Source organism: Rothia mucilaginosa (assembly GCF_049990865.1).
In the GTDB taxonomy this organism is placed as follows: Bacteria; Actinomycetota; Actinomycetes; order Actinomycetales; family Micrococcaceae; genus Rothia; species Rothia mucilaginosa_I.
Window position 1 is genome coordinate 57,672 of the sequence record NZ_CP188231.1, and the last position, 115,343, is coordinate 173,014.

Annotated in this window: 88 protein-coding genes, 2 tRNA genes and 1 riboswitch (2 of these 91 cut by a window edge); of the genes, 51 read left to right on the forward strand and 39 right to left on the reverse strand. The window is 60.4% G+C overall.

What is annotated here, in order from left to right; translation table 11 throughout:
* From ACP3RB_RS00280 to ACP3RB_RS00295, 4 genes are all read left to right on the forward strand, one after another.
* Positions 1 to 843, forward strand: partial view of a histidinol-phosphate transaminase gene (locus ACP3RB_RS00280; protein WP_426699106.1) — the 3' portion only. The gene continues 285 nt to the left of window position 1, outside the view; 843 of the gene's 1,128 nt are visible here — the last part of the coding sequence; its start codon lies beyond the left edge, outside the window; the stop codon is at positions 841 to 843.
* Positions 844 to 1,257: 414 nt separating this feature from the next.
* Positions 1,258 to 2,424, forward strand: coding sequence for a thiamine pyrophosphate-dependent enzyme (locus tag ACP3RB_RS00285; RefSeq protein WP_426699107.1), 1,167 nt, complete (start codon positions 1,258 to 1,260; stop codon positions 2,422 to 2,424).
* Positions 2,425 to 2,426: 2 nt separating this feature from the next.
* On the forward strand, positions 2,427 to 3,413 hold the full coding sequence (locus ACP3RB_RS00290) for an alpha-ketoacid dehydrogenase subunit beta (RefSeq protein WP_060824275.1): 987 nt from the start codon (positions 2,427 to 2,429) through the stop codon (positions 3,411 to 3,413).
* A gap of 99 nt (positions 3,414 to 3,512) precedes the next feature.
* On the forward strand, positions 3,513 to 4,988 hold the full coding sequence (locus ACP3RB_RS00295) for a dihydrolipoamide acetyltransferase family protein (protein ID WP_426699108.1): 1,476 nt from the start codon (positions 3,513 to 3,515) through the stop codon (positions 4,986 to 4,988).
* A 144-nt stretch (positions 4,989 to 5,132) separates the two neighbouring features.
* On the opposite strand, the gene ACP3RB_RS00300 is transcribed toward ACP3RB_RS00295, so the two are convergent.
* From ACP3RB_RS00300 to ACP3RB_RS00310, 3 genes are read right to left on the reverse strand one after another with little or no spacing between them, the layout of a single operon-like run.
* Positions 5,133 to 6,233, reverse strand: coding sequence for a hypothetical protein (locus ACP3RB_RS00300; RefSeq protein WP_426699109.1), 1,101 nt, complete (start codon positions 6,231 to 6,233; stop codon positions 5,133 to 5,135).
* Positions 6,234 to 6,265: 32 nt separating this feature from the next.
* Entirely contained in the window at positions 6,266 to 6,928 is a 663-nt protein-coding gene (locus ACP3RB_RS00305; protein ID WP_426699110.1) for a sugar O-acetyltransferase, read from the reverse strand.
* Positions 6,928 to 7,077: a hypothetical protein gene (locus ACP3RB_RS00310; RefSeq protein ID WP_005504480.1), complete on the reverse strand. Its 150-nt coding sequence runs from the start codon at positions 7,075 to 7,077 to the stop codon at positions 6,928 to 6,930. Before ACP3RB_RS00310 ends, ACP3RB_RS00305 begins: the two co-directional genes overlap by 1 nt.
* Positions 7,078 to 7,224: 147 nt before the next feature.
* Here ACP3RB_RS00310 and ACP3RB_RS00315 point away from each other — a divergent pair, with 147 nt between their 5' ends.
* The 4 genes from ACP3RB_RS00315 (at position 7,225) to ACP3RB_RS00330 (ending at position 12,134) form a co-directional block, all read left to right on the forward strand.
* A complete protein-coding gene (locus ACP3RB_RS00315; RefSeq protein WP_426699111.1) occupies positions 7,225 to 9,000 on the forward strand; it encodes a long-chain-fatty-acid--CoA ligase in 1,776 nt (591 codons plus the stop codon).
* Between the two features lie 354 nt (positions 9,001 to 9,354).
* Positions 9,355 to 10,236: a MetQ/NlpA family ABC transporter substrate-binding protein gene (locus ACP3RB_RS00320; RefSeq protein WP_060824279.1), complete on the forward strand. Its 882-nt coding sequence runs from the start codon at positions 9,355 to 9,357 to the stop codon at positions 10,234 to 10,236.
* A 146-nt stretch (positions 10,237 to 10,382) separates the two neighbouring features.
* Complete coding sequence (locus tag ACP3RB_RS00325; RefSeq protein WP_314643729.1) at positions 10,383 to 11,438, forward strand: methionine ABC transporter ATP-binding protein; 1,056 nt, start codon at positions 10,383 to 10,385, stop codon at positions 11,436 to 11,438.
* Positions 11,439 to 12,134 (forward strand): methionine ABC transporter permease, encoded by a 696-nt coding sequence (locus tag ACP3RB_RS00330; protein ID WP_426699112.1) that lies wholly within the window; start codon positions 11,439 to 11,441, stop codon positions 12,132 to 12,134.
* Between the two features lie 151 nt (positions 12,135 to 12,285).
* On the opposite strand, the gene ACP3RB_RS00335 is transcribed toward ACP3RB_RS00330, so the two are convergent.
* The 3 genes from ACP3RB_RS00335 to ACP3RB_RS00345 all read right to left on the reverse strand — a co-directional run bounded on the left by ACP3RB_RS00335 (position 12,286) and on the right by ACP3RB_RS00345 (position 15,639).
* On the reverse strand, positions 12,286 to 13,050 hold the full coding sequence (locus ACP3RB_RS00335) for an HAD family hydrolase (protein WP_426699113.1): 765 nt from the start codon (positions 13,048 to 13,050) through the stop codon (positions 12,286 to 12,288).
* A gap of 190 nt (positions 13,051 to 13,240) precedes the next feature.
* Positions 13,241 to 14,659, reverse strand: coding sequence for an ABC transporter permease (locus tag ACP3RB_RS00340; protein ID WP_311473675.1), 1,419 nt, complete (start codon positions 14,657 to 14,659; stop codon positions 13,241 to 13,243).
* Positions 14,659 to 15,639 (reverse strand): ATP-binding cassette domain-containing protein, encoded by a 981-nt coding sequence (locus tag ACP3RB_RS00345; protein ID WP_426699114.1) that lies wholly within the window; start codon positions 15,637 to 15,639, stop codon positions 14,659 to 14,661. Before ACP3RB_RS00345 ends, ACP3RB_RS00340 begins: the two co-directional genes overlap by 1 nt.
* A 265-nt stretch (positions 15,640 to 15,904) precedes the next feature.
* Here ACP3RB_RS00345 and ACP3RB_RS00350 point away from each other — a divergent pair, with 265 nt between their 5' ends.
* From ACP3RB_RS00350 to ACP3RB_RS00385, 8 genes are all read left to right on the forward strand, one after another.
* Positions 15,905 to 17,194 carry a 2-carboxy-D-arabinitol-1-phosphatase gene (locus tag ACP3RB_RS00350; RefSeq protein ID WP_426699115.1) on the forward strand — a complete coding sequence of 430 codons (1,290 nt, stop codon included), beginning with the start codon at positions 15,905 to 15,907 and terminating at the stop codon, positions 17,192 to 17,194.
* Positions 17,184 to 17,663, forward strand: coding sequence for a VanZ family protein (locus ACP3RB_RS00355; protein ID WP_426699116.1), 480 nt, complete (start codon positions 17,184 to 17,186; stop codon positions 17,661 to 17,663). Before ACP3RB_RS00350 ends, ACP3RB_RS00355 begins: the two co-directional genes overlap by 11 nt.
* 415 nt (positions 17,664 to 18,078) lie before the next feature.
* Positions 18,079 to 18,870: a DeoR/GlpR family DNA-binding transcription regulator gene (locus tag ACP3RB_RS00360; RefSeq protein WP_294630095.1), complete on the forward strand. Its 792-nt coding sequence runs from the start codon at positions 18,079 to 18,081 to the stop codon at positions 18,868 to 18,870.
* Positions 18,870 to 19,820, forward strand: coding sequence for a 1-phosphofructokinase family hexose kinase (locus ACP3RB_RS00365; protein ID WP_049353217.1), 951 nt, complete (start codon positions 18,870 to 18,872; stop codon positions 19,818 to 19,820). The genes ACP3RB_RS00360 and ACP3RB_RS00365 overlap by 1 nt, the downstream gene beginning before the upstream one ends.
* 182 nt (positions 19,821 to 20,002) lie before the next feature.
* Positions 20,003 to 22,009 carry a PTS fructose transporter subunit IIABC gene (locus ACP3RB_RS00370; protein WP_311648425.1) on the forward strand — a complete coding sequence of 669 codons (2,007 nt, stop codon included), beginning with the start codon at positions 20,003 to 20,005 and terminating at the stop codon, positions 22,007 to 22,009.
* Positions 22,010 to 22,109: 100 nt separating this feature from the next.
* Positions 22,110 to 23,804 (forward strand): phosphoenolpyruvate--protein phosphotransferase, encoded by a 1,695-nt coding sequence (gene ptsP, locus ACP3RB_RS00375; protein WP_060824889.1) that lies wholly within the window; start codon positions 22,110 to 22,112, stop codon positions 23,802 to 23,804.
* Positions 23,805 to 24,037: 233 nt separating this feature from the next.
* The gene (locus tag ACP3RB_RS00380; protein ID WP_005504506.1) at positions 24,038 to 24,316 is read left to right on the forward strand and encodes an HPr family phosphocarrier protein; all 279 of its coding nucleotides are present in this window, start codon (positions 24,038 to 24,040) and stop codon (positions 24,314 to 24,316) included.
* Between the two features lie 418 nt (positions 24,317 to 24,734).
* Positions 24,735 to 26,870 (forward strand): threonine/serine ThrE exporter family protein, encoded by a 2,136-nt coding sequence (locus ACP3RB_RS00385; RefSeq protein ID WP_426699117.1) that lies wholly within the window; start codon positions 24,735 to 24,737, stop codon positions 26,868 to 26,870.
* A gap of 138 nt (positions 26,871 to 27,008) precedes the next feature.
* Here the strand turns inward: ACP3RB_RS00385 and ACP3RB_RS00390 are convergent, their stop codons facing one another.
* Positions 27,009 to 27,680: a uracil-DNA glycosylase gene (locus ACP3RB_RS00390; RefSeq protein ID WP_311648419.1), complete on the reverse strand. Its 672-nt coding sequence runs from the start codon at positions 27,678 to 27,680 to the stop codon at positions 27,009 to 27,011.
* 206 nt (positions 27,681 to 27,886) lie between these two features.
* Between ACP3RB_RS00390 and ACP3RB_RS00395 the strand changes: the two genes are divergently transcribed.
* The 4 genes from ACP3RB_RS00395 (at position 27,887) to rlmC (ending at position 32,451) form a co-directional block, all read left to right on the forward strand.
* Positions 27,887 to 28,192, forward strand: coding sequence for a DUF3263 domain-containing protein (locus ACP3RB_RS00395; RefSeq protein ID WP_314935127.1), 306 nt, complete (start codon positions 27,887 to 27,889; stop codon positions 28,190 to 28,192).
* A 261-nt stretch (positions 28,193 to 28,453) separates the two neighbouring features.
* A complete protein-coding gene (locus ACP3RB_RS00400; RefSeq protein WP_314609126.1) occupies positions 28,454 to 29,044 on the forward strand; it encodes a LytR C-terminal domain-containing protein in 591 nt (196 codons plus the stop codon).
* Between the two features lie 409 nt (positions 29,045 to 29,453).
* The gene (gene groL, locus ACP3RB_RS00405; protein WP_314609125.1) at positions 29,454 to 31,076 is read left to right on the forward strand and encodes a chaperonin GroEL; all 1,623 of its coding nucleotides are present in this window, start codon (positions 29,454 to 29,456) and stop codon (positions 31,074 to 31,076) included.
* 241 nt (positions 31,077 to 31,317) lie between these two features.
* The gene (gene rlmC / locus ACP3RB_RS00410) at positions 31,318 to 32,451 is read left to right on the forward strand and encodes a 23S rRNA (uracil(747)-C(5))-methyltransferase RlmC (protein ID WP_413041542.1); all 1,134 of its coding nucleotides are present in this window, start codon (positions 31,318 to 31,320) and stop codon (positions 32,449 to 32,451) included.
* A 204-nt stretch (positions 32,452 to 32,655) separates the two neighbouring features.
* Here the strand turns inward: rlmC and ACP3RB_RS00415 are convergent, their stop codons facing one another.
* Together ACP3RB_RS00415 and ACP3RB_RS00420 are read right to left on the reverse strand one after the other, a co-directional pair.
* A complete protein-coding gene (locus ACP3RB_RS00415) occupies positions 32,656 to 34,017 on the reverse strand; it encodes an MFS transporter (RefSeq protein WP_246824527.1) in 1,362 nt (453 codons plus the stop codon).
* Between the two features lie 218 nt (positions 34,018 to 34,235).
* Complete coding sequence (locus ACP3RB_RS00420) at positions 34,236 to 34,757, reverse strand: mycothiol transferase (RefSeq protein ID WP_049363487.1); 522 nt, start codon at positions 34,755 to 34,757, stop codon at positions 34,236 to 34,238.
* Between the two features lie 234 nt (positions 34,758 to 34,991).
* On the opposite strand from ACP3RB_RS00420, the gene ACP3RB_RS00425 reads away from it, so the two are divergent.
* From ACP3RB_RS00425 to ACP3RB_RS00440, 4 genes are all read left to right on the forward strand, one after another.
* On the forward strand, positions 34,992 to 36,401 hold the full coding sequence (locus tag ACP3RB_RS00425; RefSeq protein WP_426699118.1) for an FAD-dependent oxidoreductase: 1,410 nt from the start codon (positions 34,992 to 34,994) through the stop codon (positions 36,399 to 36,401).
* Between the two features lie 322 nt (positions 36,402 to 36,723).
* The gene (locus tag ACP3RB_RS00430) at positions 36,724 to 37,416 is read left to right on the forward strand and encodes an isochorismatase family protein (RefSeq protein WP_426699119.1); all 693 of its coding nucleotides are present in this window, start codon (positions 36,724 to 36,726) and stop codon (positions 37,414 to 37,416) included.
* A complete protein-coding gene (locus tag ACP3RB_RS00435) occupies positions 37,413 to 38,180 on the forward strand; it encodes an SDR family oxidoreductase (RefSeq protein WP_426699120.1) in 768 nt (255 codons plus the stop codon). Before ACP3RB_RS00430 ends, ACP3RB_RS00435 begins: the two co-directional genes overlap by 4 nt.
* 104 nt (positions 38,181 to 38,284) lie before the next feature.
* Positions 38,285 to 39,388 carry an isochorismate synthase gene (locus tag ACP3RB_RS00440; RefSeq protein ID WP_426699121.1) on the forward strand — a complete coding sequence of 368 codons (1,104 nt, stop codon included), beginning with the start codon at positions 38,285 to 38,287 and terminating at the stop codon, positions 39,386 to 39,388.
* 144 nt (positions 39,389 to 39,532) lie between these two features.
* Here the strand turns inward: ACP3RB_RS00440 and ACP3RB_RS00445 are convergent, their stop codons facing one another.
* Entirely contained in the window at positions 39,533 to 40,546 is a 1,014-nt protein-coding gene (locus ACP3RB_RS00445; protein WP_426699122.1) for a 4'-phosphopantetheinyl transferase family protein, read from the reverse strand.
* Positions 40,547 to 40,720: 174 nt separating this feature from the next.
* Here ACP3RB_RS00445 and ACP3RB_RS00450 point away from each other — a divergent pair, with 174 nt between their 5' ends.
* Complete coding sequence (locus ACP3RB_RS00450; protein ID WP_426699123.1) at positions 40,721 to 42,142, forward strand: RNase H family protein; 1,422 nt, start codon at positions 40,721 to 40,723, stop codon at positions 42,140 to 42,142.
* A 238-nt stretch (positions 42,143 to 42,380) separates the two neighbouring features.
* On the opposite strand, the gene ACP3RB_RS00455 is transcribed toward ACP3RB_RS00450, so the two are convergent.
* From ACP3RB_RS00455 to ACP3RB_RS00470, 4 genes are all read right to left on the reverse strand, one after another.
* Complete coding sequence (locus ACP3RB_RS00455) at positions 42,381 to 42,671, reverse strand: WXG100 family type VII secretion target (protein ID WP_005504526.1); 291 nt, start codon at positions 42,669 to 42,671, stop codon at positions 42,381 to 42,383.
* Between the two features lie 401 nt (positions 42,672 to 43,072).
* Complete coding sequence (locus ACP3RB_RS00460; RefSeq protein ID WP_426699124.1) at positions 43,073 to 44,572, reverse strand: ATP-binding protein; 1,500 nt, start codon at positions 44,570 to 44,572, stop codon at positions 43,073 to 43,075.
* A gap of 1 nt (position 44,573) precedes the next feature.
* The gene (locus tag ACP3RB_RS00465) at positions 44,574 to 45,278 is read right to left on the reverse strand and encodes a response regulator transcription factor (protein WP_311446314.1); all 705 of its coding nucleotides are present in this window, start codon (positions 45,276 to 45,278) and stop codon (positions 44,574 to 44,576) included.
* Between the two features lie 74 nt (positions 45,279 to 45,352).
* Complete coding sequence (locus tag ACP3RB_RS00470; RefSeq protein WP_308562871.1) at positions 45,353 to 45,625, reverse strand: hypothetical protein; 273 nt, start codon at positions 45,623 to 45,625, stop codon at positions 45,353 to 45,355.
* Positions 45,626 to 45,766: 141 nt separating this feature from the next.
* Between ACP3RB_RS00470 and ACP3RB_RS00475 the strand changes: the two genes are divergently transcribed.
* The 3 genes from ACP3RB_RS00475 to ACP3RB_RS00485 all read left to right on the forward strand — a co-directional run bounded on the left by ACP3RB_RS00475 (position 45,767) and on the right by ACP3RB_RS00485 (position 48,915).
* Positions 45,767 to 46,540 carry a DUF3027 domain-containing protein gene (locus ACP3RB_RS00475; protein ID WP_426699125.1) on the forward strand — a complete coding sequence of 258 codons (774 nt, stop codon included), beginning with the start codon at positions 45,767 to 45,769 and terminating at the stop codon, positions 46,538 to 46,540.
* A 211-nt stretch (positions 46,541 to 46,751) separates the two neighbouring features.
* Positions 46,752 to 47,456: a metal-dependent transcriptional regulator gene (locus ACP3RB_RS00480; RefSeq protein WP_060824302.1), complete on the forward strand. Its 705-nt coding sequence runs from the start codon at positions 46,752 to 46,754 to the stop codon at positions 47,454 to 47,456.
* A gap of 609 nt (positions 47,457 to 48,065) precedes the next feature.
* Positions 48,066 to 48,225: riboswitch (cyclic di-AMP (ydaO/yuaA leader) on the forward strand.
* Positions 48,226 to 48,915: a C40 family peptidase gene (locus ACP3RB_RS00485; protein ID WP_426699126.1), complete on the forward strand. Its 690-nt coding sequence runs from the start codon at positions 48,226 to 48,228 to the stop codon at positions 48,913 to 48,915.
* A 181-nt stretch (positions 48,916 to 49,096) separates the two neighbouring features.
* Here ACP3RB_RS00485 and ACP3RB_RS00490 read toward each other — a convergent pair whose 3' ends face one another.
* Positions 49,097 to 50,113, reverse strand: coding sequence for a DUF4031 domain-containing protein (locus ACP3RB_RS00490; protein ID WP_426699127.1), 1,017 nt, complete (start codon positions 50,111 to 50,113; stop codon positions 49,097 to 49,099).
* A gap of 176 nt (positions 50,114 to 50,289) precedes the next feature.
* Here ACP3RB_RS00490 and ACP3RB_RS00495 point away from each other — a divergent pair.
* Positions 50,290 to 50,362, forward strand: a tRNA-Arg gene (locus ACP3RB_RS00495).
* A 121-nt stretch (positions 50,363 to 50,483) separates the two neighbouring features.
* Here ACP3RB_RS00495 and ACP3RB_RS00500 read toward each other — a convergent pair.
* On the reverse strand, positions 50,484 to 51,344 hold the full coding sequence (locus ACP3RB_RS00500) for a VOC family protein (protein ID WP_426699128.1): 861 nt from the start codon (positions 51,342 to 51,344) through the stop codon (positions 50,484 to 50,486).
* A gap of 143 nt (positions 51,345 to 51,487) precedes the next feature.
* Here ACP3RB_RS00500 and ACP3RB_RS00505 point away from each other — a divergent pair, with 143 nt between their 5' ends.
* The 4 genes from ACP3RB_RS00505 to ACP3RB_RS00520 all read left to right on the forward strand — a co-directional run bounded on the left by ACP3RB_RS00505 (position 51,488) and on the right by ACP3RB_RS00520 (position 58,187).
* The gene (locus ACP3RB_RS00505; protein ID WP_426699129.1) at positions 51,488 to 54,430 is read left to right on the forward strand and encodes a UvrD-helicase domain-containing protein; all 2,943 of its coding nucleotides are present in this window, start codon (positions 51,488 to 51,490) and stop codon (positions 54,428 to 54,430) included.
* Positions 54,431 to 54,888: 458 nt separating this feature from the next.
* A complete protein-coding gene (gene sucC / locus ACP3RB_RS00510) occupies positions 54,889 to 56,055 on the forward strand; it encodes an ADP-forming succinate--CoA ligase subunit beta (protein ID WP_005504561.1) in 1,167 nt (388 codons plus the stop codon).
* A gap of 29 nt (positions 56,056 to 56,084) precedes the next feature.
* Complete coding sequence (sucD, locus tag ACP3RB_RS00515; RefSeq protein WP_049340934.1) at positions 56,085 to 57,002, forward strand: succinate--CoA ligase subunit alpha; 918 nt, start codon at positions 56,085 to 56,087, stop codon at positions 57,000 to 57,002.
* Positions 57,003 to 57,239: 237 nt separating this feature from the next.
* A complete protein-coding gene (locus ACP3RB_RS00520; protein WP_426699130.1) occupies positions 57,240 to 58,187 on the forward strand; it encodes an amino acid oxidase in 948 nt (315 codons plus the stop codon).
* 280 nt (positions 58,188 to 58,467) lie between these two features.
* On the opposite strand, the gene ACP3RB_RS00525 is transcribed toward ACP3RB_RS00520, so the two are convergent.
* From ACP3RB_RS00525 to ACP3RB_RS00540, 4 genes are all read right to left on the reverse strand, one after another.
* Complete coding sequence (locus ACP3RB_RS00525) at positions 58,468 to 59,661, reverse strand: VIT1/CCC1 transporter family protein (protein ID WP_426699131.1); 1,194 nt, start codon at positions 59,659 to 59,661, stop codon at positions 58,468 to 58,470.
* A gap of 302 nt (positions 59,662 to 59,963) precedes the next feature.
* The gene (dps, locus tag ACP3RB_RS00530; RefSeq protein ID WP_219100608.1) at positions 59,964 to 60,461 is read right to left on the reverse strand and encodes a DNA starvation/stationary phase protection protein Dps; all 498 of its coding nucleotides are present in this window, start codon (positions 60,459 to 60,461) and stop codon (positions 59,964 to 59,966) included.
* A gap of 291 nt (positions 60,462 to 60,752) precedes the next feature.
* Positions 60,753 to 61,409 carry an HAD family hydrolase gene (locus tag ACP3RB_RS00535; protein ID WP_426699132.1) on the reverse strand — a complete coding sequence of 219 codons (657 nt, stop codon included), beginning with the start codon at positions 61,407 to 61,409 and terminating at the stop codon, positions 60,753 to 60,755.
* Between the two features lie 17 nt (positions 61,410 to 61,426).
* The gene (locus ACP3RB_RS00540) at positions 61,427 to 62,110 is read right to left on the reverse strand and encodes an NAD(P)-dependent oxidoreductase (RefSeq protein ID WP_426699133.1); all 684 of its coding nucleotides are present in this window, start codon (positions 62,108 to 62,110) and stop codon (positions 61,427 to 61,429) included.
* A 236-nt stretch (positions 62,111 to 62,346) separates the two neighbouring features.
* Here ACP3RB_RS00540 and clpB point away from each other — a divergent pair, with 236 nt between their 5' ends.
* The 10 genes from clpB to ACP3RB_RS00590 all read left to right on the forward strand — a co-directional run bounded on the left by clpB (position 62,347) and on the right by ACP3RB_RS00590 (position 75,949).
* Positions 62,347 to 64,956, forward strand: a complete 2,610-nt coding sequence (gene clpB, locus ACP3RB_RS00545) for an ATP-dependent chaperone ClpB (protein WP_426699134.1) — start codon at positions 62,347 to 62,349, stop codon at positions 64,954 to 64,956.
* Between the two features lie 214 nt (positions 64,957 to 65,170).
* Positions 65,171 to 66,139: a Sir2 family NAD-dependent protein deacetylase gene (locus ACP3RB_RS00550; RefSeq protein ID WP_426699135.1), complete on the forward strand. Its 969-nt coding sequence runs from the start codon at positions 65,171 to 65,173 to the stop codon at positions 66,137 to 66,139.
* Positions 66,140 to 66,346: 207 nt separating this feature from the next.
* Positions 66,347 to 67,543, forward strand: coding sequence for an excalibur calcium-binding domain-containing protein (locus ACP3RB_RS00555; protein WP_426699136.1), 1,197 nt, complete (start codon positions 66,347 to 66,349; stop codon positions 67,541 to 67,543).
* Positions 67,544 to 67,861: 318 nt separating this feature from the next.
* The gene (locus ACP3RB_RS00560) at positions 67,862 to 68,839 is read left to right on the forward strand and encodes an excalibur calcium-binding domain-containing protein (protein WP_426699137.1); all 978 of its coding nucleotides are present in this window, start codon (positions 67,862 to 67,864) and stop codon (positions 68,837 to 68,839) included.
* Positions 68,840 to 69,161: 322 nt separating this feature from the next.
* Positions 69,162 to 69,854, forward strand: a complete 693-nt coding sequence (locus tag ACP3RB_RS00565; protein ID WP_314935090.1) for a DUF4956 domain-containing protein — start codon at positions 69,162 to 69,164, stop codon at positions 69,852 to 69,854.
* Between the two features lie 115 nt (positions 69,855 to 69,969).
* The gene (locus tag ACP3RB_RS00570; protein ID WP_426699138.1) at positions 69,970 to 70,890 is read left to right on the forward strand and encodes a polyphosphate polymerase domain-containing protein; all 921 of its coding nucleotides are present in this window, start codon (positions 69,970 to 69,972) and stop codon (positions 70,888 to 70,890) included.
* Positions 70,891 to 71,061: 171 nt separating this feature from the next.
* A complete protein-coding gene (locus ACP3RB_RS00575) occupies positions 71,062 to 72,774 on the forward strand; it encodes a carbohydrate-binding domain-containing protein (RefSeq protein ID WP_426699139.1) in 1,713 nt (570 codons plus the stop codon).
* 373 nt (positions 72,775 to 73,147) lie between these two features.
* Positions 73,148 to 73,357, forward strand: a complete 210-nt coding sequence (locus ACP3RB_RS00580; protein ID WP_005504588.1) for a DUF3073 domain-containing protein — start codon at positions 73,148 to 73,150, stop codon at positions 73,355 to 73,357.
* A 331-nt stretch (positions 73,358 to 73,688) separates the two neighbouring features.
* On the forward strand, positions 73,689 to 74,759 hold the full coding sequence (locus ACP3RB_RS00585; protein ID WP_426699140.1) for a phosphodiester glycosidase family protein: 1,071 nt from the start codon (positions 73,689 to 73,691) through the stop codon (positions 74,757 to 74,759).
* Complete coding sequence (locus ACP3RB_RS00590) at positions 74,756 to 75,949, forward strand: glycosyltransferase (RefSeq protein WP_426699141.1); 1,194 nt, start codon at positions 74,756 to 74,758, stop codon at positions 75,947 to 75,949. Before ACP3RB_RS00585 ends, ACP3RB_RS00590 begins: the two co-directional genes overlap by 4 nt.
* A gap of 232 nt (positions 75,950 to 76,181) precedes the next feature.
* Here ACP3RB_RS00590 and ACP3RB_RS00595 read toward each other — a convergent pair whose 3' ends face one another.
* A complete protein-coding gene (locus ACP3RB_RS00595) occupies positions 76,182 to 77,900 on the reverse strand; it encodes a S8 family peptidase (protein ID WP_426699142.1) in 1,719 nt (572 codons plus the stop codon).
* A 607-nt stretch (positions 77,901 to 78,507) separates the two neighbouring features.
* On the opposite strand from ACP3RB_RS00595, the gene ACP3RB_RS00600 reads away from it, so the two are divergent.
* Positions 78,508 to 80,415 carry a S8 family peptidase gene (locus tag ACP3RB_RS00600; RefSeq protein ID WP_426699143.1) on the forward strand — a complete coding sequence of 636 codons (1,908 nt, stop codon included), beginning with the start codon at positions 78,508 to 78,510 and terminating at the stop codon, positions 80,413 to 80,415.
* A 116-nt stretch (positions 80,416 to 80,531) separates the two neighbouring features.
* Here the strand turns inward: ACP3RB_RS00600 and ACP3RB_RS00605 are convergent, their stop codons facing one another.
* The 5 genes from ACP3RB_RS00605 to ACP3RB_RS00625 all read right to left on the reverse strand — a co-directional run bounded on the left by ACP3RB_RS00605 (position 80,532) and on the right by ACP3RB_RS00625 (position 87,877).
* Entirely contained in the window at positions 80,532 to 82,448 is a 1,917-nt protein-coding gene (locus ACP3RB_RS00605) for a S8 family peptidase (protein ID WP_426699144.1), read from the reverse strand.
* Positions 82,449 to 83,098: 650 nt separating this feature from the next.
* Positions 83,099 to 84,244 carry a phosphoribosylformylglycinamidine cyclo-ligase gene (gene purM / locus ACP3RB_RS00610; protein ID WP_005504604.1) on the reverse strand — a complete coding sequence of 382 codons (1,146 nt, stop codon included), beginning with the start codon at positions 84,242 to 84,244 and terminating at the stop codon, positions 83,099 to 83,101.
* On the reverse strand, positions 84,244 to 85,995 hold the full coding sequence (gene purF / locus ACP3RB_RS00615) for an amidophosphoribosyltransferase (RefSeq protein ID WP_426699145.1): 1,752 nt from the start codon (positions 85,993 to 85,995) through the stop codon (positions 84,244 to 84,246). The genes purM and purF overlap by 1 nt, the downstream gene beginning before the upstream one ends.
* A 254-nt stretch (positions 85,996 to 86,249) precedes the next feature.
* A complete protein-coding gene (locus ACP3RB_RS00620; RefSeq protein ID WP_426699146.1) occupies positions 86,250 to 86,717 on the reverse strand; it encodes a sterol carrier family protein in 468 nt (155 codons plus the stop codon).
* A 2-nt stretch (positions 86,718 to 86,719) separates the two neighbouring features.
* Positions 86,720 to 87,877 (reverse strand): asparaginase, encoded by a 1,158-nt coding sequence (locus ACP3RB_RS00625; protein ID WP_426699147.1) that lies wholly within the window; start codon positions 87,875 to 87,877, stop codon positions 86,720 to 86,722.
* 261 nt (positions 87,878 to 88,138) lie between these two features.
* Between ACP3RB_RS00625 and ACP3RB_RS00630 the strand changes: the two genes are divergently transcribed.
* The 3 genes from ACP3RB_RS00630 to ACP3RB_RS00640 all read left to right on the forward strand — a co-directional run bounded on the left by ACP3RB_RS00630 (position 88,139) and on the right by ACP3RB_RS00640 (position 91,017).
* Positions 88,139 to 88,480, forward strand: coding sequence for a SemiSWEET family transporter (locus tag ACP3RB_RS00630; protein ID WP_315294036.1), 342 nt, complete (start codon positions 88,139 to 88,141; stop codon positions 88,478 to 88,480).
* A 151-nt stretch (positions 88,481 to 88,631) separates the two neighbouring features.
* A complete protein-coding gene (gene purD, locus ACP3RB_RS00635) occupies positions 88,632 to 89,915 on the forward strand; it encodes a phosphoribosylamine--glycine ligase (protein ID WP_426699148.1) in 1,284 nt (427 codons plus the stop codon).
* A 175-nt stretch (positions 89,916 to 90,090) separates the two neighbouring features.
* Positions 90,091 to 91,017, forward strand: coding sequence for a phosphoribosylaminoimidazolesuccinocarboxamide synthase (locus tag ACP3RB_RS00640; protein ID WP_426699149.1), 927 nt, complete (start codon positions 90,091 to 90,093; stop codon positions 91,015 to 91,017).
* Between the two features lie 96 nt (positions 91,018 to 91,113).
* On the opposite strand, the gene ACP3RB_RS00645 is transcribed toward ACP3RB_RS00640, so the two are convergent.
* The 6 genes from ACP3RB_RS00645 to ACP3RB_RS00670 all read right to left on the reverse strand — a co-directional run bounded on the left by ACP3RB_RS00645 (position 91,114) and on the right by ACP3RB_RS00670 (position 98,450).
* Positions 91,114 to 92,271, reverse strand: a complete 1,158-nt coding sequence (locus ACP3RB_RS00645; protein WP_426699150.1) for an ABC transporter permease — start codon at positions 92,269 to 92,271, stop codon at positions 91,114 to 91,116.
* Positions 92,272 to 93,048: an ABC transporter ATP-binding protein gene (locus tag ACP3RB_RS00650; protein ID WP_426699151.1), complete on the reverse strand. Its 777-nt coding sequence runs from the start codon at positions 93,046 to 93,048 to the stop codon at positions 92,272 to 92,274.
* 1 nt (position 93,049) lies between these two features.
* Positions 93,050 to 94,264, reverse strand: coding sequence for a peptidoglycan-binding domain-containing protein (locus tag ACP3RB_RS00655; RefSeq protein ID WP_426699152.1), 1,215 nt, complete (start codon positions 94,262 to 94,264; stop codon positions 93,050 to 93,052).
* Between the two features lie 210 nt (positions 94,265 to 94,474).
* Entirely contained in the window at positions 94,475 to 95,377 is a 903-nt protein-coding gene (locus ACP3RB_RS00660; protein ID WP_426699153.1) for an adenylate cyclase, read from the reverse strand.
* A gap of 313 nt (positions 95,378 to 95,690) precedes the next feature.
* The gene (locus ACP3RB_RS00665) at positions 95,691 to 96,554 is read right to left on the reverse strand and encodes a FadR/GntR family transcriptional regulator (protein WP_426699154.1); all 864 of its coding nucleotides are present in this window, start codon (positions 96,552 to 96,554) and stop codon (positions 95,691 to 95,693) included.
* 222 nt (positions 96,555 to 96,776) lie between these two features.
* The gene (locus ACP3RB_RS00670) at positions 96,777 to 98,450 is read right to left on the reverse strand and encodes an L-lactate permease (RefSeq protein WP_303960462.1); all 1,674 of its coding nucleotides are present in this window, start codon (positions 98,448 to 98,450) and stop codon (positions 96,777 to 96,779) included.
* 843 nt (positions 98,451 to 99,293) lie between these two features.
* Between ACP3RB_RS00670 and ACP3RB_RS00675 the strand changes: the two genes are divergently transcribed.
* Genes ACP3RB_RS00675 through ACP3RB_RS00685 form a run of 3 tightly spaced genes read left to right on the forward strand, consistent with a single transcriptional unit; the run spans position 99,294 to position 102,377 of the window.
* Positions 99,294 to 100,088 (forward strand): (Fe-S)-binding protein, encoded by a 795-nt coding sequence (locus ACP3RB_RS00675; RefSeq protein ID WP_311451854.1) that lies wholly within the window; start codon positions 99,294 to 99,296, stop codon positions 100,086 to 100,088.
* Between the two features lie 16 nt (positions 100,089 to 100,104).
* The gene (locus tag ACP3RB_RS00680; protein WP_426699155.1) at positions 100,105 to 101,733 is read left to right on the forward strand and encodes a LutB/LldF family L-lactate oxidation iron-sulfur protein; all 1,629 of its coding nucleotides are present in this window, start codon (positions 100,105 to 100,107) and stop codon (positions 101,731 to 101,733) included.
* Positions 101,733 to 102,377, forward strand: a complete 645-nt coding sequence (locus tag ACP3RB_RS00685) for a LutC/YkgG family protein (RefSeq protein ID WP_012902909.1) — start codon at positions 101,733 to 101,735, stop codon at positions 102,375 to 102,377. Before ACP3RB_RS00680 ends, ACP3RB_RS00685 begins: the two co-directional genes overlap by 1 nt.
* A 243-nt stretch (positions 102,378 to 102,620) precedes the next feature.
* Here ACP3RB_RS00685 and ACP3RB_RS00690 read toward each other — a convergent pair whose 3' ends face one another.
* Entirely contained in the window at positions 102,621 to 104,180 is a 1,560-nt protein-coding gene (locus tag ACP3RB_RS00690; RefSeq protein WP_060824325.1) for a molybdopterin-dependent oxidoreductase, read from the reverse strand.
* Positions 104,181 to 104,803: 623 nt separating this feature from the next.
* Positions 104,804 to 106,360 (reverse strand): cation:proton antiporter, encoded by a 1,557-nt coding sequence (locus ACP3RB_RS00695; RefSeq protein WP_426699156.1) that lies wholly within the window; start codon positions 106,358 to 106,360, stop codon positions 104,804 to 104,806.
* A gap of 377 nt (positions 106,361 to 106,737) precedes the next feature.
* Here ACP3RB_RS00695 and ACP3RB_RS00700 point away from each other — a divergent pair, with 377 nt between their 5' ends.
* Positions 106,738 to 107,871, forward strand: coding sequence for a hypothetical protein (locus tag ACP3RB_RS00700; RefSeq protein ID WP_426699157.1), 1,134 nt, complete (start codon positions 106,738 to 106,740; stop codon positions 107,869 to 107,871).
* Between the two features lie 204 nt (positions 107,872 to 108,075).
* On the opposite strand, the gene ACP3RB_RS00705 is transcribed toward ACP3RB_RS00700, so the two are convergent.
* From ACP3RB_RS00705 to ACP3RB_RS00725, 5 genes are all read right to left on the reverse strand, one after another.
* Positions 108,076 to 108,149: transfer RNA gene (locus ACP3RB_RS00705), tRNA-Pro, on the reverse strand.
* A gap of 109 nt (positions 108,150 to 108,258) precedes the next feature.
* Positions 108,259 to 110,136: an ABC transporter ATP-binding protein gene (locus ACP3RB_RS00710; protein WP_426699158.1), complete on the reverse strand. Its 1,878-nt coding sequence runs from the start codon at positions 110,134 to 110,136 to the stop codon at positions 108,259 to 108,261.
* Complete coding sequence (locus tag ACP3RB_RS00715) at positions 110,136 to 112,166, reverse strand: ABC transporter ATP-binding protein (protein ID WP_426699159.1); 2,031 nt, start codon at positions 112,164 to 112,166, stop codon at positions 110,136 to 110,138. Before ACP3RB_RS00715 ends, ACP3RB_RS00710 begins: the two co-directional genes overlap by 1 nt.
* Positions 112,166 to 113,185: a metallophosphoesterase gene (locus tag ACP3RB_RS00720; RefSeq protein ID WP_315258962.1), complete on the reverse strand. Its 1,020-nt coding sequence runs from the start codon at positions 113,183 to 113,185 to the stop codon at positions 112,166 to 112,168. The genes ACP3RB_RS00715 and ACP3RB_RS00720 overlap by 1 nt, the downstream gene beginning before the upstream one ends.
* A 40-nt stretch (positions 113,186 to 113,225) precedes the next feature.
* Positions 113,226 to 115,343: the 3' portion of a transglycosylase domain-containing protein gene (locus tag ACP3RB_RS00725; RefSeq protein WP_314729132.1), read on the reverse strand. 27 nt of this gene lie beyond the right edge of the window; the window shows 2,118 of its 2,145 coding nt (coding positions 28-2,145); its start codon lies beyond the right edge, outside the window; its stop codon occupies positions 113,226 to 113,228.

A 115,343-nucleotide genomic window follows, 5' to 3' on the forward strand; every position in this document is an offset into this window, starting at 1 on the left:
GGCGCGCTCAACCAAATCCTCAAAACCTTCGCCGGCGTCAACGCCGACGGTGTGCAGGACGAAGTCATCTACGCCTGGCGCTCCTTCGAGGCATACCCGATCCTCGTCGGCATTATGGGCGCTCGCAGCGTGCAGGTGCCGAACCTGCCCGACGGCTCGCACAACCTGGATGCCATGGCGGCAGCCATCACCGACCGCACCCGCCTGATTCTGGTCTGCACCCCCAACAATCCGACCGGCCCCGCCGTCACCGAAAGCCAGATCCGTGCGTTCCTGGCGAAGGTGCCCGCCCACATCCCCGTGGTGATTGATGAGGCGTACTTCGAGTTCTGTGCCGCCTCCACCGTGCCGGAGGGTGAAGAAGCCCTGCTGAACGGCCTGGACATCTACCGCGACTACGAGAACGTCATCATTCTGCGCACCTTTTCCAAGGCGCAGGGCCTGGCGGGTCTGCGCGTGGGCTACTCGATTTCGCACCCGCAGATTACACAGCACCTGCGCGTGGCGGCAACCCCGTTCGCCGTGACGGCGCTGGCTGAGGCGGCGGCTATCGCCTCCATCGAGCATGAGGACGCGGTGATGGAGAGGGTGAGCCACCTGGTCTCTGAGCGTGAGCGGGTGACCGCTCGACTGCGGGAGCTGGGCTACGATTTCCCGACCACTTACGCGAACTTCGTGTGGCTGCCCCTGGGGGAGCGCACGAGTGAGTTTGTGCAGCTGATGGCTGAGCATGCGCTGTCGGTGCGTGCGTTCGGTACTGAGGGTGTTCGCGTGAGTATTGGCGAGGTGGAGGCGAATGACCGTTTCCTCTCGCTCTGTGAGGTCTTCGCGAAGGGGCTCTAGGCTCTCTTGTGAAGGGGTGGGGGTGCCCACCCTGCCCTGAGCGAGCCCTAATTGAACAATGTACTATTTTCCCTTGTCGAGGTTCGTTTGGGCTTTTCAAATGGTTCTCGCGCGGGAAAAATGATGGCTCAAAAAAGCTCTCAAGAGTTTAAATTAAGCCTCCTATATATTCCGTAAAAAGAATATATAGGAGGTTTAATTTAATGATGTTCAAATAGTGAATGACAGGGCATAATACGCTGTGTTATCAGCGTAACTGCCGCGAGATAAAGCCGAAAAGAGTAGACTGGTAACTACATATGCCCAGACCCTCACAGGCTTGCTGGAACACCTCAAACCCTGCACCATCAGGTGAAAGTTGAGACTAAAACCCAAGCCGCTGAGGGCCAAGCCCTCGTCACGTGTGGAGGTTAGATGCACGAGAACGACAAGTACCCCGGAGTGCCCGAACGCATCCAGCTCATGGATGAAAACGGCACCGTACACGAACACCCCACCTACAGCCGGTACATCGAAGACGTCAACGCAGACACCCTGCGCGAGGCATACCGCCTCATGTACACCACCCGCCGATTCGACGACGAGGCAACCGCCCTGCAGCGCCAGGGTCAGCTCGCCCTCTGGGTACCCAGCCGAGGCCAGGAAGCCGCACAGGTCGGCTCCACACTCGCCTACGCACCCAACGACTACATCTTCCCCTCCTACCGTGAGCACGCCGTCGCCCTGACACGTGGCGTGGACTTCCGCGACCTGATCACCATCTTCCGCGGCTCCACCACCCACGGCTGGGACATGAAGGCACACAACTTCCACACCTACACCAAGGTGCTTGCCGCGCAGACCCTGCACGCCGTCGGCTACGCCATGGGTCTGAACTTCGATGCCGACATCGAAGCTGAAACCGGCACCCGCCGCACCGGTCAGGGCCAGGCAACCGACCCCGCCGAGGATACCCAGAAGCCCGCCGTGGCGGTCTACTTCGGTGACGGCTCCTCCACCGAGGGTGACGCCCACGAATCCATGGTTTTCGCCGCCTCCTATAACGCGCCGGTGCTCTTTTTCGTGCAGAATAACCGCTGGGCTATCTCCGTGCCCTTCGAGGTGCAGTCCCGCGTGCCGGTGTCCACCCGCGCCGCAGGCTACGGCTTTGAAGGTATCCGTGTGGACGGCAACGACGTTCTCGCGGTGCTCGCCGTAACTCGCTACGCCATGGAGAAGATCCGCGCCGGTGAAGGCCCCGTGCTGATTGAAGCCGAGACCTACCGCCTCGGCCCGCACACCACCGCGGACGACCCCACCAAGTACCGCACCGATGCCGACCTGGAAGGCCCTCTGCGCCGCGACCCCATGCTTCGCCTTGAAAAGCATCTGCGCGATAACGGCTACGCCGACGATGCTTTCTTCGAAGAGGTTGCAGAATCCGCGCAGCAGGTTGCATCCGGCGTGCGTGAGGCAGTGCTGAACTCCGAAGTCGCCGACTTTGAGCGTTTCTTCGACCGCGTCTACGTGCAGGAACACCAGCAGGTGGAAGACGACCGCGAGTTCTACCGTAACTACGTTGCAGGCTTTGAAGAGGAGTAAGCATGAGCGAGAAAATTGAACGTTTGACCCTCGCCAAGGCGATTACCCGCGGCCTGGAAGACGCCATGGAAGCCGACCGCACCGTCGTCATGCTCGGTGAGGATATCGGCAAGCTTGGCGGTGTGTACCGTGTGACCGAGGGCCTGCAGGCGCGCTTCGGTGACCGCCGCGTCATGGATGCGCCCCTGGGCGAGTCTGGCATTATCGGCACCTCCATCGGTATGGCGCTGCGTGGCTACCGCCCCGTGCCGGAGATTCAGTTCGACGGTTTCGTGTTCCCCGCCTACAACCAGATCACGAGCCAGCTGGCGAAGATTCATAACCGCACCGATAAGCAGTACACGGTGCCGGTGACTATCCGCATTCCGTACGGTGGCGTGATTGGTTCGGTGGAGCATCACTCCGAGTCCCCGGAGGCGCTGTTCGCCCACACCGCGGGTCTGCGTATTGTGACCCCCTCGACCCCGCACGAGGCGTACTGGATGACCCGCAAGGCGATTGAGTGCCCCGACCCGGTCATTATTTTTGAGCCGAAGCGCCGCTACTGGCTCAAGGGCGAAGTGGACTTTAGCGACACTTCTTTTGATCCGTTTAGCGCCCAGGTGGTGCGTGAAGGTACGGACGCGACTATCGTTGCGTACGGTCCGCTGGTGCCGGTTGCTCTGGCTGCAGCGGAGGCTGCCGTGGAGGATGGCCGCTCGATTGAGGTCATTGACTTGCGCTCGATTTCGCCGCTGGATGTGCCGACCGTTGCTGCTTCGGTGGCGAAGACTGGCCGCCTGATTGTTGCGCACGAGGCGCCGACCTTCGGTGGTATGGGTGGCGAGCTGGCTGCGGCGATTACGGAGCGTTGCTTCTACAGCCTGCAGGCGCCGGTGATTCGTGTGGGCGGCTACTACATGCCGTACCCGGTTTCCCGTGTTGAGGAAGAGTATGTGCCCGATATTGACCGTATTCTTGAGGCGGTTGACCGCGCTTTTGACTACTAGGCATTCCCTGATCTGACGTATCAGCGTGTTGCGCTATGGCGGGTTGGAAGCCCGCACAGAATATTCCGTATAGGGTATATGCCCTAGTGAGAGGTAGAAATGTCCCAGATTTTCCCGCTCCCTGACGTGGGTGAAGGCCTGACCGAAGCAGAAATCCTCAGCTGGAAGGTGGCAGTCGGCACCGAGGTCGCCATCAACGATGTCCTCGTCGAAATTGAAACCGCGAAGAGCGTTGTGGAACTTCCCTCGCCCTTCGCCGGCACCGTCGAGGCGCTGCTCGTTGCCGAGGGTGAAACCGTTGAGGTGGGCACCCCGATTATCAGCATCTCCGGCGGCGGCGACGCACCCGCAACCCCGGCAGCCCCCGCCGCGGCAGAGGCTGAGTCCGGTACCGCGCTGGTCGGCTCCGGCCCCAAGGCGGATGCGGTGAAGCGTCGCGCCCGCAAGCGCCCCGCCTCCGCAACCCAGCCCGCACCGGCTACTGCGGCACCGGTCGCACCGGCTGTTCAGGCACCCGTGGCGCACACCCCCGCCGACCCGGTGAACCGCAACCAGGGCCTGCTGAGTGAGCTGGCTGAGCGCGCCTCCCGCTTTGTGGAGAACACCCCGCTGAATTCGGTGGTGCAGCGTCTGGCACCCGAGCCCGCAGCGGCTCCCGCGCCGACTTTGGCCCCCGAGCAGGTTCCGCACCGCCCGACCCTCGCGCCGCCTCCGGTGCGTCTTGCCGCAAAGGAGCTGGGTGTTGACCTGGCGAATGTGACCGCTACCGGTGCGCGCGGCCAGGTGACCAAGCAGGACCTCATGAATTATGTGGCGCACCTGAGCGATGTGCAGCATAGCGGCGCCCGCCAGCCCTTCTGGCAGCCCGCAACCACTCCGGGTGACCGCATCGAGCGCATCCCGGTGCGTGGGGTGCGTAAGGCTACCGCGAAGGCGATGGTTGCTTCGGCGTTTAGCGCCCCGCACGTGTCCATCTTCGTGGACGTTGATGCTTCCCGCACCATGGAGTTCGTGAAGCGTCTGAAGAAGTCCCGCCACTTTGAGGGCGTGAAGGTCACCCCGCTGCTGGTGCTTGCCGCCGCGGTCATTTGGGCTGCTGAGCGTAACCCGCAGGTCAACGCGACCTGGACCGATAGCGAAATCCAGATTAAGCACTTCATGAACCTGGGTATTGCTGCGGCGACCCCGCGCGGCCTGATGGTTCCGAATATTAAGGACGCTCAGGAGCTGTCCCTGCGTGAGCTGGCGGTTGCGCTGAACAATCTGACCACTCGCGCCCGTGAGGGTAAGACTCAGCCCGCTGAGATGGCGAACGGCACCCTGACCATTACGAATATCGGTTCGCTGGGTATTGATACGGGTACCCCGATTATTAACCCCGGTGAGGTGGCGATTATTGCCTTCGGCACGATCAAGCAGAAGCCGTGGGTGGTTGATGGTGAGGTTATTCCTCGCTGGGTGACGACCCTGGGCGGTTCCTTCGATCACCGTGTGGTGGATGGTGACCTGTCGGCTCGTTTCATGGCTGATGTGGCTGCGATCCTTGAGGAGCCTGCACTGCTGCTGGACCACTAGGCGGCATGTTTTAGCTAGTCAGCGTCGTATTATTGCGCTGATTAAGTCATGCAGATACAGAAAACCTCCGGTACCTTTCGTAAGGTACCGGAGGTTTTCTGTACGGTTTATTCCTATCGCAACGAGGCGCGGGTGCTTAGAAGACTAGGCGTCCTCGCGTGCCACCTGGTCGCTCGGGTATTTGTCCACGCGGCGGTGGTACAGGCGTCCCAGCAGGCCGCCGAGGATAGCGCCGAGGAAGCTCAACGCCAGAACCAGTAGAACCGCGAGCAGACCGTTCGCGAAATCGCCCGCAATCAGCTTCTGCAGGGACAGGGACGCGACACCGTTCTGGAACAGCTGAGGTGCGAGGAAAGTCGCCAGGGAACCCAGGATGAGCACCATAATCTGCCAGAGCCATACGGCGATGCCCTGCTTCACGCCGGCGAATCGTGCCATGCGTCCTGCCGAGTAACCGCCCACCAGGTAGGCGAAGAAGATGAGCACACTCAACGCCACCGCGACCGGCACGGCGTTCGAAGCGCCGCTGAACAGGCGGGAGACCACCGAGGCGTACTCGATGGACTCGCTCTGACCGGTCAGGGTCAGCCACGACTGGATAGCCCACTGGCCACCGTCCATGAGGGAGAGGGCGATCAGCCAGCCGAGCAGGCCGGGCAGCAGGTGCATGCGGGAGTAGCGACTCTTCTGCATGGACAGCGCGGTTGCGGCGGTGAGGATGGGTTCCGAGCCGGCGGCATCACCTGCGGGGGTGGGGATGACGAAGTGGTCATCTGCCGCGGGGGTGGCCTGCGGGGCGCTCGATGCCGCGTGGGCGTTGCCGGGTGCGGGCACCTCGTAGCTTGCAGCGGTGGCAGGTGCGGTAGCGGGGGCGGCAGTTGCGCCGCCGCGTACGTTGTCCGTGCTGGGGGCTGCAGGCTTGTCGAGCCAGCTGGGGTTGTCGTCTCCGGGGGCACCGAAGTCAGCGCCGGTTTCTGTGCCTCCAGAGGTGGTACCGGGGGAGAGGATCGGCTGGGTTGCGGTAGCCGCCTCGGTGAGGGGGCGGGTCGCATCCTGCGAGGACTGCGCCGAAGAGCTCGACTCGCGCGCCTTTTCGTGGGCGCGGCGTGCCGCGTTCAGCTCCTCATCGGTCAGGACCACGGTGGGGTCGTCGGAGGAGAATGCCGCCTCCCACAGGTCACTTTCGGTAGGCGTGGACGCCGCGGCAGCCGGGCGCTGCTGCGGGGTGTTGTTCTGTGCGTTCATTAAGTCCTTTGAATCTAATCCTGGGCGCTGATTTAGCGGTTGCGGTCAGCGTAGAAGGCGCGTGCTTCTTCCATAGCTTCTGCGGAGAAGGTGTGCGGGTGTGCGGGGCGCTCATTCTCGTCCAGGGTGCGGATGACGCGGCCGGGGTTGCCCACCACGAGGGAGTTAGCGGGGACGTCCTTGGTGACGACGGTGCCTGCGCCGATGACGGAGTTCTTGCCGATGGTCACGCCGCCCAAGATGATAGCTCCGCTACCAATCCACACGTTGTCTTCAACGGTGATGGGTGCGCCTGCTTCCCAGTAGTCGGCGCGGTCGCCGGGGTGGAGCGGGTGGGTGGGCGTCATGAACTGTACGTTGCTACCGACCAGTACGGTGGAGCCGATGCGGATCGGGCAGACGTCCAGGAAGACGGTACCGAAGTTGAAGAAGGAACCGTCACCGATGTAGGTGTTCACGCCGTAGTCAAAGCGTGCACCGGGGCGGATGTGGGCGTGTTCGCCCAGGTGGCCGAGGTGTTCACGGTAGACGTGCATTGCCTGTGCATGTTCACCGCGTGCGTAGTGTTCTTCGGCGAGGATGGTTGCAGCGTAAATGTGCTTGAACTGTGCGGCGCATTCGGCGTCGGGCATGTAGACGGAACCGTTGGTCATGCGGTTGAAGGTCTCGCCGGTGGGGCGCTGCGGGGTGTGCATTAGTGGGCTCCTCCCAGGAGGTAAGCAAGTGCGATGATGGCCATTCCGAACAGGATGACGACTCCTCCGGCGATAGCGAATCGTTTGGAAATTTCGCGGAGGAGCTTCTTGAACTGCTCGTCGGTGATGTCTTGCTGTCGTTTACTCATGCTTTAAGTATCCCAGAGTTGCTTGGATTTACCTGAGTGTTTCGGTGTTTATTGCGGTATCCGGAGTGGGTGTACGGCGTGATTTTCAGTGTGGGAAGACGCGCCGCTGAGTTGAAGCGTGAGGGTGTGGGAAGGCACAATCAATGCATGACTGAGGCTCAGAAGAACACGAACCTGCAGGATGCGGCGGCACCTGCATCCCCCGCTGGCGAGTCGGCTGGCGCATCTGCTGGCGCGCATCCGTTGGCGCATCGCCCCTGGTTGAAGAATTATTCTCCGTGGACTGCCCGCGATATTGAGCTACCCGAGACGTCGCTGAGCCATCTCATTGACGAGGCGGTTCGCACCGTACCCCACAAGGTTGCGTTGGAGTTCTTTGGTGCGACCACGACCTACGCTGAGTTGGGCGATCAGATTGAGCGTGCGGCGGAGGGTCTGCGCGTGGCGGGTGTGCAGGCGGGTGACCGTGTGGCGCTGATTTTGCCGAACTGCCCTCAGCATATTGCGGCGTTTTACGCGATTCTGCGCCTGGGCGCGATTGTGGTGGAGCACAACCCGCTGTACACGGGTGCGGAGCTGCGCCACATGTTTGAGGATCACGGCGCGAAGGTCGCGATTGTGTGGGATAAGATCGCCTCGCATATTACGGGTCTTCCGGCGGATATCCGCCCGAACCATATCTATTCGGTGAACATGATTTCGGCGATGCCCGCGCTGATGCGTACCGCGCTGAAGCTGCCGTTGAAGAGTGCGCGTGCTTCGCGTGAGAAGCTGACCGGTCCTGCACCGGGTACGGTGTCGTGGGCTCAGCTGGTGAAGAGCGAGCGTATTGACCCGTCGCATCGCCGCCCGACGGCGCACGATATTGCGCTGCTGCAGTACACCTCGGGTACGACCGGTCTGCCGAAGGGCGTGATGCTCACGCACCGCAACCTGGAGTCCAACGGCCGCATGGGTGAGGCATGGATTAACCCGGGTGATGACGAGGTGATTTACTCGGTTCTGCCGCTGTTCCACGCGTACGGTATGACCCTGGGCGTGACGATTGCGTCGCTGTGCCGTGCCTGCCTGGTGCTGTTCCCGACCGTGGACATGGACCTGATTTTGAAGGCGATGAAGAAGACCCGCCCGACCATTCTTCCTGCGGTTCCCCCGGTGTACCGCCGCCTCATGGATGAGGCGAAGAAGCGCGGCGTGTCCCTGGAGGGCATCCGTTACGCGGTGTCTGGGGCAATGAACTTGCCGCCTGAGCTGGTTGCCGAGTGGGAGGAAGCTTCCGGCGGTTTCATGGTGGAAGGCTACGGCCTGACCGAGTGCGCGCCGCTGGTGTCCTGCAACCCGCTCAATGACACTCGCCGCGCCGGTTTTATTGGTGTTCCGTTCCCCTCCACCGATATTCGTGTGGTGGACCCGGAAACCGGTGAAGACGTACCCGATGGCGAAGAGGGCGAGCTGTGGGTGAAGGGCCCTCAGCGTTTTGCTGGCTACTGGAAGCGTGAGGACGAGACCGCGAAGACCATCACCCCCGATGGTTGGCTGCGTACCGGCGATATTGTGCGCCTGGATCAGGACTACTTCATCCAGATTGTCGACCGCATTAAGGAAGTCATTATTACCGGCGGTTTCAACGTCTCCCCGACGGAGGTTGAGGTCGCCCTCAAGCAGCACGATACGGTCGCGGACGCGGCGGTGGTCGGCATTCCGCTGCCCGCCGGTGGCGAGATGGTCGTTGCCGCTGTGGTTCCCGCCCCGGGCCGAGTGGTGCAGGAGCATACTCTGCGTGAGCACTGCTATTCGAAGGTGACCCGCTATAAGGTTCCGCGCCGCATCGTGGTGGTAGATGATCTGCCCCGTTCGATGCTGGGTAAGGTTCTGCGCCGTAAGGTGCGTGAGCAGTTGATTGCTTCGGGCGAGTTCGATTAGTAGTACTGGTTGCCAGCAGCACCGGTTGACTGCCCGCCCGCCCGTAACGGGTGGGCGCTCCCGTAATGGGTGGGTAATATGGACGCCGGCTTGGGTTTTTGTACCCGGGCCGGCGTTTTGTGTGCGCCTGAATACACCGTCAGTGATGCTTTGTGACCTGGGAATAATCACTACATGACGAATTGTGACAAAATATGACGACCTTGACGTTCTGTGTCTCATGAATGGCTTTTAACTTCCACACCCGCCCCCGCCCGTGCTGTAATTGTCCCATCATCATTACCATCGGATGTGCTAGTACCAAGGTCAGCACCCGGCGGAACGCATCATCATTCAACAGAAAGATTCATAGCCGTGAAGAAGTTTGCTGCTGCACTCGCAGTTGTCCCCCTGGTCATTGGCCTGGCAGGCTGCGGTTCCACCAACTCCTCCTCCTCTTCCTCCAGCTCCAAGAAGGTCACCATCGGTGTGGTTGGCTCTGAGAAGTTCAACAAGACCCTGAAGGAAGAAGCTAAGAAGCAGGGCATCGACATTGAGTACAAGGAGTTCAGCGCGTACACCGAGCCGAACCCCGCACTGGACGCCGGTGACATCGACATGAACCGCTTCCAGCACATCGCATACCTGTCGAACTACAACGTCAGCGCCAACAAGGACCTGCAGATCGTCGGCCCGACCGTAATCTACCCGATGGCTCTGTTCTCCAAGAAGCACTCCAAGCTGGCTGACATCCCCCAGGGCGGCGAAATCGTTATCCCGAACGACACCGTGAACGAAGCACGTGCACTGAAGCTGCTGAAGACCAACGGTCTGGTCACCTTCAAGAACGCTGACGTTGACGCACCCACCATCGACGACGTTGACACCTCCGCCTCCAAGGTGAAGGTCACCCCCGTTGACGCAACCCAGACCGTGGTCGGTATGGAGTCCGCTGACGGTGCTGTCGTCAACAACGACTTCCTCAAGGATGCAGGCCTGAAGCCCGCAGACGCTCTGGCGCAGGACGACCCCAAGAGCGACCCCTCCGCTATCAAGTACGTGAACCTGTTCGTTGCTCAGAAGGATAAGGCTGACGACGAGACCTACAAGAAGATCGTCGAACTCTTCCACACTAAGGCCGTCATGGACGTTGTCCAGGAAGAGACCCGCGGCACCGCTGTTGAGGTCAACGTAAGCACCGACGAACTGCGTCAGTCCCTGGCTAAGGAAGAAGCCAAGCTGCGCGCTAAGAAGTAATCTTCTGAATACACGCCTCCTCTAGGCATACGCAAAGGCGGTAAGTCTAAGCACCCGAAGCGGGTCACGACAGGCTTACCGTCCTTTGCGTACCGGCGTTAAGACCCTTTAACGCCCCAACCACGACATATAACGGATACAAATTTATGAGTGAACTGGTACAGAGCTTCGGTGACAGCACCGAGCCCATGGTGGTTCTGGACGGAGTCTCCAAGGTCTTCGGCAACGGCCCCAAGGCAGTAGTTGCTGTCGACAATGTCTCCCTCACCATTAACCGCGGTGAAATTTTTGCAATCATCGGCTACTCCGGCGCCGGTAAGTCCACCCTCGTCCGCCTCATTAACGGCCTGGAAACCACCACCAGTGGCACCCTGACCGTTGGCGGCTTCGAGATTTCCGGTAAGCGCGACTCCGAACTGCGTGAAGCACGCACCAACATCGGTATGATCTTCCAGCAGTTCAACCTGATGAACTCCCGCACCGTGCTCGGTAACGTCGAGTTCCCCCTGAAGATTGCCGGCTGGTCTAAGAAGGACCGCCGCGCTCGTGCCCTGGAAATGCTCGAGTTCGTGGGTCTTGCCGACCGTGCCGATCACTACCCGAACCAGCTTTCGGGCGGTCAGAAGCAGCGTGTGGGCATTGCTCGTGCGCTCGCAACCAACCCGGCTCTGCTGCTTGCCGATGAGTCCACCAGCGCGCTGGACCCTGAAACCACCCATGAAGTGCTTGCACTGCTGAAGAAGGTCAACCGTGAACTGGGTGTGACCGTCGTGGTGATTACCCACGAGATGGATGTGGTTTCCACTATCGCTGACCGTGTGGCAGTCATGGAGTCCGGCCGCGTGGTGGAGCAGGGCAACGTGTACGATGTCTTCTCCAACCCGCAGACCGACGTGGCGAAGCTGTTCGTGGCAACCACCGTGAAGCTTGCCCCCACCGGCAAGGAAGCGGCTGAGCTGCGCGCAAACCACAAGGGTTACCTCATCAACGTTGAAATCGTGGAGGGTAACCAGGAGCTCGGTAAGGTGCTGTCCTACCTGGGCGCCCGTAACGTCCGCTTCAACATTGTGGGCGGCGGTATCGAGACCCTGCAGGGTAAAGCGTACGGCACCCTCACCCTGGAACTCCTGGGTGAAATCACCAGTATTGATGCCGCCGTTGCCGAGCTGAAGACCGTCACCCGCGTGCAGGAGGTGCGCTAAATGTTTGCTACTACTCTTCCGCTGGCTACCTCGAAGACGGACTGGTCTGAGTTCCTGCCCGAGAAGCTGATTCCGGCTATTGGCGACACCTTCTACATGGTGTCTATTACGATGCTGTGTGCAGGTCTGGTTGGCCTGATTGTGGGCGCTCTGCTGTACACCACCCGTGCAGGTAATATCTTCCAGAACCGCTTCGTGTACACGGTTCTGAACATTCTGGTGAATGTGATTCGCCCGATTCCGTTCATCATTTTGATTGCGGCTCTGGGCCCGCTGACTAGTGCTGTGGTGGGTACCCGCCTGGGCGTAAACGCGGCGGTCTTCGCAATGAGCTTCGGTGCTGCATTCGCTATTGCCCGTATCGTGGAGCAGAACATGGTCTCCATTGACCCGGGCGTGATTGAGGCGGCGCGTGCGATGGGCGCTTCAAAGCTGACCATCCTGTTCACCGTGATGATTCCGGAGGCGCTTGGCCCGCTGATCCTGGGTTACACCTTCCTCATCATCGGCGTGGTGGATATGTCCGCTATGGCCGGTTACGTGGGTGCTGGCGGTCTGGGTAAGATCGCGATTGTGGACGGCTACCAGCGCTTCAACGATGAGATCACCTGGGCTGTTGTGGCGATTATTATCGTCCTGGTTCAGCTGGTTCAGTTCCTCGGCAACTTCCTGGCCAAGAAGGTTATGCGCCGATAAGCTCGTGCCCCTGTAGGCCTTGCAGGTACTGTAGGCCTTGCAGGTACGGCTGATAAGACATAGAAGACTCCCGGTCTGCTCCTCAAGGAGCGGGCCGGGGGTCTTTCTTTGTACCGGTCTTTTGTCGTACCGAGGGAGGGACGCTAAGTGCTTAGCCCTGCGCCGCCTCAGAGTGCTGTGCCGCCTCAAGCTTGGCGATCCAGGTGCGTGCCGCCTCCCAGAGCTGCGGGTCATTGAACGAATCGAAGCGCCCAAAACCGGCCGGTGCCTTTGCCGGGTCGGTGCCTTCCGGAACGTAAATCATGACCTTTGTACCGGCGTCACGTGCCGCCTGCGCGCCCGCGGGGGAGTCCTCGAACGCCAGCGCCTCGTGGCCCTCAAAGCCGAGGCGACGTGCCGCCTCCAGGTACATGTCCGGGGCGGGCTTACCGGCCGGAACGTCGTTGCTGCTGACCCAGGTGCGCACCAGCGGGGCGTAACCGTAGCTTTCCATTTTCAGGGTCAGAATGTTCGCGGTGGAGTTCGACGCCACCGCAACCGGCATGTGCTCGCTCAGGAAGCCCAGGAACTTCTGCGCACCCTCAATCAGGTCCACGCCGGAGCTGATGACCTCGTGCTCGGTGGTGAGCAGATCCTTCATCACGCGTTCATGGTGCTCGGCGTACTCTGCGGAGGCGGTGTCCGGCTTCTGGCCGTTCTGCGCCTCGTAGGAGAGCAGTGCAAGCTCCTCGGCGACATCGGCTGCCGCCAGACCGGTGAGGCGGTGCTCCACCTCTTCGGTGAAGGGAACAGACCAGCGGGCGAAAAGCTCACGCTGCACATCGTTCCAGACGGTCTCGGAGTCGAGGAGGATGCCGTCGCAGTCGAAGATTGCGCAGCGGGGGAACCAATCGGAGGGTACTGTGTGTTCAAACATAATGTCAGTCTCTCACAGGGCTTTAGGCTATGGAAGCGGTGGCCCGGTGCGTGAGAAAACATGCAGAGCGCAAACCGGATAAGGGCACAAAAGCACGCAGCACAAAAGCGCACAGCACATCAGCAGACATGAAGAAACCCTCCCGCCGCATCCAGAACGGACGCAACGGGAGGGCAGAAACTAAAACAGCTTAGAGAGCGGACACCGGCTTATGGGTCACCTGACGCATAAACGGAATGGTCGCCAACAGGCCCACATAGACCAGTACCAGACCCAGCGCAATAGCGCCGAAGGTCATACCGAACATCTTCGTCAGAATTTCACCGGATAGACCCTGTGCCGCAATCAACGCCGTCAGCGGCAGACCCAGCAGCGCAGAAACCACGCTAATGAGCACCAACGGACCGAAAACCACGGTAAGGCGCGAAGCCTGCAACATCCTCGTGGGGGTACCCATCATATTCAGCGAAGAGTACAGGGAACCACGCTCGTAAATGGCGGCACTCTGGTTCAACACTGCGGAGAGAGTGACCAGCAGGTACGAGAAGAACAGCATGAGCAGCATGCCCTGGAACATGTCCGACATGATGGTCATGAAGGGGCCGGCGGCGGGGCCTACCTCCTTCGCCGTTTTGTTCATCTCACCCGCCAGAATCAGGATGGGGCCGAAGAAAGTCACCAAGAAGGTCGACAGCGCCACACCCGAAACCTGACGCCACGCCCCACGCGGGGACTCCAGCACCGCACGGTAACCCAGCAGAACCGACGCCTTCTGGGTCATACGCACACGAATCTTTGCGTACGCCCACACCAGGAAGGTACCAATCAGGTCGATAGCAACCATCATCAGCAGACCCGGCAGAGCAATAAAAATCGCTAGGTTCTTAATCGCGCTATCGGCACCGCCGTCCTGGAAGGGCGAGAACATGCTAAAACCCTTCGAGGTCGATGCCAGAATCATCACGGCAATGACCAGAACAACACCGATACCCAGAGCAATGTAACCGGCGGAACCAGCCTTCGCGCGGGTACGCACACCCAGCGGGCTAATGCTGACCTTCGCCAGGCCGAAGAGGGAGCTGAGAGCCGCCAAAACCATACAACCCAGGAAGCAGTAGAAAATCACGCTCACCGGCAGGAGCATATTCTCAGCCCCCAGCGGAACGTTCATGAAGTGCAGGGCGCCAAAGGGGAAAATCAGTACCAGGTAAAGCAGCAGACCGATGATGAAACCCACAAGAGAGTACACCAGCGCGTCCGCCACCGACAGACCCACAATCAGGGTCGTGGAGGCACCAATCAGACGCAAGGAAGCCAGACGCTCATCACGGCGGCGGGCACTCAAACGAGCAGCCGAAGCGCCCAGGGTAAAGAGCGGAACAATCAGCACCAGAGCGGCAACCCACGCCAAACCCATGTAGAGCTTCTGAATGCCCATCAGGTTGATCATTTCGTGGTCAACGTTGGCGTGCTCAAGCCACGTACTCAGCGCCTGAACACCACCGGCAACCGTCAAAAAAAGTGCCGAGGAGGCGGCAAAAGCCAGCACGGGAAGAATCGCCTGCGAACTCCATAGGGTTCGCTTGGCGAGTAGAGCATAGATTTGCATTATGCACCTGCCTGAGACTGAGCGCCGAAGCTCTGAGCGTGGTTCTGGGAAGCGGGAACACCGCCCTGGCTATTGCGCTGATCGCTCACAATCTGACCGTCCTGCAGGTACACCACGCGGGAGCACGCCGCCGCCACGTTCGGGTCGTGAGTCACCACCAGCAGAGTCTTACCCTGCTGCGGGATCATGGTCAGCAGCAGAGCCATCACCTCACGCGCGGTCTTCGAATCCAGCGCGCCGGTCGGCTCATCCGCGAAGGTCACGGGGGCACCGTTCACCTGGGAGCGGGCAATAGCCACACGCTGAGCCTGACCGCCAGACATCTCACCCATACGGCGGTCCAGCATCTGACCCAAACCCAGACGGTTCAGCAGATCAGCCGAAATGGAACGCGCCTGCTGGCGGGGAACACCGGCAATCATCGCTGCGAGAGAGACATTCTCCTCCGCGGTCAGCTCGGGAACCAACAGACCCTGCTGGAACACGAAACCAAACGAGTTAGCGCGCAGGGAGGTGCGCTCACGCTCGCTGAGGGACTCCACCGCCACCTGACCGGTCGGGCCATTGAACAGCACAGAACCGGCATCAAGCTTGATAATGCCCGAGAGCGCGTGCAGCAGGGTGGTCTTACCGGAACCGGAAGGACCCATAATCGCCACGGACTCGCCGGGGTAAATATCGAGGCTCACGTTACGCAGCACCGGGTTATTTCCGTACGACTTGTGCAGGTTACGGGCAGAAATAATCGCACCGCGTGCGAAGGGCGCCTGCTGCATCTGCTGAGGCGCCTGAGTCGGGTAGCCCTGCTGACCCTGATAGTAGCCCGCCTGCTGGTTAGGCTGACCGGGCTGAGCGGGCTGACTCTGCTGACCGGGCTGAGCGGAATACTGACCGGCAGGCTGCGCCGCCTGCGGAGGGGTCATTGAGTACGGGTTCTGAGCCTGGAACTGCGGGTTCTGGGATTGAGGATTCTGCGTCATGACAACCTTCATTGGGTATGAACTAACGGAAGTACATTTCTATCATCTCAGCTTCTTGGCGGCTCACCCCTCCGTCTGGGGGCTGAAAAATATGGGAAAACCCTGTAAAAATTCGCCCGACCGGGCGCTCAACCGCCCCGCACCTCATACCGCGGTATGAGCACGCCTCAGCAGAAGGGATAAGCCGCGCACCCCTTGAACTGCACCGAGGCCTTGAACCGCACGGAAGCCTTGAACTACACGGAGGCAGTGCCATACTAGAAGGATGACCGACGCACAGAACACCCCCATCATCACTCCGGTAGCCGACCCCGAGGCAGGAACCCGCATCATCTTCCTGCGCCACGGCCAGACCGACTGGAACATTGACCACCGCTTCCAGGGCGGCACCGACATCCCCCTCAACGACACCGGCAGGGAGCAGGTCCGCACCGCTATCGGCGCCCTGCAGCAGGCAGCGGCTGAGGGCACCACCGTGGACGCTATCGTCTCCTCACCCCTTTCCCGCGCCGTAGAAAGCGCCGAAATCGTAGCCGAAGGCCTGGGCGTACCCTACCGTGGCACCGTTGACGGCTTCCAGGAACGTTCCTTTGGCGATTTGGAGGGTCAGGTCGCTACCCGCGAGCTGATTCTTGCCTCCCGTCAGTCCAATAACGCCTTCAACGTGGAACCGAAGAAGGACTTCCTCGCCCGTTCCCTCGCGGCGCTGAACCGCGTCCGCCGTGAATATGAGGGTCAGACCGTTGTGGTCGCCGCGCACGGCATGCTGATTGCTATGACCATGACCGCCCTGGTCGCTGAACGCCACCCCGAACTGCTCAACGAGGACGGCATCTACCCGATCCCGGTGAACGCCTCCCTGACCGAGGTGCCCCTGCAGTACCTGGACGACGCAATCGACCGCTTGCTCGTGCAGCATCTGGAACCCGAGCTGGGCCCGGAAGAGGTCCCGGCGGGTGCCGAGAACACGACCCTCACCCTGATTCGTCACGGCCAGACCGACTGGAACAAGGCGAACCTGATGCAGGGCATCACCGACATCCCGCTCAACGACACCGGCCGCGAGCAGGCACGCACCACCGGCAAGAAGCTTGCCGACATGGGCCTGGAATTCACCGTGCTGGTGTCCTCGCCGCTATCCCGCGCCCACGAGACGGCGCAGCTGGTCGGTGAGCACTTCGACCTGCAGGTGCACAAGACCTACCCCGAGCTGGTAGAACGCGCCTACGGTGCCGGCGAGGGCCTGGACATTCCCGCCCCTGAACGCCGCGCCCCGGAACGCTACTACCCGAACGTGGAATCCGAGCGTGACGTATACATTCGTGCGGTGCGTACCCTGCGCAATATCGTGCGTGAAATCTCTGAAGCCTCGGGCGACCAGAAGATTATTGCCGTCAGCCACGGCAGCTTTATCCGCCGCGCCCTCTCCGCAGCAGCCGGTGAAGAGTGGACCGTGACCGTGCCGAATGCCGAACCGCTCACGATTGACGTGTCGGGCCTGTTCGCGTGGGACTCGACCAAGCAGTTCGACGAGGCGGGTCGCCTTGTTTGGTAAAGCACAACCCGGTAGCGGTCACTTCGGCGCTCGCGTGTGGCGACTGATTCTCTGGCCCGTCACGGCGCTGTACTGCGCGACGGTGGCGAGTATCGTGTTCGCCCCCGTGCACGTGGACGATAACGAGATGGGCGGCCGCCTGGCGCAGTTTTTGGATAGCGGCCACGCCGAGGGCTGGCTGCCTGCGTTCATCACCTATTCGAGCATCGAGCAGCTCTCGAACGTCATCATGTTCATTCCGGGCGGTTTTCTTTTCGCCCTGCTGCTCAAGCCGAAGGCTCGCCCGCACGTGCTGTACGCGGGGTTCCTGGTCAGCGCCTGCATTGAGACGATTCAGAGTTTCATGCCTGATCGCACCGGCGACCCGGTAGATGTGCTGATGAACGGTTCCGGTGCCCTACTGGGCGCGGCGGGTGCTTTGGGCGTGCATCGTTGGCGTCGTGTGTGTCGCGAACGGCAAGGTAAATAAGGTTTTGTGCCCGGTGGAGGCGCTGGTTTCGAGGGTTCTCGTCGAGGGTTTTCGTCGAGGGTTCTCGGAGCCGGCGCCTCCACTTTTTTGCCCTCATGAGGGCGCAGCGTAGGTATTTGGCAGTGTGCGGATGGTGGGGAGTGGGAAAACCCAACAGTTCATTAGGTCAAACAGACATAAACAGGCAGTGACCTCCAACGTAGTGTGGTTTCGGTAGGGAACATTCGGGTAATATTCCGGTAAATACAGCGTTTTATATTGACTTGCCCACAAAAACCCACATAAAATCAAGTATTACCCTCAAGCGCTCTGCCGGCTCACTGAAACCATGTCTCTCACGGTCCTAAAAAGCCGAGCAGAACGCAGAAAAGAACGCACAGATTTCCTCCCACTAGTCCAAAGGAACACCAGATTTATGTTCGCAGAAGAACGCCGTGCCGAAATTGCAAAGCTTGTTGCCTCCGCACGTCGTGTCAACGGCGCTGACCTTGCGCGCCGTTACGATGTGACCATGGAGACCGTGCGTCGTGACCTCGCCGCACTGGAAGAAGCAGGTAAGCTCCGCCGTGTCCACGGTGGTGCCGTCACCATTGAGCAGTCCACCTCCCTGGAGTCCTCCATCTCCTCCCGACAGGGCATGAACACCCCCGAGAAGCGCCGCATCGCCACCAAGGCATACCAGATGCTACGCGACTCCGAGGCAGGCTCCATCGTCCTGGACGCAGGCTCCACCATCGAAATTCTCGCCGACCACATCGGCGCTGAGAATTTCAGTCTCAAGACCGGCAACGACCGCATCATCATCACCCACGCACTGCACATTGCAGTCAAGCTCGCCGAAGCCGAGGGCGTCACCCTTGAACTGGTTGGCGGCCAGCTGCGCAAGATGACCTGGGCTGCTGTTGGCGCACGCGCCGCAGAGCACTTCGGCACCATGCGCCCCGATATTGCTTTCATTGGTGCCAACGGCATCGAATCCCACTTCGGCATCTCCACCCCCGGCATGAACGAAGCCATCGTCAAGACCGCAATTTGCAAGGCAGCCCGCCGCGTGGTCCTGCTTTGTGACTCCGCGAAGTTCGGTCAGGAATCCCTGGTCCGCTTCGCCGGATTTGAGGATATTGACACCCTCATTACCGATCGCGAGCCCGAAGGTGCCCTCCGCCAGGCACTCGAGGCCGCAAACGTTGAGATTGTGATCGCCTAATGATTATTACTCTGACCGCCAACCCCAGCCTGGACCGCACCATTGAACTCGGTGCACCCCTGGCTCACGGTGCCGTGCAGCGTGCTGTCGGTGCCGTACAGGATCCCGGTGGCAAGGGCGTGAATATTTCCCGCGCCCTGCAGGTTTCCGGTGTGCCGACCCTCGCCATCGTGCCTGGTGAAGCCACCGACCCGGTGCTGACCGCACTGCAGGCTGTGGATGTTGAGTTCGCTAACCTGCCCACCGGTGAGCCGATTCGCTCGAACGTCACCGTGGTTGATCCGGATGGTACCACCACCAAGCTGAACGCCCCCGGCACCGTTTTTGATGCCGAACTGCGTCAGAAGCTGGATGCGCTGGTGGTTGAGCGTTCCAAGGGTGCCGACTGGGTGGTTCTGGCTGGTTCGCTGCCTCCGGGCCTGGAGCCGACCTACTACTCCGAGCTGGTGGCGGCACTGCGCGCCTCCGGCTACGAGGGCAAGATCGCTATCGATACCTCTGAGGCGCCGCTGATCGCGACTGTCGCCGGTGAGCACAAGCCCACCCTGATTAAGCCCAACTCGGAGGAGCTGGCTCAGCTGACCGGCAGCGATAACTGGGAGGAGCTGGAGGCTAGCCCCGAGCTGACCGCCCGCACCGCCCAGAAGCTGCTCGGCGACGGCATCGAGTACGTGCTTGCCACCCTCGGCGGCGGCGGCGCAGTGCTGGTCACTGAGCAGGGTATCTGGCACGCTGTGCACGAGCCGATTCAGGTTCGTAGCACTGTGGGTGCCGGTGACTCGTCGCTGTCCGGTTTCTTGATTGCTCACACTCGTGGTGAGGATGCCCCCGGTTGCCTGGTTCAGGCGGTAGCTCACGGTTCGGCTGCTGCTGCTCTGCCGGGTACCCGTATGCCTTCGTTGGAGCAGACCACTCCTGAGAAGGTCACTGTTCGTCAGCTGCAGCTCTAAAGCTCTAATTCGGACTGTTTTCGCACCTCCAGCTTTTATTCCCTGAAGGGAATATAAGCCGGGGTGCTAAACAGCCACGCGCATACGAACGCAACACACACAGCACACACTTTGAACTCATAGGGGAGAAGCCCGGCACCGCTGAGCGAATCCCCGCCCTAACACATACCCGAGGAGGGAATATGTCTGATCTAATCACCGCAGATCTCGTCCTTCTGGACGAGAATCTCGGCGAGACCCGATTCGACGTAATTGCCAAGCTCGCTCAGGCAGTCGTAAATGCCGGACGCGCTACCGACTTCGAGCAACTCTACGCGGCTGCCGAGGCACGCGAATCTAAGACCGACACCGGCATCCCCGGCGGTATTGCGATTCCGCACTGCCGTAGCGCCGCCGTCACCGAGCCAACCCTGGCAATGGCACGACCCAACCCGGCAGTTTCCTTCGGTGCAAAGGACGGCCCCGCCGACCTGATTTTCTTCATTGCTGCGCCCGATGGCGCTGACCAGGCTCACCTGAAGCTACTCTCCACCCTGGCACGCTCCCTGATGAAGAAGAGCTTCACCGCGTCCCTGCGCGAAGCCTCCTCGGCTGAAGAGATCGTTGAGCTGGTCAACGGTGCGCTCGGCGTAGGTGAGAAGAAGGCAGAGGCTAAGCCCGCCGAGGCCGCACCCGCCGCACCTGCTGCCTCCGCTCAGGAAGCTCCCGTTGCTTCGGCTCCGGTGAAGAAGATTGTTGCTGTGACCGCATGCCCCACCGGTATCGCTCACACCTACATGGCTGCGGACGCCCTCAAGTACGCTGCTGAAGAGCTCGGCTACGACCTGAAGGTTGAGACCCAGGGCTCCTCGGGTAACGAAACCCTGAGCCAGGCCGATATTGACGCCGCCGACGCCGTGATTTTCGCGGTGTCCGTGAACGTGCGTGAGCGTAACCGCTTCGCGGGTAAGCCCTTTGTCGAGTCTCCCGTCAAGCGCGGTATTGACGAGCCTAAGGAAATGATTGCGGAGGCTCTGGCTGAGGCTGAGAACCCCAATGGTGCGCGCGTTGCCGCTGCCGCATCCAGCGGTGAGGATAGCGCAGGCGCTACCGAAGGCGCTTGGGGCTCGCGCATCTACAAGGCCGTGATGACCGGTATCTCCTACATGATTCCGTTCGTTGCTGCCGGCGGTATTTTGGTCGCCCTGGGCTTCGTTTTCGAGGCAATTACGGTGCCGAACCTTGGCGAGGTGAACACCAAGGCGATTCTCGACTCGGCAACCCTGTTCAACCTCGGTGATGTGCACTGGACCCTGTACCTGGGTGCTGTTCTGCAGACCATCGGTGGTTTCGGTCTGAGCCTGATGGTTCCGGCTCTTGCCGCGTACATTGCGTACGGTTTGGCTCAGCGTCCCGGTATCGCTCCGGGCTTTATCGCCGGTTCGGTGGCTCTTGCCGTGAACGCAGGCTTCCTCGGCGGTATTGTTGGCGGTATTCTCGCCGGTCTGATTGCGTACGCTCTGGGTACCCTGAAGCTGCCCCGCTGGCTTGGCTCGATGATGCCCGTGGTCATCACCCCGCTGGTGACTTCTCTGGTTGCCGGCCTGGCAATGTACCTGCTGCTCGGTGCGCCCCTGGCGTGGGTTATGACCACCCTGCAGGATTGGCTGACCTCCATGTCTGGTGGCTCCGCTCTGGTGCTGGGTCTGATCCTGGGCGCCATGATGGCTTCTGACCTGGGCGGCCCCATCAACAAGGCTGCTTACCTCTTCGCAACCGCCGGCCTGTCCTCGGGTGCGACCGTAAACCAGGAAATCATGGCTGCCGTCATTATCTCCGGTATGGTTCCGCCGCTGGCTATGGCACTGGCAACCACCCTGCGCCCCAAGCTGTTCAACGAGAACGAGCGTGAGAACGGTAAGGCTGCGTGGCTGCTGGGTGCATCCTTCATCTCTGAGGGCGCTATTCCCTTCGCCTCGGCTGACCCGGCTCGCGTGATTCCTTCGACCATTGTTGGTGGCGCTATCGCCGGTGCAATCTCCATGGGTGCGCACGTGGCTTCCCCGGCTCCGCACGGTGGTATTTGGATTATTGGTCTGGCGCAGAACCCGCTGATGTTCCTGGCGGCTGTTGTTGCCGGTACCGTTGTTTCGGCGCTGCTGTACGTGGTGCTGAAGTCCCTGGGTGCCCGTTCTAAGGCATCCGCATAAAGGCCGTATAACCTCACCTTCATTTGACCGTCTGTTTGCAGGCGCGAGCGTGAAAAAACACGTTACACTGTAGACAAACCACAGATAGGACATGAACTCTATGACTACCTACAAGGGCGTCGGCGTATACGCCGGCCGCGTTATTGGCCCCGTTCTTCAGATGCCTAAGCCCATCGAGGAACCCAAGGACGGTCTGCGTCTGAGCGGTGAGACCGCTGAGGCTGCAGCACAGCGCATCAAGGACGCGTCGGTCCGCGTCAAGGAAGACCTGCTGGCTCGCGCAGAGAACGCAAGCCGTGACGGTAAGGCTGTTCTGAAGTCTACTTCTCAGATGGCTACCGACCGTGCACTCATCAAGAGCGCTATTAAGCTGGTTGAGACTCAGGAGATGGCTCCCGAGCGCGCAATCTGGGAGGCTGCAACCTCCTTCGCAGACCAGATGGCTGCTCTGGGTGGCTACATGGCTGAGCGCGTCACCGACATCCACGACGTGCGTGCCCGCATCGTTGCTGAGCTGACTGGCCAGCAGGCTCCCGGCATCCCCGTTTCTGACGAGCCGTTCATCCTGGCTGCTATTGACCTGGCACCGGCTGATACCGCAACCCTGGACCCCGAGAAGGTTATCGCACTGATCACCTCTGACGGTGGCCCCCAGGCGCACACCGCTATTCTGGCTCGCGGCTTGGGTCTGCCCGCTATCGTTGCGGCTAAGGGCGTGACCGAGATTGCTGACGGCACCATCGTCTACGTGGACTCTAACGAAGGCATCGTTGACACCGAGCCCACCGACGCTGACCGCGAAGCAGCGATTAAGTACGCAAACCGCAAGCCCGTCGCTGACTTCGACGGTCAGGGTGTGCTGGCTGACGGCACTCGCGTACCGCTGTACGCAAACGTTGGTGACGGCAAGTCCGCTGAGAAGGCTGCAAGCCTGAAGGCTGAGGGTGTTGGTCTGCTCCGCACCGAGTTCGGCTTCCTGGGCCACGACGCTGAGCCTTCCATCGAGACTCAGGCTAAGACTTACAAGTCCGTGTTTGACGCATTCCCCGGCAAGCACATTGTGGTCCGTACCCTGGACGCTGGCGCTGACAAGCCCCTGCCGTTCCTGAACGTGAACCCCGAAGAGAACCCCGCACTGGGTGTTCGCGGTTTCCGTACCGACTGGACCGTTCCGGGCGTTCTGACCCGCCAGCTGGAGGCTATTAAGGCCGCTTCGGAGAACTCCGACGCTGACATCTGGGTTATGGCTCCGATGATTTCGACCACCTCCGAGGCACGCAACTTCGCGAACATGCTTAAGGAGATTGGCCTGCCCGTTCACGGTGTGATGGTTGAGACCCCCGCAGCTGTGATGAACGCTGAGGCTATCCTGGGCGAGGTCGACTTCGTGTCTATCGGCACCAACGACCTGACCCAGTACACCATGGCGGCTGACCGTCTGCTGGGCGACCTGGCGCACCTGAACAACCCCTGGCAGCCCGCAGTGCTGAAGATGATTAAGATGACCGTTGAGGGTGCTCAGCGTGCATCGGTCACCGCGGGTAAGAAGAAGTACGTGAGCGTCTGTGGTGAGGCTGCGGCTGACCCGGCTCTGGCTGTTGTTCTGATTGGTCTGGGCGTTGACACCCTGTCCATGAACGCTGGCGCTATCCCCGCTGTGGCTGCGGTTCTGAAGTCCGTGACCAAGGAGAAGGCACAGCAGATTGCAGCTATCGCTCTGCAGCAGATCTCTTCTGCTGAGGCGAAGGAGAGCGCACGCAAGGCTCTGCCGATTCTGGACGAGCTGGGCCTCTAAGCCTTAAAACGATTCCGGGGTTGCCTGCCGCTCCTTGGTGGGGTGTGCTGGGCGGTGCCTGAGTCCACGAAAATGCCGGGTGTAGAGTTTTATTTCTGCATCCGGCATTTTTGTACTTGTTAGCGTATGGCTGAACGGTACAATTTATAGAGTAAGGGCGGGTCCTGAAGCGCCCCGTTCATTTAGAATAGGTACTGATATATTTTCGGTTCCTTAATCAAAGGAGAAACATAATGGCAGAGCGCGAAGCCACTATTGCAAGCCGTGTTGGCCTGCACGCACGTCCGGCAGCTATCTTCGCTGAGGCAGCTGGCGACCTCCCCGTTGAGGTGACCATCGCTGCTAAGGGTGAGCCCGCAGATGAGGCTATGGACGCTGCATCGATTCTGTCCCTGATGTCCCTGGGTGCAAAGCACGGCGACGTTGTTGTCCTGCGCGCTGAGGGCGAAGGTGCTGAAGAGGCTCTGGACTCGCTGGTTAAGATCCTCGAGACCGACCACGACGCTGAGTAATTGACTCTCGCCTCTGAGGTGAACCCCTAAGCGGTGCGCTTCGGATGCTGTGAAGGCTACCGCCTTAAAGCGTGAATATCCCGTCACTTCGGTGGCGGGATATTTTTTATTATGAATAATTCATATTTCATTGCGTTATGGGTGGAGGCATAAGGGGGTTATTTTCCCGCTAAATCTTAATGTATAAATAACCTTTATTTTTTCCTCGAAATACCCGCAAAAATATTCCCCACAATATTTTCTGTACAGTAGCGACCCCGCTTTCTCATCATTTCAATGAAGCTATCCAACGCAGGTCACACATGGTGCCGTTAGTGCAGAAAACAACACCTAGAAAAACAGTATTTTTGCTCCCCGGTGCTACCGCAGAATCGCGCCCTTGTTAGACTAAAAAGGCACTGTCTATCTGGGAGGGACATTGGCAGAATCGAGGAACACCCCCGCGACCTCCACATCGCGGGATGCTTCGCATGCAGGCGAAGTAAACACTGTCGCAACGGAAGGAAGCGAGCAGAATACTACCGCGGGCTACATTGCCGGTAAGCGCGGTTTTCCCCTGGTTTCACTAGACCAGGTTACCGACGAGAAATTGCGCCGCGTGTTGGCTCAGCAGGCCCCTGCCGCGAAGGCTCAGGAAGGTACCGTCGCAGCGGAAGCTGTCAGTGAGGTACTGCAGGAGGCCGCAGCAGACATGGGTATCCCCGCGCAGGAGGTAGAGCCCACCGGCGACCCCGAGCTGCGCCCTAACGGTCACGGTGCGCGCACCGTCATTGACCCCTCCCTCGTACCTGACGACGACCTGGACGCATACCGTGAGGACCCGAACCCCCTCACCGCCAGCAATATGGTGACCGAGGCGGCGTTGACCCGCCCCTCCCAACCGGTGCCCATGACCGGCATGATTCCGCAGGTACCTAACTCGCACGCTGCCCGCCGCTTCGGCGCGGATCCTGCCGCAATGCCGAAGACCGGGCCCGTCTCGATGCCCACGAACTCCGTACCGCTGGTTGATAGGGGCGCTCAGGGCCTCCACGGGCGCGGTAGCGGCGGCCGTTGGGGTTCGCGTCGCCTCCGCTCCTTCGTGCGCACTGAGGAGGCAGCACCCGCCGCCCCGCGTGGCGCCCAGCGCATCGCTCAGCGTCAGTTTGTGCCGACTATCCGCACTGAAGAGCATGAGCGTCGTGAGGCGTTCCGCCGTGAGAAGGAGTATGCCCGCGATACCCTGAACTTTACCCTGCGCCTGGCTGAGGCGATGTTCCACTACGGTGCGGACGCCATGGACGTGGACTCGGCGATTATTGCGGTCTCTTCGGCGTACGGGCTGGACTCGGTGGAAGTCGATATTACGAACCAGTCGGTGACCATCAACTACACGTCGGACCCCGATATTTACATGGAGTCCCGCATCGCCAAGCGCAATGCGAACGCAGACGAGCGTTTCACCCACACCCTGGTGCGTGTGGTGCGTTCCTCCACTGAGAACTATGAGGCACTTTCTGAGGTGTACGGCCTGATCTATAAGATCACTCGTGGCGGCATGACCCTGGAAATCGCCGATTTGAAGCTGAGCCAGATTACGCACCGACCCAAGCCGTTTCCGCCTCTGGTGGTGTGGGCGGCGAATCTGGCGTGTGCTGGAACCCTGACGGCGGCGCTGGGGGCGAGTTTTGCGACGGCGTTGAGTGCGGTGATTATTTTTATTCCCGTGTACTTGCTGATTCAGTGGTTGAGTTCGATTGGTATTCCGGCGTTCTTCCGCATGGCCGCTAGTGCGGGTCTGATGACCTTCTTGGCGATTTGGCTGGGCGGTGAGGGATCCATTCTTTCGGTGTTGCAGCGTCAGGGGGAGGCGATTTCGGCGCCTCTGGTGGTGGCTGCGGGCATGATTATGTTCTTGCCAACGCCGCGTCTGGTGGGTGCCGTGCAGGATGCGATTAACGGCTTCCCGGTGACGGCTGCGGGTCGTTTCGTGTCGACGGGCATGAGCTTCTTGGGTCTGGTGGTCGGCATTGCGACTGCGGTGAGTGCGATCAATATTTTCAATGGCCCGACCCTGGATATTGAGCAGCTACGTTTTGAACCGACGACCCCGCTGGCGGCGTCTTTCTTCTTCCTGGTGGCGATTGCAACCTTTGCAATTACTTTGCAGACGAAGCTGGTGAAGGTCGGTTGGCTGATGGTCATTACGGGTTGCGGTTTGGCGGCGTATTACGGCTATGAGTTGCTTGCCGGTCCGAGTGCTGGTCGCGGTCCGACGGCGTGTGCTGCGGTTGTGATTGGTGCGTTGAGCACGTATTTTGCGTACCGTCTGCATGTGCCTCAGGCGATTTTCTCGATTCCTGCGATTACGTTCTTGCTGCCGGGTCTGTCGTTCTTCCGCGGTATGTATCTGCTGACGGTTGAGACGGATGTGATTCTGGGTATGCAGAATATGATTACGGCGGTTTCGATTGTTGTGGCGATGGCTTCGGGTGTTGCTCTGGGCAATTACACGATGCAGTATGCGCTACAGCATTTTACGACTCCGCGGAATGTGGAACCGGCAGATTCTTAGCCCTCCTTCAAGGGTATATAGCCAATATTGCATATATTGATGTAGGGAAGGGGCGGTAGCTTGCGAGTTCACCTCACAAGCTACCGCCCCTTCGCTACACCCACTGAGCCAGCTCTTACACCGGCTCTTGTGCTGCGCCTAACGGACCGTCCAATCCACCGGCTCCGCACCCTGCTGCACCAGCAAAGAATTCACGGTCGAAAACGGGCGCGAACCAAAGAAACCACGACGAGCAGACAGCGGCGAAGGATGCGCCGACTCCACGCTCGGGTACGGCTGCAGCATGGGTGCGCACTTGCGTGCATCCGCGCCCCACAGCAGACCCACCAGCGGCTGGTTACGCGCCACCAGCGCACGGATAGCGCACTCGGTAATCTCCTCCCAACCCTTGCCGCGGTGCGAACCCGCATCAGACTCACGCACCGTCAAAACCCTGTTGAGTAGCATGACGCCCTCATCGGCCCAACAGGACAGGTCGCCGTGATTAGCCGGGGCGATACCCAAATCGTCCTCAAGTTCCTTGTAAATATTGTTCAGCGAACGAGGCAGCGGCATGCCGCGGTGCACCGAGAACGACAGACCCATCGCGTTGCCCGGGGTGGGGTAGGGGTCCTGGCCAATAATGAGGACCTTCACCCGGCTCATCGGGCGGCGGAACGCATTGAAAATATCGGCGGCAGGCGGGAAAGTACGGTACCCCGCCGCGTGCTCCTCACGCAGAAAAGCGCCCATGGCGTGAATCTGCTCTTCGACGGGGGCGAGCGCTGCCGCCCAATCCTCGCTCATAATGCTGCTGAGGGGCTGGTTCATGAATCTCCTCGGGGAATCTCCTGGTGCTGATGCGACCCGGACGGTGACGGGGCCGGGCGCGGGACGAATGCTTCTCCTCTAGACTGAGGCTCTCCTCTAGGATGAGGTTCTCTTCTAGGCTAGGTTTCTCTTCTAGACTAGGGGATGACGAATACACACGCTAGGAGACGCCAGCCGCAGCGGGCGAGCTACAGACAGGAGGGAACGTGTCAGAACAGGAACGCGCTGAAACCGCACAGAGCCAGCCAGAAGCACAGAGCCAATTGGAAGCGCAGAGCCAGCCGGAAACGGAGAACCAGCCCGGCGGCCTAACCCCGGTGGAGCGCCGCATCCTTGAGGTGGAGCGCCGCCGCTTCAAACACCAGGGTTCCAAAGAGAAAGCGATTATCGCCGCCGGTTTCACCCCGATTGCCTACTACCAGCGCCTGAACGTGATGCTCGACGATGAGCGGGTACGCGCCGCAGCGCCGCAGATTATTGACGTTCTACGCGCCCGCCGAGACGCTGACTAGGGGCTCGAATTGCGGGAGCCGCGCGAGCTCTCCAACTTATGCATCCAACCCCGCACACCTTAGGTTCAACCAGAGATTGAACACTGTGCGGTGTCCGTCTCTTTCGCAGCCGGTTGCGGGGCGTTCACATTGGTTCTCGCTAATTGAGCCGGTACTCTAGGTACTAGAACACCAAGACCGTACCTTCCGCAGCCGCGCCCGCGCGCCAGGCAGGGAGGCACGGTACCAGCCGGTAAACAGAGACCCGTGAAATGAGGATAAATGAGCTACCCCCGCGACGAATTTGACGAGGTAGACGAAAATACCGCCCGCCGCGGAACCTACCGCGCGGTCAATGCTGACCCGGCAAAGAGCCCCAAGGGCGCTATCCCCCTGGTAGCTGCAGGCGTAGTCGGTCTGCTCATCGGCGGCGCGATGTACGTGTACGCGCCGCGCACCGCCTCCCCGCAGTACTCGGCGTCCACCGCGAAGAGCAGCTCCGCCCCCGCAAGCGCGTCGGCGTCCTCTGCGCCGTCTAAGGCTTCCGCATCGGCAAGCGCTACGAAGACCGGTCTGGCTGAGTCCATCTCCGTGGCGGTCTACAATGCCGCGGCTCCGGCGGGTAGCGCATCCGGTGCGGCGGCACTGCTGACCGGTTACACCATCAGCGAGACAGCAAACTACACGGGTGCGGCACCGGCAACCAGCGTGGTCTACTACGCTGAGGGCTACCAGTCGCAGGCGCAGAGTATCGCCTCGAAGCTGGGTATTGCTCAGGTGCGTCAGGCAACCTCCGATGTGCAGATGGGCAACCACGAGGTCATCGTGGTTCTGTCCTCGGACTACACCGGCTCCGCTACTGCGGCGGAATAGGTTCAGACGGTTGCCCGGGTGATTCTGAGCCCGCGCCGACTGTTTCTGCCATAACGACTTCTGCTCAACCCCATCTCAACCCCATCCGCGCAATTCCACTGATGCGCCGGGTGGGGTTGATGCTTTTAGCGCCCCTCACGCGCCCCCGGTAGGCACACCGGTAACGCCCCTTTTGGCGGGCTTAATGAGTGCAGATTAAGCACTGGGCGATTAACCCTTCAACCTTGGGCTTAAACGTTTGCTCCATGCCGGTGCGGGTGCCACAATTGATGTAGCATTCGGGTGCTTTACGCCCTACTCTGCCCGCGCCTTACGTAACGGGGACGTTGTGGAGGGGCAGCCACCCGATTTTAGATGTACCGCACCCGCAAGGGTGAAGGAAAAAATCCGATCGTCCAGGAGGACACTTATGGCAAAGCTCATTGCTTTTGACGAAGAGGCACGCCGCGGCCTTGAGCGCGGTTTGAACACCCTCGCCGATGCAGTGAAGGTGACCCTCGGCCCCCGCGGCCGCAACGTTGTGCTGGAGAAGGCGTGGGGCGCCCCCACCATCACCAACGACGGTGTCTCGATCGCGAAGGAAATCGAGCTGGAGGATCCGTACGAGAAGATTGGTGCGGAGCTCGTCAAGGAAGTTGCTAAGAAGACTGACGACATCGCAGGTGACGGTACCACCACCGCTACCGTTCTGGCTCAGGCACTGGTTCGCGAGGGCCTGCGCAACGTGGCTGCTGGTGCTGACCCGCTGAGCCTCAAGCGCGGCATCGAGAAGGCTGTTGAGGCTGTGACCGAGGCTCTGCTCTCCTCCGCGAAGGAAGTTGAGACCGAGGAAGAGATTGCTGCAACCGCTTCGATTTCCGCTGGCGACGCTGAGATCGGCAAGCTCATTGCTGAGGCAATGGAGAAGGTCGGCAAGGAAGGCGTCATCACCGTTGAGGACTCCAACACTTTCGGTCTGCACCTAGAACTGACTGAGGGTATGCGCTTCGACAAGGGCTTCCTGTCCGGTTACTTCGTGACCGACCCGGAGCGTCAGGAAGCAGTCCTGGAGGACCCCTACATCCTGGTTGTGAACCAGAAGATTTCGAACGTTAAGGACCTCGTCCCTGTCCTGGAGAAGGTTATGCAGTCCGGCAAGCCGCTACTGATCGTTGCTGAGGACGTTGAGGGTGAGGCTCTGGCTCTGCTGGTGCTGAACAAGATGCGCGGCTCCATCAAGTCTGTTGCTGTGAAGGCTCCGGGCTTCGGTGACCGCCGTAAGGCTCAGATGGCTGATATCGCTATCCTGACCGGTGGCCAGGTCATCACCGAAGAGGTTGGTCTGTCCCTGGACGCAGCAACCCTGGACATGCTCGGTTCCGCCCGCAAGGTCGTTGTGACCAAGGACGAGACCACCATCATCGAGGGTGCAGGCGACGCAGCAGCTATCGAGGGTCGCGTGGCTCAGATCCGCGCAGAGATTGCTAACTCTGACTCCGACTACGACCGTGAGAAGCTGCAGGAGCGCCTGGCTAAGCTCGCCGGTGGCGTGGCCGTGCTGAAGGCTGGTGCCGCAACTGAGGTTGAGCTGAAGGAACGCAAGCACCGCATTGAGGATGCTGTGCGTAACGCTAAGGCTGCTGTTGAGGAGGGTATCGTCCCCGGTGGTGGCGTTGCTCTGATTCAGGCTGGCGTGAAGGTCTTCGACAAGCTGGAGCTGACCGGTGATGAGGCTACCGGCGCGAACATTGTGCGCGTGGCTATTGACGCACCGCTGAAGCAGATCGCTGCTAACGCTGGCCTGGAGCCGGGCGTTGTGGTTGACCGTGTTCGTTCCCTGCCTGCTGGTACCGGCCTGAACGCTGCGACCGGCGAGTACGAGGACCTGATGGCTGCTGGTATTGCTGACCCGGTGAAGGTGACCCGTTCGGCTCTGCAGAACGCTGCGTCGATTGCTGGTCTGTTCCTGACCACTGAGGCTGTTGTTGCGAACAAGCCGGAGCCCGCTGGCGCGGCTACTCCCGGTGCGGACGGCATGGCAGGAATGATGTAGTAGAAATTTATCCCTGATGGGGTAAATTTCTACGGAATCCGTGGCACGCGAAGCGTGACATGGTGATGACCTAACGCTGGTACTTGAGCCGGCACAGGTCCACGCATCCGTATGAGGCGGGGGCGGCTACCCATGAGGGGTGGCCGCCTCCGCTTTTTCTGTGCCCATGTGTAGCCGAGCATCCTGTGTCTGTGATGGGTCGGCGGCGTGCCTGCCGGTGGAGGCGGTAGAATGGCTCCTTATGGAATGCGCCTATTTTCGTGATGACCTCTGCTCCTCCTGCCCCAGCATTGAGACCGCCTACACCGCGCAGGTGCAGGCGAAGCAGGAGCACGCCCGCGCCCTGCTCGCCGCGTACCCGCAGTTGCAGTGGTTGGATCCGGTGACCAGTGCGGAGGCGGGCTTCCGCAATAAGGCGAAGCTCGTGGTGGGCGGTTCGGCGAAGAACCCGACCCTGGGCATTGTGGATTACCGTACGGGCGCCTCCACTGATCTTGGCGAATGCCCGCTCTATATGGAGCCGATTCAGGCGGCTATACCGGTGCTGCGTGAGCTGATTCAGCGTGCAGACCTGACCCCTTATGACATTCCGAACCGTCGCGGTGAGCTGAAGAATATTCTGGTGACTGCTTCGGCGGCGGGTGAGCTGATGGTGCGTTTCGTGCTGCGTTCGAAGAAGCTTCTGGTGCCGATTCGCCGCCAGATGGGCTGGCTACAGGAGCGGCTGCCGAACCTGGCAGTGCTGTCGGTGAACCTGCTGCGTGAGCCGGTGGCGCGCGTTGAGGGTGATGAGGAGATTATTCTCTCGGAGCGTCAGACCCTGCCGATGCAGGTGAATGACCTGACCCTGCATTTGCGTCCGCAGAGCTTCTTCCAGACGAACACGAAGGTCGCTGAGGCGATGTACGCGCAGGGTCGTGAGTGGGTGCGTGAGGTGGCTCCGCGCTCACTGTGGGACTTGTACTGCGGCGTGGGCGGTTTTGCCCTGCATGCCGCTTCGGTGATGGACGGCGGTTCGGTGACGGGTATTGAGATTAGTGCGGAGGCGGTCGCTTCGGCGCAGCGCACGGTGGCTGAGTATGGGCTGGAGGGCGTGAACTTTTCGGCGCAGGACGCGCCGGAGTTCGCGGTGTCTTCGGGCACGGTGCCGCAGATGCTGGTGGTGAACCCGCCGCGCCGCGGTATTGGTGAGAGCTTGTGCGCGTGGATTGAGGGTTCGGGTATTGACCGTGTGGTGTATTCGAGCTGTAATGCGGTGACTTTGGCGAAGGATCTGGGGCGCATGCCCTCGTATGTGCCGGTGCAGGGCCGTGTGCTGGACATGTTCCCGCATACGGACCACTATGAGGTTATGACGTTGCTGAAGCGCGGGTAGGTTTCTCGGGTCAAGCGCTCATTCCTATCCCAAGTCCGCGAGCAGATACATAACACTAGGGCGCGAGCAGGTGATTTTTGGCCGAGCAGGTAGTATTTTTCCTGCATGCTCGGCCAAAAATCACCTGCTCGCGGTGTTATCAGGGTTGCCCGCAACGTGGCGGAGGTGAGGCGATGATGCCCCGAGGCGATATACAGAGCACAGTCATGCACCCGCACGGCTCTTTGCCTCATTCCGCGATTCCTGCGCCCGTATCGCTCGCGCAGTCGGGCCGAGAATGAACGTGAATACGGTGGCGATGATGAAGAGTGCCCCTCCGGTAACAATGGTGTTGATCGCGCCGAACGCTGGTACCGCCCATCCGGTGATGAGGTACCCGACCATACCCGCTAGGGAGAAAACCACACCCATGAAGCTGTAGACGCGCCCGCGCATGTGTTCGTCGATAGCGTCTGCGAAGAGGACTTGCCCGAGCACTTCTTCGGGTCCGTAGAACATGCCCCAGATGAACCAGAGCACGAGTACCGCCCACAGCGCCGGGTGTAGTCCCATACTCAGACAAACGGCGCCGTAGCCGAGTCCGGAGATGCACATCCACCCGCGTTTGGTCATACGCACCCGCCCGGCGCCTGTACCGACGCCGAGTTTGGCTGAAAGCCAGGAGCTGATCACGCATCCGGCGGCGTAGACGGAAGTTGCGATTCCGAAGGCGGTGTAGTCGTGCCCGAGGCCGCGGGTGAGGTATTCGAGCATGGGCAGGGTGGTGATGGGTACGGCGGCGATGGAGAGGAACCAGAAGGTGAGCATACCGCGCACGATGGGGTTGTGTGCGGTGTAGGCGGCGCCTTCGCGCAGGAGTCTGCCGGTGTGGTGTTCCTGCACGGTGGCGGTGCGTTCGGCGTGGGTGAGGTCGTAGTTGCGTATGGTGGCGACGGTGAGGGCAGCGAGCAGGTTGAGGGTGCCTGCGAATCCGACGGCGAGGGCTGGGGTGGTGAAGGATGCGACGGCGGCTGCGATGGTGGGGCCGAGGGTTTGGGCGAGGAAGATGAGGCTGCCGCGGCGTGCCATGTATTTTTGGTAGTCGTCGCCGAGCAGGGAGGGCATGGCGGCGGAGGCTGCGGGGGATGAGAAGGTGCCGAAGGTTGAGACGAGGAATGCGATGGTGAGGAAGGCGGGTAGTCCTGCGGCGGCGTAGAGGGCTGGGGATGCGATGAGTAGGGCGGCGCTGGCGAGCCTGAAGCTGACGGTGAGGGTTTTGCGGTTGAATTTGTCGGCGATAGCGCCTGCGAATGGTGCGAAGAGGATGACGGGGACTGCCTCGACGACCATGACGATAGCGGAGTGGGCGAGGTCGCCGGTGGCGCCGTAGGTCAGCAGGGGCATGGCGATAGCTTGGATACTGGACGCAAGAGCATCAGAAACCTGCGCGGTCAGGAGCGTGAGCTGCCCGCGTGCGTTCAGCGGCGTTGCTGATGTGGGTTTTGCGGTCGCGTCTGGTGTGTTTGTTGGAATGCGCGACGCAGGTGATTCAGGGTGCTCAGGCGAAGGGTCTGTGGTGCGTCTCATAATACTGTGGATTCTATCACGGGTAAGAACGCTGTAACCGAGGCGAAACAAGACACAAGATGCGCGAGCAGATAACAGTCCGTTATCTTCTCGCCGAAATATTATCTGCTCGCGGTGTTATCGGGGTTGCCCGCAACCGGGCGGTGGCGCCTCGGGCTGGTTGTGTCCGAGGCGCCACCGCCTTTTCGTTCCCCTCTAGCGGGCGTGAAATCCTAATCCTACGCCGCGAAATCCTGCGCGGCGAGAATACCCGCCGCGTACGCCGCCTGACCCACGTGCTGGGTTGCGTCGTCAATCAGGCTGACCAGGCGCATACCGCGAGTTACCGGCGGAGTCCACGAACGGTCAATAATCTCGCTCAAATCAGCCTCGCTCAGTGTCTGCGCGTAGTCGGCAAGCGCCTCGTCGGTCGCCACAAGGTATTCCACCAGCAGGGCAGAATCTTCAACCACAATGGAGCGTGCTTGCTCGGCGGTGTGGCCGTAGCCCATGGTGTCGCCGAGCTCGCCCAGGTTGAAACGCTCCCTGAAACCCTGAGTCTCCCAGACCTGCGGCTGACCATTCAGAGCAGAAAGCTGCATGTCCATTTGTCGTCCGGCATGCCAGAGGAGCCAGGCGATAGAGTTCGGGTGCCCACCCGGATGTGCGTTCAATGCCTCAGCCGATAGCCCCTTGACGGCTACGGCGGCTTCGATGCCGGGGCGGCTGGCGGCGTCGCGCAGAATATCGTGGGTTTTCATGGAATCCTCCTGAAAATATTGGCTGTTCGTAGGCCGGCTACTCGTAGGGAGCCGGGTAGTTTCAGTCTACGCCCACACTGGCCGAGGGGTGGTTGTAGAAGAGGGGTGGGGGCTTTGCTCATGTCCTAGCGGTGGTTGGGGGAGAAGAAAAAATGTGGCGCGCGGGAATAATACTCATTTCTTCCCGTTGAACTCTGCGAAAACATCATCATCTAAATTTCACAGGAGAATAGTATGACCACCCCCGCTCAGCTGCACTTTGACATGGTCGTCATCGGCTTCGGCAAGGGCGGCAAGACCCTCGCCGGCGCATACGCCAAGACCGGCAAGAACGTTGCCCTCATCGAACAGTCCACCGGCATGTATGGCGGCACCTGCATCAACATCGGTTGCGTACCCACCAAGGCGCTCGTGCACCGCGCCGACGAGTTCCGCGCCAGCGGCGAGCGCAGCCTCGAAGAAGCAAACGCCGCCTACGAATCCGCCGTGGTCTTCCGTGACAAGCTGACCGGCATGATGCGCGCCAAGAACCGCGAAATCCTGCTCTCCAACGAGACCGCTAAGCTCATTGATGGTCACGCACGTTTCATCTCCGACACCGAGGTTGAGGTTACCGCGGGCGAGGACACCCTGCGCGTTACCGCCGACTACTTCATCGTCAACACCGGCGCCGTGTCGGTCATCCCGCCGATTGAGGGCGTCCGCGAATCTGAGCGTGTGCTCACCTCCACCGAGCTGCAGAAGCTCACCCCGCGCCCCAAGCGCCTGGGCATCATCGGTGGCGGCCCCATCGGTGTTGAGTTTGCCGGTATTTTCTCCTCCTACGGCACTGAGGTAACCATTCTGGACGGTGCCCCCGCCCTCTTCGGACGCTACGATGAGGACGTTGCCCAGGTTGCCCGCGAGATTATCGCAGATCAGGACATTACCGCTCACACCGGCGTGCGCGTGCAGTCCTTCAAGGACGGCGCTGACTCGGTGACCGTGACCTACCTCGACTCCGAGGGTGCTACCCGGGAGCTGGAGGTGGACTACGTGATGGTTGCGACCGGCCGCAAGCCCGCCACCGAGGGTCTGGGTCTGGAGAACACCAGCATCGAAACCACCGACCGCGGTGCAATTGTTGTGGATGAGCACCTGCGCACCACCGTGCCGAACATTTTCGCGCTCGGTGACGTGAATGGCGGCCCACAGTTCACCTACATTTCCATGGATGACTACCGCGTGGTGCTCTCTCAGCTGGTCGGTGACGGTTCCCGCTCCACCAAGGACCGCAAGGCGGTGGCTTCGACCATCTACATGAACCCACCGCTGTCTTCGGTTGGTCTGACCGAGCGTGAGGCAATCGAGGCTGGCCACAAGGTGAAGGTCGCTTCGAAGCCGGTTGCCGCTGTTGCCGCGATGCCGCGTGCGAAGACCCAGGAGAACCCGCGCGGCATCATGAAGTTCGTGATTGACGCGCAGACCGACCAGATTCTGGGTGCCCAGCTGCTGGTCATCGAGTCCATGGAAGTTATTAACCTGGTGGCTCTGGCGATGCGCCACGGCATTACCGCCTCGCAGCTGCGCGACGAGATTTACACCCACCCCTCGATTACCGAGGGTCTGAATGAGGTTCTTGCCGTCGCGGTGCCCGTGAACTAGTTTCACAGAGTTAGTTTTAACGAGCTAGATTCGCGCCCGAATTCACGCTTCGCGTAGCGTTTCTGCTTGTCCGAGTGCTTCCCTGCCCGTTCCGCCCGTTGTGCTATCAACGGGGGTGCGGGTGGGGAAGCATTTTTGTTAAGGTTCAGATATACCTTGGTATCTAAGCATGCCCTAAGATGGTTATGAGATAAGCGCAAGCTCACTGTGTGGGCGGTCGGTGCGAGGGGGGCTCGGAGGAGAGCACCCACTCGCCGCTACGCCCGCCACGGTGCACTGCCTGCGCTGCGCATACAACCCATAGGCACGAACCGGGAGAATCATGGCACTGCCCAAAATCAAGCCCTACACCTACGTTGACCGTGAACACAGCAATCGCGTGAGCTGGCCTGTGGACCCCTCCCGAGCTGTACTGCTTGTGCACGACATGCAGGTGCACTTCGTTCAGGCTTTCGAAGGCGCTGACCTGGGGGAGGGCTACGGCAATGCCGATGCCCAGATTAACATCGCCATTCGGAATCTGCGCCGCCTCATTGACGCCGCCCACGCCGCCGGAATCCCGGTCTACTACACCGCGCAGCCGCCGCGCCAGAACCCCGAAGACCGCCGCCTGCTCATCGACTTCTGGGGTGACGGCCTGCAGAACGATGAATCCGCCCGCGTGCTCGACGCACTTGCACCCACCGACCGAGACACCGTGCTGACCAAGTGGCGCTACTCCGCGTTCGTGCGCAGCCCCTTCGAGGACCTGCTCAAGGAATCCGGCCGCGACCAGCTCATTATCGGCGGCGTGTACGCGCATATTGGCTGCCTGACCACCGCCCTGGAGGCGTTCATGCGTGACATTCAGCCGTTCATGGTTGCCGATGCGCTCGCCGATTTCTCGGAGGAGGAGCACCGCCTGGCGTGCGAGTACGCTTCGGGTCGTTGCGCCCGCGTGCTGAACACCGCCGATGTGCTCGCCGACCTGCAGACCGCTGAGAGTGCTGAGACCGCTGAGGAGGCGCGCGCATGAGCTGGGTGATTGTGACCGGTGCGAATGGCGGTATTGGTGAGGCAACCGTCCACCAGCTCATTAAGAACGGTTATTCGGTATTTGCGGCGGACCTTGCGGAGCAGCCCATCGCCTCCTTCGGGACCTACGGGGACGCTATCTTCCGTTACCGTGCCGTAGACGTCACGAGCGAAGAGTCCGTCACCGCCCTCGCCAACGCCGTAGCGGCGCTCGAGGAACCCATCACCGGCGCGGTGCTCGCCGCGGGCATCGCCCACAGCCAGCCGCTCCTGGAAACCAGCTTCGACACCTGGAAGCGCCTGCACGCGGTCAACTCCGACGGCGTGTTCCTGTGCCTGCGCGAATTCGCCCGCATCATGATTGACCAGCAGGAAAGCGACCCGACGAACAGCCGGTCCCTGGTGACGGTCGCCTCCAACGCGGCGCGTGTGCCCCGCGCGGAGTTTGGCGCCTACGGTGCGTCCAAGGCGTCGGCGGCGCGCGTGAGTTCCAGCTTCGGTCTGCAGCTTGCCGCGCACGGTATTCGCGCGAACTCGGTCTGCCCCGGCACCACCCGAACCCCCATGGTGACCGACGCCTGGGAGGGTGAGGACCGCTCCGCCCTGCCGGTTGCCGGTAACCCGGAAACCTTCCGCCTGGGCATTCCGCTGCGCCGTATTGCCGACCCGGCGGATATTGCCTCGGTGAATGCTTTCCTCATTTCTGAGGCGGCACGCCACATCACCATGCAGGAGATTGTCGCCGACGGCGGCGCGACCCTCTAACGGCACCGACGCACCCCACTGTATCTGCGCCCGGACTGTACCCGAGCTCGGACTGTACTCTATGTACTTCCGGCGCGAACCCACACACCACTGATAGAAGTACGATGACGAACCTTCCCGACTTTATCTTTGCCACCGGCACCCGCGTCCTGCGCGCATCCGGTGCGATGACCCCTGTCACCTTCGATAATGCCCTGGACGAGGCGAAACGTGCCGGTAGCGCCGTCGTGGGTCTGATTCCTTTTGACCCGGATATGCCCGCCTACCTCTTCGTACCCGAACGCCTGGAAGAGCAGCAGGTGCCGGTCCCCGAGCAGACCGTGGCGCTTGCCGAGCCGGTATCTGTCACCGGCAGACAGAACGACCGGTTCCGTGCCGCCGTGGCGACCGCCGTGGAGCGCATGAAGGCCGGTGAGCTGAGCAAGATCGTGCTTTCGCGTGTGCTCACCGCCCGCTACGCACCCGGCGCCCTCAACCTGCAGGCGCTGTACAACAACCTGCGCGCCCAGCAGCGTTCCGCCTTCAACTTTGCGGTGCGCCTGCCCGATGGCGAGCGCGGCATGAACGGAAGCTACCTGATGGGCGCCTCCCCGGAGCTGGTGTTCCGCACCGAGGGCCGCGCCTTCAAGACCCACCCGCTGGCCGGTAGCGCCCCGCGCATTGCCGAGCCCGGCAGCGCCGAGGACGAGGCGATTCGTGACCGCCTGTTCGCCTCGCCGAAGGATCGCCACGAGCACGCCTACGTCATCAACGATATTGCCGAGCGCCTGGCACCTATCGCCGAGGAGCTGAACGTGCCGCAGGTGCCCTCGCTGCTGCAGACCCCGCAGCTTTGGCACCTGGCGACCCCCATCGACGGCGTGCTGAAGGAGGGCTTGACCTGCCTGGACGGTGCCCGCGCGATTCACCCGACCCCCGCGATTTGTGGTGCACCCACCGAGAAGGCGCTGGAGCTGATTCGTCATCTGGAGTCCTTCGAGCGCCGCTACTTTGGCGGTCTGGTCGGCTACATGGACGCAGAGGGTAACGGCGAGTGGGCGCTGGTTCTGCGTTGCGCCCAGGTCAGCCCGGATGAGGCGGTGCTGTACGCCGGCGCGGGTATTGTGGCTGAGTCTGATCCAGAGCTGGAGCACACCGAGACCGGTACGAAGCTCGGTAGCTTTGGCCGCGCCCTGGGTGTGGACACCCTGGGTGAGGATACCCCTTAGGCGCTGTGTAGGTACTGTCTTGAACGCCTTGACGAGGCGGAATGCAACGACTGAATAAAACAGCAGATTAAAATGACTGAACGCGCTCGCTGGCATGGCGGGCGCGTTCAGTCGTTGTACGAGCTGTTAGGGGATTGAGCGTGGCTAATCGGTGAGCAGACGCTTGAGCTCCAGGGGAGTAGCCACCGGCAGAAGCTGAGCCTCAACCTGCGCGGGCTCACCCCCGTACTCACCCACGGGCTCACCCCCGGTCGGGTTCTCCACCGCCAGGGCGATGAGCATCTTCTGCGCGTGCTCGGGGTTCTCCGCGTCGGGTAGTGCCACGGGTATCCACTGCAGGCTGAAGCTTCGCTCGATAGCTTCGCCGCCGCCCTGAGGTGTGGGTGCGCTAAAGGTCGCACGCGCGGTCAAGCTGTCCTGAGTCAGTACACGCAGGGCGCCAGGCTCGGGGGTGCCACCGTCCAGAAGGTCACTAGGAGCCTCCTCGTTCATGGCAAGTTCGAGCGCGTCCAACAGCTCCTCGGTGAGCTGCACCCGAACCAGGGAGGGCACTACGCTCAGGCCGTGGCCGGTCGCCTTGAGCACCGCCTCCTTAGCGGTCCACAGTGCCACCGAGAGCAGGTGCAGTACGGGTGCGGGGCGTTCCTGCGCCACCCGCTCGTAGAACGTGCGTTCTTCATTGGAGAGCGCCAGACGCGCAAAACCGGAGAACAGGCGCGCATCCAGGGTCTCAACATCCACGCCGAGCACCGCCGAGGAGTTACGGCTAAAAGCACCCACGACCAGCGGGTTTACCTGCGACATATTGAAATTCACGCCCGCAATACGCGGCTTACCGTGCTTCTTACCGCTGGTGCACAGGGTGCAGGAACGATCCACCTCAATCTCAGAAGCGGCACTCGAGGGCACATCCAAACGCGCCGCCGCCATGGCGCGCATGAGTGCCTGAGTGCTCAGATAGCTGACCGCCGCCGTGGAGGTCGGCAACTGCGCCGCATGCTGCTGCTCAGCAAGACCCAGGTAGCTCAACCAGCTAAAACGCAGAGAACCGTACATCGTGCGGGTGGGAAGAGCGAAAATCTGCACGCGCTCGCTCGGACGGGCGGTAGGGTGCTCCGGGCGCTGTGCGCTGGGTGTTTCGGGGGCAGAATAGCTCATAGGTTTAGTGTACCCGCCCGGCATTACGGCAATTCGCGTTGCGAGGCTCCTTGAGGTTATCCACAGCGCTGACCGCGCGCTACGCACCCTCGCCGCCGGTACGGTAAAGTCATCACAGACATCATTACGGACAGCCGCCCGCACAACAGAGGGGCGGCGCAGAAAGAAGGTACCGTGAACAGCACGCAAGAGATCATTGCCGCCGCAGACGGCTCGGCGCTGGGCAACCCCGGACCGGCGGGCTGGGCATGGTATATCGACGACGACCACTGGGCGAGCGGCGGCTGGGCGCACGGCACCAACAACATGGGTGAGCTCAAGGCCGTCCTGGACCTGTTCGAGGCGACCGCATCCCGCCCGGAGGTGAAGCTACGCGTGTACTGCGATAGCCAGTACGTCATTAACTCGCTGACCAAGTGGATGCCCGGCTGGAAGAAGAAGGGCTGGAAGAAGTCTGACGGCAAGCCCGTGCTCAACCGCGACCTTCTGGAGGCGCTGGATCGGGCACTGACCGGCCGCGACTACGAGTTCATTTGGGTGAAGGGCCACGCCGGTCACGAGCTCAACGAGAAGGCGGACTCCCTGGCGAACGGTGCCGCGCGCGCCTACCAGGAGGGCCGCGAACCCGCGCACGGCCCCGGTTTCGGCGCTTCTGCTGAACCCGCTACTGCGGCTGTTGAGGCTCCGGCTGTTGAGACCCCGATCGTGAACGCTCCGGTGGCTGAGCCCGTGCTCGCTGACGCTGCCCTCTCTGAACTGGCATCCTCTGAGCCTTCTGCGGACGCCCACCTGCCCGTGCAGGAATTTACCGCCGCCGAGATTGAGAACGCCCAGCGCGGCGTGGAGAGCCTGCGCCTGTCCGGTCTGCTGCGCCCCGCCTCCGCCGTGAACGCCCCCGACCCGGAGGCGGTCCGCACCCGCAAGGAACAGCTGGCGCTCGCGGCAGAGCGCGCCGCCGAGCGTGACGCAAAGGCACTGGCGCGCCAGCAGGAGACCGCTCAGCAGGCATCCGGCGCCGCCCAGTCGGAAGAAGAGGACGACCTGACCGGTCTGGAAGAGTTCGCGGGCCTGGATCCGAACGATGTTGACCCGGCGGAGCTTCTGGGCGAGACGGAAGAGCAGGCGGTAGAGCCTGTTCAGGATGCTCCGGCTCAGCCCGCTGAACCCGCGCCCGTTCAGCCTGCTGCGCACACTCAGGCTTCTGAGCCCGCGCCCTCTGCTCCCGCCGCGCCTGCTCCGAACCCCGATACGCTGAATCCCGAGGAAGCCGCCGCCGCAGAACAGCTGTTAGAGAGCCGCGGCTCCGTCATGGAGGCGGCACAGCTGGAATCCATGCTGCACGAGCGTCTGGTGTGGGTGACCGCTACCGGCAAGTCGGTGTCCCGCTCCTCGGTGCTGCAGTACCGTGAACGCGCCTTCACCCAGCAGGGTGCCCCGCTCAAGCAGGGTGTTCAGGTGCTGGATTCGTCCAGCATGCTGGTTATGGCGGCGGTTGCGACCGCGCGCGGCCGCGTGAGCCGTTCGAGCATCTGGCATTACGATGCTGAGCGCGGCCTGTGGCGTTTGCGTTTCCGCCAGGAGACCCCCGCCTCCTAATGCTCAGCTCCTAATGCTCAGTGCCTAATTCTTGGGCTCTTGAGCCTCATAATTTCCACGCAATAAAACCCCGCCGCATCCTCGCAAGTGAGGATGCGGCGGGGTTTTTCTCAATAGATGTTCGTCGCCTTCTGGCGAATCCGACGGGCGGTATGCCGTGCGGCCGGGACCTTTAAACCGCCCGGTCTGCCGCCTGCCTGCGGGTGGGCCTTAGATGGTGCTCTGTAGCCCTGATCCCTTAGCCGACGAACATGGAGGCGTTAGCCTGCTCGGTGTCTGCGTAGTTCACACCTGCGCGGGTGAGTGCCTCGTTGATCTGGGTGATGGATGCTTCGACCTGGCGCTGGGTTGCGTGCCACTGGTCCAGCACGCCCTGGAAGTTAGCGGATGCAGAGCCGGTCCAGGAGCTCTGCAGATCGTGCAGGGAGGCGGTCATACCGTTGACGTCTGCGGTGATGGATGCGACGTAGGATCGTGCCTGTGCGCTCTTGGCTGCGATGACTTCGGAATCGACATTGAACTGTGCCATGGTTTTTCTCCTTTGAGATATGTGAGATGGGTGGGGCGGTTGCCCCGTGGTGGCGCTTGGGGTTTGGATCTCTGGAAGGGTTGAGTTCCTGACCGGAAGCTTGTTATCACTATATCTTTCAAAATGTATCAAATGAGCTAAAAAACCATGATTCATTAAATCTGTGGATAAACCCGCTAGATCCACTCCAGCATCTCGAAAAAATCGAAAACCCGCCCGAAAATGACGCCCCCATGACGCGCGCTAGGTTGCTCCCGCTGTTCTTTAGCCGCGCCGCTCCTTCTTACTCGCGCTCTCCTCACTCGCACTGCCGCGAGTCATAGTCCCGCCTCCGGCGCACAGCAAAACCCCCGAACCGTAGAACACTCAAGTTCTACAATCCGGGGGTTTATGCGTCAGTGCTACTTCATCAGCTGCTCATCCGAGACGGGCGGCGGATAGAACGGCAAAGAAATCACGAAGGTAGCACCGCCACCATCGGTCTCTTCAATATGAATCCTGCCATCATGCTGCTCAATAATTGCGGCCACAATGGACAGGCCCAGACCCGTACCACCGGTCTCACGCGAACGCGAAGCGTCGGTGCGGTAGAAACGCTCGAACACGCGCTCGCGGTCCTCGCCGTGAATACCGGGGCCGTGGTCGCGCACCTCCAGCACGGAGAGCGGGAAGCCGGGAACCTCTTCGCGTACGCCCACCGCAATCTCCAGGGGAGAGCCGTCGGGGGTGTAACGCATGGCGTTGGTCAGCAGGTTCGCCACGACCTGACGCAGGCGTGATTCGTCACCGAGCACGGTTGCGGAGGTCGGCGCCACCTCTTCGTTCAGACCCACCAGGGACACTGCACGATCGGGTGCCGTAGCGTAGGCGTCGTTACTAGCGTCCACCGCCAGGTTGAACAGGTCGAAGGGTGCCAGCTTGGATTCGCGGCGCTCATCAATACGCGCCAGGGTCAGCAGGTCTTCCACGAGCTGACCCATACGCTTGGACTCCGATTCGATGCGGCTCATCGCGGTAGCGACAGCCTCATCGGTCGGTAGCGCGCCCTGACGGTACAGCTCCGAGTAGCCTCGAATACTGACCAACGGGGTGCGCAGCTCATGCGAAGCGTCACCCACGAAGCGGCGCATCTTCGCCTCACTCTTCTCGCGGGCTTTGAAGAGCATTTCAATCTGGGTAAGCATCGTGTTCAGCGAAACCGCGAGGTTACCAATCTCGTTGCTGGGGTTGTAGTCCTCAATACGCTGCGAGAGGTCACCGGCAGCAATCTTGGCGGCGGTCTGCTCCACGCGAGCCAGCGGCTCGAAGGTGCGGGTCACAATCACCCAGGTCATCGCAATCGCGGAGGCGAGAGTCGCCAAACCAAACGCGAAGGTCAGCACACCCACGAGGGCGACCACCTGGTTCGTTTGTTTCAGCGGCATGGCAATGATTAGGGATGCTGCCTCCGTCAGTCCGGAAGAGTCATTCGACTCAATGGGTACGGCGAGCACTCGCCAATCGGAGGAGCTGCCCACCGCGTTGACGGTGACTGCCTCCTCGTTTTGCTTGCGAACCTTCTCTTCGGTCCAGCCTTGCAGCGCCGGCTCGCTGAACTGACCGCTGTCCTCGGACTTGAGCGAGTACAGCACGTTGCCGTCCTTGTCGAGCAGGTACAGGCGGTAGGTGCTCAGGGACTGTTCCTGATTGCCGGAGGGGCGCACGGTCGCCAGCTGCACGAGTGAGGGGGCGCTGTTCTTCATCTCTTCGTCCAGCTGGTGCACCATCTGGGCGCGCAGAGCGGAAATCGCCACCAGGCTCGTCACCGCAATGGAGAGGGCGATGAGCATGGAGGTGATGAGCACCAGCTGGGTGCGAAGGGAGAGAGACTGGGGGATCCGGTCGAGGGGTTTGAGCGCCACGTTAGCCTCGAGAACCGCGAATCATGTAGCCCACACCGCGCTTGGTGTGGATGAGCGGCTCGTGGTTTTCACGGTTGTTGTCGATCTTGCGGCGCAGGTACGAAATGTAGGACTCAACGATGGAGGAGTCGCCGTTGAAGTCGTACTCCCACACGTGGTCGAGAATCTGCGCTTTGGACAGCACGCGGTTGGCGTTGAGCATCAGGTAGTGCAGCAGGTTGAACTCGGTGGGGGAGAGGTCAATCTCTTCGTCACCGAGGAACACTTCGTGGGTGTCCACGTTCAGGGTGAGGGCGTCAACGCGCAGTACGGCGTCGTCCTCGTCCTGGACGCTGCGGCTACGGCGCAGAATGGCGCGGATGCGGGCGATCACCTCGTCGAGGGAGAAGGGCTTGGTGACGTAGTCGTCGCCACCGGCACCCAGGCCGGTCACCTTGTCCTCGGTGGCGTCCTTTGCGGTCAGGAAGAGCACGGGGGTGGTGGTGCCGTTTTCGCGTAGGCGGCGGGTCACCTCGAAGCCGTCCATGCCGGGCATCATGACGTCCAGGACAATGAGGTCGGGGTTTTCGGCGTGTGCCTTTTCGAGGGCTTCGCGGCCGTTGCCGGCGGTCACTACTTCAAAACCGGCAAAACGCAGGGAGGTGGCGAGCAGTTCAAGAATGTTGAACTCGTCATCGACGACTAGGAGTTTTGCTTCAGTAGACATACTCTATCTTTCTCTCTGAATGGCAGGCTGTACTTGATAAGTGAATGATGTGTGTGAGCTTGCGGCTCAAATCTTTATGCCTTGTTGCGGCGCATGACTGACAAGATGAGTGCGGCCATGAGGGCAATAAAGGCGACGGGGAGGAGGACCAGGGGAATCTGGCTCATGAGGGCGGGCGGCGTTGCCCCAACCCACTTCATCACGAGCATGGTAACTCCGGTGAGCAGACAGAGCAGTGCGAGAATCGCGCCGCCTGCACCGAGCCAGCGGATGGCTCCGGCGTAGGGAAGGGGCGCGGGTGCCCGGTCTGCGGTGCTGCGCGTGTCCTGTACGGGTTCATTACTCATAAATTTAACGGTATCAGCTCACACATAGCTGTTAATGAGCGAAGCCCCAGATTTAGCGGTTTGAGACTCAAATTCACAGCGTATGTGAAGCTTGGGGGAGCGGCCGCACTGTTTGCGCACGCGAGATGCTTTAATAGGGGTATGTCTGAACAGGTTATTGAACTGCTCCCCGAAACTACGCCCGCTGCTGACGCGCCCGCAGAGTCCGTTGTGCCTTCTGCCGCGCCTGAGAGCACCGATGAGGGTAGCGCTGTACCTGCTGAGACTCAGCCCTCCGTGAACGCTGAAGAGACTGTAGCGGCTGATGCTTCTGCTGAGGAACCTACTTCCGCGGAATCTATCTCTGAGGAATCCGCAGCCGAAGAAGCTGAACAGAACGAAGACTCTACCCCCGACCCCTTCACCCCGCTGGATGAAGAGGTAGGTACCCCCTCCCTGGGCGTTCCGCACAAGCTGCGCCGCACCTCCAAGGTGGATGAGATTCTTGCCGCCGCTAAGGATGTGGCACTGCAGGGCGTTCAGGAAATCGCCCCGGCACACGCTATCGGCCTGGTGCACCACGTGCGCGCCGAGGAAGAGCGCCTGAGCACTCACCTCTTTGAGTGCACTCTGCCTGGCTACCGCGGCTGGTTCTGGTTCGCGACCCTCTCGCGTGCGCCTCGCTCCCGCGTGGCAACGATTTGCGAGGTTGGTCTGCTGCCCGGTGATGACGCGCTGATTGCGCCGGATTGGGTGCCGTGGGCTGACCGCGTTCGCCCCGAAGACCTGGAGGAGAACGCCGCGCAGGAGAGCGCAGAGTCTGCTGAAGCCGCTGAGGCAGAGGAATCTGCTGAGCCCGGTGAGCCTGCAGAGAACAAAACCGCAGAGAACGAATCTGCTGTGGAAGAAATTGCAGAGGCTGAGTCCGCAGAGTAGAGCCTACTATTCGCTCCTCTTAATAAGGGGTGGGCTAGCAAAATGCATATATAAAGTGTTGTATTGAGTCGTCCAACGGTTATCGTTGGGCGACTCAATGACTTAAGCCGTGGCAAAAGCCGCTGAAAAAGTACATAATAGATTATTGAATTAAGTAACGACTTAGGCAGTGCTATCTAAGCACTGTTGCGGTGATAGCTGGGAGAGATATATGACAGACCTCATCGATACCACAGAGATGTATTTGCGCACCATCCTCGAACTGGAGGAAGAGGGCATCGTCCCCATGCGTGCGCGCATCGCTGAACGACTCGAGCACTCCGGCCCGACCGTTTCCCAGACCGTGGCACGCATGGAGAAGCACGGCCTGCTCACCGTTGAGCCGGACCGCCACCTCGAGCTGACTGAGGAAGGCCGCCACAAGGCGGTCGAGGTCATGCGTAAGCACCGCCTGGCTGAGCGCCTGCTCTCCGACATTATTGGCCTGGAACTTGAGTACGTGCACGAAGAGGCATGCCGCTGGGAGCACGTCATGAGTGACAAGGTGGAGAAGCGCATCCTGGAGATGCTCAAGGACCCCAAGTTCTCCCCGTACGGTAACGCTATCCCCGGTCTTGAGGATCTGGGCCACGTGAGCGAGACGAACGACGAGCGCACCGTGCCCATGTCCCTGGCTGCACGCGACTCTGGCCCCGAGGATCGTTTCACCATTTCTCGCTTCCCCGAGTCTATTCAGACTGATGTTGAGCTGCTGAAGCTGCTGGCTGACGCAGGTATTGTCTACGGCGCTTCGGTGTCCGTGGTTGCTGGCCAGAACGATGACGTGATTGTTCACGCCGACGGCGAAGAGGACACCCTCTCCCTGGATATGGACGTGGCAAACGCAATTGTGGTCAAGCGCGGTGGCAGCCTCTAAGCTCCAGTTTTGAGAGTCTACTAACCCGCTTCACGCTTTAAACGGTGGTATCGCCTTCTTACTTGAGGAGGCGGTGCCACCGTTTTTGTGCACTTGTTGGGGTTGCTCTGTCTGGCGGCGGGGGTCAAGCGGCTAGATACCTAGTGGGTGATGTATTTTAGGGCCGGGCTGTGTGCGCGTGCGCATATACTCCTCTCACAACTTTTTAGCAACTGCGCTTGAGTGCATTTTTCGTGTTTTTCGCTTAAATCTGAGGTTGAAACTGAGGGAAACGCCGACACTTGAACGATTTCTAAGGGTGGACACTTAAGAGACGAGGCTCATTCTTAAGAGTTTTGAACCCTGTCCTTAAGGGGTGCTGACGCATTAAAAGCGAATGTGCATCCTTATGAAATGCCTAGTCAAATGCCTTAAGTTGGTTAATCTCCCGCGAATAAACGGGGCTCTAGCCGTTCAAGCTCGCTCTGTTCCGCCGGGGGTGAAAGCTCAAAATTTAAGCCTGAATGAAGTGACAACTGGGAGTTTTCTGTGTATTCTCATTTCTGTGCCCAAATCCTAATCGTAAGAGGGCACCGTCGAAGCGGTTCCGCTGAGTTCTGCCAACGCTTCGATGAACGTCTACCCAATATGGCAGAAGCGGGGGACCCAATCCCCAAGCTGGGATACGGCTTCTCAATCGAGAAGCCTCGGGGCTAAGTCACTTCGGTGGCCGAGCGAATCCATGCTCGAGTCCGACAGCTCACCTCGTCAGGCAATGGAGGAATTACCAATGGCTAAGAAGATCGTACGTACCGCAGGTGCAACCATCGCAGCAGGCGCACTGCTGCTCGGCTCGACCGTTCCCGCGAACGCATTTGCACAGATCCCCGCTGCTGCTGATCTGTCCTACGACTACACCAACTACGAGTTCGACTACACCAGCTACACCACTCCCGCAACCACCTACGTTGCACCTCAGGCTCAGGCACAGCAGACCTACGTTGCTCCCGCAGCAGCTGAGGCTCCCGCTGCACCCGCAGTTGAGACCACCTACGTAGCACCCCAGGCTGAGACCCAGCAGGCTTACGTTGCACCCGTTGCAGCTCCGGCTCCCGCTGCACCCGCAGCTTCCTCCGGTAACGCATCCCGCGACGCAATCGTTGCAACCGCAATGAGCGGCCTGGGTGGCGCATACGTTTGGGGCGGCAAGACCTTCGGTGCATGGGACTGCTCCGGCTTCACCTCTTGGGTTTTCGCTCAGCACGGCATCAAGCTGACCGCTTTCACCTACGCAATGAAGAACGAGCTGCGCCCGACCTCTAACCCCCAGCCCGGCGACATCGTCTTCCAGAACGGCTACAGCCACGTTGGTATCTACCTGGGCGACGGCAAGATGATCTCCGCTCTGAACCCCACCAACGGTACCATGGTGCACCCCACCTCCTGGATGTCCGTTGACGGCTACTACACCGCTCTCTAAGCCTTAGCGCATAGAAGCTGGCTCTAGCCCAACATACTTCAAAAAGGCGCCTATCCCGCACGGGGTGGGCGCCTTTTGTGTACCCGAGATTTGCGTACCCGGGAGATTTCACAAAAATACCGCCGAGAGTGCACCTTAGCGTGGGTGCATTCTCGGCGGTATGTGTTTGAGGTGTATGCGGCTAGGACGCCAGAGCCTGCAGAAGCCTCTGCGGGTCACACCCCCACTCGCTGAGCTCAGCACGCAGATTAGCCCGCGCGGGCTCCTCCCAGAGCTTGAAAGTCTCTTCGGAAAGGAAGATACGCTCACGACCCAGGATGGAACGTAAAAAGGTCGTACGACCGGTACGGAAAGCCTCATCGTCAAAGTGGGAGTATTCACTGCGCACCCCGCGCAGGTAGCGGCGATAGCGCGCCGAATCAGCTGCCAGAATAGCCATATCGGCGTCGAGGAACAGCTGAATATTCGCCGGTTTATAGCCCGCCGGTAGGTCGGCAGACTCGGGCAGTTTGTGGGTTGCCGTGGCGCGCACCAGAAGACTCACCATCTGCAGCTCCTGATCGGTGAGTAGACCCACGGTAACCAGCGGCTTTAGGGAGGTGCTCGCCAGCTGCTCGCTGCGGCGCTCATCCTCACCCGGCGCGCCCTCATAGACCGCGTCGTGGAACCACGCCGCCAGAATCAACGCCAGGGGAGTAGAACCAGCCTGCGAGTGATGCGCGTAGAGGCGGTCCAGGTCGGTGAGCATCTGCGAAAGGTGCCCGCTGTGGTGGTAGGCGCGGTGCGGCTGCTCCCACGCCTGCAGCAGACTCTCACCCAGTTCAGCCACCTGCGCCGTGAGTTGAGCCCGCAGCTCGGCAGGAGCCTCCACGAGCTTGAAGCGGGGTGTAAACGCCGCCTCCCAGGCGCGAAGCAGACGCGGGCGAATTTTCTCGGGGCGCTCCTTCAGCGGAATGCGCAGACCGCTCGCAATGAGCGTGCGAGTCAGCTGTGCACCGCTGAGCTCCTTCGCGCCCGCCCGTACTAGGTCCTCGTAGAGGTGCGCCGGAACATCGTAGTGGTCGCGGTCGAAGGCGTGCTCACTGATGCCCGCCGCTGCGGCGAACTCGTGCAGTTCCGCCAGGGACACATCGGAGATGAGGTGTGAGAAGACGGTGCCGTGTGCGGGCCAGGTGGGCGGGTCAATGTAGATGCTCATTCGTACATTGTAGGAGCGGTTCTGCCGCTGGGCGCGGGTGTCTTCGGGTGGTGAACACTGGGTGGTGAACAGGACTTGGACGCGGTATGAGCGTGGGGCGACTATCGGTGGATACCGACGGCTTGTCGTGGGCTGTGCCGACCGGAGGTGCGGGGTGCTTTATACTGAATAGGTACGCCCTCGTAGCTCAGGGGATAGAGCACTTCTCTCCTAAAGAAGGTGTCGGACGTTCGAATCGTCTCGGGGGCACACAGAACCGGCATTCACGCCGGTACGAGAAACCGCCCGTCGCTTGCATTAGCAGGCGCGGGCGGTTTCGCTGTCCTAGCGTAGCGTGAATATGCTATCTAGCAATCGTATGGGGAACACATTAAAGTTTGGCAAGGTCTATCTTGCCCAGCTGCAGAATTTTTTGGCGAGTTACCTCATCAGCCATAAGCTCAGCAATATTGTGCGGAACAACCTGCCAAGAAACACCCCAGCAATCTACACACCAGCCGCAACGCTCTGCCTCAGGTATAGCCGAGAGTTGCTCCCAATAGTAATCAATCTCCTCCTGAGTGCGGCACGAAAGAACTACTGAAACTCCGGGTGTGAACGTGAAATCGTGAAAAGCGCCGGAATCTGCTGCCGCCATCCAGGTGCCGTGCAGGTTGAAGTCGGTGAACATCACTGCATCTGCCTCAAAGGGGCTATTTTCTGGATAGTAGTACAGGGTGCCGCGGCGAGCGTCATCAAAAAGGGAAATCCAGCGGGTGGTGGCTTCCTCTGCATTGCCGTGGTTTGTACCGCCAAACATGAAAGAGGGCACGACGAAGGGCCGCGGGTCGCCTGCGGGGTTGGTAAGCATCAGCTGCCAGGTCATACCGAAACGATCACGCACCCAGGCGTAGCGCGGGGAGAAAGGATACTCACCCAGTTCCATCAGCACACCGCCGGTACTTAGCTCGTTGTAGAGTTCATCGAGGTATGCTCGCGCCTGCGCCTCACCGCCGAAGAGGAGCGGGTCAAAGTTTAGGATGCAACTGATGGACTGGTTCGGGACGTATTGGTCATCACCGTTAATGAGTGAGAGCTGGAAGCCGTGGATGCTTAGAGTCGTCGTGAGTCCGGGCACCTGTTCCATGATGGAAGCATCGCGAAAAACCCTGGTATAGAACTGCGCGGCTTCGTCGGCTGAGCCATCGCACCATAGGGCTATTGAGAGGCTCGGAGGTAAGGTCTGGGTCATGCGGTCATCCTAACATGACTATTCTGTACCACCGGTGTGCCGTTGCCGATTTAGGACGTGCGGCGGATGACCGAACGGGTGGGAGCCGCGCAGCAAATGCGGTAGCATGGAATATCGAACGTGTATTCTAGGCAGCGAGGTAGATGATGAGCGACAAGCCCGAACAGCAGAAGCAGCCCTTCACCGAACAGGACGGCCTGTTCGCCGCCGAACTCGTCACCCCCGCAGCACCGGTGGACGAGCCGCCCTTCGATCCCTACTACGACGTACCCCCTGCCGAGGATGACTACTACGCCCCTCCCATGGATACCCCGATGACGGAGGCACCCGCACAGGAGGCATCCGCCGCCCTGCCCACCGGCATGCCCGCCTCCAGTGCCTCTGCCACCAGCGCGCCTGCCACCAGCGCGCCCGTTCCTGAATCCGGCGCACCCGCAGCTTTCACCGCCGCAGACCCGCTCGGGGACTTCATGCCGCCCGCCTACCGCGTCGGCGGCTACGGCGAGGACTTCGACCCCGCCGACCCCTACGGCGAACGCACCCACAGCCTCAACGCTGTGGACCCCGCATCCCTCACCGCCGGGCTCAATGAACGCCAGGAAGAGGCCGTGCTGCACTCCGGATCGCCCCTGCTCATCGTCGCGGGCGCCGGCTCCGGCAAGACCCGCGTGCTCACCCACCGCATCGCGTACCTGCTCGCAACCCACCGCGCGACCCCCGGCCAGATTCTCGCCATCACCTTCACCAACAAGGCTGCCGCCGAAATGCGTGAACGTATTGAGGCGCTGGTCGGCCCGCGCGCCAAGCACATGTGGATTTCTACTTTCCACAGCTTCTGCGTGCGCGTGCTGCGCCGTGAGGCCGCCGCGCTGGGTCTGAAGTCCACCTTCACTATCTACGATTCGACTGACTCGCAGCGCCTGCTGAGCCTCATTATTAAAGAGCTCAACCTGGACACCAAGAAGTTCACCGCCAAGGCCGTGGGCAACCGCATCTCCGCGCTGAAAAACGAGCTGGTCAGCGCCGAAGCCTACGCATCCCGCGTGGCGAGCGATAACCCGTACGAGAAGACCATCGCGCAGATCTACACCGTCTACACGCAGCGTCTGCGCGCCGCCAACTCTCTCGACTTTGACGACCTGATTGGCCGCACCGTCTTTTTGCTCAAGAAGTTCCCTGAAATCGCGAACTACTACCGCCGCAAGTTCCGCCACATCCTTGTGGACGAGTACCAGGACACCAACCACGCCCAGTATCAGCTGGTGCGTGAACTGGTCGGCGCCCACGCGAAGGCACCGGCTGACCGCGGCCCCTACCCGGACGCCGTGCCCCCCGCTGAGCTGACCGTGGTGGGTGACTCCGACCAGTCCATCTACGCCTTCCGCGGCGCGGATATCCGCAATATCACGGACTTCGAGAAGGACTACCCGAACGCCCACACGATCCTGCTGGAACAGAACTACCGTTCCACGCAGAACATCCTCTCCGCGGCGAACGCGGTCATTGAACGCAACCCCGACCGTCGCCCCAAGAAGCTGTGGACCGCCTCCGGCGCGGGCGCGAAAATCATCGGTTACGTCGCCGAATCCGAACACGCCGAGGCGCGCTACATCACCCGCGAAATTGACCGCCTTGCTGATGAGCACGGCGTGCAGCCCGGTGACGTCGCCATCTTCTACCGCACCAACGCGCAGTCTCGAACCCTCGAGGACATGCTCATGCGTGCCGGCCTGCCCTACCGGGTGGTTGGTGGTACCCGCTTCTACGAGCGTAAGGAAATCAAGGACGCCCTGGCGTACCTGCGCGCCCTGAGCAACCCTGATGACGACGTGAACGTGCGCCGCATTCTGAACGAGCCCAAGCGCGGTATCGGCGCCAAGTCTGAGTCCGTGGTGGCGGAGTACGCGAGTGCGAACCGCATCTCCTTCTACGCCGCCGCACGCCAGGCCGCCGACATCCCCGGCCTGGGCGCCGCCGCGGTGAAGAAGTACGCCGAGTTCGTGCGCCTCATGGACGACTTGGCGCAGATTGCCCGCACCGAACCCGCCGCAACCTGCCTGGAGGCGGTCCTGGAGCAGACCGGCTACCTGGCGGCTCTGCGCGCCTCCAAGGACATTCAGGACGAATCGCGCGTGGAAAACCTCTCCGAGCTGCTCGACGCCATGGTCGAGTTCGAGACCGAAAACCCCGGCGCTGACCTGGAGCAGTTCCTCGAACACGTGGCCCTGGTCGCCGACGCCGACTCGATCCCGAACCGTCCCGCCAGCGCGGAGGGTGAGAACGCCTCCGCCGCGCAGATTGCCGCCGAAGCAGCTGAGGCGAAGGCCCAGGGCATGGTCACCCTCATGACCCTGCACACCGCCAAGGGCCTGGAGTTCCCCGTGGTGTTCCTGACCGGCATGGAGCACGGCCTGTTCCCGCATCAGCGTGCCCTGACCGACGAGAAGGAAATGAGCGAGGAACGCCGCCTGGCGTACGTGGGTCTGACCCGCGCCATGGAGCGCCTGTACCTGACCCGCTCTGAGACCCGCACGATGTGGGGTAAGAGCCAGTTCAACCCGCCCTCGCCCTTCCTGGAAGAGATTCCGGAGGAACTTATCGAGTGGAAGCGCACCGCCGGTTTCTCGGGCTTTGGCGCCTCCGGTATGGGCGCGTATGGCGCTCGCGGTTCCTACGGCGGTGGCGGCTATTCGGGCGGTTCTCGTTCTGGCTACGGTTCCGGTGGCTACTCGGGCGGCTACGGCTCGGGTGGTTACAGTTCCGGTAGCTCGCGTGGCTCCTACGACCCCTATGAGTCTCGCCCCGCACGCCGTTCTGAGCCGTCCACCGCGGATATTAACGGCTCGGCAAGCTACGGGCTGGCGGCGGCAGCTGCCTCCTCGAAGGTGACGAACCGTTCCCGCGTGCACCAGAGCAAGGAAATCCCGACCCTGGCGGTCGGCGATACCGTGCGCCATACCAAGTTCGGTGAGGGCCGCGTGCTCGCTGTTGAGGGTAGCGGCGATAAGACCGTGGCGAAGGTGCGTTTCGGCTCGGAAGAGAAGCGTCTGCTGCTGCGTTATGCGCCGCTGGAGAAGGTGAGCTAACGCGTCAGGGGCGAGAGCCTAACAACGCCGATGGAGGGGCGGGTACCTGGGGGTGCCCGCCCCGCTCTGCGGGCTGTGCCGGGCGTGTTGTCCGCCTGCTGAGAAAGGCTTCGGGGCTTGGCAGAGCACGGCGGTAAACGCCGCTTTTTCGCCGGTATTTCGCGGCGGATGGGGGAGTGGCAGCTCTGGTTAGTTACCTGGTACACACCCTTTGGGTGGAATCTACCCAAAATATTTGTGAGCTGAGTCGCTAAAATCTCAGATTTGGGGCTCTGTGAGTGCGAGCTCACGCCGAATCCGATAGAGTAGAGACGAGAGAAATTCCCCGCGTCAATGATGCGTGTGCGCCGGGTGCGAGAGATACCTATCGCACGTACCGGACACACAGGGGAAGACACCTCTAATGACCAGGCCGAGTGCACCAGTACTCGGCACCACTTCGAAGAAGAAGGACACCTGTGGACCTTTTCGAATACCAGGCGCGCGAGCTCTTCGCAAAGCACGGTGTACCCGTGCTCAAGGGCATTGTTGCGACCACCCCTGAAGAAGCAAAGGCAGCAGCTGAGGAAATTGGCGGCCTGACCGTCATTAAGGCTCAGGTTAAGACCGGCGGCCGCGGTAAGGCTGGCGGCGTTAAGCTCGCAAAGTCCCCCGAAGAAGCTTACGAGCACGCTAAGGCAATTCTCGGCATGGACATCAAGGGCCACACCGTTCACCGCGTGCTGGTCGCTGACGGCGCAGACATCGCCGAAGAATACTACTTCTCCCTCCTGCTGGACCGCGCAAACCGCTCCTACCTGGCAATGTGCTCGGTAGAAGGCGGTATGGAAATTGAGCAGCTCGCTGCTGAGCGCCCCGAGGCACTGGCAAAGATCGAGGTTGACCCGCTGGTTGGCCTGGACCAGGCTAAGGCTGAGGAAATTGCTAAGGCAGCAGGTTTCTCCGCAGAACTGCAGGAGAAGGTTGTTCCCGTTCTCGTCAAGCTGGGCGAAGTTTACACCAAGGAAGACGCAACCCTGGTTGAGGTTAACCCCCTCGTTCTGACCCCCGAGGGCACCATCCTCGCCCTGGACGGCAAGGTCTCCCTGGACGACAACGCAGAATTCCGCCAGCCCGAGCACGAGGCTCTCGTGGACAAGTCCGCTGAGAACCCGCTGGAAGCTAAGGCAAAGCAGTTCGACCTGAACTACGTGAAGCTGGACGGCGAGGTCGGCATCGTTGGTAACGGTGCAGGTCTGGTTATGTCCACTCTGGACGTCGTTGCATACGCTGGTGAGAACCACGGCAACGTCAAGCCCGCAAACTTCCTTGATATTGGTGGCGGCGCATCCGCTGAGGTTATGGCTGCTGGCCTGGAAATCATTCTGGGCGACGAGCAGGTCAAGAGCGTTTTCGTGAACGTCTTCGGCGGCATCACTGCATGTGACGCAGTGGCAGACGGCATTGTGAAGGCTCTGGAGATTCTGGGCGACGCAGCAACCAAGCCCCTGGTTGTGCGCCTGGACGGCAACAACGTTGCTGAGGGTCGCCGCATCCTCTCCGAGGCGAACCACCCGCTGGTTGTTCTGGCTGAGACCATGGACTCCGGCGCTGACAAGGCAGCAGAGCTCGCTCACAAGGCGTAATCGCCAGCAAAGGATTTCAAGGAAGTAATATGTCTATCTTTGTGAACAAGGACTCCAAGGTCATCGTTCAGGGCATCACCGGTGGCGAGGGTACCAAGCACACCGCACGCATGCTCGCAGCAGGCACCAACATTGTGGGCGGCGTGAACGCTCGCAAGGCTGGCACCACCGTCACCCACAAGGCGAAGGACGGCTCCGACATCGAGCTGGACGTCTTCGGTTCCGTAGCTGAGGCTATGGAGAAGACCGGCGCGAACGTCTCCATCGTCTTCGTTCCCCCGGCCTTCACCAAGGCAGCAGTTCTCGAGGCTATCGAGGCTAAGATCGGCCTCGTCGTCGTCATCACCGAGGGCGTTCCGGTTCAGGACTCCGCAGAGTTCTGGGCAGCTGCTAAGGCATCCGTGGACGAGAACGGCAAGCAGATCACCCGCATCATCGGCCCCAACTGCCCCGGCATCATCTCCCCCGAGGAGTGCCTGGTCGGTATTATCCCGGCGAACATCACCGGCAAGGGCAAGATCGGTCTGGTTTCCAAGTCCGGTACCCTGACCTACCAGCTGATGTACGAACTGTCCGACATTGGTTTCACCACCGCTATCGGTATTGGTGGCGACCCCATCATCGGCACCACCCACATCGACGCTCTGGAAGCTTTCGAAGCTGACCCCGAGACCGAAGCAATCGTCATGATTGGTGAGATTGGTGGTGACGCTGAGGAGCGTGCTGCAGAGTACATCAAGGCAAACGTGACCAAGCCCGTCGTCGGTTACATTGCGGGCTTCACCGCTCCCGAGGGTAAGACCATGGGCCACGCGGGCGCTATTGTCTCCGGTTCCTCCGGTACCGCTCAGGCGAAGAAGGAAGCTCTGGAAGCAGCAGGCGTGAAGGTTGGTAAGACCCCCTCCGAGGCTGCAAACCTGATGCGCGAAATCTTCGCAGCGAAGTAAACAGCATAAAATGCGGCAGATGCCGGTAGTCCCCGAGACTACCGGCATCTGTACGTTAAATCAGGTTTTTGAAAATAGTTCAGTGAGCTGAAGAGCCTGCTTTGTTATATATATCATGGTGAAAAAGGTGAAAAGTCTATGCTAATAGACATATAATAAAGCCCATTGAGCCTAGTCAGATTGTTATACATGTAGGCTCTATCTATATTTCATCACATACGAGGAGAACATTCACTCATGACTCAGCCCATTTCCCGTCGCTCTGTCGCTAAGGCAGGCGTCTGGTCTGCACCTGTTATTGCAGCTTCTGCTGCCGTGCCGGCCTATGCAGCATCTACCAGGAGCGATGATTCTGAGGAGAAGCTGACTATCCAGAGCGGCCTGTTTGTTAGCGCTCAGTACGGTGGCGGCTTTGTTGGTTACGCTTCGTCCACCAGCACCGGTCCGATTCACCCGACCACTCCTGAGGCGTACTTCGCATCTTCTTCCAAGCCCGAATCCGACCTGAACTGGGACGATAGCGCTTCCAAGCCCACCAACCCTGACCTGTTTATCAACGGTGAGGGTACCTTTACCCCGGTCAATAACTCCCAGACTGCATCCCCCGGCTCCTACGTGGCATCTAGCGGTTTCTGGTGGTCTGTTCCGACCACTGCGCCCAAGACTGGTACCGGCTACGTTGCAGGTTCTACCGCAACCCTGGCTGCCGGGGCAACCTTCGTGACTGATGTTGAGTACACCGTGCCTGCTAATGCTCTGAATGCTGCTAAGAGCGGTAGGATTAATGGTCAGGCGTGGACCCCCAACGGCCGTGCGCTGAGCGGTAGGCTTACGGAGCTGGTTGCTTCGGCAGGTCAGGCACGCTACCTGTCGGTTGCTCAGGCAGCGGGCAACTGGTCTGCTTCGGTCCCGACCGTGACCAAGAATTCTGATGGCACCTACACCTTCAAGGGTCGTATTACCTTCACTACTACCAAGGCGTACACTCTGAAGCAGACCGGTAACAAGCTGTACGGTCAGGTTGTCATCATGCCCGGTATTGTGTCCTTCAGCCCGGCACAGGGTTGGGTCTCCTACAAGCAGACCTCCAGCATCCAGAATGCAACCATTACCTACTCCGGTAACGGCTATACCGACACTAAGGCGCTCTCTGGCGCTGAGACTACCACCCAGATTAACCCCTAGTCTGGTTATGTTGTGGGGCCTCAGCTTAACGCCCCGTGGAGTTTTCCCCCACAGTTGCTTGCCCCGTGCTGAGCGGTGTAAGTGCAGAGAGTGATGGAATCCCCCGGTAGATACACTGAATGTATCTGCTGGGGGTTTCTTTGCGCTCAGGCTGTGACACTCGTCAGGCGACGCCACTCATCAGGCTGCGGCACTCGTCAGGCATGTGGCGCTTGCAGGGGAAGCGGCACATGCTTGAGCGGCTATATACACTTGGGAGGGCTTATTGGGGGTGTTGCGACTAGCCGACCGTCGTGCCGAACGCCAGACCCAGCAGGTAGGTCACAAACGCCGCACCGAAACCAATCAGAATCTGGCGGATACCGCGCTTGAGCGGGGATGCACCCGACAGCAGACCCACCACGCCGCCGGTGAAGCCCAGAGCCGCACCCACAAACAGCAGGGACAGCACCATCGCGAACACGCCCGAGAAGCCGAAAATATAGGGCAAAATCGGAACCAACGCACCCGAAGCGAAGAACGCAAACGACGCAGCGGCGGCACCAATATCGGTACCCAAAGCCACGTTCTCCTCACGGTCCTCATCCTCGCGGTGAGACAGCGAGGGGTCGCAATCGCAATCCAGGTAGCCGAAACGCTCCATCGCACGGTGGTGCGCCGCCTCCGGCTCCATACCGCGGGCACGGTAAATCAGCTCCAGCTCGTTCGAATCCAAATCCAAATCGTGCGCAACGCGCAGGGTCACCTGGGTCGGCTGGGAGGCATCCAGCAGCTCACGCTGAGAACGCACCGACACGAACTCACCCGCCGCCATCGACAGCGCACCCGCCAGCAGACCCGCAATACCCGACAGCAGAACCATCGAGCTGGACGCGCCCGAGGCGGTAATACCCATAGTCAGCGCCAGATTCGAGACCAAACCGTCGTTAGCGCCAAAGACCGCCGCACGGAAATTGCCCGAAAGCTTCTCGCGACCATTAGTCGCCAGGGCACGAATAATTTCCTCGTGAATCGCCTCGTCAGCCGCCATTTCCTCGGTGGCGTCCGGATCCTCAGCGTAGGGGGAGCGGGACTCGGCGCGCTGAGCCATCGCCAGAATAAACACCGAACCGAAGTTCTTCGCCAAAAACTGCAGTAGCTGCGATTGCAGGGAGGGGCGCACGTGCACATTCGCATGCTCGCCGAGCATGTCACGCCAATGCTGCTGGTGACGCTTCTCCGCCTCAGCAACCTGCAGCAAAATCTCACGGTCGGTACCCTCGGCACGGCGAGCCAGGTAGCGGTAGATGCGCGCCTCCGACTCCTCATCGGCAAGGTAGCGGCGCCAACGCTTAATCTGCGCGGGGGAGGGGGAGGCGACGGCGCTATGGCGGGTGGCCTGCGGAGCCTCGGTAGCGGTGTTTTCCGGCTGAAGTTTCTCAGTTTCTTCGCCGTGCTCGTGCTGGGTGCTCTTGTGCTGGGCGTGCGTGCTCATAGTTCCCTTTCCACGGGTGCCGTGCGTGCAGGGCTGGATCCCTACGCCTGATGATGCGTTCATGTCTGTGCGCTCTGTCATGAACAGTGAACCACTCTAGAGCACTCTGAACAGAAAATCTAGGACGGCCTAACCCGATAATAATGTTCGCCTCAACGTACTCTAGAGTACCCCGCGGGCGAGGCGAAACGTCGGGAAAAAGCACCGAAACAGCACAGAAACCGGGCGGGTGCACCCTCCACAATGGAGGGCGCACCCGCCCGGTTCGTGACTCTAAAAAGTCGTGTCTTTAGACTACTGGCTTAGATGTTGCCTTCGCCGTTTTCCAGGAATGCGCGGATGAACCACTGGAACTTCTCCAGCTCAGCGGTCTGACCGATTAGCAGGTCCTCGGTGACGGGGTCGGACTCGCCAGCGAATGCAATCGCCTTGCGGTGAGCCTCAATCACGCGGGTGTAGACGTCGTTCAGAGCGCGCAGGTGGTCAGCAACGCGTGCGCGGCCGACGGGGTAGTCCTCAACGGTGCGCTGTGCGACCAGTGCGCCAGCCAGACCGTTGGGGGTTGCGCCCAGGGTTGCCATACGCTCTGCGATAGCGTCAACGAAATCGCGGACGGTGTCGACCTGGGGGTCAATCATTTCGTGAACGGCGATGAAGCCGGGGCCGGTCACGTTCCAGTGAGCGTGCTTCAGCAGCAGGTGCAGGTCGTTCAGGTCGTGCAGACGTGCCTGGAGAACCTCGGAAATGCCCTTGCCTTCTTCGATAGTCAGGCCGGGTGCGGTGTAGTTTGCGAATGCCATGATGGTCTCCTTCATGATGCTGTAATGCTTGTGGTTCGGTGGGGTTTGTATCCCCACCGAATCGTTATTATGAGTAAATCATTTTAAGAAACCAGTGTCAAGTTTATTTTGAGTAATTCGTAATAAATCGTCATCTGCATGTTGCGCCAACCTCAAACCCTCACCGCCCATGCATACGTAAAGGGCGGGACGCGCGGTATCTCGTATCGCGCATCCCACCCTTTACGGTGAAGCGTATTCAGTTTTCTACAGAACTTTCTCTGCAGGGTATTCAGCGTGTGAGCCGGGCGGCTATGCCAGCGCGCGAACCGCCTCCAGGGTCAGCTCCTCATGCTTGAGGCGCACGGTGCCCAGCTCCTCCGGAACCTCCAACTCGCCCGGCACAACAATGACGCGCATGCCCGCCGCGGTCGCACTGCGCACGCCCGAAGGGGAATCCTCAAGAGCCACGCACTGAGTCGGATCAACACCCAGACGCTCCGCCGCCAAAAGATAAGGTTGCGGGTCCGGCTTGGGGTGGGTGGTCTCATCGTTGCCAATAATCACCGAGAACGTGCCCTCGGGTGCCGCGTTCGCGGTGCGGCGAGCCACGGAGGTGGTCGCGTTCGTGACGATTGCCGCCGGAATCTGCGCCTCGTGAACCTCCGAGAGGAAACGCTCAATGCCGGGCAGGAATTCGACCGGCTGCTGCGCCAGGGTTTCGTGCACCTTCGCCACCAGTAGGTCGTTAATCTCCTCGTCCGGCAGGTTTACGCCGCGCTCGCGCAAGCGATCCAGGGTGAACTTCATCGACAGGCCTAGGCAATCGAGGGTGTCCTGCTCGGTCCAGGTGCCGCCAAATTCTGCAGTGAGAGCAACCTTTGCGGCAGCCCATACGGGCTCGGTATCGACGAGGGTTCCGTCGTGGTCGAAGAGAATGGCGGCGGGGAAGGTGTTCGTAGTCGTCATGCCTTAAGCCTACCGGTTTATTTCTGGGGCGAGCGTAGGACGACGTTCCCAATCGTCACCAAAAAATCTGTACCCGCGTTCTGGGGGTTCTTGGCGATAGCGAGCAGTGCATCGGCGACGTCCTCACGGGCAATCGTCGGGATACCTGCAGTCCGCTCGACCTTCGCCATGTCATATATCTTCACCCCGCCCCTGCCGGGCTTATCGGTCAGCCTGCCCGGATGCGCACGCGAAATATACGGCTGATACTCGGCGACCAGGGCGTCCGCCTTAACCTTGTCGGTGAAAATGCCGCGCATAATGACCTTACACACCAGGCGCATGGGCAGGGACGCGGTCCGCACCGTATCACCCACGCCGTAGGCGCTCATCAGAACGCAGTGCTTCACGCCTGCGCCCGTGACCGTCTGCATGATGAAAGGTAGGCGCTCCTGCATGAACGTGGAGGAGAGAAATTCCCGCACCGTGGCTTTCTGGCCCAGGATGCTAACCATCACGTCCTGCCCGGAGGATGCTGCGGCAAGCCGTTCGGCATCGTCAAGGGTTCCCTGAACAATAGTGAGATTTTGGTGCGCCCCCAAAAGCGCTAGTGCCTTATCGGGGTTGCGCACGTAGGCGGTGACCGCGTGCCCCTCCTCCAGGGCTTTGCGGGTGAAGAGGTGACCGGTGCGGCCGGTTGCGCCTAGAACCAGTATTTTCATGTGGGTCCCCATTCGTATTGCGGTCGTTGTGGGAGCCCGTAAGCGCCCAGTCCGGTCAGTATAGCAATGCGGTTTCGACGGGGGATTTCACCCGAGGCTAGGGGCGTGAAGTGGGGAGAAAAAATATGAAAAATTTTTTGTAGGAGGCTTGCGAAACATAGTTGAGTGAAGTAGACTCAATTTATGTAATGCAGGGGCACATAGGATAAGCCCCCTCGAAACACGAAAGGAACGTCATGGAGAACAAGTTCACGACCAAGAGTCAAGAAGTTATCTCGGCGGCAAATACTAATGCTCAAACCGCCGGTAACCCCACTATTGAAACCGCGCACATCCTCAAGGCCCTCATGGACCAGCGCGAAGGCGTCGCCGTAGCAGTCCTCAAGGCTGCAGGCCTGGATGTAGACGCTATCTCTGAGGCGGCATCCGCCGAAATCAAGAAGCTGCCGAAGGCATCCGGCGCTTCCGTGCAGAATGCCTCCCTCAGCCGTGCCGCACTCTCTGCTCTGCAGGCGGCACAGACCCGCGCAGAGGGTTTCGGTGACAGCTACGTCTCCACCGAAATGATTCTGCTCGGCATTGCCAGCGGAACCGATAGCACCGCTGAAGCAATGCACAAGCTCGGCGCTACCGCAGAGCTCATCGCACAGACCATCCCCACCGTCCGAGGAGACCGCACCGTGGATACCCCCGACCCCGAAGGCACCTTCCAGGCGCTCGAAAAGTACGGCACCGACCTGACCGCCATTGCCCGCGCGGGTAAGCTTGACCCGGTCATCGGTCGTGACTCTGAGATTCGCCGCGTCGTGCAGGTGCTCTCCCGCCGCACCAAGAACAACCCCGTTCTGATCGGTGAGCCCGGCGTCGGTAAGACCGCCGTCGTGGAAGGCCTGGCACAGCGCATGGTTTCCGGCGACGTGCCCGAATCCCTGCGCGGCAAGACCCTCATCAGCCTGGACCTGGGCTCCATGGTCGCGGGCGCAAAGTACCGCGGTGAATTCGAGGAGCGCCTGAAGGCAGTCCTCGAAGAAATCAAGAAGTCCGAGGGTCAGATTGTGACCTTCATCGACGAGATTCACACCGTCGTCGGTGCTGGCGCATCCGAGGGTTCCATGGACGCAGGCAACATGCTCAAGCCCATGCTTGCCCGAGGCGAACTGCGCCTGATTGGTGCCACCACCCTGGACGAGTACCGCGAGAACATCGAGAAGGACCCCGCCCTGGAGCGCCGCTTCCAGCAGGTGTACGTGGGCGAGCCTAGCGTCGAGGACACCATCGGTATTCTGCGCGGTCTGAAGGAACGCTACGAGGCGCACCACAAGGTGCAGATCGCTGACTCCGCACTGGTCGCTGCAGCAACCCTGTCTAACCGCTACATCCCCTCCCGTCAGCTGCCGGACAAGGCAATTGACCTGATTGATGAGGCAGCATCCCGCCTGCGCATGGAAATTGACTCCGCACCGGAGGAAATCGACCAGCTGCGCCGCGCTGTGGACCGCCTCACCATGGAGGAACTGGCACTTGCCGGCGAAACCGACCCCGCATCCGTGGAGCGTCTGGAAGCGCTGCGCAAGGACATGGCCGACAAGAAGGAACAGCTTGACGCCCTCAACGCCCGTTGGGAAGCCGAGAAGGCAAACCTGAACCGCGTGGGTGACATCAAGACCCAGATTGACGAGCTGCGTTCCCGCGCAGAGGTCGCACAGCGTGAAGGTAACCTCGCTGAGGCATCTCGCCTGCTCTACGGCGAAATTCCCGCAAAGCAGGCTGAGCTGGAAGAAGCACAGCGCGCCGAGGACAACGCCAAGAACGAGTCCATGGTCTCCGAAGAGGTCACCGCGGACGATATCGCCGAGGTGATCTCCTCCTGGACCGGCATTCCCGCAGGCCGCATGATGCAGGGCGAATCCGAGAAGCTGCTCGAAATGGAGAAGCGCATCGGTGCCCGCCTGATCGGTCAGGAAGCTGCCGTGGTGGCTGTCTCTGACGCTGTGCGTCGTGCCCGCGCCGGTATTTCTGACCCGAACCGCCCGATTGGTTCCTTCCTGTTCCTGGGCCCGACCGGTGTCGGTAAGACCGAGCTGGCTAAGGCACTGGCTGAGTTCCAGTTTGATGACGAGCGTGCCCTGGTACGCATCGACATGAGTGAGTACTCCGAGAAGCACACCGTTTCTCGCCTGGTCGGTGCCCCTCCCGGATACGTTGGCCACGAAGAGGGCGGTCAGCTGACCGAGGCTGTACGCCGTCGCCCCTACTCGGTGGTCCTGCTCGACGAGGTTGAGAAGGCACACCCCGAGGTCTTCGACATCCTGCTGCAGGTACTCGATGACGGCCGCCTGACCGACGGCCAGGGCCGCACCGTGGACTTCCGCAACGTTATCCTGATCCTGACCTCGAACCTCGGTTCGCAGTACCTGGTCAACCAGGACCTGCCCTTCGAGGAGCGCTCCGAGAAGGCGCTGGAGGTTGTGCACCAGGCATTCCGCCCCGAGTTCCTCAACCGACTGGACGACATCATCATGTTCCAGCCCCTGTCGGCTGAGAACCTGGGCCAGATCGTGGGCCTGCAGATCAAGAGCATGGCTAAGCGTCTGGAGGACCGCCGCCTCACCCTGAACGTCACCCCCGCCGCCCTGGAGTGGCTGGGTAAGACCGGCTACGACCCGGCATTCGGCGCCCGCCCGCTGCGCCGCCTGGTCCAGCGCGAGATTGGCGACCGTCTGGCTCGGGGTATCCTCTCCGGCGCTATCCACGATGGCGACACCGTGACCGTGGATGTGAACCCGGACGTTGCCAGCGATGGCCTGTCGGTGACCTCCGAGCGTGAGCAGAAGGCTGAGAACTAAACTCAACCGGCTAGCTCGGAAGACCCGGTTAGCTGGGTAAATCCGATGAGCTGGGCGGACTTAGCCTGTGGCTGAGTTTGCACGTTCGAAACCATAAGAAATAGGCTGTGGGGTACCCTCGAAAGGGGGTGCCCCACAGCCGTTTAACGCGTTAGAACCGCGCTGAACCGCACGAGTACACAGAGTATTGATGCACAGAGCATTGAGGAGAAGAATGGACCGCTGGACTGATCACCAGAACTTTGCCGCCGCCGGTGAGCAGCGCGAAGAAATCGCCTCCGTGCACCGTGCCGCAATCCGCTCGATTCAGCGCGTTGTCTCTGAGAACGCTACCCCGCACGACGAAGAATACGCCTCCGCGGGTATTGCCGAGCTACTCAAGGCGGGTAAGGTTCTCGTGCTCACCGGCGCGGGCGTGAGCACCGAATCCGGCATCCCCGACTATCGCGGACCCGGCGGCTCCCTGCACGACCACCGCCCCATGACCTACCAGGAATTCCGCTACGATGACGCAGCCCGCCAACGCTACTGGGCGCGCTCCTACGTGGGTTGGCGCCGCATGCGCCGCGCCGAACCGAACCGCGCCCACTATGCGCTCGCCGAGCTGGAGCAGCTGGGCGCCGTGAGCGGCGTGATTACGCAGAACGTGGATGGGCTGCACGCCCGCGCTGGAAGCTGCCGCCTGCTGGCGCTGCACGGCGACCTCTCCCGTATTGTGTGCCTGGACTGCGGGCAGGATGAGAGCCGTGAAAGCCTGGATACGCGCCTGGACGCGGCGAACCCCGGCTACCTGGCGCGCCTTGAAGACGAAGACCTGCGCGTGAACCCTGACGGTGACGTGGAGCTGGACGAGCACTATATCCGCGATTTTCAGATGGTGCCCTGCCTCGGCTGCGGTTCGACCCGCCTCAAGCCGGATGTGGTGTACTTTGGCGAGTCCGTGCCCGCCGAACGTAAGGCGCTCAAGGACGCCATGCTCGCCGAGTGTTCGGCGCTGCTGGTGGTGGGTTCCTCGGTGGCGGTTATGAGCAGCTACAAGATCGTGCTGGAGGCTCTGCGCGCCGGCAAGCCGGTCGCTATCATCAATGGCGGCCCGGGTCGTGCGGATGCGAAGGCAACCTACCTGTGGCGCACCGGCGTGGGCGAGGCGCTGGAACTTATGCTCGACGCCGTTGACGTTTAAGGTTGCCGAGGCCGTTACACAGGTCTAGGCGGCGCTGTTTCTCCTGTGAATGCTGTTTCTTCTGCGCATGCTGCTTCTCCGGCGAATCTTACCGCGCGTGCACCGACCCAAGATTAAGTGCACGAAAGTGCTATTTTGTGTTGCAAGTCATTGCAAATAGCCCCTGGACAGGCGGGTATGTCCACCACGCGGGGATAAAATGATGGGATGGACATTCGACACACTATCACTCGCTTCGGTGCCACCGCCCTGATCGGCTGCGGTCTGGTGGTCACCGCAATCCCCGCAACCTTCGCTCAGAACGGTGAAGAATCCGTCACCCACGTCTACTCCGACAAGGCGGCCTCCCACATTTCTGAGGTCTGGTACAAGGGTGAAACCCTGAAGATTACCGGCGAAGGCTTCCTGACCCAGGACGGCACCTCCGGCTCCATCATCGCTATCAAGCTGAACAAGGGCACCGTCAAGATTGACGGCAAGGACTACCTGGAAGTTCAGGCTGATGAGAAGGGCAACTTCTCCGTTTCCATTCCCTGGCAGGATGACCTGGACGAGCGCATCTCCGTGGACGTCTACCTGCTTTCCGGCTCCCTGAAGGATAACGACACCGCTCGCGGCGGCAAGGCAGCTACCGTGAAGATCGAGGCTCGTTCCGTTCAGGAAGCAACCGCTTCTGCGACTGCGAGCGCTTCGGCAACCGCGAGTGCTTCCGTGGTGGCTACCCCCTCCGCTACTGCTACCTCCTTTGCTTCTGTGGCGCCTTCCGCATCTGCTTCGGCTACTGCCGCTGATGAGGTTGTTGCCTCCGTGGATGCTGAGATTAAGAACCGCGCCGATGAGAAGGCTTCCGCCACCGCTTCGGTGAGCCCCTCGGCTACCGCATCGGCTTCCGCTTCTGTGGTGGCGACCCCCTCCGCTTCGGCATCTGCTTCTGCCTCGGGTGCTGCTGATCAGCACGCATCCGTTACGAATGATGCGAAGGATCAGCTGGGTGATTCCGCCTCCGCTACCGAGCAGGTGACCGCTTCGGCTGAGAGCACTCGCTTTGCGAACTGTGCAGAGGTTGCGGCCGCTGGTCTGGCACCCATCCATAAGAGCCACCCGGACTTCCGCCAGAAGTTCGACAACGACAAGAATGATTGGGGCTGCGAGGTCATCAATAGCGAGGTGACCGACGGTTCCTCCTCCAGCATTTCTTCGGGTTCTTCTTCCCGCAACTCTGGCGGTCTGGACAACCTGGGTTCTTCCTCCTCTTCGAGCAGCTACACTTCTAGCCGCGCTCAGCGCTCCTCCCTTGCGAACACCGGTGCTTCCAATGCCTTCACCATTGCTGGTATGGGCCTGGTAGCTCTGGGTCTGGGTGTTGCTGGCGTGTCTGCTGTGCGCAACCGCAAGAACTCCTAAAACTAGTGCCGCCGCCCGGTGGGGTGGTGCGTGAGAGCCCCTTCCCCTGAATGCTTTTGAGCGTTTGGGTGGAGGGGATTTTCGCGTTTAACGGGGTGGTTTTTGCTGTTGGGTCGTGCCGATGGGGTGGGGTATGTACTTGTTAGTTTCTTCAACGTGAAGTTGAGGCTTTAGGGGTGCACGGCGGTGTAAAAGGCTTATATAGTTCAGCCACGCCTTCAAGAAACCTTCAAGAAAACCCCTATTTGTGAGTCAGGTCATGGCAAATTAGCGTCTTGGGAACCGGTATCCCAAGCTTCGCTCGTTAGAATGGGGGGCATGAACATTCGAAACAACATCGCACGCATCGGCGCCACCGCACTCATCGGCTGTGGCCTCGTTGCTACTTCCGTCCCCGCAACCTTCGCTGTTGAAGGTGCGCCTCAGGTTGTCCACACCTACGCAGACTCTGCACAGTTCATTGCCCCCGACGTATGGGTTGAGGGCCAGGGCCTGAACATTGGCGGTGAGGGCTTCAAGACCGCTGACGGTACCTCCGGTTCCGTTCTGGCACTGAAGCTGAACAAGGGTGCCGTTAAGATTAACGGCCAGGACTACCTGGAAATCCACGCTGATAGCGATGGCAACTTCTCCGTTACCATCCCCTGGCAGGAAGAGCTGCACGGCAGCGTTTCCGTTGACATTTACCTGCTGTCCGGCTCCCTGAAGGACGGCGACGTTCCCCGTGGCGGTAAGGCAGCTACCGTGACCATTAAGGTTGCAGAGCAGCCCGCTCCCTCCGAGGCGCCCACCCCCGCACCCACTGAGGACCCGACTCCGACTCCCTCTGAGGATCCGACCCCGGCTCCCACCCAGGATCCGACCACCGAGGCTCCCAAGCCTGCTGACGAGACCTCCGCACCCGCAGTTGAGGACGCTAAGGAAACCAAGCCTGCTGAGGACCAGAAGCCTGCCGAAGAGCAGAAGTCCGATGAGCAGAAGTCTGACGAGCAGTCCGCCCCCGCGGCTGACCGTGGCGAGGGCGAATCCAAGGATTCTAATGGCTCCAAGGGTTCCGATAACCTCGTGCTGGGTTCCTCTGACAATGACAACCTGGGTTCCGGTTCTAACGGTGGTCTGAGCTCCGGCTCGAACGACAACATGGGCTCCGGTTCCTCGAACGCATCCTCCAAGAGCTCTTCTTCCCTGGCTAAGACCGGTGCATCCGGTGCGATGACCGCTGCTGGCCTGGGTCTGATTGCTCTGGGTGCTGGTGGCGCGACCATCGTGGTAACCCGCATGCGCAAGAAGGCATAATAACGCCTAGTCGCTAAGTTTTTAGTTGGTTTTATGGGCTCCCTCCATATCGGAGGGAGCCCATTTTTTGTGCCTTTGCAGGCTGTTGAGGATAGGTGGGGCAGTGTACGAAAAAGGAAAAATTACCTGCACGTAAGACCTTGACAAGTTGTTTTATATGAGATGGTGAACACTTAACTCTAAGTTAAGACTGACACAGGGCAAACACAGCTTCAACCGGGAATCTAGATACCAAGCAGAAAACGAAAAACGCACAGCACCGAGCTGAAGAACAGACAGCGAAGAGCACAGCGGATATCACGACACGAATCTGGAGAACCCAATGAACATCCTCATCATGGCGCTTGCCGATGCGATAGCCATCGCAGCCCTCTGCACCCTCTACATGGTGCGGCACCGCAACCGCGAACTGATGATTTCCTACGCGGTCATCAACGCCGGCATCTTCACCGTCTCGGTGGCGCTGGTATCCGCCGGATCGAACGCATCCGCTATGGGTATGGGCCTCTTCGGTGTCCTGTCGATTATCCGATTGCGTTCCACCGCCCTGAGCCAGCGCGAAGTCGGCTACTACTTCGTGGCTCTCTCGGTTGGCATGATCGCGGGTGTGAATATCAGCCCGGCGTACATTGCCTTCGGCCTTATGGCTACCCTGGTTGCCCTAATCGCAATCCTCGACTCGCGTAGCGCCCCGACCTCTAAGGAACTGACTCAGACCGTTACCGCCGATCGCGCCATCAGCGACGAGGAAGAGCTCAAGAGCTACCTGAGCAAGCACCTGGGCTACACCGTCACCTCGGTGAAGATCACCGAGCTGGACATGGTGAACAACCTGACCCGCGCCACCGTCACCTACCAGCCCAAAGAAACCCCCGAGGGTGGCACCCCCGCGGCAGTGGAAGCGGCAGCGTCACAGATTAGCGCAACCCGCCAGCCGGTAGCACCTACCGCCGAGGCGCACGCCACGCTGGACACTCGGATGGTTCCGCTCCAGCGCACCCCGGTAGGTAAGTAAGACCAGCCGGTATCTAAGCCTCCGATTCACTCCTACCGCACAAACATCTCCGATACCCACGACACGCCGCCCCAGCCCAACACGCAGGGACGGCACCCCAGAAGGACAAAGACCCATGACTAACGCAGCCGCAAACATCATCCCCGCAGAGTGGAAGAGCATCAGCCTCGAAGCCATGAACGAGAAGGCAGCCATGCAGACCCGCGTGGACCGCAAGTACATTGTCGACGCAGAAACCGCCGCCAAGGTACTCTCCACGCTCGACGCAGACGCCTCCGTCATGGAAATCAAGGGCCAGCGCGACTTCGCCTACGACTCGGTCTACTTCGACACCCCGCAGATGCAGAGCTACCACTCGGCAGCCTACAGCCGCGACGATACCTTCAAGATCCGTACCCGTAGCTACCTGGACTCGAAGCTGACCTTCCTGGAAGTCAAGACCGACGGTGAGCAGGATATGACCGTCAAGAAGCGTATCCCGTACACCTTCGAGATGCGCGATACGCTCACCGTGGAAGGCCACGAGTACATCACCGAAGCACTCGGTGACATCCTCGCGGGCCCGGTCGAGAAGCTGGAGGCGGTTCTGACCACCGGCTACCGCCGCACCACGGTCTTCCTGCCGCAGAGCGAGAAGAACCCGGTCGCCTCCCGTATGACGGTAGATACCAACCTGACCTGGACCCCCATGTCCGAGAACATCCTCATGGCGGGCGTGAACTACCGTAACTTCCACGGCAACCTGGTTGGCACCACCTACGGCCTGCCGAACGCGGTCATCATCGAAACCAAGTCCGGCGTGGAGCCCTCCGTGGCAGACCAGCACCTCTGGGATGCGGGCATCACCCCCGCGAAGATCTCCAAGTTTGCAACCGGCATGGCGGCGCTGAACCCGCAGCTGGCAAGCAACAAGTGGGCAGAAACCCTGAAGAACTGGATGCACCTGGAACCGGTCAACGGCACCCGCCTCAACGTGGATGACATGACCGAAGAGGACTACCAGAAGCTGCTGACCGAGCGTTTTGCAGCCGCCTAAAACGGCAACCCGGGATGTGCGGGTAGGGTAGCGCACCTACCTTACCCGCACCTCCAGAACAATGACCCAGAGCCCTGACACAGAACTGACGCCAGGGCTCAACCCAAAGACTACTTACAAGAAACCCGCAGCGGCACTACATAGTGCTGTGATACACGAAGAAGGAATACCGTGAAAAAGAACAGCATCATCAAGAGTGCAACTTCCGTAACCCTACTGGCAGCCCTCGCCCTGACCGGTTGCTCGGCAAACTCCACCTCGACCACTAGCGCTGTGAGCGCAACCGGCACCTCCACTTCGAGTACTTCGGGCACCACGTCGAAGGTGGCAGACTCCTTCTCCACCGACGTGAAGAGCGGCGCGAAGCTCGCCGAGGACACCCACTACTCCGCAAAGGATGTCACCTGGGACTCCTCCAGCGAAGTTACTATCGATCTTTCTAACCCGACCGCGACCGACGGCGTGACCGTCAGCGACGGCGTCATCACCATCACCAAGGCGGGTAACTACAAGCTCAGCGGCACCTACGAGGGTCAGATCAAGGTTGAGGCAGCAGATAGCGACATGGTCCGCCTGATCCTGAACAACGCGACCATCACCAACTCCACCGGTGCGGCAATCAACGTTGTTGAGGCGGACGAGGTCGTTATCTACACCGCCTCGGGCACCACCAACACCGTCTCTGACGGCTCCTCCTACTCCGATACCGCCAGCGGCAGCCCCGACGCAGCCATCTACTCCAAGAGTGACCTGACCCTGGCGGGCGAAGGCACCCTGAAGGTCGAAGGTAAGTACGAAGAGGGCGTCCACACCTCTGACGGCCTGGTGATTGCCTCCGGCACCCTGGAAGTGAGCGCGGCAAACACCGGCATCAAGGGTAAGGACTACGTCGATATCCTGGATGGTACCGTCACCGTGACCGCAAGTCAGGACGGTATCAAGGCAACCAATGACACCGACGGCAACCGCGGCTGGGTACGCCTGAGCGGCGGTACCGTGAACATCTCCGCAGGTGATGACGGTTTCAAGGCTGAGCGCGTGCTTGAAATCTCCGGCGGTACCCTGAACATTACCCAGTCGAACGAGGGTATTGAGGCGCAGTACATCAACATCCTGGACGGTACCGTGAACGTGACCAGCTCGGATGACGGTATCAACGCCTCGTACAGCACCACCTCTACCAGCACCGAGTCGGCTTCGACCTCCTCCACGCAGGCCACGCAGACCACCCAGGGCAACCAGTCTGCACAGGGTAACCAGTCTGCACCCCAGGCACCCAGCGGTAGCGCAGGTCAGGCACCCGCAGGCGGCGGTCAGGCTCCTTCCGGTACCATGGGCCAGCCCCCGGCCGGCGGCGGTGCAGCTGGTGGTATGGGCGGTGGCGGCGGCACCTTCGAGGTCGTCGACGCAACCATCAACATCACCGGCGGTACCGTCACCGTGAACGCGAACGGTGACGGCATCGACTCCAACGGTACTGCGACCCTCTCCGGTGGCACCCTGGTTGTGAACGGCCCCTTCACCGGTGGTAACACCTCCCTGGACACCAACGGCGACCTGCTGCTCAACGGCACGACCGTGGCCGCGGGTAACTCCGGTGACATGTTCGAGGCTCCCTCGACCAACTCCACCAGCGGCTACGTGAAGATTAGCAATGTATCGAACCTGAGCGCAGGCACCACCGTGCAGGTGGCCGACTCCTCCGGTAATGTGGTGGCAAACTACAAGGTTACGAACTCCAACACCGCACTAATCCTGGTCTCCAGCTCCAAGATCACCAAGGGTCAGAGCTACACCGTGTACACCACCACCGATAGCGTGGATGCATCCAGCACCACCCTGGCGTCTAACGCCACCTCGCTGGGTTCTTTCACCGCAAGCTAGCGCTCCTTTACCGCAAGCTAAGCGGAAGGAGCGCCCCTCAAACCCCGTGCTGGATGTCATGACCGGCACGGTACCCTCTCTGAACCCGGTCTTGTGAGTGAGCCGGTAGGGGAGACCCTAGCCCCGCATTGGATGTAGCGATACGTCCGGTGCGGGGCTCTGTGGCCTCTGGGGTAAAAAAGTCGCGGGTGCAAAATAAAACGGTTGTTCCGGTGCGAAGAAGTGCTCTGATACGCAAAATAGGTGACGTTCAGCGAGACATTCAGGGCTGAAACAGGGTACTCTATAGTGTAGTAAAGACTGTTGAACGATCCGAGAGCGATGCGCCGCGCGTGCTGTTCGCCTCGGACAGGATGAAAGAGGGGGTCACGCCATGGGGCGCGGCCGTCAGAAGGCTAAAGCAACAAGGCAGGCTCGGGAGATGAAGTACTTCAGCCCCGAGACCGACTACAGCGCACTCGAGCGCGAGCTCAGTAGCGCGAAGAAAACGAAGTCCTCCGATTCGTCCCGCCGTCGCTATGACGACGAGGACGACTACTCGGCATACGCAGAAAAGTACGCGTCCTACGAGGATGAGGCATAAAGAATACGCGGAATGATTCGGTGCATATCGACCGATCGTATTCGACAGATGATGAACCGGCTTGAGACCCCGCACGGGGTGCTCAGCCGGTTTTTTCGTGCCCGCAGTTTGTGCGGATGCACCCGGGTGGATGCGCGAGGGCGGGTAGCCCACGGGGGTTGTAACTGTGCGGAGCACAAAGCTAATATACATGTTTATACATAGGTGCGCATAAGTCCATCTGGTAATAGAGCATAGTCAGTAATAAAAAAGTTTGAAATGAATAAACATACATAGCTTCTGCATAGCTTAGTCATGCCTGGCACAGAGAATAGACCAGCATTCTAGAGACATGAACAACGAACAGAACATGACTCAGAACATTGACCAGGCCACCCAGACCGCAGCAGAACAAGCTAACGCAGCGCAAACCGCCGCAGAGCAGAAGCTAGCCAAGAAGAAGCTCACCCGTCGAATCTTCATCGGCGGCGGCATCGGCGCACTCGCAGTAGTCGGAGGCGGCGCAGGCTGGGCCTACAACCGCTACCTGGCAGAGCACACCGAAATTGAAGACACCACCGCCTACGAGGCGGCAGCGGCCCAGGCAAACGCAAGCGCCTCCGGTTCCGCCACCCCAGACCCCACCGAACTGACCGGCGTGAAGGTCAACGGTCAGAGCCTCACCGCTAACGAAGGCTCGATTACCATCACCTCCAACACCACCGGCAGCGGCTCGGATGCGGTCGTCTCCTTTGTAGCAGACATCAAGCTCGACAACGCAACCCTGCTGCGAAGCGCCTTCGCCAACAACAAGTTCGGCCAGAACATTATCGACACCCCCTCGAACATCGCCTCCGAACACAACGGCATCTGGGCGATCAACGGTGACTACTACGGCTTCCGTACAACCGGCATCGTGATTCGAAACGGTGTTGTCTACCGTGACTCCGGCGCTCGCGAGGGTTTGGCCTTCTACCGCGACGGCTCCGTCAAGCTCTACGACGAAACCGCAACCAACGCCCAGACCCTCGTCAACGAAGGCGTGTGGAACACCCTCTCCTTCGGCCCGGCACTGGTCAAGGACTCCGCGGTTGTCGACGGTATCGACAGCGTCGAGGTGGACACCAACTTTGGTAACCACTCCATCCAGGGCAACCAGCCGCGAACTGGCGTGGGTGTGCTTGGCACCAACCACCTGGTCTTCATCGTGGTTGACGGCCGCTCCACCAACTATTCGCGCGGCGTGACCATGCCCGAGTTCGCGCAGATGTTCAAGGACCTCGGCTGCGTCAGCGCCTACAACCTGGATGGTGGCGGCTCCTCCGCCATGGTCTTCAACAACGAGCTGGTCAACCGCCCCCAGGGTGGCACCAAGGAGCGTGGCACCAGTGACATCCTCTACATTGCAGGGAGCGCATCGTGATTATCCTGATACCCGCCTATAAGCCGGACCAGTCATTGGTCCGCCTTGCCTGGGCCCTGCGCGAACAGGACCCGGGAGCCGAAATCCTCGTCATTGACGACGGATCCGGCAGCACCTACGCACCGATCTTTACCGAACTGCGTATCGACGGCGTGACCGTGCAGACCCACCCCTCCAACAAGGGCAAGGGTGCGGCACTGCGCACCGGCATCGCCTGGGCGAAAGCAAACCGCCCCGGCGAGGTCATCGTCACCGCCGATGCGGACGGCCAGCACCTACCCCAGGACATCTTCCGCGTGGGTGTGCGCACCGAAACCGCGGCGTCGGCAGGCCAGAAGAGCATCGTGCTCGGTGTGCGTACCAAGCCCGACCCCAACGCCGGCGAAGAAGGCACCAAGGTGCCGCTACGCTCCAAGATTGGCAACAGCGCAACCGTAGGCTTCTTCGCCCTGGCGACCGGCGCCCGCGTGGCAGACACCCAGACCGGCCTGCGCGGCTTCACCCCGCAAATCCTGGACTGGCTGCTGCAGATCCCCGGCGATAAGTACGAGTACGAGTTCTCCATGCTGCTGCGCGCAACCCGCGCGGATGTGGACCTGGTGCAGGTGCCCATCGTGAAGGTCTACGAGCCCGGCAACCCGACCAGCCACTTTAGGCCGCTGCAGGACTCGGCGCTGATTTACGCACCACTGCTTGCCTTCCTGGCTTCGTCTTTCCTGACCGGCTTCCTCGTGGATGCTATCGCCCTGTTCGTCCTGGTGGGCATGGGCGTTCCGCTACTGGCGGCCGTGGTCGGTGCCCGCATCATTTCGGCGCTGACGAACTTCACCGTCAACCGAATGCTCATGCACGACGGGGGTGCACGCCCCTCCGCATCCTCCTCGCTGGTACGTTACACCGTGCTGGCGGTGGGCATCCTCGCAGCCAACGCGGCTCTGATGGAAGCTCTGACCGGCCTGGGCGCGTCCCTGCTGGTCGCCAAGATCCTGACCGAACTGATTCTGATCCCGATCAGCTTCGCGGTTCAGCGCCGCTGGGTTTTTCTACCCACTCGGTGGCAGGAAAATACGCGAGAAAAGACTCAAACAATCGCCGCCTCATCCGGTTTGCGTGCGGTGAGCTACGAGTCCGCTCGCATGGAGGTTGCCGGTATCCGCACCGGTGTGCCCGCCTCCCAGGTACGCCCCTAGCCCGCCTACCCTAGCGGCCAGTTCACTAGTGGCTAGTTCGCTAGGGGCTACCTATACAACTTCTCCCACCCGTCAGTCGTGAGGGTGGGTGGGAGATGCAAGCTGCCGCACCACAAGCGGTAGCATTCTGTTCACGAAAAGCCCCCGCTGAGAAAACTCAACGGGGGCTTTTTGTACATATCTGCCTTCAGAAGCCTATTGGCTCACCGGCTTCCAAAGGATAACGCACCGATTACTGACCGGGAATCAGGCCGTGAGCAGTAATCAGGAACGGCGGGTTGTGGTTAACAGCCGGGTTGGTCACGTAACCAACACGTGCCGCACGGGTCGGGTGCTTGGGGGCACGCTTCGGCCAGGGCTTCGCAGCAGGGTTCGGGTCCTTCTTGCCCTGCAGAGCAGCCAGTGCGCTCGCCGCGTTCACAATGCCGGAGCCGCAAGCGTTCACATTGCAGGTGAGCGGCTTGGAGCTCTGCTTCAGAATCTGCTTTGCACGCTCAGCGTTCAGCGAGGGATCCACGGACTTCATCAGCGCAATCACGCCGGCAACCTGGGGTGCCGCCATGGAGGTGCCGTCGTACTCGGTGTAGCCTGCGCCGGTGGACACGGTGGTACCCAGATCCACGGTGGACATGATGCCGCTACCGGGGGCGCTCACATCAACGAGCTTGCCGTAGTTGGAGAAGTCGCTACGCTTACCCTCCTGGTCGGTAGCGCCCACCACAATCGAGCCGCCGCAGTTAGCCGGAGCGACCTTGGAGGTGTCCTGACCATCGTTACCAGCTGCAACGACGAGAATCGCGCCGCGCTTGTTCACCTCAGCAATAGCCTTAGAGTAGGTTGCGGGGCAGGTACCCTCGCCGCCGAGGGAGAGGTTAATGATCTTGGCGGGGTTAGAGTTCGCGGGAACGCCCTCAACGGTGCCGCCAGCCGCCCAAACCATTGCATCCGCAATGTCGGAGTCGTAGCCGCCGCACATGCCCAGAGCACGCACGGGCAGGATCTTGGTGGAGGGCGCCACGCCGACGATACCGCGCTTATTGTTCATAATTGCGGCGATGGAACCGGCAACGTGGGTGCCGTGCCAGTTCGACTCGCTTGCCTCGGAGTCAGCACCGCAGACACCTGCTTCTTCCCAGTTGCCCTGGTCGGTCGGGTCGGAGTCGCGGCCGTTGCCGTCACGGGCGATGGAGGGCTCGGTGATGAAGTCGTAGCCGGGCAGAACGTTCGCGTCCAGGTCGGGGTGCTTGACGATGCCGGAGTCAATCACAGCAACGGTCACGCCAGCACCCTGGGTGGTCTTCCACGCCTCGGGCGCGCCCAGGCCCTTGGTACCGTGCAGGTTCCACTGCTGCGGGTAGAGGGTATCGTTGGGCGCTACAACCTGGTTCGACGCCTGAGCGGCCTGAGCTACCTGAGCCACCTTGGAGGTGGTAGCGGTACGAGTGCGCGCGGTGGAGCGGCGCAGCAGGTCGGGCTCAACCGATGCGACGGAGGGGTTGGAGCTCAGGGTTGCCATGTACTTCTCCGCCTGCTCTGCGGTGAGCTTGGAGGAGACGGTCACCACGGTTGCCTTCTGGGCGGTGGTGCGCACGTAGTTGGTTTTGATTTTGAAGAGGTCGTCGACGCTCTTCACCTCGGAGGTGAGGCCCTGGTAGAGGGAGTCGCTCCAGGTGGCGACCTGGGTGCCTGCGGGGCTTGCCCAGTTGACGCCGCCCGCGTTTAGTGCGCTATCGGTGTAGGTGATAACGAAGCGGTTGAAGCCTGCCTTCTGCTGCTTGAAGCTGAGGGAGGAGATGGTGGTGTGCGCCTTGGCACGTTCGGCGCTGTTAGCCTTTGCGGGTGCCGCGAAGGATGCGGGTGCGCCCAGGGTTGCGACGAGTGTTGCTGCAGTACCCAGGCTCAGTGCGGTGCGTGCGATGCCGCGTGCTGAGGGGTGAGTGGTAAAAGACATCGGGGTCCTTTGCGTATGTGAGTGCCGGAAGCGGCAAGTGGGTTGGTTATTCACCCACATAAATGCACCTTCGAGAAAATATCTGCATTCTTTTGTGTATTTGCTTGTGAGGAGCGAATAGAAAAAGAAAATGCACATCACTGCATTGATGTGTATTTTTCTCTAAAACCCCCGTGCGGGAGTTCTTCGGAAGTAGTTTATGTGGTGAGATATCGCTATCCTAGCACCTTTTTCCAGGTATATAGCGGCTAAAGCTCGATAGTGTGGCGTAAATAATGAGATTTTTCCTTCATGTAAATGCAGATAAAGAAATGCCTAGTCGAGGTATTCTGGCGCCTTAAAGTGAAGATTTAAATTTTGCTCATCTTTGCATAAAATGATCTGCATCACAAAGGTTATTTTATTCATAAAGTAACCCAAAAAGGGTGCTAGAGTATCTCACGGTGCGTACCCGTGCATGCACATTGTGAAACCAAATCACAGCCCACACAATGCACCAACACCTCACTCTTCCGTATTCACTCGTACCGAGCGCACGCCCTCAACGCGAGTCGGCAACGCTACGCCGCACCGTGCGCACCCGGTACCACTCACCTCAAGGACGTCCATGCTTCGCATTGCTCGCCCCTCGCAGGCACGCTCCTCACAGCGTTCCCTGCTGAGCTTCGTCACCGCAACCTGCCTGCTCTCGGCAAGCGTGATCCCCGCCGTGGCGGCACCCACCGCGCAGGCCACCCAGCCCAAGGCATCTGCGGCGGCACAGGCTTCTAACACCGCCCAGATCTCCAATACCGCGCAGGCCGCGCCCGTGGCGTACAACCGCTTCATCATCACCTACACCGATGAGGCGAAGAACGCCGCCTCCACCGATGCCACCGCAGACCAGATCGACTGGTCCGCAGCCGCCGGCACCCAGCAGGCAACCTGGGCCGACGCACTCTACGCGGGCATCACCTCCGAGGTGCAGAGCATCGACGAGCTACTGAACATTAAGACCAGCTACGTCCGCTCCACCGCGCTGGATGCCAGCGTGGTCACCACCTCCGCGGAGCTCACCCCCGCCCAGGCGCAGCAGTACATGGACGCCCTGAGTGCGAACTCCAAGGTCGCCTCCGTCTCGCCCGATATGCGCCGCTACGCCACCGTGGATAGCACCGCAGAAACCGTCAAGATCAACGACCCGAAGATGAACCGCATGTGGTCCCTCACCGGTGAGAAGGGCGTCTCCGCGCTGGAGGCGTGGGGCACCACCCGCGGCAAGGGTGTGACCGTGGCGGTGCTAGACTCCGGCATTACCGCCCACCCGGACCTGGACGCTAACGTGCTGCCCGGCTACGACTTCATCGCTGAGTCGGCGTTCTCCAACGATGGCGACGGCCGCGACTCCGACCCGACCGATGCCGGTAACTGGACCGTAGATAACCAGTGCTTCACCGGTTCGAAGGCGACCGCCTCCGACTGGCACGGCACCCATGTGGCGGGCACTATCGCCGCTATCGCAAACAACAACGAGGGCATCGCCGGTGTGGCACCCGAGGCGAAGATCGTGCCCGTGCGCGTTCTGGGCGCCTGCGGCGGCTTCGATTCGGACATTACCGACGGCATTATTTGGGCTGCTGGTGGTAGCGTGCGCGGCGTACCCGCAAACCAGAACCCCGCCCAGGTCATTAACATGTCCATCGGTAGCGAGGGCACCTGCACCACCCCGTACCGCCAGGCGATTGCTCAGGCGAATAAGCGCGGCTCCATCGTGGTTGTCGCAGCGGGTAACAACAACTTTGATGCCTCGAAGTCTAGCCCCGGCAACTGTGAGGACGTCATCAACGTTGGTGCGACCGATAAGAACGGCAAGCGCTCCTACTTCTCCAACTACGGCTCCCGCGTGGACGTGAGCGCACCCGGTGGCGACCGCCGCTACTGGGGTGGCGGTATTCTCTCCACCCTGAACGCCGGTAAGACCGCTCCCGGTAAGGCTGACTACGCCGAGTACCAGGGCACTTCCATGGCGGCACCGCATGTTGCCGGTATTGTGGCGCTCATGAAGGCGGTCGACCCGAAGCTGACCTACGCTCAGGCGAAGAAGGTTCTGCAGTCCACCTCTCAGGGTGTTGAGTGTGACCAGTCCGCGTGCGGTTCCGGCATTGTGAATGCGGCGCGTGCGGTTCAGCAGGTCCGCTCCGACCGCGAGGTTGCCGATGCTGCTGCGGCTGAGGCGGCACGCAAGAAGGCTGAGGAGGAGGCCGCACGTAAGAAGGCAGCTGAAGAGGCAGCCCGCAAGAAGGCTGAAGAGGACGCCAAGCGTCAGCAGGCCCCGGCTCCGAAGGCAACCCCGGCGCCTAAGGCTACCCGCCCCTCCCGCCCGGTGACTCGCCCGTCCCGCCCGGTCACTCGCCCCTCCTACCCGTCGCGTCCGCGTCACGGCCACACCTCCCGTTACCGCTCCTGGTACGGTGCTTCTGCGAACACCTACCCGAACACCGGATACCTGGGTTTCGCGAGCGGTAACCACCGCTAATCATCTCCACTAGCTGAACCTCGTTGTAGACGTGAAAAGCCCCCGATGATTTCTTTCATCGGGGGCTTCGCTATGCGCTGTCGGCTGGGCCCGGTGTGGCGTCCGTAGCGGATAGCTTATTGTTCATTGACCTCGCGGGGCTTCTGCGCGGGGTTGGTGACCAGCGGCTCGTCCTGGGTGATGGGTTCGGCGTCACCGTTCAGGTCATAGACCTGGGCATCTTCGGGGATTTCCGTGGCGGGGGCGCCGGGAATCCGGTCGTCAGGAATCTGGCTGTGGGCATCGGTGCGGTTTTCCTCGGTGGTGGCTACGGCCCCGGTGTCGTCCGCAATCTTGGTGTTAGACGCTCCGGCGCTCAGACCCTTAGAAATGACCTTGCGCGGCCGCAGGAAGGTCACCTTACCATTCGCGTCCAGGTTTCCAGCTTGTTTAGCCAGTTTGAAGCTGTTGATAATGCCTCGTCCACAGAAGTACTTATCGCACTTGATGCGGTTCGTCCCCGTGAGAGTAAACGCCTCCTCGACCTGCTTGGTGGTCATGGAGGTGCCGTTGACCAGCTGCTGCGCCAGCAGAGCGGAGACATGAGGTGCCGCCATGGAAGTGCCGCTCTCGTAGTCGTAGCTGAACTTAGTGTAATCCGGGCGGTTGAGGCTTTTCATGGACAGGGTGAGAATGTCCTCACCCGGCGCCGAGATGTTAACCCTCGTGCCGTAGTTTGAGAATGACGCTCGCGTGCCAGCCTTGGTGGTTGCGCCAACCGTGATGACGCCCATGCAGTTGGCGGGCGCGTACTTGGAGGCTTCCGTGTTGCCGTTACCAGCCGCGGCGACCACGAGTGCGCCCTTGGAGCGGGCAATGTCGATCGCGCGCTGGTAAGCGGCGGGGCAGCGGGTCACAGTGCCGATAGACATGTTGATGATCTTGGCGGGGTAGGTGTTATCCGGTACGCCGTCAACGTGTCCGCCGGCTGCCCAGATGATGGCGTCGGCAATGTCGGAGGTGCGGCCACCGCATCGGCCCAGCACGCGCACGGGCTGCACGCGGGCGAGGTCGGCGGTACCAACCATGCCCATGCCGTTGTTGCCGCGGGCGCCGATAATGCCGGCAACGCTGGTGCCGTGCCAGGTGGAGATGTGGGCGTTCGCCTGATCCTTACAGAGGTTGTAGGGCGCGTAGTCGCCTTCATCCCTGGGATTGGGGTCGCGGCCGTCGCCGTCGCGGGCACTGAGCGGGTCGCTGACGAAGTCGTAGCCGTTCGCCATGCCGGTGACCAGGTCGGGGTGCGGTACGTAGCCGGTGTCGAGTACGGCGACCTTCACGTATGCGCCGCGGCGCAGGCGTGCGTTACCGGTGTTCTGAACGCCGGTGGTGGGGTTGGTGAGGTTCCACTGCTTGCTGTACTGCGGGTCGTTGTACTGGAAGGTGATGTCGCCTTCTGCGGCGGGGTAGTTGATGTAGTCGGGTTCGACGGAAGCTACGTCCGGGTCGGAGGCGACCTTCGCCATGAACTCCTTCGCCTCATTTTTGTTGAGGGTTTTGGAGGTTTGGATGACGGCGTCATTGGTGGAGGTACTGCGCAGGGTTTGGGTGTCGATGTTCAGAGATTCACTGGCAATATCAACGGTGTCTTTAACGTCATTAGCAATGTCTTGGATTGCATCCCGATTGCCTTCGTTCTGCTGCTTACGCTGCTTGGCTTCGTCGGTGTAGGTGACGATGAAGCGGTCGAACTTCTGCTGGGGGAGCGTACCTGGAGCAGGCGCGGTGGGGGTGTTAGGGCGTGCTGCGCCATTGCGCATCAGATTGAGGGGGCTGACGGGCCCTTCGATTTGGGGTGCCGCCTGGGCTGCTGCCAGGATGGCTTCGTCGCTGGGTGCCTGCGCGAGGACGGCGGGCAGGTCGCCTCCGAAGAGGAGTGCGCCGGCGGTGAGCAGGCTCATGGCTGCGTGTGCGGGGCGCGTGCGGCGACGGTTATCGGGGTAGTGGCGAGGAGGTGTTTCAGCGCGGCATGCGCCGATGTATGGAAGCCCCATCTGGTTCTCCTGATGTAGGTGGTATACGGACTGCGTGATGTGTACTGCTGTCTCCGTCTGTAGGTGCACAAGGTGCGTATGGAGTTTTTACTGGGCGGCAAAAGGGGCCTGTTTTTGGGCGCGCTGAAGTAATGAATGGGGTGAGGGAATAGCGTTTATTTGACCCTTTTTCGTCCCGGAAGAACTCATTTTGGACGGTGTGCAACGTACATTTCTAAGGTATCACTTCAGGGTGAGCTTTAGGGATTTTTAAGGCAGTTTTCTTGGGTTAATGTGCATAAAATCAACCCATACAGGCTGAATAGTGCCTAATCATTAAGGGTTTATGTAAGTGAAACTTGAATGTTTAGGTATGCGAGGTGAGCTACGTGGTGCCCTTGGAAAGTGGGGTGATAAGTAGATGTTTTAACACTGTGGTGTAAGCACTGAAATGCATTAAAAATGTGGTTGATATTAAAAGATAAAAACCAACCGAAATGTGCGTGAAAATAAATAAAAACCTGGTGGCACTCATAGCTGGCAGTGCTGACAGCACACCCTGCCGGTAGGCACACAAAAGACCGGGGCGGCCACCGCATGGTGACCGCCCCGGCCCATCGAATCATCAGCACCAGCAAACTAGCGCTCGCTGTCTACTGGAGAAAGCCTCCTTAGGAAGCGTAGGAGCCCAGCAGGCGAACCGCGCCGCCGTCCACGCCCTTAGCGCCCTGAACGTAATCGGGGTTGTTAGCCTCGGGCTCGCCGGCGGCAACAACGTCACCCATAATCCAGGAGGGGATGCCGCGGTCGTTCAGGCGCTTGGTAGCAGCCTCAGCCACGGAGGGGTCAACGATAGCAATCATGCCCACGCCCAGGTTCAGGGTGCGCTCCAGGTCGGCAAGGGGCACGTTGCCCAGCGAACCGATTAGGGAGAAGATTGCGGGAATCTGCCAGGTGGAGCGGTCCACGCGGCCCTCCAGGCCCTGGGGCAGAACGCGAGCCAGGTTAGCAGCCAGGCCGCCGCCGGTCACGTGGGAGAAGCCGCGCACACCGCTGCCGGTGGTGCCGTCTTCGCCGTTGACGGGGAATGCTGCCGCCAAATCCAGGCAGTCTGCCGCGTACACGCGGGTGGGTTCGAGCAGTTCTTCACCGATGGTGCGGCCCAGCTCGTCCACCTGGCGCTCCAGGCCCCAGCCGGCAACGTTCAGGACCTTGCGGACCAGGGAGTAGCCGTTGGAGTGAATACCGGAGGACGCCATAGCGATCAGCACGTCGCCCTCACGCACGCGCTCGGGGCCGAGCAGCTCGTCTGCCTCAACCAGACCGGTTGCTGCGCCCGCAACGTCGTACTCGTCCTCTGCGAGCAGGCCGGGGTGCTCAGCGGTTTCGCCGCCGACCAGTGCGGTACCAGCCTGTGCACATGCGCCAGCGATACCGCGCACAATGTCAGCGATACGTTCGGGAACGACCTTGCCGGTGGCAATGTAGTCGGTCATGAACAGCGGCTTCGCACCGCACACGACAATGTCGTCCACGACCATGCCGACCAGGTCGTAACCGATGGTGTCGTGAATATCCAGTGCCTGCGCAATAGCGACCTTGGTGCCCACACCGTCGGTGGAGGTAGCCAGGTAGGGCTTGCGGTACTTGACGAGCTCGGAGACGTCGTACAGGCCCGCGAAGCCGCCCACGCCACCAACGACGGAGGAGTTGTGGGTCGCCTTGATAGCGCCCTTCATCAGCTCAACGGCGCGATCGCCAGCCTCTACGTCAACACCTGCGCTTGCGTAGGTTACGGTGGTGGTGTTCTCGCTCATTAGGATTCCTTCGGGGTAGTGGTAGCGGAGGAGTTTGCGGGGGTGCGGTCCTGCTCGGTGAGCAGTGCCTCGAGGTCGGCGTCGGGGCCGGGGTTGCACATGCCCATACCGGCATCGTCTTCGGCAATCTGTACTGCGGAGGGGTCGAACTTCGTTTCGAGAGTTTCGGTGCCTTCGCGGGTTTCAATGGAGACAGCCTCGGCGTGCTCGGGCTTGGAGGGAACGGGGCGTTCCACGGTCACCTCAGCAGCCTTACCGGCGAGGGGGCCGCCCTTGCCCTTCTCCTCGGAGTCGAAGAGGGACTTGCCGCGTCGTTCCTCGCTGGGCAGCTCAATCGGGTATTCGCCGGTGAAGCATGCGGTACACATGTTTTCGGCGGGCTGCTCGGTGGCTGCCATCATGCCGTCCTGGGAGATGAAGCCGAGAGAGTCGGCGCCCAGGGAGGAGGCGATTTCGTCCACGGACAGGCCGTTAGCGATCAGTTCCGCGCGGGAGGCGAAGTCAATACCGTAGAAGCAGGGCCACTTCACGGGCGGGGAGGAGATGCGCACGTGCACTTCCTTCGCGCCGGCTTCGCGGAGCATACGCACGAGGGCGCGCTGGGTGTTACCGCGAACAATGGAGTCGTCAATGACGACGAGGCGCTTGCCGGCAACCACGGACTTGAGCGGGTTCAGCTTCAGACGGATACCGAGCTGGCGAATCGTCTGCGAAGGCTGGATGAAGGTTCGACCCACGTAAGCGTTCTTGACCAGGCCGTTACCGTAAGGAATACCGGACTCTTCGGCGTAACCAATAGCGGCAGGAACACCGGATTCGGGGGTGGGCATGACCAGGTCAGCTTCAACAGCGTGCTCACGAGCGAGCTGACGGCCCATTTCCACGCGGGATTCGTAGACGCTACGGCCGGAGATGGTGGTGTCCGGGCGAGCGAGGTAAACGTACTCGAAGACGCAACCTGCGGGCTTAGCTTCTGCGAAGCGCTGGGAACGCAGACCGTTCTCGTCAATGGTGAGGAATTCGCCGGGCTCAACTTCACGCACGAAGGACGCGCCGACAATATCAAGTGCCGCGGTTTCGGATGCGACAACCCAGCCGCGCTCCAGGCGACCGAGTACGAGGGGGCGAACGCCCTGCGGGTCGCGTGCAGCGTAGAGGGTGTTCTCATCCATGAAGGTGAGGCAGAAAGCACCGCGCAGGGTCGGCAGCAGGTCGAGTGCTGCTTCTTCGAGGGAATCGAAATCGTGCTCCGCCAGCAGGGCGGTGACGAGTGCGGTGTCGGTGGTGTTGCCCTGGGCGAGTTCGCCGTGCTTGGGCGGCTTGCCGCCGTTCTTTTCGAGCACACGGTCGTAGAGATCAGCCGAGTTGGTGAGGTTACCGTTGTGCGCCAGGCAGAGCGTGCCGTGCGGGGTGGTACCGAGGGTGGGCTGTGCGTTAGCCCAGTGGGATGCGCCGGTGGTGGAGTATCGGGCATGGCCGATAGCGTGGTCGCCGGGCATGGAGCTGAGGGTGGCTTCGTCAAAGACCTGGGAGACGAGTCCCATATCTTTGTACACGTGGATACGTTTGCCGTTACTGGTTGCGATACCTGCTGATTCCTGGCCGCGGTGCTGGAGTGCGTACAGGCCGTAGTAGGTTAGCTTTGCCACGTCCTCGCCGGGAGCCCAGACGCCGAAGACGCCGCAGGCGTCCTTGGGGCCGTGGTCAATCGGATCGAGGTCGTGAGTGAGTTTTCCGTCGGGGCGAATCAATTCACTTCTTTTCGACGTTGGGACTGCGGATGCGTCTGCGCAGGCGCAAGATTGGGGCGTGTTGCCGCACTCACACCTGCCTGCGTGTGCCATAGCATACACCAGACCCTTAAAAGTGTACCGGGTTTCAGAGACGCTGTGGTGAAGGATACGCTAAATACCTCAGGATGGAACGCTAGAACGGGCAGCAAACACACCAAATCATGAAACTGCGTGGGCTTGTGGGCTCGTAGCCTGCGGGCTCGTAGCAAATTCTAGAAGAGCGGCAACAAGCCCGAAAGGTCACTGCGCTCGCCCGAGGCATCCAGCGCACCGGCACTCACCGCCTGCGCCCACGAACACGCACCCAGCACCAGCGCCGCCCACACGAGCGGGCGCGCTTCCACCACGGACGGGGGAGTGCCGCGCGTATGGCGAGGACCCGCCACGCACTGGGTCACGCCCAGCGGGGGTACGCGCACCTCCACACTATTGCCGGGGGCGAGGGTCGCCAGCTCCTCCAGGGTGAAACGCACGAAGGTTGCACGTACCGAGCGGGGGAGCGCGGCAAACGTCTGCTCCACCTCGGCACTGTTCAGCAGGTAGCTGTTCAGCAGGTACTCGCCTCGGGCATGCGAATCTGCGGGCTCGCCGGTTGCCGCACACTGCGCCTCAAAGAAGGCACGTACTTCGCAGACCGCCGCCATGCCCACTTCCTCGCTGGTCTTACGTCGAATCGCCACGACTAGTCCTCTTCCTGGGCGTTCTCTTCGGGGTCGCCGGGAGTCGGATCCTCGCGGGTGAAAAGCTCCGCATGTAAAAGCTCCGCATGTACGCGCAGCTCACCCACCACAACCGGCTCACTGTCCACGTAGCCGCCGGTCACCGGGCGAACCACCAGAGCGAGTAGGCGCTCGTATTCCTCGGCGCTCAGGTAGCCGCCAGCAACGAGAGCACGCAGAGCCACGGCGTACATGGCGCGGTGCGAACCGTCGCTCATCTTCACCACCACGGACGCGCCCGAACGCAGACCAATGCAGAGCACGCCCTCCGCGCCGCCCTTGACGATTGCATCCAGCTCTTCGCTGAGCACGGTGTCGGGGGAGCCGGGCGCCTGAATCAGCTCGGGGTAATCCACCATGGCGGTCGCGACCGTGGAGGCGCGCGCATCCGCCCCGAGGTTGCGGATTGCCGAGCCGAGGGTCGAGTAGGCGCGTGCGGCACCCAGCAGGGAGACGGCGTGCACGGGGGCGCCGCAGCCGTCAACGCCGATGGCGGCTACCGGCTCGCCGGTGAACGCCTCAATTTCTTCGGTAATGACCTGCTGCAGCGGGTGTGCGGGGTCGAGGTAGTTGTGCAGGGTCCAGTTCTGCGAGCCCTCTTCGAGGTCGCCGCGCTCAAGCTTGGCGGTGCATGCCCATAGGAACGCGGCGTGCTTGCCGGAGCAGGGATGCGCCAGGGCGGTAGCGGCGAGGTTTGCCTGAGTCATGGCCTGGCGTGCCTGCTGATCGGAGGGGAGCGTGGGCTTGAGCGCCAGGTGTGCCGGGGTGAGCGGGTTGGTTTCGGTGCTGCCCTGGGTGAGTACGTCCTGCACGGCGCGCATCTGCTCGAAGGTGCCGCGGTGTGAACCGCAGGCGATGGCGACCTGGGAGCCGCGCAGGGGCGCGCCCGCCTTCATGGATCCGATGGCCTGCAGGGGCTTGGCGGCGGAGCGCAGGTAGAAAGGCTCGTGAATATCACCGAGGGCTAGCTGCACATCGCCGTCGGGGCCCAGCAGGATGAGGCGGCCGCGGTGGCGTGCTTCAACAAGGTTGTTGCGGGTGAGCTGCGCGAGTTCTACGTCGAAGGCGCTGCTCTGGTGGGTGGCGTGGGAAATGGCCTGTGTGGTGGTGCTGTTGGTCATTCTTCTAGTTTAAACGGGGTGTGCGGCTTGACCCTATTCGCGCTCGGTGGCGCGGAGGTGAGCGTGGGGCTGGCATGCCCCGATATGCAGTCTGAGAACGGGCGTAATGCATCCGGTAGGAAATTGCTGCAGCCCAGGGACCCCTATATCTATGCGAAACTAGTTAGACGCGACCCGGTACGAGTATGCATCCTCAGCGCCCCTCACCTCCTCAACTTACTCTTGATTGGTGAGCGGCAAACCATGTAAAGGAGTACATCCATGGCAGAGCAGAACAACACCTCCGCAACCACCTCCGCACAGAGCACCTCCCCTAAGGGCGGTTTGAGCGCAGAATCTGAATTCCACGCAAAGTTCTTCCCCATCCTGGCTCGCGTTGCTTCTGTGACCGCAGTGCTCATGTACGTCTTCTACTTCCCGCAGATTATCGGTAACCTGAGCGGTCACAAGGGTGACTGGATTCAGCCTCTGGTCGCTGCTGTGAACTGCACCCTGTGGGTTCTGTACGGTCTGTGGCGCCCCAAGAAGGACGTCCCGATCATCATCGCGAACGCTCCCGGTATTGTCTTCGGTGGCCTGGCTGCTATTACCGCCCTCATCTAGTGCTTTAGCTTGATTCGGTAGCTTCAACTGCCGAGCTGTGCGGCTCTTCTCCCAGCGCGCATTCTTACGAATGTGCCGCTACATGAGAAGAGCCGCATTTTTAGTGTGCTCAGCTCACATTTTTGAGAGGGTACCGGGTACCCTAAATACTATGAAGGTTTTGGTACTGGGCCCCGGTGGCCGTGAACACGCTATTATCCGTGCGCTTCTGCGCGACCCTGAGGTGACTGAGGTGCACAGCGCCCCCGGCAACGCCGGTATTGCTCAGGATGTTCCCGTCCACGCAATTGATGCGAATGATCCCGCCCAGGCAACCGCCCTGGCACGCGAACTGAACGCCGACCTGGTCGTTATTGGCCCGGAGGCGCCGCTGGTCGCCGGTGTTTCTGACGCGTTGCGTGAGGCGGGTTTTGACGTTTTCGGCCCCTCCGCAGCTGCCGCTCAGCTGGAGGGCTCTAAGGCTTTCGCTAAGCAGGTCATGGAAGAGGCTTCCGTGCCGACCGCCCGCGCCTACGTGGCAACGAACGCCGCTGAGGCGCAGGCGGCACTGGACGAGTTCGGTGCACCCTACGTGGTCAAGGACGACGGCCTGGCTGCAGGTAAGGGCGTTGTGGTGACCGAGGACCGTGCTGCGGCACTGGAGCACGCGCAGGCATGCTTCAACGCTGGCGGCACTGTGGTCATCGAGGAGTTCCTGGACGGCCCCGAGGTGTCCCTCTTCGTCATCTCTGACGGTAAGAACGTTCTTCCCCTGTCTCCCGCGCAGGACTTCAAGCGCATTTTCGACAATGACGAGGGCCCGAACACCGGCGGTATGGGCGCCTACACCCCGCTTCCCTGGCTGCCCGAGGGCTTCGTGCAGGAGGTCGTGGAGAAGGTCGCACGCCCGACCGTTGCACGTATGGCTGAGCGCGGCACCCCGTTCGTGGGCGTGCTCTTCTGTGGCCTGGCCGTGACCAGCCGCGGCGTGCGCGTTATCGAGTTCAACGCCCGCTTTGGCGACCCCGAAACCCAGGCGGTTCTGGCGCGTCTGCGCACCCCGCTGGGTCAGCTGCTGCGTGCGGCTGCTCGCGGTGAAATTTCTGAGGGTACCGAGCTGGAGTGGGATCCCCGCACCGCCGTTGACGTGGTCATGGCTGCCGAGAACTACCCGGACACTCCCCGCAAGGGTGACGTCATTTCCGGTCTGGATGAGGCGAACGCTCTGGAGGGTGTGCACGTGATTCACGCGGGCACTGCCGCATCCGAGGAGGGCGTGCTGACCGCTGGCGGTCGTGTGTTGGCTGTTGTTGCTCTCGGTGACGACCTGGCTGCCGCCCGTAACGCCGCCTATGAAGGCGTTCGCGCTATCTCTTGGGCTGGCGCGCAGTACCGCACCGATATTGCGCTGAAGGCTGTGGAGAACCGCATCCAGATTCCCGCTCCGCGCGGCTAAAACCTTAGTGTGACCGGCTTCCCCGCTTGAGGGTGGGGAGCCGGTCGCTTCTTTGCCTCAAGATTGTGCTGTATTGGTGACTGCTTGGCACTATCGGGAGCCGTGCCTGTCGCGGTATTGTAATTACACAGACTTTTTGCATCCACATCACACCACCTCATCAGGAGAAATTCTCATGACTTCTCGTTCTAACCCCCTGGAAATCCCGGGCTGGACTCACATTTATTCCGGTAAGGTCCGCGACCTGTACGTTCCGAATGAGGAACGTTTTGACGCTACCGGCTTGACTGTCAATGATGACGCTGAGCTGCGTGCCGGTTCGGTTATGGTTGTCGCCTCGGACCGTATTAGCGCGTTTGACCGTATTCTGCCCACCGAAATCCCGGATAAGGGCAAGATTCTGACTCAGATGTCCCTGTGGTGGTTTGAGCAGCTTAAGCAGGTTCCGAACCACGTGCTGTCCACCGACGTGCCGGATGTTGTGGCTGGTCGCGCGATGATTTGCCGTTCGCTGAACATGTTCCCGGTGGAGTGCATTGTGCGCGGTTACCTGACTGGTTCGGGCTTGGCGGCGTATAACGAGACCGGTGAGATTGCTGGTGTGAAGCTGCCTGCGGGTCTGGTGGATGGTTCCCGCCTGGACACCCCGATTTTCACTCCGACCGGTAAGGCTGAGGTGGGTGAACATGATGAGCTGGTGACCCGTGAGGAGCTGTACGCTGAGGTGGGTCAGCCGGTGGGTGAGCGCCTGGAGGAGCTGAGCCTGAGCCTGTACACCACTGCGGAGAAGATCGCTCGTGAGCAGGGCATTATTCTGGCGGATACCAAGATGGAGTTCGGTACCGATTCGTACCGCGGCGAGATCACCCTGGGCGATGAGGTGCTGACCCCGGACTCTTCGCGTTTCTGGGATGCGACCCAGTACGAGCCGGGTCGTGCGCAGCCGAGCTTCGATAAGCAGTATGTGCGTGACTGGCTGCGTTCGCCGGAGTCGGGTTGGGATGGTTCGGATAATGTGCCGCACCTGCCTGAGGATGTTGTGGAGAAGACTCGTGCCCGTTACGTTGAGGCGTATGAGCGTCTGACCGGCACGAAGTTCTAAACTCAATATTTCGGGCCGAATAAGTCTTTGAGATAGCTAAAGGGCGGTGCCCCGGAAGGTCATTCTTCCGGGGCACCGCTCTTTAGTGCTGGGCACTTATTGCAGGAGCTCAAGCGGCTGAACCTTCGTTGCCGCGTAGGCGGGCAATGCACCCGCCACGATACCCACAGCCAAGCCGAGGAAAGGAATCCCTAGGATAAGGGGTGGCAGAGATAGTGCCCATCCGTTGAGAAGGCACACAACCCAGGAACCGAGAACACCGAGGATGAAGCCTCCAAGAGCGCCTAGGGCCCCGAGGAGGGCTGCCTCCGCCAGGAAGCTCACTGCCACATCTCGCCGTCCCAGCCCTAATGCACGGTTGATGCCGATTTCCCGGCGGCGTTCCCAGACCGAAATCTGCATAGTCATCACAATGCCGAAGCTTGTCGAGACGATAAGAACCACTAGGATGATGGTCGTAAGAGCTCGACTGTCCTTCGTCAAGGAAGCACGAAGAGTCACCGGTGAAGGTGGAATCTCAATGTTTGTATCAACGGGGGTGCGTTGCGGATCGAGCACCTGCTTGAGCTGTTCCGCGACCGTATCTGCACTTCCTGGATTCACGATGACGTCCATACCGCGTTGCAGGGTGTGGGCTTGCGGCAAGAAAGTGGAGGTGGTCGGCAGAATAAGAGCGCTACTGAGAGCAGCGTTTTTGCCACCGTCACGGATAATACCGAGCACATAGGCTCGCATTCCGTTGACCTCAATTATGTTCCGCCCGGGCTCAGCGCTGACCCCCAGCTCCTTTGCGAGGGCAACACCCAGATAGACGGTAGGCTCACCGGGGCGCTCGCGGGCAGGCTCCGAAAAGTGCCCTTCGACAATGTGCGCACCTCGTGCTTTCAAACCTGCCTCTGAAACGACTGCAAGGGGCGTTTGCTGGCCCTCATACCCCGGCCTGTTGACTTGTGGACGCGTTGTCTGCGTATCTACGGTGACTGTACCGGCAGCTTTAACCTCTGGAACTTGGTTAACGCGCCAGAGCAGTTCATCCTCCGGTATATCCCAGGTCTGCGGCTGGAGGCGCACACCGAGCCGGGTGGAATCGTAACTGGCCAGCTGAGAGCTTGTATTGAGCGCTGACGACTCGCTGACGCCCACCAGCATGATGATGGTGGTTGTTCCCGCGAGCATCGCCAGTACCGTGAGCAGGTTGCGGCGCCAACGGCGAACAACTGCAAGGAGAGCGTAGTGAAGGTTGTTCCTTAGCATCTATCCTCCCCTGACAACGGGTTCTATGAGCGTTTGGTGGGCCGGTTCTTCGGGACGAGTGAGTTCGGGGCTAACGAGCATCCCATCGACCATGTGTAGCTGCCGGTCGCAGCGAGCCGAGATATCGGGTTCATGGGTGATGATGACCAGGCTTTGCTTCTCCGCACGGCCGGCGAGGAGCAGATCCAACACCTTGTGAGAGTTTTCAGTATCGAGGTTTCCTGTAGGCTCATCGCACAGTAGGATACGCGGGGCGCAGGCTAACGCGCGCGCAACCGCGACTCGTTGCTGTTCACCACCGGACATATTGCGTGGAAGAACCTCCAAACGGTGCCCCAAACCCACCTGTTCGAGTGCCTGCAACGCACGCTGATGTGCCTGACGGCCCGGTACGCCGCGCATCCGGAGGGTATGGGCAATGTTCTCGGTGGCGTTCAGATGAGCGATAAGGTGGTACGCCTGAAAGACAAAAGCGATGTGCTCACGGCGTGCTACAGTTCGCTCGGTGTCGCTGGCGGTGCCCATGTTTTGGCCCAATATTTTCAGCTCACCTTCGGAGGGCTGATCGAGTAGCCCGATGATAGAGAGGAGCGTAGATTTTCCGCTTCCGGAGGCGCCGGTAATGGCCACTGATTCGCCTTCATGAATGCTGAGGGTCGCGTTTTTGAGCGCCCAGGTGGCGGGCGGGAAGAAACGCGCAATATTGTGGCACTCGATATTAGGTTTTGAGGCGGTAGCGCTTGCGGGGAAGGCGCGTTCTGTCTCGTGATGAGGCATTTTAGCGCTCCTTCAGCTTTACGACGGTGCCTGCCTTGAGTTCTGCTGTGGGGTTGACGAGCTCGCAGATTCCGGCGGAGCATACACCGAGGGTGACGGGAACGCTCTGACCGTTATCCAGGGTGATGGAGTGCGTTCCGTTTTCTTCGGTTTTGACGGCTGCTTCGAGCACCGCGAGGGCGTTTTCAGCGCCTCGGTTGAGAGTGACGGTTGCTTGAAAACGTGTTGATGCCGTCGTGTTTTCCGGCACGTCGGTTGTGATGGGATAGCGTTTCCGCGCAGTAGCTCCCGGTGCGGAGGTATCGCTGTTAGATCGCGCGCTGTTCTGCGCACCGTTGGAGGCACCTGCGTTAGCGCCGCCGTCAGCGTTAGTTGAGCCTTCGGGTGTGAGGGCCGCGCCCAGAGTGCCTTCGAGCGGACTTCCGTTATCGCTAAGAATCTGGACTTTCTGTCCCTCAGCGAGTTCATTGCTGAGAGCGCTACCATCCGCGGAGAGCACCAGACGGTACCCACCCGCGGATAGGGTGCACAGCGCCGGAGTTGAAGTTTGGCCTTTGGCACCGCAGCTGTTGTCTACGGTGTACTCGTTACCTTCAGCGAAGAGGTATTCAGAAAGCGGCAGGGCGGTGTTGTAGCGTCCTTCTTCGGTTCGGTCAGTATCCCCGGGAGGGTAGTAGCCTCGATCGAGGTAGAAACGGTAGACAGCGTTGGCGGTTGCTTCGCCGTAGTTTCCTTCATCATCCCAGATGCTATAGCCGAGCGATTCTAGAGCTTCTTGGAGCTGTTTAACATCATCGCCGCGAGCGCCTACGACAAGGTCACGGTAGGCGGGGATGCTACCTTTGAACGCGATGATGGGACGCTCGTTGATAGTGGTGATAATTGAGCCGTTACTCAGCTGGGTGCCCGCTTTGGCGCCGTCCCTGGTCACCACTCCTTGAGGGGTTCCCACGGTGTAGCTTCGGGCAGACGACACGCTGACTTCTCCCGAGTATGTGCGGGTAACAGTCTGCGTGCTGATGCGGGTTGTTAGTTGCGCGGCTCGGGATGGCTGCGCGTTGGATTCAACATTGGTGCGTAGCCCCGTGTTGAGCGCGTAGATGGAGAACCCGCCGGTGATGACGAGCAGAATGACGAGCACTGGAACCAGGTAGGCGCGTATGGTTGCCGTCGTGGCGGCGCGGCGGGGGTTTTCTGAACTCTGCTGCGTGTTCATGGGTTCACCTTTCTGCGGTGAAATATGGGGTGGGACTAGGGGTAATTGCTGAGGGTAACAACGTGGCGGGGGCTGAATAAAGGGGTGTATCCTCTGCTCTCATCCGCGGGTGAAAGCGGTTGAGAGCAGAGGATCGGTAGAAAAATCTCGCTAGAAAATGTCCAACGAGGAATCAGCGTTTACTATTTGCCGTTGGCTAGTTGCCCTTGGCTAGTTGCCGTTGAGTAGAGCTGCGGCACGCTCCTGGGCCTGACGTTCGATATCGCGTACTTCAAGGATGAGCGGTTCATGCTCATTGAGCCAGGTCGCAGCCTTTTCGTAGTAGATATTCTGTGCTTTAGTCAGGATTCCAGTGGACTTTTGGCAGTTGTAGTCAGCATGAGCTAGGGATTGCTCTTCCGCTTTGACAGCTACATTGGTTGCCTTGTACTTACCCCAGGTTTTCTGTGCGTAGCTGGGAGCATCTCCGAAGTGCTGGATGTCGGCGTATCCGCTTTCTTTCATGCAGGCACCGTAGGTGGTGTCATCGCGGTAGTATTTCCCCATTTCTTCTACTGCGTTATTTTTGGATCCACCCACGATGAGCTCGTTAATGAAGTTGATGTATTTGAGGTAGTTTTCTGCTGAGCCAAAGACAGCCTCTGCCGCACGTCCCAGGCATGAATCTGTTGCCATGCTGGTCTGGGCACCGTTACTCATCGTGATGGTGACAGTTTTGCTGTCTGGGGCTTGAGAGTCGCCTAGGAACGCCTTCTGATATGCCGGGTTTTCCATCGCGGGTGCATTGCTGGAGCTAGCGTTGCCCTGCCGGGTGGACCAGTATCCCTGGGTGGCCGCTTCTTCGTTGGCGAAGTGGGCGCCACTCATCGCAAGTTCATGAACGGAGGAGCCGTCAATAATGTTCTGGCTACCGGAGTAGGTGAAGGACTTCTCGCTCATACACTTTTTGACCTCGTTGACGAGGGCCACGTTAATGTCCGGGGAGGGATTCTCGTAGCTTGCCAGGACATTGCGAATGTCTTGCTTAACTTCAACGGTGGTGGAGCAACTCGATACACCCAGACAGCAGGCAATACCGATAAGGGCGAGGGATGCGAAGGGCTTCTTTGCCATGGACTTCACCTTTCTCAAGCATCATTGATGGGCGAGAATCGGCAGTGATACGGGCGTATCGTGGATGCTACCTACAGACCTGCTATATGGTGTGAACCTGCGTTTGTGGAGTAGAAGCGTAGTGAGCCGATTACTAACATGATAGAGTGTTACCCCCCCCGTACAACAGATACACAACATATATTTATGACGTATAGCACCTATAAGAATGCATGTAATAGGGCTTATGAATTAAAGGGCGGTGCCCCGGAAGGTCATTCTTCCGGGGCACCGCCCTTTAGCTATGTGGGGTTATGAGGTTGAGAAGCAAAGCCTAGCCAGCGTGCGTGTTTTCATCGTGTACGTTCTCGTGGCACAAATCCTCGTGCAGAATATCCCGCGCCGGGTGCAACCGCGCCCGCTCCTCCGCAGCACGGTCAGACAGCGAATAAAACCACGTAATATGCTCGCACACCCGCTCATAGGCTGCCTGCTCATCGTGAGAAGCAATCGCCTCAATAATGCCGTAATGCTGCTGCTGCAACGTGCGCTTGACCGCCTCCCAATCCTTCAAGAAAGGAACCGCCTCCTGCACATAACTCATCGTCGCCATGTGCAGAGAGTCAATCACCGTATCAAGCACAATATTACCGCCAAGCTTCGACAGCTCATAGTGAAAACGCGTATCGCAGAAATGGAAGCGCTCATCGCTGATCTGCTCATCCATCTCCGCCAGATGCGCGCGCGCCCGCTCCAGCGCCGCCGCACGCTCCGGAGTATCCGGCGCGGCAGCCGCCGCACGTGCCGCAGGGCCCTCCAGTAGCAGGCGGGTTGAGACAACGTCCTTCACCGGCAGGCTACGGGTCGCAATGTGCATGCGCAGCGCCCAGCTGAGCGCATCCGACGGCTCCGAAATGATAATCGCACCCGACTTCGGTCCCGAACCGGTGCTGGAACGAATCAGACCCAGCGCGTTCAAAACCCGAAGGCCCTCACGGACCGAAGGGCGGGAAATACCGTGCCGTGCCGCCAGCTCACGCTCGGAGGGGAGCTTATCGCCCACACGCAACTCACCCAGGCGCAGACGCCGCTCAAAGGTCTCCAGAATGATGCTGTAGCTGCGGTCCGCCAGAATCGGCTGACGCTCAACTACAGGGGGCGCCTCTGCAGGCTGGGTGTCGTCAAAAGAACGAGGCATACTCTCTCCTGATAACGAGGCGGATAACGAAAAGAAGTCTCGACTCAGCATGTTCTCCCAAACTATTGGGGCAACGTATCGAGTCATAAGGGGCATAAAAAGCGGGGCGGCAGAACCGAGAAGGTTCGCCGCCCCGCCGTGGCCACCGGAAAATACCGGGGCGAATGTCCTACGGCCCTTGAGGCTTTCACCTCAAGAACTCTCTAAGGGGTGAGCCTCAGATTAGGGAACCAGGAAGGACAGAACGTTGGTCTGCAGGAAGACCAGGACGCAGACGAACAGGAGCATAGCGAAGGACCAGGGGAGGACAGCCTTGAGGATGTCGGATTCCTTGCCTTCCATGTCCACGGAGGTAGCAGCAATAGCCAGCGACTGCGGGGAGATCATCTTACCGACCACACCACCGGTGGTGTTAGCAGCCAGCATGAGCTCGGGGGTTGCGCCGTGGATACCTGCGTGCTGCAGGTTCTCAGCAGCAGACACCTGCAGCTTGGAGAACAGTGCGTTCGCACTGGTGTCCGAACCGGTCACAGCGGTACCGATCCAGCCCAGAGCCGGTGCGAGGAACGCGTAGACGGTGCCCAGGCCTGCCAGGAAGGTACCCATAGCAATGGTCTGACCGGAGAAGTTCATGACGTATGCCAGTGCCAGAACCGAAGCAATGGTCAGGATGGACCAACGCATGCGGTAGACAACGGAACCGAACTCGGTGAAGATTGCCGGGAACTTGAAGGCGTAGCGGCCCTTCTCGTTGAAGAAGAAGTAGACCACAGCAACAACCAGACCGGAGATGATCAGCAGGGTGCCGGGGTTGGACATCCACGCGAAGTTGTAGACTGCATCCTTGACGGGCTTGCCGTCAGCGGTGACGAGGCGGGAGCTCAGAGCCTGGATGTCGATCTTGAGGACGAAGCTCTTCAGCCATGCCTTCAGGCCAGCGTGCAGGTTAGCAACACCGAAGATTGCAACGACGATGACGTAGGGCAGCAGTGCCATCCAGACGCGAACGGCGGGCAGAGCTTCCTTCTCTTCAGCCTGTGCGGGCAGGCCGTAGCGTTCACGAACGCCCTCGACGCCGCGGGGCTTCCAGAACTGCAGGAAGATAACAGCAACACCCATGGAGACGATGCAAGCAACAACGTCGGTCAGGTTGAACGCGGGGGTAGCAGCGGTGACCCACTGGGTAATTGCGAAGGAAACACCGATGATCAGTGCGGGCAGCCAAGCGTCCTTCAGGCCCTTCATACCGTCGAGGATGACGAGCAGGATGAGCGGAACGAGCATTGCCAGGAACGGAGCCTGGTGACCAACGATGGTTGCGATAACGTGTGCGTCCTTGCCGCCGACGTCAGCTGCGGTGGTAATCGGGACAGCAACTGCGCCGAATGCCACGGGTGCGGTGTTAGCGAGCAGAACGGTAATAGCAGCCTTGAGGGGCTTAACGCCCAGGGCGAGAATCATGGTTGCGGTAATTGCAACGGGAGCGCCGAAGCCAGCCAGTGCCTCGAGCAGACCGCCGAAGCAGAATGCGATGAGGATAGCCTGGATGCGCAGGTCGCCGCCGCCGAGGCGGTCGAAGACGCGGCGCAGGTCTTCAAAGCGGCCGGAGAGAACGGTGAGCTGGTAGAACCAGATTGCACCGAGGATAACCCAGCAGATGACCAGGCCGTAGATGCCACCGCGGACGGCGCTCAGACCGGCGAGGTCAGCGGGCATGTGGAAGCCCAGCGCTGCTACGAGGATGGATGCTGCCAGTGCCACGAGTGCGGACCAGTGAGCGCGTGCCTTAACGCCCAGTAGCATCACAAAGAAGGTGAGGAGGGGAATGGTTGCCACGAGCGCGCTGAGGCCGAGGCTACCTCCCACTGCATTGGTTACAGCGGTATAAGTTTCCACTGGAACTCCTTTGGTTCAGGGTGTGTTTTGTGTGTGGTCAGACCATAGATAATTCTGTGGGGAACGAGTCATTGTTCCCTGCATGGGGATGTGGTCAGACCATTGATCGCATGTTTAGAAGAGTACCGGATAATGTGGTGTTTCACCAAAAGTGACCTGACTCATTTTTGTGGAAGGCGACCGGAACCTGGGCTCGCTTCCAGTGAAACTGCCGAAATATTGCGGTTCTGATAGTTAATTCCAGGTTCTGAAACTCGAATATTTTCAGATACATCACGAGTTGGGTGTATGGGTCATTGGTTTACCCAGGGGAGAGTCTTCATTTGGACGCATATACCCGAAAAGAATGTTGTTTTAAAAAGGAAAAGCCCCATAAAACAACCATAAAATCTTCAGAACGGCGGATTTCTAGGGGGTTTATGGTCCACTTCTGTGTGTTTGATAAATGTTCAATCTGCGAAAAGAATATAGGGGTCTTACGGGGGGTGCATGGGAGATGAGGTCACATGTACCGGAAGGTAGGGAAATATACCTTAAGGTCAGGTCGACCTAACCCGTTATTTAACAAGGAAAGTATGCTCTATTTCGACTAGAGAAAAGCCGCACGACGGTGTTAAATGGCAAGGAAGATAAAAGACATCACCACGGTTTCTGATCCCACCGCATCCCACCTCCACTTGGGGCGCGCACACCAGCCGGAACCTACCGGCTCAGCTTCCCCGGTTCACCTCCTTGAACTGCCGTACACGGAAGACCGAACTTATTCGGACTGTGCCTCGCCTGCCCCAGGCGCAGGCGGTGAGACCGAGAAACTCTGAACACAGAGGAAAGGACGGACAAGTCATGCGCATTGCACTCTTCTCCACGTGCATCGTTGACGGCATGTACCCCCGCGTAGCACGCGCCACCGTCGAAATTCTTGAGCGCCTGGGCCACGAGGTTGTCTTCCCCCCGAACCAGACCTGCTGCTCCCAGATGCACGTCAACTCCGGCTACTTCGATGACGGCTACGAAATCGTGAAGAACCACGTTGAGGCTTTTGACTCCTGGGACTGGGACGTTGCTGTAGCCCCCTCCGGCTCCTGCGTTGCATCCCTGCGCCACCAGCAGGCAATGGTCGCACGTAGCCGCGGCGACGAAGCACTGGCTCTGAAGGCAGAGCAGATTGCTTCCCGCACCTTCGAGCTCTCCCAGCTGCTGATTGACATCCTCGGCATCACCAACGCCGCTGAGCAGCTCGGTTCCTACTTCCCCGAGCACGTCACCTACCACAGCTCCTGCCACGGTATGCGCATGCTCGGCCTGGGCACCCGCCAGCAGGACCTGGTCCGCACCGTTGAGGGCATCAAGTACACCCAGATCGAGGGCATGGACCAGTGCTGCGGCTTCGGCGGTACCTTCTCCTTCAAGAACGCTGACGTCTCCGGCGCAATGGTCAACGACAAGGCAGACAACGTTGAAGCAACCGGTGCATCCGTGTGCACCGGCGGCGACTGCTCCTGCCTCATGAACATCGGTGGTGCGCTCTCGCGCCGCGGCTCGAACGTTCAGACCATCCACTTCGCGGAGATCCTCGCATCCACCAAGGAAAACCCGCTCAAGATCGACTCTGAGCACGTTGAGCTCTCGATCGCCTAAGGAAAGATAAGACCTCATGACCGCTATTCAGCTTGGTATGCCCAAGGTCGTTCACTACGGCGAGGGCAACATTTTCGAAGAAACCCCCTTCCCCAAGTACGCGAAGGAAGAACTCAAGAACGAGCAGCTGCGCTCCAACCTGCGCTTCGTGACCCACGCGATCCGTAACAAGCGCGCTCGCGTCACCGCAGAACTGCCCGACTGGCAGGAACTGCGTAACACCGGTGAGTCCGTCAAGAACTACGTTCTGGCGAACCTGCCCGAGCTGCTTGAACAGTTCGAGCGTAACTTCACCGCCGCAGGCGGCCACGTGCACTGGGCACGCAACGCCACCGAGGCAAACCAGATCGCTCTGGACCTGATTCGTGAGCAGGGTGTGGACGAAATCATCAAGATCAAGTCCATGGCAACCGCAGAGACCGGCCTGAACGAATTCCTCGAGGAAAACGGCATCAACGCTATTGAGACCGACCTCGCGGAAGAAATCGTCCAGCTTGGCCACGACCGCCCCTCCCACATTCTGGTGCCCGCAATTCACCGCAACCGCCGCGAAATCCGCGACATCTTCCTGCGCGAAATTGAGGGTATCAACCCGGACATCACCGATGAGCCGGCAGAACTGGCAGAGGCATCGCGTAACCGCCTGCGCAACAAGTTCCTGAACACCACCGTGGCAGTCTCCGGTACCAACTTCGGTATTGCCGAGACCGGTACCCTGACCATCGTGGAGTCCGAAGGTAACGGCCGTATGTGCCTGACCCTGCCCGACACCCTCATTACCTTCATGGGTATTGAGAAGATCCTGCCCACCTTCCAGGACTACGAGGCATTCCTGCAGCTGCTGCCCCGCTCCTCTACCGGTGAGCGCATGAACCCCTACACCTCCATGTGGACCGGTGTGACCCCCGGTGACGGCCCGCAGAACATGCACGTCATCCTCATCGACAACGGCCGTACCGCCGTTCTGGCTGATGAGCTGGGCCGCCAGGCACTGCGTTGCATCCGCTGCTCCGCTTGCATGAACGTGTGCCCCGTGTACGAGCGCGCAGGCGGTCACGCCTACGGCTCCACCTACCCGGGTCCCATTGGTGCGATTCTGTCCCCGCAGCTCTCCGGTATCGAGGCTGCGCACAACAACTCTCTGCCGTACGCATCCTCCCTCTGTGGCGCATGCTACGAGGTTTGCCCCGTGAAGATTAACTTCCCCGAGGTCCTCGTGCACCTGCGCGCTAAGGATGTCGAGTCCAAGCACGCTGTCCGCGAGTTCGAGGGCAACAAGAAGGCTCCCTTCTCGCAGATGGACGGCATGATGCTCGGCGCGAAGAAGCTCTTCACCTCCGGCAAGATGATGTCGATTGCAGAGCGTGGTCTGCCCATGTCCCGCCTGATCAGCGGCCGCAAGCACAAGATCACCGCTGTTCCCGGTATCGTCGGCGGCTGGACCGCTTACCGCGACATCCCCGAGCCCCCCAAGGAATCCTTCCGCAACTGGTGGAAGAAGGAGAAGGGTCAGGCTCCGGCACGCGATAACGCTCAGCGCGTTGACATTCAGGCCCTCATCGAGGCTAACAAGGGTAAGGCAGCTGAAGCGGCTGCAAACGCTAAGGCTGCTCAGGAAGCCCGTGAAGCTAAGGAGAACAACTAATGTCCTCTGCTAAGGAAGATATCCTCGCACGTATCCGCTCGTCCCTGGCTGACGCACCCGTCGCCCCCGAGCCCGTACGTAACTACCGCCGCGTCAGCGAGCTGAACGAAGAGCAGACCATTGAGATGCTCGTCGACCGCCTCATTGACTACAAGGCAAACGTGTTCCACGCGAACAAGGAGAACATCTCCAAGGTCATCGCAGAGCGCCTGGGTGAAAAGTCCACCTACGTGGTTCCCGAGGGCCTGAACATGGAGTGGCTGCCGGCTGACACCGCTGACCGCAAGCGCGTCACCGACTCCGGTAGCACCCTCAAGCCCGGCTGCCTGAGCCTGAAGGAACTGGACGCAGTTGACGCTGTGGTGACCGGTTCGACCGTCTCCTGCGCAGAGACCGGCACGATCTTCTTGAACACCAACCCCGATGAGGGTCGCCGCGCCATCACCCTGGTGCCCGACCACCACATCTGCGTGGTGCCCCGTTCCACCGTGGTGGAGCTGGTTCCCGAGTCGATCGAGCGTATCACCTACACCCGCCCCGTGACCATGATTTCCGGTCCGTCGGCAACCAGTGATATCGAGCTGATCCGCGTGGAGGGCGTGCACGGCCCCCGTACCCTGGACGTCATTATCTACGACGCCTAAGGTAAAGCGCCAGACGGCAAACCTCTAAAGAAACCGCCCGAGAGCTAAGGCTCCCGGGCGGTTTCTTTATACCCTCTTCTTGATGCCCTTTTCTTATGCCCCCGCGGCTTCTCGTCTTCAGAGGCGCAGGTGCCAGTTGTGAGGGCACAAAAACGGTGGCGGGCCCATGTTCCCGCCACCGTTCTGTGGAGTAGTATCTTGTGCTGTATCGACGGTTAGCGTCCTAGCGCCCCGTGTGGGTGCTTAGGCGCGTGCGTCGAAGTGCTGCAGACCGGAGTCCTCGCGGCTACCGCCCTGGCCATCGCCAACATCGCGGTAATCCTTAATCCACTCAATCTTCTGAACCCACTTGACCATCTTGTAGCCGTGCATGGAGTCCGCACGCAGACGGAGCGGGCCACCGTACACATCCGGCAGGGGCTTGTCGTTCATGCCCCACGCCAGGATGGTCTCATCTTCCATTGCCATGGAGATGTCCAGGCACTCGTAGTAGGGTTCGGTCGGACGGCCGTCGTAGGTGTGGCCCACGTGGCCGAAGGAGGTCACCATGACGTAGCGAGCGTCGTCAGTCTTCTCGACCAGTGCGAGGACGTCACGCAGGCGCACACCCTCCCACTTGGCGATGCCGGTCCAACCCTGCATGCAGGTGTGCATGGTGATGTTAACTTCCTTGCCCAGCTTCTTGAGGTCATCAATGCTCAGGGACTTGGATTCCTTCACCAGACCACCCAGCTCCAGGCGGTAGTCAACGAACTCGTGTTCCTTCAGGCGGTTCCACTCGGTGCTCTCACGCTCTGTCGGCGGGCGAGTGTTAACCCAGTGGAAGGGGGAGATATCCGCATCGGTGAAGGTCTTCTTCTGCACCTGACGGGAGGTGATGCGGTCCAGCAGGACGTTACGAATCGGCTGGGTCAGACCCCAAATGAAGGTCTGAGTGAATCGCAGGTCGCGCAGGGACCAGTACGAAGCGAAAATCCACAGAGCCACAGCGAAGACAATGCCGCCAATGAGCATGGTGACTGCCTGAGCGAACTGTGCTGCGTCCACCTCGTTGTAGGGCTTGTTCAGCATCATGTGAGCGATGTTGTACTGGGGGTGAACCACGAACACCAGCGCCACGTGAATGACGGTGAAGACGCAGTAGAACGCCATACCCAGGAAGTGGATGGAACGCGCGGTCTGGCGGTTACGGAAGAGGCGCACGTAGCCGGGGAAGCGGCCGCAGAATGCCGGGCTCATGATCGGACCGGTTGCAATCATCAGCGGTGCCACGATGAACACCACGGTGAAGTACATAATCTGCTGCAGAGCGTCGTACGGCTGGAAGTGCTCAATCGAGGGAATCTGGAAGCCAGCGTAAATCTGGATGGATTCCCACGCCTGCGGGATGATATCCCAGCTGGTCGGGACGATACGGCGCCACTGACCGGTCAGGAACAGCAAGGAGACGTAGACGAGACCGTTAACGATCCAGATGACGGTCACCAGCGCGTGCCATGCGCGGCCCAGACCAATCTGGGCCTTGCCGGGCAGAGAAATCAGGGGAGACAGGGTGCGCTGGTCATCGCGCGCAGTAAATGCGCCGGGGGTGGTAGGGACCTTGTCCTTGGTGAACTTGAGCCACTCGGAACCCGGGGTGCAGTGGTTGTTCCAGTACAGGCGGGGGTGAGAGGCGAGAACTTCCCAACCTGAACGAATCAGGAAGCCCATCATAATGAAATTGATGAAGTGCGTAATTCGGAGCCAGGCCGGGAAGTCCAGCTCTACGCCACCAGTGCTCGCGGTGAGGAGTAGTTGGTGCATGATATTTCCTTCGGAAATGACTGTGTGTGCAGACAATCGTTAGGATTCAGTGCGAGGCTTTGAGATGTGAGGTTAGAAATAATTACCTTTCTGACCCATATGATCCTCCTCAGTGATTGGGAGCCGCCGGGGGTATCGTCGCGGATACTCCCGAAAGGAGCACCTCCCGTGTGTGAGAGGGGAGGTGCGCCAGCTCCCGCTGGGGCGGAAGCGACTCTGTGTATGTATGTTGGTTTATGTGTGTTTCAGGGAAATTCCCTGTCCGCTTTCAATTTTATAGGACAAGGTGTCAATCGAGAAAGCTAAGACACGTCATGTTCTGTAATATTTGCATTAAAAATCCGAATTTAAGGAAGATTCTCATTTTCCCCCGATTTATCGGGGCATTCGGGCGCAAAAAACCCGCTGCAGCCTCTGGAGAGGACGCGGCGGGCTTTGACTCTATATGTGGGATGCATGTTGGTTTACAGGGCTTTGACTGTCTGGCATTGTGTGTGGTTTTGTAAACCCAATCCCACATAGGGTTGAGGTGACTGTAAGCGGGATACCCCCTCAAAACGGCTTATTGACCCGCCCATGTTGGCCTACCCGTGAAAGGCCGAAAAACCACAGCGTAGCCGCAGCTATTTCTGTGCAGAACCCCCAGCTGAGCCCTTACCCTTCTTCACCTCAGCGGCAGCCTCAGAGGAAGTATCAGATGAGGTTTCAGATGAGGTTCCGGAGGCGGTGCCAGCATCAGAACCGGTAGCGTCAGAACCGGCACCGGCATCAGAGGCGGCATCAGACTGCGATTTCAAACGAACCACCGGAACCACGCCCGTGGCAAGCTTTGTCTGCGCATTACGCTGAGCCTTCAGCGCATTCATCTGCTCCTTACGGCTCGGCGCCTGCGCAGACGGTTCAGCAGAACCAAACGCCTGACGAATGCCCAACGCCCACAGCGGGAATAGCAAAACCGTCAGCGCGCCACCGGCAACCAGCAGCGACGCCGTGGACTCCTCCAACAGGCCCGAACTGGTCGCAACCTCCGTCACCGCCACAATAATCGGCAGACCCGCCGCCGAATACAGCGCCAACTGCACCTTCTGCGCGCGAGTGGTCAAACCCGAACGGGTATCGAAAAAATGCTCCGCCAACAGAACCGGAACACCACGACACAGCAAAATACCCACCACCACGGCAAGCAGACCCAAAGGATTCGCCACCACGGCAGAGACATCAATACCCATACCGCTGACCACAAAGAACAACGGAATCATGAAGGTAAAACCAACCACCTCAAGGCGGCGAGTCATCATATGCAGAGCCGCCGGAGGGGTCAGCGTACGCAGAATCAGGCCCGCCGCAAAAGCGCCCAGCACCGCATCCAAATCAAAGAGAGCAGTGCACATGATCAGGGTCGCCAGCAGGAACATCGCAAGACGCAGAACCGTCTGACCGGTCGTATTCGCCTCCGCAGCCATAATCTGACGCAGACCCGGCACATGCGCAAACAGACGATGCGGAATCAGCGCCGTAACAACCGCAACCACCATAAACGCCAGCAACACCACAATCGCCATACCCGGCGAACGCGAAGACAGCAACAACGAAATAGCGAAAATCGGCAGAAGCTCACCCACAGCACCGTGCACCAGCACCGCATTACCCACCGGCGTACCGGCAGCACCGTGAGACTTCAACATCGGCAGCAGCGTGCCCAACGCCGTAGAACTCAGCGCCACGCCCACCGCAATATACGTATTCAGCTCATGCGAGAACGACGTAATCACCGCCGCACCCGTCATACCCAACGCAAAGCACACAAGCCACGTGGCAATAGCGCTATAGCCCTGGCGGCTACGCAGTGACGACACGTTCATCTCAAAGCCCGCAATCAAAAAGAGCATGCCCAGACCGAGCTCCTTCAGCAGCGGGATACCGCCTTCACTGCTGGCAAGGTTGAGCATATTCGGGCCAATCAGCAGACCAAAAATGAGCAGGAAAACCACATCAGGGATCTTCTTACCCGTCAGCCGTGAAAGAACCGGAGAAATTAGTGCCACCAAAGTAATCCAGAAAATGGACACAAACTGTCCGTTATCGTGGCTCGACCCATCCGAAAGAGTCGTGCCCGAAGCCAGAAGAGCACCGGAAGTCCCCCAATCCGTCAGAAAAAGAGGGGAAAAAGTCGAAAACATAAAACCTCAACGTGGTGTATGTGCAGGTGGGGCGCGTACAGAAAAGTAACCGGGGCGAAGCATTCGCGGGATCGCCCCACCGTATAAGAACGTACCAATGGTACACACCCAACCCCGCATAAAAACACTTGAACAGCACTCACTAGGGGCAAGAGGTACCCGCCAACGGCCGAGACAGAAGCGGCATGAGAGCAAAACCTCCGCGCCACCGCCCGAGCAGACTCAGCTTCCACCGTTACACTTAACACCTATGCCAGAGCATCCGGCACACATCACCGGATGCGGCAGATATCCTGGCAGGACGCACACCCCTGGCAGGGCCACACCCCCTGGCACGCGCACAGACTCTCAAACACGGCACTACAAGGAGCGAGGACATGGCAGCAGGGCGCACTCAACCTATCCCCACCGTCAGCAGCGGGGTACGCGCCGCCTCCCTCGGAGGCACCCGACGCGACCTCGGGCTCGACCTTGCCCGCGCCTTCGCCGTGCTCAGCCTGCTCATTCCTTTCGGATACTGGCTGCAGCTGATCCCGGTGTCCTGGAAGTTCTGGATTCCGCAGACCCTTGTACCCGCTGAACCGCTCTTCGCCGCAATCCTGGGCGCTGCCGCCTGGCGGTACGCACGCACCGCGAACTTCCCGCAACTCTTCGCCGGAACCATCGTGCGATTCCTGGCGCTACTGCTACTGGGCGTGGCGCTCATGCAGGGCATCACCTACCTGCCGCAAGCCGGAGTAACCGTACCGGCACAGGGCTTCAGCTACACGCTGCCCTTCGACATGCTCGTGCACCTGGCGCTACTCACCCTGCTCACCCTATTCATCGTGCACCTGCCCCTGTGGGCGGTCGCCGCGCTGGCGGTGGTCACCAGCCCCTTCATCACCTGGACCTACACCCTCCTCATGGACGTAGCCGCTCAGGCCGACCAGTGGACTGCCGTGCAGCTGCCCTTCCTGGCGACCCACGGCGTCAACCACGCGCAGAGCGCACAGCTCATCTGGGTCATGTGCCTGGGCATCGTGCTCGTGCGCCTCTACGACAACCTGCAGGCGAAGCTCGCAATCCCCGTGGTACTTGCCGTGCTGGCGCTCGCCGTCTACCGCACCTTCAACCCCTACACCGAGCTGGGAATCCTCAACAGCCCGCAGGTGCTGCTCACCCTGAACCTGGCGGCAACCCTGTACTTCTGGGCAGAATGCGCGCGGCTGCTCTCCGCGCAGGCGGGAATGCTCACCCCGATCGCCCGCCTGGGCCAGATGTCGCTGAGCGCCTCCATTGTGCTGAGCGGAATCATCATCTACGCAGGTCCCACCGTTAAGGCTCTCACCGTGGGCGAACACTACGTCGCCACCGGAGGCTGGGGCACCGCCGTGTACTGGAGCGCCTTCCTGCTGCTTGGCACCGCAATCGCCCTGGGCTTCTGCACCCTCTGGTCGCGCGTGGCGCGCTCCATTGCCGGACGCGGCCCCCTGGAGGCGATTCTCGCCCTCATTTCCGGGCGCGGCTAAGCATGCCGAAAACCACAACCTAGAACCACAGCCTAGAACCACAACCTAGAAAGCGACCCTCTACCTGCGTTCCTGCGCCGGTAGGGGGTCGCTTCTATGTACTTAGCATCTGCGGCGGAATATGCGCCGGAATCTGCTGAGAGACCTGCGGCAGAATTACTGGGGGTACGACAAAGCCCCGGTCCAATGGACCGGGGCTAGTTGTCGGGATGACAGGATTTGAACCTGCGACCTCGTCGTCCCGAACGACGCGCGCTACCAAGCTGCGCCACATCCCGATGTTGACCTATCAGCGAATACCGTAGGCAACTCACCTAGGATAACCCAAAAAAATTCAGAACGCAACACAGCGGCACGCCACCGGTCGGGGAGAAGCAAATAAAGGTTCTAGGCTTCAGCCTCCTGAACCTGATTCAGCTCATCCCAGGAGGCGTACATCGCTGCAAAACGACCGCCGGAGGCAATCAGCTGCTGCGGGGAGCCATCCTCCACCACGGAGCCCTCATGAATCACCAGCACACGATCAGCACCCAGAACCGTCGAGAGGCGATGCGCAATCACCAGCGCCGTACGCCCCGCCAACACGGTCCGCAGCGCCGCCTGCACCGCGCGCTCACTCGGAATATCCAGCGAAGCCGTCGCCTCATCCAGAATCAGCACCCGCGGATTCGCCAAGAACACGCGAGCAAAGGACACCAGCTGACGCTGACCCGCCGACAGGGTAATACCGCCACGACCCAGCTGCGACTCGTAACCATCACGCAGACGCTCAATGAACGCATCAGCACCCACCGCCTTCGCGGCAGCCTTCACCTGCTCATCGGAGGCCTGCGGGTTACCCATGCGGATATTCTCCAGAATCGACGCGGAGAATAAGAACACCTCCTGGGTCAGCATAAGCACCTCACGGCGCAGCTGCACATCCGCCAGCTGGCGAACATCCACGCCGTCAATACGCACCTGACCGGATGAAACATCGTAGAAACGGGCCACCAGCTTAGCGATCGTCGACTTACCGGCACCCGTAGCACCCACCAGCGCCACGGTCGTACCCGGCTCAATGCGTAGGCTCGTCTCCTTCAGAGCGTGACGATCCGAGGTGTACCCAAAGACCGCCGAATCCAGCTCCACCAGGGCGCCGCGAACCGTGCCGGTTACGCCGCCAGTAGTAGACTCAGCGGCAGGCTCGGATGCAGGCTCTACAGCGCGCTCATACGGATGCTCCGGCTCAGCAACCTCCGGCTCCTCAGCCAAGAACGCCGACAGCTTCTCCAGCGCAGACATTGCCGACTGGAACATGTTGTAGAACTCAGAGAGCTGCATGACCGGCTCAAACACGCGGTTCGCGTAAATCACCAGCGCCAGCAGGGTACCGATCTGCATGGTGCCGCCGAGTACCGCATAACCACCCAGCACCAGTGCACCGGCAATAAATAGATTGCCCAATAACGTTAGGGTTGGGGCATAAACACCGAAAATCTTAATCGAATCCATCACCGCCAGGCGGTAACGCTCCGACGCCTGAGCGTACTCGGTGCGCATCCGCGCCTCCGCACCAAACGCCTTCACCGCGCGGATACCCGTAAAGGTCTCCACAAAACGGCTCGTCAAATGCGCAGACTCGGTACGCATCGTACGGAAAACCGGCACCGCCGCCTTCTGGAACCAGCGCGTCAAAAAGTAAATCGGCACGCCCATCGCCAGCATGAGCAAACCAATACGCCAATCCAGAAGGAAAATAGCGACCGCAGAAATCACCATGGACAGCAACGTAATCGCCAACTGGCTGATGCCGCTATCCAAGAAGCTGCGGACCGTATCAATATCGCTCGTCAGACGCGAAATGACCTTGCCCGAAGTGTACCGCTCATGGAACGACACACTCAGCGACTGCGCGTGACGGAACACCCGCTTACGCAGGTACACCACCACACCCAGCGACACGCGCACCGTGTACGCCACGTTGACCCACGAAAAAATCGCGGTCACCGCGGTAGCCGCCACAAAAAACGTCAACAGGGTCAACAGGACAGAAGCATCACCCTGCTTGAGCGGCTCAATGGAACTATCCAAAACGCGGGCAATCAGAATCGGCGCAACCGCCGAGGAACCCGACACCAAAAGCACAGAAATAATCGACAGAGCCAACGCCCCACGGTGCGGGCGCAACATCTGACGCAGCAAAGCTATCGAGCGTTCACGGGTCTGTGCGCGCTCCTGCGGGCTCAACTGCTCCCGCGGCTCCGCCGGACGATGATGGGCCATTAGCCTTCCTCCATCGTCATCAGCTGGCGGTACTGCTCCGAAGAGTCCATCAGCTCAGCGTGAGTGCCCTCAGCGACCACGGCGCCATCAACCATCAGCAGCACGCGGTCCGCCAACGCGACGGTGGAGGGGCGGTGCGCCGTCAACAGGGTCGTAGCGCCGCCCAGACCGTCCAGGCCCTCACGCAGGCCCGTAATAATACGCTCCTCGGTGTTCACATCCAGCGCCGAGAAGGGGTCATCCAGCAGCAGCACGGAGGGACGCTTCGCCAGGGCACGCGCCAACGACAGACGCTGACGCTGACCACCCGAAAGGCTCATGCCCTCCTCACCAATGACGGTATCCAGACCCTGCGGAAGCTCCGCCACGAAATCGCAGGCAGCCAGCTGCAGCGCGGTCTGGAGGGTCGCCTCCAGCTCCTCTGCGGCGGGGTAGTCCTCATCCTCGGTGCCGCGCTCGTACTGCTCAGCAACGCCCATCAGCACGTTCTCACGGACCGTGCCGGAGAAGAGCACCGCCTCCTCAAAGACGAACGCGGTCTGGGCGCGCACCTCCTCAATAGACATGTCGGCGGCATCTCGCGTGCCAAAACGCAGGGAACCGGAGGTCGGCTCGTAGAAACGCGGAACCAGCGACAGCACGGTCGACTTGCCGCTACCGGTTGCGCCCACCAGCGCCAGAATCTCGCCCGGGAAGACCTTGAAGTTTACGTCCTTCAGCACGGAAACCTCCGGTGCCTTCACCTCAGAGCCCGCGCCGGTAGCCTCAGCAGGAACAGGTGCATCGGCAGCATCGTAGCTGAACTGAACGTGATCGAAAGTGACAGATACTGCGCCACCGCTGGGGTACTGCATAGTTTCCTTCCCGGAGCCGCCCTCGGCAGACACTCCAGCTACTGTTGACGAATCAGAAGCACCCTGCGGATGCTCGGGCCCAGACATAGCCGCGGAGCCACGAACCAGCGGCACAACCTCAAAGCCGGGCTCGTCCATGACCTCGTTGTGGCGTTCCAGTGCCACCTTATAGCTCAAATAGGCAGACATCAGCGCGGTCGAGCGCGTCACGTGGCTGAGCACGGTCGTCTGTACCGCAAAGTAGGCGGTCATCGCGCCCAGACTCAAGGTGCCCGCCGCAACCTGTGAAGCGCCCACAGCCAGCGCCACCGCCGTGGAGACACCCACAATCAGGCCCTGGTACAGGGCAACACGAGCCACCAGCATCGACCTGTCGTACTCGCGCACCTGCAGGGCATCCACCGACTCGGAATATTCCTGAATCTGCTCGGGGGAGCGGCCCAGCGCCTTAATCACGCGGATGCCGCGCACCGACTCCTCAATACGGGTGGACAGATCGCCCGTCATCTTCTGAATCTCATGCGAGGCACGGTAGTACTTGCGGGTGAAATTCACCAGCGACAGCACCAGAATCGGCACGGTCACCACGAACACCAGCGCCAGGGACGGCGAAGAACGCAGCATGAAGAAGCCGCCGACCAGGAACATCACCACAACAGTCAGCATCTGCACAATACCGAAGGACAGCCAACGGCGAATCGTACCCAAATCGCTCATGGAACGGGTCAACAACTGACCGGAGGGCCAACGATCCAGCAGAGAAAGCGGGGCGCTGAGCAGACGGTCAAAGAAGTTCATGCGCATGGACAGCTCAATCGTGGAGGTCGGGTCCACAATCAGCCAGCGCCTCCAGTACATGAAGGAGGCGTGCGCAATACCCAGCAGAAGCACCAGGCCACCGGCAATCCAGATAGCGCGTTCGGTGGTGCTCTGCGAGAGATGATCCACAATAATCTGCAACATCTGCGGAATAGCAATCTCAAGGGCACCGGCACCGAACGCCACGAGCAGACCCACACCCCAGCGCACACGAATCGGACGCGCATAGGCGGCGAGGGTGCGCGGGGCACGCTGACCGTGCGCGTAGTCAATCGGATCGGGGGTCGGTTCGCTCGCCGTCTCCAGGAAAGGGTTACGGCGGCGCTTAGTCGTGCTCGCTGTAGAAGCCTCAGACATTAGAGACGACCACCCGCCGAGGTAGCGGAGGCGCCCTGCTCCTTATCACGAGCCGTGAGAGTCACCAGGATCGCTTCCGGCGGGCAGAACAGACGCACCGGCGCAAAACGAGAGGTACCCAAACCGGCAGAAACCTGAACCGGAATACCGGACTGCTCACTGACACCCTTCGCACGCGAAGGCGGCAAATCGCAGTTGCTGACCAGAGCATGACCGCCGGGCAGGCAGACCTGACCGCCGTGCGTATGACCGGCAAAAATAGCCTGCGCACCGTCCTGCACGAAGCGGTGCAGAGTACGCATGTAGGGGGCGTGCGCCACGCCGATACGGATGCTCGGCTCCTCACCCTCATCGAAGGCGCCGGGGGCGAATCCGGGGTGCTCATCGTAGCGCAGGTGCGGGTCATCCACACCGGAGAACTCCAGGCGCAGACCCTTGAGGTTTAGCGTGTCGTAGCGGTTAATCAGGCCCGTCCAGCCGCGCGACTCGAAGGCGTCGTGCATCCGCTCAATGGGCAGGGCTACGCGCGAGCCTTCCTCAATCATCTGCGGGGTGCGCGGCTGCCACAGGTAGCGTGCCGGGTTCTTAAAAACTGGCGCGAAATAGCAATTGGAGCCGGGCACAAACACACCGGGGAAGTCCATGAGTGGGTCGAGCGCCTCCAACAGCGGACCCATACCGTCCACGTGGGAGAGGTTATCACCCGTGTTCATCACCAAATCCGGTTCCAGAGCAGCCAGCGAGTGCATGAAGTCAATCTTCTTCTGCTGGCCCGGGATCATGTGCATATCCGAAATATGCAGAATCCTAAAGTCGGGGCTACCGGCGGGCAGCACTGGCAGGGACTCGGTGCGGAGCTGAAAATTATTCAGTTCAATAAAGTGCCCATACGCCGCCGTGGCGGCCCCCAAGGCTGCAGTGGCGGCTACCGCCCCCGCTACCTTCTTCAGGAGCGGGGAGGAGCCGCGTGCGCCGGGGACCGCCACGGGGACGCGGGCGTTGACTGCGTTTTCACACATCATCAATCGCCTTTCAGACTTCAGCTGATGAGCCGTGATTCTAGCTGTACGACAGAATCTTATCGCTGGGGGTGGTGAAGTCCTTCGTGTTGTACTTCGGTGCGATGGCCTTCATAAACGACTGCCACTGTGCACCTGCGTAGGTTGCACCATCGACGTACTCGAGGACTCGACCGTTAATACCCACACCGTTCAGGGAGCGGAAGCCGAGGTTGTTCGAACCAACCCAAGACGCGGTGGACAGGCCACGAGTGTAGCCCACCTGCCAGGTCTGGGAGGAGTTATCGTTCGTACCGGTCTTCGCAGCCGAACCGTTCGGCAGACCAATACCGCGCTGAGAAGCGGAACCGCCGGGCTGGATAACGCCCTTCAGAACCCAGCTGACACCATTTGCGATATCAGGATCCATAACCTGCTCGCACTGGTTCTGGTATTCCTTCATGGTCTCACCATTGTTCTTGGTGATCTTCTCAATCGGACGCGGGGTGCAGTACTTACCCTCGGAAGCGAAGATAGCGTACATGGATGCGCTGGTCAGCGGGGAGATACCGTACTTGGTACCACCAATGTTGGTACCCAAATCGGGGATGCTGTGCAACGGTTCGCCGGTACCGTCCAGAGCGTGCATCTTGATCGACAGGTCGTGCACATCGCACAGGTCAATCTGGGAGAGCATGCCGTACAGGTACGAGTTCAAGGACTGGCGAATACCATACGCAGCGGTACCGTAGGTCAGACCGCCGTTGACTGCGTTCTTGTAGGACCAGCCGTTCGGCTGACCGGTGTAGTAGTACTTACCGCCGTCGTAGCACTTGGCATTCCAGCCGAAGCTGGTGGGCCAGAACAGCTGGGTACCGTTCACGGTAGCGTTAGCGCCGCGGCCGCTGATGAGCCACTGCGCCAGAATAATCGGCTTGAACGTCGAACCGGGCTGGAAGCCGCGGGTACCACCGTAGGCGCTATCAACGTTGTAGTTGTACTCGGTCTTGGAGTGGTCGTTTGCGTCTGCGGGGCTACCGAGCTCGGTGTTCTGCGCCATGGCGATGACGCGGCCGGTGCCGGGCTCAACACTGGTCAGCGCGGAGTTCACGTCGTTCCAGTTGGTTGCTGCCGGCTGGGTGGAGTCAACTGCCTGCTTTGCCGCGGTCTGAGCCTCGGGGTTCAGGGTGGTGATTACCTTCAGGCCGCCACGCTTGATGGCGGTGTTACGCAGCTCAGCGGTTGCGCCGAGGGACTCATCCTGCAGCAGGTAGTTGACCACGTAACGGCAGAAGAACGCCTTGTCGCCTGCCAGGGAGCAACCCTGGGACTTGGTGTGGACGTTGAGCTTAACGTCGCTGGCGATAGCGTCGCTGTATTCCTTATCGGTAATCTTGCCGTCGCGGAGCATAGTGCCCAGAACGATGTCGCGGCGTTCACGGGCGAGTTCGGGGTTCACGGTCGGATCGTACACGTTAGGTGCCTGCACCAGACCGGCAAGAAGCGCGGACTGCGCCACGTTCAGGTCCTTAGCGGAAATACCCCAGTAGTACTGTGCAGCAGCCTCAACACCGTAGTTCGAACCACCAAGGTTCACGATGTTCAGGTAGCCTTCGAGGATTTCGTCCTTGGACTTGTTCTGCTCCATAGAAATCGCAAGCTTCATCTCGCGAATCTTTGCAGCGTAGGTCTTGTTACCGTTCAGGGTTGCGGTAGCGTCCTCACCACGAGCCACAGCGGCATCAACAATGAGGTTGTTGACGTACTGCTGGGTCAGGGTGGATGCACCCTGACGGCGGCCGCTGTTGGAGTTAATGATGTTGTTCAGGAACGCACGACCGATACCGATAGCGGAGACAGCACCGTGCTTGTAGAAGTCACGGTCCTCAACCGAGACGATAGCGTCCTTCATATGCTGAGAAATCTGATCCAGCTTGACCGGTTCACGGTTCTCTTCGAAGAAGGTCGCGATTTCGGTCTTGCCGTCAGCAGCGTAAATAGTAGAAGGACGGGAAGAGATGCCATCGGCAATGTCGTCAGGAAGGTCCTGGAACCATGACATCGACGCGTTCGTGACCATACCCAAGCTCACGGCAGGGGGTACGACAATGATTGCCGCGAGGAAACCGGCAATCACACTGAACGCGAGGAACTGCAAAAAATCTCCCGGACGGCGACG

Bases quoted from the DNA above. Each gene is read 5' to 3' on its own strand.
- ACP3RB_RS00310 (WP_005504480.1), bottom strand. From the start codon at position 7,077: ATGAGTAAACGACAGCAAGACATCACCGACGAGCAGTTCAAGAAGCTC.
- ACP3RB_RS00430 (WP_426699119.1), top strand. From the start codon at position 36,724: ATGGCACTGCCCAAAATCAAGCCCTACACCTACGTTGACCGTGAACAC.
- ACP3RB_RS00325 (WP_314643729.1), top strand. From the start codon at position 10,383: ATGAGTGAACTGGTACAGAGCTTCGGTGACAGCACCGAGCCCATGGTG.
- ACP3RB_RS00685 (WP_012902909.1), top strand. From the start codon at position 101,733: ATGTCCTCTGCTAAGGAAGATATCCTCGCACGTATCCGCTCGTCCCTG.
- ACP3RB_RS00650 (WP_426699151.1), bottom strand. From the start codon at position 93,048: ATGCCTCATCACGAGACAGAACGCGCCTTCCCCGCAAGCGCTACCGCC.
- ACP3RB_RS00630 (WP_315294036.1), top strand. From the start codon at position 88,139: ATGGCAGAGCAGAACAACACCTCCGCAACCACCTCCGCACAGAGCACC.
- ACP3RB_RS00400 (WP_314609126.1), top strand. From the start codon at position 28,454: ATGAGCTACCCCCGCGACGAATTTGACGAGGTAGACGAAAATACCGCC.
- ACP3RB_RS00420 (WP_049363487.1), bottom strand. From the start codon at position 34,757: ATGAAAACCCACGATATTCTGCGCGACGCCGCCAGCCGCCCCGGCATC.
- ACP3RB_RS00550 (WP_426699135.1), top strand. From the start codon at position 65,171: ATGGACCGCTGGACTGATCACCAGAACTTTGCCGCCGCCGGTGAGCAG.
- ACP3RB_RS00350 (WP_426699115.1), top strand. From the start codon at position 15,905: ATGACCGACGCACAGAACACCCCCATCATCACTCCGGTAGCCGACCCC.
- ACP3RB_RS00380 (WP_005504506.1), top strand. From the start codon at position 24,038: ATGGCAGAGCGCGAAGCCACTATTGCAAGCCGTGTTGGCCTGCACGCA.
- ACP3RB_RS00600 (WP_426699143.1), top strand. From the start codon at position 78,508: ATGCTTCGCATTGCTCGCCCCTCGCAGGCACGCTCCTCACAGCGTTCC.
- ACP3RB_RS00480 (WP_060824302.1), top strand. From the start codon at position 46,752: ATGACAGACCTCATCGATACCACAGAGATGTATTTGCGCACCATCCTC.
- ACP3RB_RS00445 (WP_426699122.1), bottom strand. From the start codon at position 40,546: ATGAGCTATTCTGCCCCCGAAACACCCAGCGCACAGCGCCCGGAGCAC.
- ACP3RB_RS00305 (WP_426699110.1), bottom strand. From the start codon at position 6,928: ATGCACACCCCGCAGCGCCCCACCGGCGAGACCTTCAACCGCATGACC.
- ACP3RB_RS00425 (WP_426699118.1), top strand. From the start codon at position 34,992: ATGACCACCCCCGCTCAGCTGCACTTTGACATGGTCGTCATCGGCTTC.
- ACP3RB_RS00660 (WP_426699153.1), bottom strand. From the start codon at position 95,377: ATGGCAAAGAAGCCCTTCGCATCCCTCGCCCTTATCGGTATTGCCTGC.
- ACP3RB_RS00465 (WP_311446314.1), bottom strand. From the start codon at position 45,278: ATGTCTACTGAAGCAAAACTCCTAGTCGTCGATGACGAGTTCAACATT.
- ACP3RB_RS00485 (WP_426699126.1), top strand. From the start codon at position 48,226: ATGGCTAAGAAGATCGTACGTACCGCAGGTGCAACCATCGCAGCAGGC.
- ACP3RB_RS00440 (WP_426699121.1), top strand. From the start codon at position 38,285: ATGACGAACCTTCCCGACTTTATCTTTGCCACCGGCACCCGCGTCCTG.
- ACP3RB_RS00330 (WP_426699112.1), top strand. From the start codon at position 11,439: ATGTTTGCTACTACTCTTCCGCTGGCTACCTCGAAGACGGACTGGTCT.
- ACP3RB_RS00455 (WP_005504526.1), bottom strand. From the start codon at position 42,671: ATGGCACAGTTCAATGTCGATTCCGAAGTCATCGCAGCCAAGAGCGCA.
- ACP3RB_RS00625 (WP_426699147.1), bottom strand. From the start codon at position 87,877: ATGACCAACAGCACCACCACACAGGCCATTTCCCACGCCACCCACCAG.
- ACP3RB_RS00505 (WP_426699129.1), top strand. From the start codon at position 51,488: ATGATGAGCGACAAGCCCGAACAGCAGAAGCAGCCCTTCACCGAACAG.
- ACP3RB_RS00335 (WP_426699113.1), bottom strand. From the start codon at position 13,050: ATGTTTGAACACACAGTACCCTCCGATTGGTTCCCCCGCTGCGCAATC.
- ACP3RB_RS00535 (WP_426699132.1), bottom strand. From the start codon at position 61,409: ATGACGACTACGAACACCTTCCCCGCCGCCATTCTCTTCGACCACGAC.
- ACP3RB_RS00285 (WP_426699107.1), top strand. From the start codon at position 1,258: ATGCACGAGAACGACAAGTACCCCGGAGTGCCCGAACGCATCCAGCTC.
- ACP3RB_RS00595 (WP_426699142.1), bottom strand. From the start codon at position 77,900: ATGTCTTTTACCACTCACCCCTCAGCACGCGGCATCGCACGCACCGCA.
- ACP3RB_RS00315 (WP_426699111.1), top strand. From the start codon at position 7,225: ATGACTGAGGCTCAGAAGAACACGAACCTGCAGGATGCGGCGGCACCT.
- purD (WP_426699148.1), top strand. From the start codon at position 88,632: ATGAAGGTTTTGGTACTGGGCCCCGGTGGCCGTGAACACGCTATTATC.
- ACP3RB_RS00525 (WP_426699131.1), bottom strand. From the start codon at position 59,661: ATGAGCACGCACGCCCAGCACAAGAGCACCCAGCACGAGCACGGCGAA.
- ACP3RB_RS00415 (WP_246824527.1), bottom strand. From the start codon at position 34,017: ATGAGACGCACCACAGACCCTTCGCCTGAGCACCCTGAATCACCTGCG.
- ACP3RB_RS00605 (WP_426699144.1), bottom strand. From the start codon at position 82,448: ATGGGGCTTCCATACATCGGCGCATGCCGCGCTGAAACACCTCCTCGC.
- ACP3RB_RS00585 (WP_426699140.1), top strand. From the start codon at position 73,689: ATGAACAACGAACAGAACATGACTCAGAACATTGACCAGGCCACCCAG.
- dps (WP_219100608.1), bottom strand. From the start codon at position 60,461: ATGGCATTCGCAAACTACACCGCACCCGGCCTGACTATCGAAGAAGGC.
- ACP3RB_RS00475 (WP_426699125.1), top strand. From the start codon at position 45,767: ATGTCTGAACAGGTTATTGAACTGCTCCCCGAAACTACGCCCGCTGCT.
- ACP3RB_RS00360 (WP_294630095.1), top strand. From the start codon at position 18,079: ATGTTCGCAGAAGAACGCCGTGCCGAAATTGCAAAGCTTGTTGCCTCC.
- sucD (WP_049340934.1), top strand. From the start codon at position 56,085: ATGTCTATCTTTGTGAACAAGGACTCCAAGGTCATCGTTCAGGGCATC.
- ACP3RB_RS00665 (WP_426699154.1), bottom strand. From the start codon at position 96,554: ATGCCTCGTTCTTTTGACGACACCCAGCCTGCAGAGGCGCCCCCTGTA.
- ACP3RB_RS00540 (WP_426699133.1), bottom strand. From the start codon at position 62,110: ATGAAAATACTGGTTCTAGGCGCAACCGGCCGCACCGGTCACCTCTTC.
- ACP3RB_RS00345 (WP_426699114.1), bottom strand. From the start codon at position 15,639: ATGACGCAGAATCCTCAATCCCAGAACCCGCAGTTCCAGGCTCAGAAC.
- ACP3RB_RS00340 (WP_311473675.1), bottom strand. From the start codon at position 14,659: ATGCAAATCTATGCTCTACTCGCCAAGCGAACCCTATGGAGTTCGCAG.
- ACP3RB_RS00300 (WP_426699109.1), bottom strand. From the start codon at position 6,233: ATGAACGCACAGAACAACACCCCGCAGCAGCGCCCGGCTGCCGCGGCG.
- ACP3RB_RS00640 (WP_426699149.1), top strand. From the start codon at position 90,091: ATGACTTCTCGTTCTAACCCCCTGGAAATCCCGGGCTGGACTCACATT.
- ACP3RB_RS00290 (WP_060824275.1), top strand. From the start codon at position 2,427: ATGAGCGAGAAAATTGAACGTTTGACCCTCGCCAAGGCGATTACCCGC.
- ACP3RB_RS00565 (WP_314935090.1), top strand. From the start codon at position 69,162: ATGAACATCCTCATCATGGCGCTTGCCGATGCGATAGCCATCGCAGCC.
- ACP3RB_RS00720 (WP_315258962.1), bottom strand. From the start codon at position 113,185: ATGTGTGAAAACGCAGTCAACGCCCGCGTCCCCGTGGCGGTCCCCGGC.
- ACP3RB_RS00560 (WP_426699137.1), top strand. From the start codon at position 67,862: ATGAACATTCGAAACAACATCGCACGCATCGGCGCCACCGCACTCATC.
- rlmC (WP_413041542.1), top strand. From the start codon at position 31,318: ATGGAATGCGCCTATTTTCGTGATGACCTCTGCTCCTCCTGCCCCAGC.
- ACP3RB_RS00695 (WP_426699156.1), bottom strand. From the start codon at position 106,360: ATGTTTTCGACTTTTTCCCCTCTTTTTCTGACGGATTGGGGGACTTCC.
- purM (WP_005504604.1), bottom strand. From the start codon at position 84,244: ATGAGCGAGAACACCACCACCGTAACCTACGCAAGCGCAGGTGTTGAC.
- ACP3RB_RS00365 (WP_049353217.1), top strand. From the start codon at position 18,870: ATGATTATTACTCTGACCGCCAACCCCAGCCTGGACCGCACCATTGAA.
- ACP3RB_RS00700 (WP_426699157.1), top strand. From the start codon at position 106,738: ATGGCAGCAGGGCGCACTCAACCTATCCCCACCGTCAGCAGCGGGGTA.
- ACP3RB_RS00675 (WP_311451854.1), top strand. From the start codon at position 99,294: ATGCGCATTGCACTCTTCTCCACGTGCATCGTTGACGGCATGTACCCC.
- ACP3RB_RS00295 (WP_426699108.1), top strand. From the start codon at position 3,513: ATGTCCCAGATTTTCCCGCTCCCTGACGTGGGTGAAGGCCTGACCGAA.
- ACP3RB_RS00470 (WP_308562871.1), bottom strand. From the start codon at position 45,625: ATGAGTAATGAACCCGTACAGGACACGCGCAGCACCGCAGACCGGGCA.
- clpB (WP_426699134.1), top strand. From the start codon at position 62,347: ATGGAGAACAAGTTCACGACCAAGAGTCAAGAAGTTATCTCGGCGGCA.
- ACP3RB_RS00435 (WP_426699120.1), top strand. From the start codon at position 37,413: ATGAGCTGGGTGATTGTGACCGGTGCGAATGGCGGTATTGGTGAGGCA.
- ACP3RB_RS00710 (WP_426699158.1), bottom strand. From the start codon at position 110,136: ATGGCCCATCATCGTCCGGCGGAGCCGCGGGAGCAGTTGAGCCCGCAG.
- ACP3RB_RS00500 (WP_426699128.1), bottom strand. From the start codon at position 51,344: ATGACCCAGACCTTACCTCCGAGCCTCTCAATAGCCCTATGGTGCGAT.
- groL (WP_314609125.1), top strand. From the start codon at position 29,454: ATGGCAAAGCTCATTGCTTTTGACGAAGAGGCACGCCGCGGCCTTGAG.
- ACP3RB_RS00715 (WP_426699159.1), bottom strand. From the start codon at position 112,166: ATGTCTGAGGCTTCTACAGCGAGCACGACTAAGCGCCGCCGTAACCCT.
- ACP3RB_RS00370 (WP_311648425.1), top strand. From the start codon at position 20,003: ATGTCTGATCTAATCACCGCAGATCTCGTCCTTCTGGACGAGAATCTC.
- ACP3RB_RS00680 (WP_426699155.1), top strand. From the start codon at position 100,105: ATGACCGCTATTCAGCTTGGTATGCCCAAGGTCGTTCACTACGGCGAG.
- ACP3RB_RS00555 (WP_426699136.1), top strand. From the start codon at position 66,347: ATGGACATTCGACACACTATCACTCGCTTCGGTGCCACCGCCCTGATC.
- ACP3RB_RS00570 (WP_426699138.1), top strand. From the start codon at position 69,970: ATGACTAACGCAGCCGCAAACATCATCCCCGCAGAGTGGAAGAGCATC.
- ACP3RB_RS00490 (WP_426699127.1), bottom strand. From the start codon at position 50,113: ATGAGCATCTACATTGACCCGCCCACCTGGCCCGCACACGGCACCGTC.
- ACP3RB_RS00645 (WP_426699150.1), bottom strand. From the start codon at position 92,271: ATGCTAAGGAACAACCTTCACTACGCTCTCCTTGCAGTTGTTCGCCGT.
- ptsP (WP_060824889.1), top strand. From the start codon at position 22,110: ATGACTACCTACAAGGGCGTCGGCGTATACGCCGGCCGCGTTATTGGC.
- ACP3RB_RS00690 (WP_060824325.1), bottom strand. From the start codon at position 104,180: ATGCACCAACTACTCCTCACCGCGAGCACTGGTGGCGTAGAGCTGGAC.
- ACP3RB_RS00520 (WP_426699130.1), top strand. From the start codon at position 57,240: ATGACTCAGCCCATTTCCCGTCGCTCTGTCGCTAAGGCAGGCGTCTGG.
- ACP3RB_RS00655 (WP_426699152.1), bottom strand. From the start codon at position 94,264: ATGAACACGCAGCAGAGTTCAGAAAACCCCCGCCGCGCCGCCACGACG.
- ACP3RB_RS00390 (WP_311648419.1), bottom strand. From the start codon at position 27,680: ATGAACCAGCCCCTCAGCAGCATTATGAGCGAGGATTGGGCGGCAGCG.
- ACP3RB_RS00580 (WP_005504588.1), top strand. From the start codon at position 73,148: ATGGGGCGCGGCCGTCAGAAGGCTAAAGCAACAAGGCAGGCTCGGGAG.